This window comes from Stenotrophomonas sp. YJH_SMC_48-3, from assembly GCF_059369375.1.
The window spans coordinates 114533-228689 of sequence record NZ_JCAFSQ010000006.1 but is presented as its reverse complement, the minus strand read 5'-3'; the positions used below and the strand labels follow the sequence as shown (position 1 = coordinate 228689).

Annotated in this window: 101 protein-coding genes, 1 tRNA gene and 2 pseudogenes (2 of these 104 cut by a window edge); 55 read left to right on the top strand and 49 right to left on the bottom strand. The window is 67.0% G+C overall.

Going from position 1 to position 114157, the window contains the following annotated elements; all coding sequences use genetic code 11:
- The 6 genes from ileS to AC5P65_RS12010 all read left to right on the top strand — a co-directional run.
- Positions 1–801: the end of an isoleucine--tRNA ligase gene (gene ileS, locus AC5P65_RS12035; RefSeq protein ID WP_111099016.1), read on the top strand. It extends 2031 nt beyond the left edge of the window; the window shows 801 of its 2832 coding nt (coding positions 2032–2832); the start codon falls outside the window, past its left edge; its stop codon occupies positions 799–801.
- A complete protein-coding gene (gene lspA, locus AC5P65_RS12030) occupies positions 801–1325 on the top strand; it encodes a signal peptidase II (protein WP_111099015.1) in 525 nt (174 codons plus the stop codon). Before ileS ends, lspA begins: the two co-directional genes overlap by 1 nt.
- A 27-nt stretch (positions 1326–1352) precedes the next feature.
- The gene (gene ispH / locus AC5P65_RS12025) at positions 1353–2303 is read left to right on the top strand and encodes a 4-hydroxy-3-methylbut-2-enyl diphosphate reductase (RefSeq protein ID WP_019659291.1); all 951 of its coding nucleotides are present in this window, start codon (positions 1353–1355) and stop codon (positions 2301–2303) included.
- Between the two features lie 116 nt (positions 2304–2419).
- Positions 2420–4303, top strand: coding sequence for a M61 family metallopeptidase (locus AC5P65_RS12020; protein WP_180876095.1), 1884 nt, complete (start codon positions 2420–2422; stop codon positions 4301–4303).
- Positions 4300–4977, top strand: coding sequence for a lysoplasmalogenase (locus tag AC5P65_RS12015; RefSeq protein WP_021202454.1), 678 nt, complete (start codon positions 4300–4302; stop codon positions 4975–4977). The genes AC5P65_RS12020 and AC5P65_RS12015 overlap by 4 nt, the downstream gene beginning before the upstream one ends.
- A gap of 23 nt (positions 4978–5000) precedes the next feature.
- Positions 5001–5507, top strand: coding sequence for a hypothetical protein (locus AC5P65_RS12010; RefSeq protein ID WP_019337508.1), 507 nt, complete (start codon positions 5001–5003; stop codon positions 5505–5507).
- Between the two features lie 116 nt (positions 5508–5623).
- On the opposite strand, the gene AC5P65_RS12005 is transcribed toward AC5P65_RS12010, so the two are convergent.
- The 5 genes from AC5P65_RS12005 to AC5P65_RS11985 are packed head-to-tail and all read right to left on the bottom strand — an operon-like array spanning position 5624 to position 11613.
- On the bottom strand, positions 5624–6331 hold the full coding sequence (locus AC5P65_RS12005; RefSeq protein ID WP_021202455.1) for a hypothetical protein: 708 nt from the start codon (positions 6329–6331) through the stop codon (positions 5624–5626).
- Positions 6328–7284, bottom strand: coding sequence for a hypothetical protein (locus tag AC5P65_RS12000; RefSeq protein WP_111099012.1), 957 nt, complete (start codon positions 7282–7284; stop codon positions 6328–6330). The genes AC5P65_RS12005 and AC5P65_RS12000 overlap by 4 nt, the downstream gene beginning before the upstream one ends.
- A gap of 47 nt (positions 7285–7331) precedes the next feature.
- Positions 7332–10127, bottom strand: coding sequence for a TonB-dependent receptor plug domain-containing protein (locus AC5P65_RS11995; protein WP_021202457.1), 2796 nt, complete (start codon positions 10125–10127; stop codon positions 7332–7334).
- 11 nt (positions 10128–10138) lie between these two features.
- Complete coding sequence (locus AC5P65_RS11990; RefSeq protein ID WP_180833016.1) at positions 10139–11107, bottom strand: DUF4880 domain-containing protein; 969 nt, start codon at positions 11105–11107, stop codon at positions 10139–10141.
- Positions 11104–11613, bottom strand: a complete 510-nt coding sequence (locus AC5P65_RS11985) for an RNA polymerase sigma factor (protein ID WP_111099011.1) — start codon at positions 11611–11613, stop codon at positions 11104–11106. Before AC5P65_RS11985 ends, AC5P65_RS11990 begins: the two co-directional genes overlap by 4 nt.
- A gap of 255 nt (positions 11614–11868) precedes the next feature.
- Here AC5P65_RS11985 and AC5P65_RS11980 point away from each other — a divergent pair.
- The 3 genes and pseudogenes from AC5P65_RS11980 to AC5P65_RS11970 all read left to right on the top strand — a co-directional run bounded on the left by AC5P65_RS11980 (position 11869) and on the right by AC5P65_RS11970 (position 14731).
- Positions 11869–13504: pseudogene (locus AC5P65_RS11980) on the top strand (autotransporter domain-containing protein).
- Positions 13505–13601: 97 nt separating this feature from the next.
- Complete coding sequence (locus tag AC5P65_RS11975; RefSeq protein ID WP_111099010.1) at positions 13602–14597, top strand: 2-hydroxyacid dehydrogenase; 996 nt, start codon at positions 13602–13604, stop codon at positions 14595–14597.
- Positions 14598–14655: 58 nt separating this feature from the next.
- Positions 14656–14731: transfer RNA gene (locus tag AC5P65_RS11970), tRNA-Thr, on the top strand.
- Positions 14732–14798: 67 nt separating this feature from the next.
- Here the strand turns inward: AC5P65_RS11970 and AC5P65_RS11965 are convergent.
- Positions 14799–15131, bottom strand: a complete 333-nt coding sequence (locus tag AC5P65_RS11965; RefSeq protein ID WP_058979897.1) for a hypothetical protein — start codon at positions 15129–15131, stop codon at positions 14799–14801.
- A gap of 13 nt (positions 15132–15144) precedes the next feature.
- Positions 15145–15780: a GyrI-like domain-containing protein gene (locus AC5P65_RS11960; protein WP_111099009.1), complete on the bottom strand. Its 636-nt coding sequence runs from the start codon at positions 15778–15780 to the stop codon at positions 15145–15147.
- Positions 15781–16096: 316 nt separating this feature from the next.
- Here AC5P65_RS11960 and cyoA point away from each other — a divergent pair, with 316 nt between their 5' ends.
- The 4 genes from cyoA to cyoD are packed head-to-tail and all read left to right on the top strand — an operon-like array spanning position 16097 to position 20113.
- Positions 16097–17137: a ubiquinol oxidase subunit II gene (gene cyoA / locus AC5P65_RS11955; RefSeq protein WP_014646391.1), complete on the top strand. Its 1041-nt coding sequence runs from the start codon at positions 16097–16099 to the stop codon at positions 17135–17137.
- 2 nt (positions 17138–17139) lie between these two features.
- Positions 17140–19137 carry a cytochrome o ubiquinol oxidase subunit I gene (gene cyoB / locus AC5P65_RS11950; RefSeq protein ID WP_019659275.1) on the top strand — a complete coding sequence of 666 codons (1998 nt, stop codon included), beginning with the start codon at positions 17140–17142 and terminating at the stop codon, positions 19135–19137.
- Positions 19134–19772, top strand: a complete 639-nt coding sequence (gene cyoC, locus AC5P65_RS11945) for a cytochrome o ubiquinol oxidase subunit III (protein ID WP_019659274.1) — start codon at positions 19134–19136, stop codon at positions 19770–19772. The genes cyoB and cyoC overlap by 4 nt, the downstream gene beginning before the upstream one ends.
- Entirely contained in the window at positions 19772–20113 is a 342-nt protein-coding gene (gene cyoD / locus AC5P65_RS11940; protein WP_005415725.1) for a cytochrome o ubiquinol oxidase subunit IV, read from the top strand. Before cyoC ends, cyoD begins: the two co-directional genes overlap by 1 nt.
- Positions 20114–20230: 117 nt before the next feature.
- On the opposite strand, the gene AC5P65_RS11935 is transcribed toward cyoD, so the two are convergent.
- Positions 20231–22291 carry a putative bifunctional diguanylate cyclase/phosphodiesterase gene (locus AC5P65_RS11935; RefSeq protein WP_111099008.1) on the bottom strand — a complete coding sequence of 687 codons (2061 nt, stop codon included), beginning with the start codon at positions 22289–22291 and terminating at the stop codon, positions 20231–20233.
- Positions 22292–22440: 149 nt separating this feature from the next.
- Between AC5P65_RS11935 and radA the strand changes: the two genes are divergently transcribed.
- The 4 genes from radA to AC5P65_RS11915 all read left to right on the top strand — a co-directional run bounded on the left by radA (position 22441) and on the right by AC5P65_RS11915 (position 28791).
- The gene (radA, locus tag AC5P65_RS11930; protein WP_019659272.1) at positions 22441–23817 is read left to right on the top strand and encodes a DNA repair protein RadA; all 1377 of its coding nucleotides are present in this window, start codon (positions 22441–22443) and stop codon (positions 23815–23817) included.
- A gap of 202 nt (positions 23818–24019) precedes the next feature.
- On the top strand, positions 24020–25876 hold the full coding sequence (locus AC5P65_RS11925; protein WP_111099007.1) for an ATP-binding protein: 1857 nt from the start codon (positions 24020–24022) through the stop codon (positions 25874–25876).
- A gap of 49 nt (positions 25877–25925) precedes the next feature.
- Positions 25926–28232 carry a hypothetical protein gene (locus AC5P65_RS11920; protein WP_495215580.1) on the top strand — a complete coding sequence of 769 codons (2307 nt, stop codon included), beginning with the start codon at positions 25926–25928 and terminating at the stop codon, positions 28230–28232.
- 94 nt (positions 28233–28326) lie between these two features.
- Positions 28327–28791 (top strand): YqhG/Tai3 family protein, encoded by a 465-nt coding sequence (locus AC5P65_RS11915; protein WP_019659269.1) that lies wholly within the window; start codon positions 28327–28329, stop codon positions 28789–28791.
- A 155-nt stretch (positions 28792–28946) separates the two neighbouring features.
- Here AC5P65_RS11915 and AC5P65_RS11910 read toward each other — a convergent pair whose 3' ends face one another.
- Positions 28947–29741 (bottom strand): cytochrome C assembly family protein, encoded by a 795-nt coding sequence (locus AC5P65_RS11910; RefSeq protein WP_019659268.1) that lies wholly within the window; start codon positions 29739–29741, stop codon positions 28947–28949.
- Between the two features lie 122 nt (positions 29742–29863).
- Here AC5P65_RS11910 and ffh point away from each other — a divergent pair, with 122 nt between their 5' ends.
- From ffh to AC5P65_RS11855, 11 genes are all read left to right on the top strand, one after another.
- Positions 29864–31240, top strand: coding sequence for a signal recognition particle protein (gene ffh, locus AC5P65_RS11905; protein WP_010483267.1), 1377 nt, complete (start codon positions 29864–29866; stop codon positions 31238–31240).
- A 145-nt stretch (positions 31241–31385) separates the two neighbouring features.
- Positions 31386–32462, top strand: coding sequence for an NAD(P)H-dependent flavin oxidoreductase (locus tag AC5P65_RS11900; RefSeq protein ID WP_111099005.1), 1077 nt, complete (start codon positions 31386–31388; stop codon positions 32460–32462).
- Positions 32459–33241 (top strand): aminotransferase class IV family protein, encoded by a 783-nt coding sequence (locus AC5P65_RS11895; protein WP_111099004.1) that lies wholly within the window; start codon positions 32459–32461, stop codon positions 33239–33241. The genes AC5P65_RS11900 and AC5P65_RS11895 overlap by 4 nt, the downstream gene beginning before the upstream one ends.
- Positions 33242–33548: 307 nt before the next feature.
- The gene (locus AC5P65_RS11890; protein ID WP_258391450.1) at positions 33549–33980 is read left to right on the top strand and encodes a suppressor of fused domain protein; all 432 of its coding nucleotides are present in this window, start codon (positions 33549–33551) and stop codon (positions 33978–33980) included.
- A 188-nt stretch (positions 33981–34168) separates the two neighbouring features.
- A complete protein-coding gene (gene rpsP / locus AC5P65_RS11885) occupies positions 34169–34429 on the top strand; it encodes a 30S ribosomal protein S16 (RefSeq protein ID WP_005415733.1) in 261 nt (86 codons plus the stop codon).
- A 44-nt stretch (positions 34430–34473) separates the two neighbouring features.
- Positions 34474–34986: a ribosome maturation factor RimM gene (gene rimM / locus AC5P65_RS11880; protein ID WP_019659264.1), complete on the top strand. Its 513-nt coding sequence runs from the start codon at positions 34474–34476 to the stop codon at positions 34984–34986.
- Positions 34987–34994: 8 nt separating this feature from the next.
- Positions 34995–35753: a tRNA (guanosine(37)-N1)-methyltransferase TrmD gene (trmD, locus tag AC5P65_RS11875; protein WP_021202471.1), complete on the top strand. Its 759-nt coding sequence runs from the start codon at positions 34995–34997 to the stop codon at positions 35751–35753.
- 154 nt (positions 35754–35907) lie between these two features.
- The gene (rplS, locus tag AC5P65_RS11870) at positions 35908–36309 is read left to right on the top strand and encodes a 50S ribosomal protein L19 (protein ID WP_005408597.1); all 402 of its coding nucleotides are present in this window, start codon (positions 35908–35910) and stop codon (positions 36307–36309) included.
- Positions 36310–36391: 82 nt separating this feature from the next.
- Positions 36392–36772: a DUF6404 family protein gene (locus AC5P65_RS11865; protein WP_021202472.1), complete on the top strand. Its 381-nt coding sequence runs from the start codon at positions 36392–36394 to the stop codon at positions 36770–36772.
- A 78-nt stretch (positions 36773–36850) separates the two neighbouring features.
- Positions 36851–37285, top strand: a complete 435-nt coding sequence (locus tag AC5P65_RS11860; RefSeq protein ID WP_021202473.1) for a DUF1801 domain-containing protein — start codon at positions 36851–36853, stop codon at positions 37283–37285.
- 38 nt (positions 37286–37323) lie between these two features.
- Positions 37324–37734: a DUF1801 domain-containing protein gene (locus AC5P65_RS11855; protein ID WP_019659260.1), complete on the top strand. Its 411-nt coding sequence runs from the start codon at positions 37324–37326 to the stop codon at positions 37732–37734.
- Between the two features lie 68 nt (positions 37735–37802).
- Here the strand turns inward: AC5P65_RS11855 and AC5P65_RS11850 are convergent, their stop codons facing one another.
- Positions 37803–39275 (bottom strand): MATE family efflux transporter, encoded by a 1473-nt coding sequence (locus tag AC5P65_RS11850; protein WP_021202475.1) that lies wholly within the window; start codon positions 39273–39275, stop codon positions 37803–37805.
- Positions 39276–39337: 62 nt separating this feature from the next.
- Between AC5P65_RS11850 and AC5P65_RS11845 the strand changes: the two genes are divergently transcribed.
- On the top strand, positions 39338–39577 hold the full coding sequence (locus AC5P65_RS11845) for a hypothetical protein (protein ID WP_111099003.1): 240 nt from the start codon (positions 39338–39340) through the stop codon (positions 39575–39577).
- A 9-nt stretch (positions 39578–39586) separates the two neighbouring features.
- Complete coding sequence (locus tag AC5P65_RS11840; protein WP_021202477.1) at positions 39587–39994, top strand: RNA-binding S4 domain-containing protein; 408 nt, start codon at positions 39587–39589, stop codon at positions 39992–39994.
- A 35-nt stretch (positions 39995–40029) separates the two neighbouring features.
- Here the strand turns inward: AC5P65_RS11840 and AC5P65_RS11835 are convergent, their stop codons facing one another.
- From AC5P65_RS11835 to AC5P65_RS11820, 4 genes are all read right to left on the bottom strand, one after another.
- A complete protein-coding gene (locus AC5P65_RS11835; RefSeq protein WP_058983293.1) occupies positions 40030–40632 on the bottom strand; it encodes a DUF937 domain-containing protein in 603 nt (200 codons plus the stop codon).
- A 108-nt stretch (positions 40633–40740) separates the two neighbouring features.
- On the bottom strand, positions 40741–42384 hold the full coding sequence (locus AC5P65_RS11830) for a catalase (protein ID WP_021202479.1): 1644 nt from the start codon (positions 42382–42384) through the stop codon (positions 40741–40743).
- 191 nt (positions 42385–42575) lie between these two features.
- On the bottom strand, positions 42576–45167 hold the full coding sequence (mutS, locus tag AC5P65_RS11825; protein ID WP_021202480.1) for a DNA mismatch repair protein MutS: 2592 nt from the start codon (positions 45165–45167) through the stop codon (positions 42576–42578).
- 134 nt (positions 45168–45301) lie between these two features.
- On the bottom strand, positions 45302–45694 hold the full coding sequence (locus AC5P65_RS11820) for a barstar family protein (RefSeq protein ID WP_111099002.1): 393 nt from the start codon (positions 45692–45694) through the stop codon (positions 45302–45304).
- A gap of 627 nt (positions 45695–46321) precedes the next feature.
- Between AC5P65_RS11820 and AC5P65_RS11815 the strand changes: the two genes are divergently transcribed.
- The 3 genes from AC5P65_RS11815 (at position 46322) to AC5P65_RS11805 (ending at position 50597) form a co-directional block, all read left to right on the top strand.
- Positions 46322–48544 (top strand): methyl-accepting chemotaxis protein, encoded by a 2223-nt coding sequence (locus AC5P65_RS11815; protein WP_026346935.1) that lies wholly within the window; start codon positions 46322–46324, stop codon positions 48542–48544.
- Between the two features lie 166 nt (positions 48545–48710).
- Positions 48711–49079: a glycine zipper 2TM domain-containing protein gene (locus AC5P65_RS11810; protein ID WP_014646414.1), complete on the top strand. Its 369-nt coding sequence runs from the start codon at positions 48711–48713 to the stop codon at positions 49077–49079.
- A gap of 225 nt (positions 49080–49304) precedes the next feature.
- Positions 49305–50597, top strand: coding sequence for a hypothetical protein (locus tag AC5P65_RS11805; RefSeq protein ID WP_180832710.1), 1293 nt, complete (start codon positions 49305–49307; stop codon positions 50595–50597).
- Between the two features lie 51 nt (positions 50598–50648).
- On the opposite strand, the gene AC5P65_RS11800 is transcribed toward AC5P65_RS11805, so the two are convergent.
- From AC5P65_RS11800 to AC5P65_RS11780, 5 genes and pseudogenes are all read right to left on the bottom strand, one after another.
- Positions 50649–51770 carry an ABC transporter permease gene (locus tag AC5P65_RS11800; protein WP_495215581.1) on the bottom strand — a complete coding sequence of 374 codons (1122 nt, stop codon included), beginning with the start codon at positions 51768–51770 and terminating at the stop codon, positions 50649–50651.
- Positions 51767–52954, bottom strand: coding sequence for an ABC transporter permease (locus AC5P65_RS11795; protein WP_111099000.1), 1188 nt, complete (start codon positions 52952–52954; stop codon positions 51767–51769). The genes AC5P65_RS11800 and AC5P65_RS11795 overlap by 4 nt, the downstream gene beginning before the upstream one ends.
- Positions 52939–53952 (bottom strand): HlyD family secretion protein, encoded by a 1014-nt coding sequence (locus AC5P65_RS11790; protein ID WP_019659205.1) that lies wholly within the window; start codon positions 53950–53952, stop codon positions 52939–52941. Before AC5P65_RS11790 ends, AC5P65_RS11795 begins: the two co-directional genes overlap by 16 nt.
- Positions 53945–55351 (bottom strand): TolC family protein, encoded by a 1407-nt coding sequence (locus AC5P65_RS11785; RefSeq protein ID WP_111098999.1) that lies wholly within the window; start codon positions 55349–55351, stop codon positions 53945–53947. Before AC5P65_RS11785 ends, AC5P65_RS11790 begins: the two co-directional genes overlap by 8 nt.
- 78 nt (positions 55352–55429) lie before the next feature.
- Positions 55430–56217 (bottom strand): annotated as a pseudogene (locus AC5P65_RS11780) (LysR family transcriptional regulator ArgP).
- 106 nt (positions 56218–56323) lie between these two features.
- Here AC5P65_RS11780 and AC5P65_RS11775 point away from each other — a divergent pair.
- Positions 56324–56938 (top strand): LysE/ArgO family amino acid transporter, encoded by a 615-nt coding sequence (locus AC5P65_RS11775; protein WP_111098998.1) that lies wholly within the window; start codon positions 56324–56326, stop codon positions 56936–56938.
- On the opposite strand, the gene map is transcribed toward AC5P65_RS11775, so the two are convergent.
- The 15 genes from map to AC5P65_RS11700 all read right to left on the bottom strand — a co-directional run bounded on the left by map (position 56935) and on the right by AC5P65_RS11700 (position 69531).
- Positions 56935–57717 (bottom strand): type I methionyl aminopeptidase, encoded by a 783-nt coding sequence (map, locus tag AC5P65_RS11770; protein ID WP_181451846.1) that lies wholly within the window; start codon positions 57715–57717, stop codon positions 56935–56937. The genes AC5P65_RS11775 and map overlap by 4 nt on opposite strands.
- Positions 57718–57727: 10 nt before the next feature.
- Positions 57728–57940 carry a ParD-like family protein gene (locus AC5P65_RS11765; RefSeq protein WP_005415768.1) on the bottom strand — a complete coding sequence of 71 codons (213 nt, stop codon included), beginning with the start codon at positions 57938–57940 and terminating at the stop codon, positions 57728–57730.
- A 67-nt stretch (positions 57941–58007) separates the two neighbouring features.
- Positions 58008–58367 carry a bleomycin resistance protein gene (locus tag AC5P65_RS11760; protein ID WP_111098996.1) on the bottom strand — a complete coding sequence of 120 codons (360 nt, stop codon included), beginning with the start codon at positions 58365–58367 and terminating at the stop codon, positions 58008–58010.
- Between the two features lie 110 nt (positions 58368–58477).
- The gene (locus AC5P65_RS11755) at positions 58478–59362 is read right to left on the bottom strand and encodes an arginase family protein (RefSeq protein ID WP_111098995.1); all 885 of its coding nucleotides are present in this window, start codon (positions 59360–59362) and stop codon (positions 58478–58480) included.
- Positions 59363–59365: 3 nt separating this feature from the next.
- Entirely contained in the window at positions 59366–60436 is a 1071-nt protein-coding gene (locus AC5P65_RS11750) for a GNAT family N-acetyltransferase (RefSeq protein WP_111098994.1), read from the bottom strand.
- Positions 60437–60464: 28 nt separating this feature from the next.
- Positions 60465–61865: an aspartate aminotransferase family protein gene (locus AC5P65_RS11745; protein ID WP_005408663.1), complete on the bottom strand. Its 1401-nt coding sequence runs from the start codon at positions 61863–61865 to the stop codon at positions 60465–60467.
- Positions 61866–61913: 48 nt separating this feature from the next.
- On the bottom strand, positions 61914–62630 hold the full coding sequence (locus AC5P65_RS11740; RefSeq protein ID WP_049455638.1) for an MtnX-like HAD-IB family phosphatase: 717 nt from the start codon (positions 62628–62630) through the stop codon (positions 61914–61916).
- 174 nt (positions 62631–62804) lie between these two features.
- The gene (locus tag AC5P65_RS11735; RefSeq protein ID WP_111098993.1) at positions 62805–64007 is read right to left on the bottom strand and encodes a DegT/DnrJ/EryC1/StrS family aminotransferase; all 1203 of its coding nucleotides are present in this window, start codon (positions 64005–64007) and stop codon (positions 62805–62807) included.
- A gap of 10 nt (positions 64008–64017) precedes the next feature.
- Entirely contained in the window at positions 64018–64416 is a 399-nt protein-coding gene (locus AC5P65_RS11730; RefSeq protein WP_019659193.1) for a DMT family transporter, read from the bottom strand.
- Complete coding sequence (locus AC5P65_RS11725) at positions 64413–64772, bottom strand: EamA family transporter (protein WP_021202495.1); 360 nt, start codon at positions 64770–64772, stop codon at positions 64413–64415. The genes AC5P65_RS11730 and AC5P65_RS11725 overlap by 4 nt, the downstream gene beginning before the upstream one ends.
- 1 nt (position 64773) lies before the next feature.
- The gene (locus AC5P65_RS11720) at positions 64774–65610 is read right to left on the bottom strand and encodes an alpha/beta hydrolase (RefSeq protein ID WP_111098992.1); all 837 of its coding nucleotides are present in this window, start codon (positions 65608–65610) and stop codon (positions 64774–64776) included.
- A gap of 78 nt (positions 65611–65688) precedes the next feature.
- Positions 65689–67068 carry a sensor histidine kinase gene (locus AC5P65_RS11715; RefSeq protein WP_021202497.1) on the bottom strand — a complete coding sequence of 460 codons (1380 nt, stop codon included), beginning with the start codon at positions 67066–67068 and terminating at the stop codon, positions 65689–65691.
- Positions 67065–67748: a response regulator gene (locus AC5P65_RS11710; protein ID WP_019659189.1), complete on the bottom strand. Its 684-nt coding sequence runs from the start codon at positions 67746–67748 to the stop codon at positions 67065–67067. The genes AC5P65_RS11715 and AC5P65_RS11710 overlap by 4 nt, the downstream gene beginning before the upstream one ends.
- 132 nt (positions 67749–67880) lie before the next feature.
- Positions 67881–69008 (bottom strand): metallophosphoesterase, encoded by a 1128-nt coding sequence (locus tag AC5P65_RS11705; protein WP_021202498.1) that lies wholly within the window; start codon positions 69006–69008, stop codon positions 67881–67883.
- A 73-nt stretch (positions 69009–69081) separates the two neighbouring features.
- The gene (locus tag AC5P65_RS11700) at positions 69082–69531 is read right to left on the bottom strand and encodes a winged helix-turn-helix transcriptional regulator (protein ID WP_111098991.1); all 450 of its coding nucleotides are present in this window, start codon (positions 69529–69531) and stop codon (positions 69082–69084) included.
- A gap of 89 nt (positions 69532–69620) precedes the next feature.
- Between AC5P65_RS11700 and AC5P65_RS11695 the strand changes: the two genes are divergently transcribed.
- Complete coding sequence (locus AC5P65_RS11695; RefSeq protein ID WP_329841517.1) at positions 69621–70823, top strand: MFS transporter; 1203 nt, start codon at positions 69621–69623, stop codon at positions 70821–70823.
- Between the two features lie 95 nt (positions 70824–70918).
- On the opposite strand, the gene AC5P65_RS11690 is transcribed toward AC5P65_RS11695, so the two are convergent.
- The gene (locus AC5P65_RS11690) at positions 70919–72334 is read right to left on the bottom strand and encodes a GGDEF domain-containing protein (RefSeq protein ID WP_111099025.1); all 1416 of its coding nucleotides are present in this window, start codon (positions 72332–72334) and stop codon (positions 70919–70921) included.
- Between the two features lie 286 nt (positions 72335–72620).
- Between AC5P65_RS11690 and AC5P65_RS11685 the strand changes: the two genes are divergently transcribed.
- Positions 72621–74870 (top strand): TonB-dependent siderophore receptor, encoded by a 2250-nt coding sequence (locus AC5P65_RS11685; protein ID WP_111099024.1) that lies wholly within the window; start codon positions 72621–72623, stop codon positions 74868–74870.
- A gap of 140 nt (positions 74871–75010) precedes the next feature.
- Entirely contained in the window at positions 75011–75991 is a 981-nt protein-coding gene (locus AC5P65_RS11680; protein ID WP_021202502.1) for a cation diffusion facilitator family transporter, read from the top strand.
- A 38-nt stretch (positions 75992–76029) separates the two neighbouring features.
- On the opposite strand, the gene nfi is transcribed toward AC5P65_RS11680, so the two are convergent.
- Complete coding sequence (gene nfi / locus AC5P65_RS11675; protein WP_111098989.1) at positions 76030–76704, bottom strand: deoxyribonuclease V; 675 nt, start codon at positions 76702–76704, stop codon at positions 76030–76032.
- Positions 76705–76798: 94 nt separating this feature from the next.
- On the opposite strand from nfi, the gene gpmA reads away from it, so the two are divergent.
- Both gpmA and AC5P65_RS11665 read left to right on the top strand, forming a co-directional pair.
- Complete coding sequence (gene gpmA, locus AC5P65_RS11670) at positions 76799–77548, top strand: 2,3-diphosphoglycerate-dependent phosphoglycerate mutase (protein WP_005408679.1); 750 nt, start codon at positions 76799–76801, stop codon at positions 77546–77548.
- Between the two features lie 209 nt (positions 77549–77757).
- Complete coding sequence (locus AC5P65_RS11665; RefSeq protein ID WP_111098988.1) at positions 77758–79851, top strand: M13 family metallopeptidase; 2094 nt, start codon at positions 77758–77760, stop codon at positions 79849–79851.
- Positions 79852–80050: 199 nt separating this feature from the next.
- On the opposite strand, the gene AC5P65_RS11660 is transcribed toward AC5P65_RS11665, so the two are convergent.
- The 4 genes from AC5P65_RS11660 to AC5P65_RS11645 form a co-directional block, all read right to left on the bottom strand.
- On the bottom strand, positions 80051–80668 hold the full coding sequence (locus AC5P65_RS11660) for an HD-GYP domain-containing protein (RefSeq protein ID WP_021202505.1): 618 nt from the start codon (positions 80666–80668) through the stop codon (positions 80051–80053).
- 46 nt (positions 80669–80714) lie between these two features.
- Positions 80715–84179 carry a transcription-repair coupling factor gene (mfd, locus tag AC5P65_RS11655; RefSeq protein ID WP_111098987.1) on the bottom strand — a complete coding sequence of 1155 codons (3465 nt, stop codon included), beginning with the start codon at positions 84177–84179 and terminating at the stop codon, positions 80715–80717.
- A gap of 127 nt (positions 84180–84306) precedes the next feature.
- On the bottom strand, positions 84307–84852 hold the full coding sequence (locus AC5P65_RS11650) for a GNAT family N-acetyltransferase (RefSeq protein ID WP_019659177.1): 546 nt from the start codon (positions 84850–84852) through the stop codon (positions 84307–84309).
- Between the two features lie 95 nt (positions 84853–84947).
- On the bottom strand, positions 84948–85805 hold the full coding sequence (locus tag AC5P65_RS11645; protein WP_021202507.1) for a 23S rRNA (adenine(2030)-N(6))-methyltransferase RlmJ: 858 nt from the start codon (positions 85803–85805) through the stop codon (positions 84948–84950).
- A gap of 35 nt (positions 85806–85840) precedes the next feature.
- Between AC5P65_RS11645 and creB the strand changes: the two genes are divergently transcribed.
- The 7 genes from creB to AC5P65_RS11610 all read left to right on the top strand — a co-directional run bounded on the left by creB (position 85841) and on the right by AC5P65_RS11610 (position 93653).
- Positions 85841–86566, top strand: coding sequence for a two-component system response regulator CreB (gene creB, locus AC5P65_RS11640; RefSeq protein ID WP_019659175.1), 726 nt, complete (start codon positions 85841–85843; stop codon positions 86564–86566).
- Between the two features lie 3 nt (positions 86567–86569).
- Positions 86570–88030 carry a two-component system sensor histidine kinase CreC gene (gene creC / locus AC5P65_RS11635; protein WP_111098986.1) on the top strand — a complete coding sequence of 487 codons (1461 nt, stop codon included), beginning with the start codon at positions 86570–86572 and terminating at the stop codon, positions 88028–88030.
- An 81-nt stretch (positions 88031–88111) separates the two neighbouring features.
- On the top strand, positions 88112–89431 hold the full coding sequence (gene creD, locus AC5P65_RS11630) for a cell envelope integrity protein CreD (RefSeq protein ID WP_111098985.1): 1320 nt from the start codon (positions 88112–88114) through the stop codon (positions 89429–89431).
- 10 nt (positions 89432–89441) lie between these two features.
- Positions 89442–89852 carry a hypothetical protein gene (locus tag AC5P65_RS11625; RefSeq protein WP_019659172.1) on the top strand — a complete coding sequence of 137 codons (411 nt, stop codon included), beginning with the start codon at positions 89442–89444 and terminating at the stop codon, positions 89850–89852.
- 124 nt (positions 89853–89976) lie between these two features.
- Positions 89977–91569 (top strand): M28 family metallopeptidase, encoded by a 1593-nt coding sequence (locus AC5P65_RS11620; RefSeq protein ID WP_111098984.1) that lies wholly within the window; start codon positions 89977–89979, stop codon positions 91567–91569.
- 154 nt (positions 91570–91723) lie between these two features.
- Entirely contained in the window at positions 91724–93127 is a 1404-nt protein-coding gene (gene gltX / locus AC5P65_RS11615) for a glutamate--tRNA ligase (RefSeq protein ID WP_111098983.1), read from the top strand.
- 34 nt (positions 93128–93161) lie between these two features.
- Positions 93162–93653, top strand: a complete 492-nt coding sequence (locus AC5P65_RS11610; protein ID WP_021202513.1) for a Fur family transcriptional regulator — start codon at positions 93162–93164, stop codon at positions 93651–93653.
- Between the two features lie 95 nt (positions 93654–93748).
- Here AC5P65_RS11610 and AC5P65_RS11605 read toward each other — a convergent pair whose 3' ends face one another.
- From AC5P65_RS11605 to AC5P65_RS11585, 5 genes are all read right to left on the bottom strand, one after another.
- Positions 93749–94903, bottom strand: coding sequence for an HlyD family secretion protein (locus tag AC5P65_RS11605; protein WP_021202514.1), 1155 nt, complete (start codon positions 94901–94903; stop codon positions 93749–93751).
- A gap of 8 nt (positions 94904–94911) precedes the next feature.
- Positions 94912–96585, bottom strand: a complete 1674-nt coding sequence (locus tag AC5P65_RS11600; RefSeq protein WP_111098982.1) for an MFS transporter — start codon at positions 96583–96585, stop codon at positions 94912–94914.
- Complete coding sequence (locus AC5P65_RS11595) at positions 96585–97151, bottom strand: TetR/AcrR family transcriptional regulator (protein WP_019659167.1); 567 nt, start codon at positions 97149–97151, stop codon at positions 96585–96587. The genes AC5P65_RS11600 and AC5P65_RS11595 overlap by 1 nt, the downstream gene beginning before the upstream one ends.
- A 221-nt stretch (positions 97152–97372) precedes the next feature.
- Positions 97373–97810, bottom strand: a complete 438-nt coding sequence (locus AC5P65_RS11590; RefSeq protein WP_111098981.1) for a hypothetical protein — start codon at positions 97808–97810, stop codon at positions 97373–97375.
- A gap of 169 nt (positions 97811–97979) precedes the next feature.
- On the bottom strand, positions 97980–100187 hold the full coding sequence (locus AC5P65_RS11585; RefSeq protein ID WP_111098980.1) for a TonB-dependent receptor: 2208 nt from the start codon (positions 100185–100187) through the stop codon (positions 97980–97982).
- Between the two features lie 136 nt (positions 100188–100323).
- Here AC5P65_RS11585 and AC5P65_RS11580 point away from each other — a divergent pair, with 136 nt between their 5' ends.
- Together AC5P65_RS11580 and AC5P65_RS11575 are read left to right on the top strand one after the other, a co-directional pair.
- Entirely contained in the window at positions 100324–100737 is a 414-nt protein-coding gene (locus tag AC5P65_RS11580; RefSeq protein ID WP_021202517.1) for a MerC domain-containing protein, read from the top strand.
- Positions 100738–100847: 110 nt separating this feature from the next.
- Positions 100848–101027: a 30S ribosomal protein THX gene (locus AC5P65_RS11575; protein ID WP_004150462.1), complete on the top strand. Its 180-nt coding sequence runs from the start codon at positions 100848–100850 to the stop codon at positions 101025–101027.
- Between the two features lie 128 nt (positions 101028–101155).
- On the opposite strand, the gene AC5P65_RS11570 is transcribed toward AC5P65_RS11575, so the two are convergent.
- The 3 genes from AC5P65_RS11570 to AC5P65_RS11560 form a co-directional block, all read right to left on the bottom strand.
- A complete protein-coding gene (locus AC5P65_RS11570) occupies positions 101156–102406 on the bottom strand; it encodes an alkaline phosphatase family protein (RefSeq protein WP_111098979.1) in 1251 nt (416 codons plus the stop codon).
- A gap of 425 nt (positions 102407–102831) precedes the next feature.
- A complete protein-coding gene (locus AC5P65_RS11565; protein ID WP_021202265.1) occupies positions 102832–103323 on the bottom strand; it encodes a methylated-DNA--[protein]-cysteine S-methyltransferase in 492 nt (163 codons plus the stop codon).
- Complete coding sequence (locus AC5P65_RS11560; protein WP_019659161.1) at positions 103320–104798, bottom strand: DNA-3-methyladenine glycosylase 2; 1479 nt, start codon at positions 104796–104798, stop codon at positions 103320–103322. The genes AC5P65_RS11565 and AC5P65_RS11560 overlap by 4 nt, the downstream gene beginning before the upstream one ends.
- A 443-nt stretch (positions 104799–105241) precedes the next feature.
- Here AC5P65_RS11560 and AC5P65_RS11555 point away from each other — a divergent pair, with 443 nt between their 5' ends.
- The 4 genes from AC5P65_RS11555 to ubiM all read left to right on the top strand — a co-directional run bounded on the left by AC5P65_RS11555 (position 105242) and on the right by ubiM (position 108667).
- Entirely contained in the window at positions 105242–106402 is a 1161-nt protein-coding gene (locus AC5P65_RS11555) for a COG3904 family protein (protein WP_111098978.1), read from the top strand.
- Between the two features lie 59 nt (positions 106403–106461).
- A complete protein-coding gene (locus AC5P65_RS11550; protein ID WP_019659159.1) occupies positions 106462–107007 on the top strand; it encodes a DUF4019 domain-containing protein in 546 nt (181 codons plus the stop codon).
- Positions 107008–107018: 11 nt separating this feature from the next.
- On the top strand, positions 107019–107408 hold the full coding sequence (locus tag AC5P65_RS11545) for an MAPEG family protein (RefSeq protein ID WP_021203642.1): 390 nt from the start codon (positions 107019–107021) through the stop codon (positions 107406–107408).
- 80 nt (positions 107409–107488) lie between these two features.
- A complete protein-coding gene (gene ubiM, locus AC5P65_RS11540) occupies positions 107489–108667 on the top strand; it encodes a 5-demethoxyubiquinol-8 5-hydroxylase UbiM (RefSeq protein ID WP_021203643.1) in 1179 nt (392 codons plus the stop codon).
- A gap of 11 nt (positions 108668–108678) precedes the next feature.
- On the opposite strand, the gene AC5P65_RS11535 is transcribed toward ubiM, so the two are convergent.
- Positions 108679–108900, bottom strand: coding sequence for an RNA-binding S4 domain-containing protein (locus tag AC5P65_RS11535; protein WP_019659156.1), 222 nt, complete (start codon positions 108898–108900; stop codon positions 108679–108681).
- Positions 108901–109164: 264 nt separating this feature from the next.
- On the opposite strand from AC5P65_RS11535, the gene AC5P65_RS11530 reads away from it, so the two are divergent.
- The 3 genes from AC5P65_RS11530 to AC5P65_RS11520 all read left to right on the top strand — a co-directional run.
- Entirely contained in the window at positions 109165–111111 is a 1947-nt protein-coding gene (locus AC5P65_RS11530; RefSeq protein WP_111098977.1) for a DEAD/DEAH box helicase, read from the top strand.
- Between the two features lie 218 nt (positions 111112–111329).
- The gene (locus AC5P65_RS11525; RefSeq protein WP_021203645.1) at positions 111330–113753 is read left to right on the top strand and encodes a putative bifunctional diguanylate cyclase/phosphodiesterase; all 2424 of its coding nucleotides are present in this window, start codon (positions 111330–111332) and stop codon (positions 113751–113753) included.
- 109 nt (positions 113754–113862) lie between these two features.
- Positions 113863–114157, top strand: the beginning of a protein-coding gene (locus tag AC5P65_RS11520) for a sensor domain-containing diguanylate cyclase (RefSeq protein WP_111098976.1). Its footprint extends 1370 nt past the window's final position; only the first 295 of its 1665 coding nucleotides appear in the window; it begins with the start codon at positions 113863–113865; the stop codon falls past the right edge of the window.

Sequence of the window (114157 nt, the reverse complement as noted above, 5' to 3'; positions counted from 1 at the left end):
CTGCTCGGCAACCTGGACGGCTTCGACCCGGCGCTGCACCTGCAGCCGCTCGAGCAGATGGTCGCGCTGGACCGCTGGATCGTGCATCGCGCGTGGGAGCTGCAGGAGAAGATCAAGGCGGCCTACGACGGCTATAACATGGCCGAGATCGTGCAGCTGCTGCTGAACTTCTGCAGCGTGGACCTGGGCTCGCTGTACCTGGACGTGACCAAGGATCGCCTGTACACGATGCCGACCGATTCGCACGGTCGCCGTTCGGCACAGAGCGCGATGTACCACATCGCCGAAGCGTTCACCCGCTGGGTCGCGCCGATCCTGACCTTCACCGCCGACGAGCTGTGGGGCTACCTGCCGGGCGAGCATGCTGGCCATGTGCTGTTCACCACCTGGTACGACGGCCTGGCGCCGCTGCCGGCCGATGCCCAGCTCAACGCCGCCGACTTCGACCAGCTGCTGGCCGTGCGCGAACAGGTGGCCAAGGTGCTCGAGCCGATGCGGGCAAACGGCGCGATCGGTGCCGCACTGGAAGCGGAGATCACCATTGCCGCCAGCGAGGAGCAGGCCGCGCGCTGGCAGCCGCTGGCCGATGAACTGCGTTTCCTGTTCATCAGTGGCGACGTGCAGGTGCGCCCGGCGACCACCGACGAGGTGTTTGTCAGTGCCCAGCCGACCAGCAAGGCCAAGTGCGTGCGCTGCTGGCACCACCGCGCCGACGTCGGCAGCAACGCCGATCATCCGGAACTGTGCGGCCGTTGCGTAAGCAACGTGACCGGCGCCGGCGAAGTGCGGAGCTGGTTCTGATGGCCGCGCCCCGTCCGCATCCGAACGCCCTGGTCTGGCTGCTGCTGTCGGCCGCCATCATCGGCCTGGACCAGTGGTCCAAGGCCTGGGTGCTGTCCAGCCTGCCGGAGTTCCAGCCGGTGGTGGTCATCGACGGCTTCTGGAACTGGTACCGCACCTACAACACCGGCGCGGCATTCAGTTTCCTGAGCGACGCCGGTGGCTGGCAGAAGTACTTCTTCACCGCACTGGCGATCGCCATCAGCGGCCTGATGGCGTGGTGGCTGCGCGGCACCGCGCGCGGCAACTGGAAGGCCGCGGTGCCGTATGCGCTCATCATCGGCGGCGCCATCGGCAACGTGATCGACCGCCAGGTGCACGGCCACGTGGTCGACTTCATCCAGTGGTACGTGGGCAGCTACACCTGGCCCTCGTTCAACATCGCCGACTCGGCCATCGTGGTGGGTGCCATCGGCATCGCCCTGTTTGGCCTGTTCGACGGCAGGTCCGCCAAAAAGGCGGATAATGCCAATCCGAAACCGTAAGCCGGCCGCTGCCGGGAGATTGAACTGATGGATGTGCTGCTCGCCAACCCGCGTGGTTTCTGTGCCGGTGTCGATCGTGCGATCGAGATCGTCAAGCGCGCGATCGAAACGCTGGGCGCGCCCATCTACGTCCGCCATGAAGTGGTGCACAACCGCTTCGTGGTCGACGACCTGAAGCAGCGCGGCGCGATCTTCGTCGAGGAACTCGACGAAGTGCCGGACAACAACACGGTGATCTTCAGCGCCCATGGCGTGTCCCAGGCCGTGCGCCAGGAAGCCGAGCGCCGTGGCCTGAAGGTGTTCGACGCCACCTGCCCGCTGGTGACCAAGGTCCACTTCGAAGTCGCCCGCCACTGCCGTGCCGGCCGTGACGTGGTGTTGATCGGCCACGCCGGTCACCCGGAGGTGGAAGGCACCATGGGCCAGTGGAACCGCGAAGCCGGCACCGGCCAGATCTACCTGGTGGAAGACGTGGAGCAGGTTGCCACGCTGCAGATCAACCAGCCGGACAACTTCGCCTACACCACCCAGACGACGCTGTCGGTGGATGACACGCGCGGCATCATCGATGCGCTGCGCGAGCGGTTCCCGGCGATGCAGGGCCCGAAGAACGACGACATCTGCTACGCCACGCAGAACCGCCAGGATGCCGTGCGCGATCTGGCCAAGCGCTGCGACCTGGTGCTTGTGGTCGGTTCGCCGAACAGCTCCAACTCCAACCGCCTGAGCGAGCTGGCCCGCCGTGAAGGCGTGGAGTCGTACCTGATCGATGGCGCGCACGAGATCGACCCGGCGTGGGTGGCGGGCAAGCAGCACATCGGCGTGACCGCTGGCGCCTCGGCGCCGCAGGTGCTGGTCGACGGCGTGCTGGCACGCCTGGCCGAGCTGGGTGCCAGTGGCGTGTCCGAGCTGGACGGCGAGCCGGAATCGATGGTGTTCGCGCTGCCGAAGGAACTGCGCCTGCGCCTGGTCGACTGACCGGGAAAGGCCTCATCCACGCATGGCGTGGATAAGCACATCCATGACCTTTGGCCATGGGGCCGGCCATCGCACAGGCCTAGCATCGGAGGATTCTCCGATGCTGGAAGTTGCCGATGAAGACCCGTGCCCTGGCGATGTCGTTGCTGTTCGCGCTGGCCGCCACGCCCGCGCTGGCGCAGGCCTCGCCATCGGGTGATGCCGCAGCCCCAGGCCTGCTGCGCATCGATGTGGATGCACGTGACCTTGCCCGTCGCATCTTCAAGGTGACCGCCACCGTGCCGGTCAAGCCCGGTCCGGTCACCCTGCTGTACCCGCAGTGGATTCCCGGGAACCATTCGCCCACCGGCCCGATCGACAAGCTGGCCGGCCTGCGCGTGACCGCCAACGGCAAGCCGCTGGCCTGGCAGCGCGACCAGTACAACGTCTATGCGTTCAAGGTGGACGTGCCCGAGGGCGTCAGCGAGATCGTCGCCCACTTCGATTTCCTGTCCTCGCAGGGCGGCAGCCAGGGGCGGGTGGTGATGACCCCGGAAATGCTCAACCTGCAGTGGAACGCCAATTCGCTGTATCCGGCCGGCGTAGATGCGCGCAACCTGCAGGCGCAGGCCAGCGTGACCCTGCCCAAGGGCTGGTCGTTTGCCACGGCGCTGGAAACCGCGCACCGCGACGGCGATACCGTGGTGTTCAAGCCGATCTCGTATGACCATCTGGTCGATTCGCCGTTGTTTGCCGGCGAGCACTACCAGCGCATCGATCTCGATCCGGGCGCGAAGGTGCCGGTGCACCTCAATGTGTTTGCCGACGAAGCCAAGTCGCTGAAGCCGACCGACGCGCAGATCACGATGCACCGCGCGCTGGTGCAGCAGGCCGACAAGCTCTATGGCGCGCGTCACTACAACCATTATGAATTCCTGCTGGCCTTGACCGATCGTCTTGGCGGCATCGGCCTGGAGCATCACCGCTCCAGCGAGAACAGCGCCGACCCGGGTTACTTCACCGAGTGGGACCGCAACGCGTGGATGCGCGATCTGCTGCCGCACGAGTACACCCATTCCTGGAACGGCAAGTACCGTCGCGGTGCCGACCTGGCCACTGCCAACTTCAACGTGCCCATGGGCGACAGCCTGCTGTGGGTGTACGAAGGGCAGACCCAGTTCTGGGGGCAGGTGCTGGCGGCACGCTCGGGGTTGTGGTCGGCTGCGCAGGCGCGCGACATGCTGGCCAATGTGGCCGCGACCTATGACCGTGGCCGCCCCGGCCTGGCCTGGCGTCCGCTGCAGGACACCACCAACGACCCGACCATCGCCCAGCGTCGCACGCTGCCGTATCGCAACTACCAGATGAGCGAAGACTACTACTCCGGCGGCCAGATGCTGTGGCTGGAAGTGGAAGGCAAGCTGCGCGAACTGAGTGGCAACCGCCGCAGCCTGGATGACTTCGCGCGCGCCTTCTTCGGCGTCGGCAATGGCGACTGGGACGTCAACCCGTACACCTTCGACGACGTGGTCGCGACCTTGAACGGCATCGCGCCGTACGACTGGGCGACGTTCCTGCGCGGGCGCCTGGACGGCCACGGCGCGTTGACCGGTGGCCTGGAGCTGGCGGGCTGGAAGCTGGTCTACCGCGATACGCCGAACGATGCCTACAAGGCGCAGGAGAAGCGCGCCAAGGCCGCATTGCTGGCGTACTCGCTGGGTGCGACGGTGCTCGACAACGGTACGGTCGGCGACGTGATCTGGGACAGCCCGGCCTTCAACGCCGGCTTGGCGCCTGGCATGAAGGTGATTGCCGTTGGCGGCCGCGAGTACAGCAGCCAGCGCTTGAAGGACGCGGTGGCTGCGGCGGCGAAGGACAAGGCGCCGATCGTGCTGCTGGTGAAGCAGTTCGATCGGATCGACACGATGAACATCGACTACCACGGTGGCCTGCAGTACCCGGTGCTGGAGCGCATTGCCGGAAAGCCTGACCGCCTTGCGGAGCTGTGGAAGCCACGATGAAGCCGCGCGCCGGCGATGGCGTGATCCTGCTGATGGCGATCCTCGCCATCATCGGTGCGTTCCTGGACGGTGACGGGCGCTGGCTGCATTGGCTGGCGAAGCCGGCGACCACGCTGCTGATCGCGGCCATCGCCTGGCGGGTGCGTGATCCTGCGCAGCCGACCTACCGGCGCGCGGTGCTGGCCGGCATGCTGCTGTCGTGCGTGGGTGACATCGCGCTGATGCTGCCGATGGACGCGTTCGTACCGGGGCTGGTGGCGTTCCTGCTGGCGCACCTCTGCTACATCGTGGCCTTTCGCGATGGCCTGCGTGCCGGACGCGGCCTGCTCGCCGCCAGCGTCCTGCTGGCGGCCTTTGCCGTACTCAATGTGCTTGGCCTGTGGCCGCACCTGCCGGTGCCGATGCGTGTGCCGGTGCTGGCATACGTGGTGGTGCTGGCATCGATGGCAGCGCTGGCCCTGGCACGGCAGTGGCGCAGCCCGCAGCCCGCTGCCGTGGAAGCCCGAAGCGCCCGCTGGGCCGCGGCAGGTGCGTTGCTGTTCGTCGCCAGCGATTCCCTGCTGGCCTGGGACCGCTTCACCGGCGGCCTGCCGCTGGCCAGCGTGCTGGTGTTGTCCACGTACTATGGCGCGCAGTACGCCATAGCCCGTTCAGTTTTGCCTGGTCATCGCTAGCCTGGCCTCGTTATGATTTTCTGATGGCTAGGGGAATCAACGCGCTGTTTGCAGTTATCGATGCCATCCGGGCGGAGTGGTCAAAGCCTCGGGTCGCCATGCATCAGCATGGGGCGTGTCCTTTCCTGCTTCGATCCTTCTTCGTAGAACGTGGTGCTGCAATATCAGAAGACCGGCGATTACAGGGCTGCCCAGCGCAGTTGCTCGCATTCTGGAAGGTGTACGCTTCGGCGGAATTGTTCAAGGACGAGCAATTCGGTCAATGGGGCATGGAGATGCTCAGCGTCGAGGATGCACACGTTCAGACGACCTTCCTCGCTGGTTCGCGTCCGTTGGATTTCCGGAGCGGCGATGTCGTATTTGGCCGCTTCTACGGCGACTCAGATCTACTGGTGATGAACGCCTTTGGTACGGTGCTGGTCTGCCTGCCTTTGGACGAGCGAAAAGATTGGCCTGAAGCATCGGACTCGCTTGCAGGCTTCCTATCCCGGCTGCATGAAACCCAAGGTTCCAAGTACTGGGAGTTGTGATCCATCGAGGGTATCCGCATTGGCTGCCGGCTGGTTCAAGTCTTCTCGTCAGCGAACAAATGGCCTTGCTCTACCTGCTGGAGTAACGGCTGCCAGAGCTGGATGGGTCGCGTTGCCTACTGACGGCTTACGCCGCGGGCGTTGCCCTGTGCGTCGAACTGCAGGCGTACGGATTCGCGGTCACCGGCCACTTCGTCCGGCAGCCACACCAGCTTGCCGCCCTTGCGCACGATCACATACACGTGGCCGACTTCGGATGCGGGGTTCTGCAGGGCATTGCGTTGTTCCTGCAATGCCTGCGCCACGCGCGGCACGGCCTCGAAATCGATGCTGGCCAGGGATGTGCTGCTGCGCTGCAGGCTGATGGTCGGCGCGAACTGCTGCGGGTTCACTGGATTGCCCTTGCGCCATTGGCCACGCTCGAAGTGGTAGCTGTCGACGTGGGTCGGCTGCTGCGGGTCGACCAGGTCCAGGTTGATGCGGCCATCGTCGTAGAAGTGGATGCTGTGGAACACCGTCAACCGGTGCCCGGACAGTGCAGGCATCTGTTCCAGTGCCTGGCGGGCGGCCAGCAGGTAGTCCGCATCGAACAACCGGTTGCTGCGTTCGGGAACCGGCATTGATCGCGGTTCGGGAATCGGGGCGAGCGAAGCGGGCCTCTCGCGCGATGGCGGCATGGTGATCGGCGCAGTCGCGCGGTCAGCCTGCACCGAATGCCCCAGTGTTTCGCCTATCGTCTGCAGCGCACCACCGGCAACGGCGGCGCCGGCCAGCACCAGCAGCACGGCGGAAAATACCACGGGTGTGGAAGGCGGCCGCTTCATACAGCCTCCAGGCGCACATTGCTGCGGTCATGCGGGTCGTACAGCAGCGTGACCTGCTCGCGTGGAACGTTGGCCAGCTCGATCAACGGGATGAAGCGGCGCACGCTCACCTGCTGTATGCCACCTTCGCGGTCGGTGTATTCCAGCTGGAACTCCACCTGCGGCTGTTCGTTGAGGTAGGTGCCGGTCTGGCGCACCTTCAATACCCGGGCCTCCACACCGATGCCGTGGTACTTCAGCGCGTCTCCGCGGGCATCGGCGTGCAGCAGGCGGCCGAGCAGGCGCAGGACCAGGGCGTAGCCGCACAACACCAGCGGGCACACCAGCAGTGGGTGGCCGAAGGTCAGGAAGGTCCAGCCCAGGCCCTCGCTCTGCAGCCGGTAGGCCAACACATAGGCAGCGGCAACGGCTCCGATGCCGAGTGCTGCACCGATGCCACGCCGCCACAGGCTGGCGACATTCAGTTCGGGCTGGGCGCCGTCCAGTACCACGTTCGGGAACGCGCCCGGCACCCGGCTCAGGCGTGCATCGACGTGCCTGCCGACGCCGAAGCGCTGCAGTTGCGGCTTGCTGTCGACTACCAGCAGCAGTTCGCGGATCGGCGTGCCGGACAGGTTCTTGAAGGACAGCTGCAGTTTCCATTGCGCGAAGCCACGCACCTGCACGCCGGTCTGTTCAGCGTTTTCGATCAGCGCATCGCGTGGTTCGCCATCGGCGAGGATCGAGCGAACGCGATGCAGGGCGCGTGGTGGGCCGAGCAGCAGGAAATGCAGGAACGCGAACAGCAGAGCGAGCCATGCAGCGAGCGACAGTGCCAGCAGCAACAGTGCCAGCCACGGTGCACTGCGATCAGCCAGCGCCACCGGCCACGAGGTGCCGAAATAGAGAATGCAGGGGAAGGGCAACGCGAAGAACAGCAGGAACGCGCCCCAGAACCAGAGATAGGCCTTCATGGGGGGAGGTGGCAGACCGGTGGAACAGGCCGCGTAGGTTACTACGCTCAGCGGAACTGCAGGGTAAGCAGGTAGTAGCGGCCGAGCGGATCATCCAGCCCCGGCATCTGCCCGCCATTGCCGACCAGGTAGTTCACCGGTTGCGTGTCGAGCACGTTGTGCACGTCCAGCGCCGCGACGACGCGCGGGCCGAGGCGGCGTGCCAGGTGCAGGTTCCAGCGCAACTGGCGCGGATTCATGCAGTGGTTCTGTTCGGCCTGATCCTGCGGGCATTCGGCCCCCGGCAGCCAGGCACGGGTGCGACCGACCTGGTTGCCGCGCAGGGCGACGTCCCAGTTGCTGTTCTGCCATTGCGCGTTCAACACCGCAGCCAGTTCGGGTGTCACATGGCCGCGCAGGTCCACGGCGGCCCCGTGGTCACGGCGCCGACGCAGTTCCTGCTGCTTCAGCGCATCGAGTGAGAACAACCATTGGCCGTTGCTGCCGCTGTCGATGCGGTATTCGCCACGCAGGACCCAGTTGCGGGAGGTGGTGCGGCCGATGTTGTCGAACGACAGGCGCAGGCTGCTCAGGTAGCCGTCGTCATCCAGCTCCCAGGTACTGCGATTCCACACCGCATCGCTTGGCTGCAGGGCGAGGATCTCGTTGCGCAGTTCCACGATGTTGTGGGTCAGCGACAGCGAAAACGTGTCGTTGGGTGTCCATGTGGCGGCCAGCGAATGGCTGCGCGATCGCTCGGCCTTCAGTGCATCGTTCTCAACCACGTTGGCCGTGACGCTGCAGCCGCCACTGGCCGTGGCCATTGCACATTCAGGAAGGGCACTGGACACCGGAAGCGTGATCGACCCGAAGTAGCCCGGGGGGCGCCGTTGCTCGAACAGGCTCGGCGCACGGTAGCCGCGTCCGCTGGCCAGCAGGAACGACCAGTGAGGCGTCGGGGTCCAGCGCAGTCCGGCACGTGGCGAGAACGCCATGAAGCCGTCGTCGCGGTCCCAGCGTGCGGCCAGGTCCGCGCGCAGCGTGGGTGCCAGTGGCAGGCCCAGCTCGGTATAGACACCGCTGCTTTGCCGCGACAGGCGGCGTTGCTGCTGCGGCAAACCCAATGCAAGGTCGCCCTGGCTCAGCAGCGCATCCGGATGCGAGGTCCAGCGCTCATGGCGCAGGTCGATGCCGGTCGCCAGTTGCGCATTGCCCCCAGCCATCGCCATCAGCTCACGCTGCACGCCCCACCAGCCCTGCCACTGTGCAGTGCTGCCGCGGTTGCGGATGGATGGGAACAGCGCGTCCATATCGGCTGCCGGCGGTGCGTCGAAGCCGGGAATGAACCTGCGTGCCTGCGTTGCTTCAAGCAGCAGCGCCGTGCGCACCGTGCCTGCCGTGGACAAGGTGACTTCGCTGCGCTGCGCACTGATGCCGGCTTCCCAGCTGCGCCGGCCCTGGTCACGTCCGATGCCGAAGGTGACGTCCGTATCGGTGGCGCGGACCTTGGGACGCACGTTGCCGGCCTCACGCAGCACACTGTTGAAGGTGATGCCCCGCGACACCACCGCAACGGCGGTCGGGCCCAGGTCGAAGCGCTGGCGGTTGTGACTGGCCCGCACCTCGGCATAGGCATAGCGTCCCTCACCCCGTTCGTGCCGGTAGCGCAGGTAGGCCGACGCGGTATCCGAGGCCGGTTGCAGCGAACGCGGCCGGGCGCTGTCGAACCAGCAGCCGTCCTCGCGCCGCTCCAGGGGCGGCTCGCAGCGCCGCGCGGGCACGTACCAGTTGCCGAGGATCGCGCCGATCGGATACAGCGAGGTTTCCGCATGCCAGTCACGTTGGTCACCGGCGACATGCTCGACACGGTGCAGATCGAGACCGGCAAACCAGCGGTCTCCGTTGCCACGTGCGCCGCCCGTGGCGGCCTGCAGGCGGTACTGGCCCGCGTCGCCACGGCTGCTGAGTCCGGTCTGCAGCATGGCTTCGGGCCCATCGGCCTGGTCGCGCAGGATGATGTTGACCACGCCGGACATGGCATCGGCGCCATAGATGGCCGAGGCACCGCCGCGTACCAGTTCGATGCGGTCGACGAAGCTCAGCGGAATGCCGCCGAGGTCGGTCAGCCCACCCTGTTCCAGCGACACCATCGGATAGCGCGGCAGGCGCCGGCCATTGACCAGGAACAGCGTCGCCCGCGGTCCCATGCCATCGAGGCTGGTGGTGGCCGCTGCACCCACCGGCAGGTACTGCGAATCGCCGCCGCGCGAGGTGCTCATGGCAGGATGGCCGTTCATGCCGGGCAGGTGCCGCAGCAGGTCGAACAGGTTGCCGTAGCCACTGCGCAGGATATCGTCACGATCAATGGTGGTGACCGGCAGCGTGGTCTGCACCGAAGAGCGCGGCAGCCGGCTGCCGGTGACGTGGATGGGAGCCAGTTCCACCTCGTGCGGCGTGTCGGCGGACCTGGGAGGCAGGCGCGGCAGACGCGGGGCGGTGAACGCTGCCGGCGGCTTGGCAGGCTCGGCATGGACCCGCCGCACGACAAAAGCACCCGAGGACGTGCGCAGGATGTTCACCGGCAGGCCGGCAACCAGTTGCTTCAGCGAAGCCCCGGTATCGCGCTGGCCACGGGTGCCATCGGTGCGCAGACCCTCCAGTTCACGTGCGTCGAACAGCAGGGCGGTGCCACTCTGCCGGGCCCATTGCTGCAGTGCCGGTACCAGTGGGCCGGCGCCCACGTCGATCGCCAGCGTGCCTGCGGGCGTGCCGGCATCGGCCATCGGTACTGCGGCAACGCCCAGGGCAAGGCATAGCAGGGCCCGGAGCAGCCCCCACTGCAGCGCACCCGGACCTGCCTTCACTGCCGGTCTCCTCAGTATGTGCGGCGCAGTTCCAGCGCGCCATCCGGACGCGTCTGGCCAGCCACGGACCACCCCAGTTCCAGCGCCGACAGCAGTTCCTGCGCATCGCCGGCACGGAAGGTACCGCTCACGGCCAGGCTGGCGATCTCAGGATCGGCGATCACCAGCGGCGTGCGGCCGTAACGGTTCATGCGTTCGACCACGATCGACAGGGGGGTGGCATCGAACACCAGTTGCCCCTGCAGCCAGCCTTCAGCGGCGGCAGTGGAGGAGAGGGCAGGGCCTGGCTGGATACGGCCGGAAGGCAGAACCTGCAGCTGCTGGCCGGGCGCCAGCGTGTGCTGCGCTGCGCCGCTGCTGACTTCGACGGCACCTTCCAGCAGCGCGACCTCGACCAGGCCGTCGCGCAGGCGTTCCACCTGGAAGGTCGTGCCGATGTCGCGGATCGTACTGTCGCCGGCGCGCAGTTGCAGCGCCTTGTTCGACGGTGCGACCTGCAGTTGCAGCCGGCCCTGCTCCAGCACCAGCTCACGATGGCGCCAGCCGAAGCGGGCGCGGAGAGTGGTGCCGGCATCCAGCATGGCGACGCTGCCATCGGCCAGTGTCTGCTGCTGTGGCTGGTGCGAATCATTGGCGTAGACCTGTGGCGTCGGGTTGCCGTCGACGGCAGCCATCCAGCCGATGCCGATCGCCATGCAGACACCGGCAGCAGCGGCCACGCCCGGCAACCAGCGCCGGCGCGGCGGACGCGCCGCGCGTGCCGCAGCGGTCCGCAGCCAAGGGTCAGCCGAAAGCCCAGCGCCCTGCTGGAACAGGGTTTCGGCCTGCACCCAGGCTTTGACGTGGGCCGGATCTTCGGCCAGCCAGTCCTCGAACGCTTCGCGTTCGGCCGACGTGCAGTCCGGGGCTTCCAGGCGGGCTACCCAGGCGCTGGCGCGTTCAAACAGCTGTGCATCATCCCTGTGCGGGGTGCCACTCATTGGCCGTCCCTGTCGTTGTGCAGCGGATCCGATCCCAACTCCTGACGCAGGCCCTGCAGGGCGCGGGCGATATGTTTTTCCACGGTCTTGGCAGTAATTCCACAATGCCGCGCGATCTGCGTGTAGCTCATGCCGGTGATGCGGTTGAGCAGATAGACCTCGCGTGCGCGTTCGGGCAGCTTGAACAGGGCCTGCCGCAGCAGGGACAGCATCTGCCCTGACTCGGCCTGGCGCAATGGATCGGGCGAGGAACTGGACGGTTCGTCGCTGCCATCGTGTTCGGCCAGCGGCAGATGCGGCCGCGACAGCGGTGAGCGGCCGCGGTCTGCCAGGCGGTTGCGGGCGATACGATACAGCAGCAGGCGCAGTTCGTCCGGGCCCTGTGCGCGGTAGCGGATCAGCCGCTCCATGCAGTCCTGCGCGATATCCTCCGCATCCTCAGGCCCAACCCCCCGCGTGCGCAGGAACGCGCACAGCGGTGCGCGCTCTTCGCGCACGAACGCGATGAAGGCATCCGCAGGTGCGGGTAGCTCCGGCGCGCGATGGAGCAGGGGAGACGGGCTGGACAGGGCTGGCCTCGACGGTGGGTGGCGAATGCGTCGTCGAGTTTTACGCGACGATGACCGGATGGGGAAGAGTGTGCATCGATCGAATTCCCATTGTGAATGTATTCATTTTCCAGGATCCGTTCCACTGGGGGAGATCATCCCGCTGCGGCGTTGATCGCTCCATCCGCGTGTTGCGGGTGGAGAGAGAAACACATGAAGTACTCGACGTTGAGCCTGGCCCTGGCCGGGCTGATGGGCGTTGCCGCCATAGCCGTGGTGGATGACGTCATGGCAACGAATTAATCACGTGCAGGGCGATCGCATCTTCCTGAGTGGAGATGTGACCTACGCCGACGCGGTGTCCCTGCCGGCATTGCTGGCCAAGGCACAGGCCGAAGGCCGGCCGGTCCGTGAGGTGGTGCTGCGTACGTCCAATGGTGGCGCGTTGATCGCCGGGGAGTGGCTGCAGGGCATCATCCGCACCTCCGGGCTGAACACCATCGTGTCCGGCAATTGCATCTCATCCTGCTCGATCATGCAGTCCGGCGGCGTCGAGCGCTATCTGGCCGGCGATCTGCCGCTCATCGACTCGGTGCAGATCCACGCAGCCAGCAGCGGCGGCAAGGTGATCTACACGCCGTCGCCGCGCATGACCCAGATCTATAGCGGCAACTACGGTGGTGGCATGGATGCCGGGCTGCTGCACAAGGCCATGTATGAAGTGGTGAAGCCGAACGGCCTGCTGGTGTTGCGCGTTCCGGCACGCGGCACCGGTCCCTCGGTCACCTTCGACCCCGATGGCAGTGGCAGCAAGCTGGAGTCGTTCCCCGGCCAGGACATCTACAGCAACAGGATCATCACCGCATACGGGTACCGCGATCCGGGCGACACCCTGAACGTCACCGCCAACGTGACCGGTGACATCAATCCCGGCTACCTGCGCACCGGACGCCAGCTGCAGGCGTTCGTCGATGATGATTTCGCGCGCTGGAATACCGACTGGCGATCCACCTACATCAATGTCGCACAGAGCATCTACACCGCATCCAGCCGCGGCCCGCAGGGCATCGGTGCGCTCTCGGTGCAGGGTTACCTCAGTGACCCGGACATCCAGGACCTGTTGCTGTCCAAGCTGCGGCTGGCTGATCTGGATGTCTCCACGCTGGACAACGCCAAGGCCAGCGATGGCTCTGGTTTCACCGGAGATGTGCGCGCGCTGGACGTGGGCGGCTACCTCGATGCGACGTACGCGCGCGGCTATCTGTCGGCGGCCGTGCGCTACACCGATCTGCGGCATGACACCCGTCGCAGTATCGGCGGTATCGATGGCCTGCAGCAGCCCCTGCGCGCGAAGTACAGCAACGATGCGATCTCCGCACGTGTTGAACATGCGTTCTCGTTCACCACCGGCAAGGGCCTGGTGATCCAGCCGTTGCTGCCGGTGGTGGACTACGCGCGCACTTCGGCCACCCGCTTCAACGAAGGGCAGGGCGCCGGTGCGCTGGTTGGCCGCAGTGGCAGCCTGGAGAGCATCCGCGTGGGTGCGGGCCTGCAGCTGTTCAAGACCTTCGAAGGCAACAACGGTGAGCGCATCACCCCGCGCGCCCGGGTGGTCTGGCAGAAGGAGCTGGGCGATTCGCAGGCCCGCTACAGCACCGGCTTCGCCGCAGCTCCGGATCTGGTGTTCGGCGCCAGCAGCCAGGCGGTGGGCGAGCAGGTGCTGGCCTGGAACCTGGGTGTGACCAGCCGTGCCAGCGAGCGGCTGTCGATCATGGCCGATTACGTGGGCGAGCGCCGCGACGGGCAGATCCAGAACGGCGTGATGCTGGGCCTGGGCTACAGGTTCTAAGTGGCACCCGGCACCGGCGATGACGGCATCGCCGGTGCCATCCCAACGCGGGCGCTGCTGCGGTATGGTCGGTATGGCATTCCACCCAGGCCCATCCATGCAGATCGCCGTCTTCAGTGCCCGTCCCTACGACCGCCGTTTCCTTGATGAGGCGAACCAGCGCGATGCGGCTGGGGACGGCTTTGCGTTCGTGTACTTCGATGTGGCGCTGGACGTGCACACGGCGGCGCTGGCGCAGGATTGCGCAGCCGTATGCGTGTTCGTCAACGACCGCCTGGATGCGCCGGTACTGCACGCCCTGCATGCGGTGGGGGTGCGGGCCGTGCTGCTGCGATGCGCAGGTTTCAACAACGTGGATCTGGCGGTTGCAAAAGCGCTGGATCTGTTCGTCGCACGCGTACCGGCCTATTCGCCTGAAGCCGTGGCCGAGCATGCGCTGGCGCTGGTGATGACCCTCAACCGGCAGACCCATCGCGCCTACAACCGGGTGCGCGAAGGCAACTTCATGCTCGATGGCCTGCTCGGGCGCACCCTGCATGGCCGCACCGTGGGCATCGTCGGTACCGGCAAGATCGGCCTGGCCACTGCGCGCATCTTCAAGGGCATGGGCTGCATCGTGCTGGGACACGACCCGTATCCGTCGCCGGCCTTTGCCGCGGTGGGCGACATGGTGGGGGTGGACGAACTGCTGGCGCGCGCCGACATCGTGTCGCTGCATTGCCCGCTGACGCCTGAGACCCAGCATCTGATCAACGACGCCTCGCTTGCGCGGATGAAGACCGGCGCGATGCTGGTCAACACCTCGCGCGGCGGGCTGGTCGATACCCATGCGGTGATCCGCGCGCTGAAGTCACGGCGGCTGGGTCATCTGGCCATCGACGTCTACGAGCAGGAAAGCGCGCTGTTCTTCCAGGACCTGTCCGGCGAGATCATCGACGACGAGGCCTTCCAGCGCCTGATGACCTTCCCCAACGTGCTGGTGACCGGCCACCAGGGCTTCTTCACCGTAGAGGCGCTGCAGGAGATATCGGCAATCACGCTGGGGAACCTGCGGGATTTCGCCGAGGGGCGGGTGTGTGCGAACCGGGTGTAGCGGGCTGAGCCGGGTGGATTGACCGCCGGGGCGCCCAGCCCGTAAAATCGCGGGCTCCGCCGGAATAGCTCAGTTGGTAGAGCGGCGCATTCGTAATGCGTAGGTCGCAGGTTCGACTCCTGTTTCCGGCACCAGTTGCAATGAAAAAGCCCCGGCCTTTGGCCGGGGCTTTTTGTTTGACCGATTAGCGGCGCGACGCCATCAACGCCGCGCCATCCCCGCATCCTTCGCCAGCCACCACGCCAGCTGCCGGAGATAACCACCCGCTGCTCCCGCCAATGCGCCGATCAGCAGGCGTGCGAGCACTCTGGTCCCGCGGCTGGCCCGCTCGCGTACCCATGGCAGCACCGCGACCACCTGCGCACCCAGCAACAGCATCAGTACGTCCAGTCCCGACGCATCCACCAGCGGCAACAACGGCAGCAGATCCGGATTGCAGGCCAGCACGATCACCAGCGTAGCCCCAAGCACGGCCATCAGCCGGCGCCCGGCGGGCAGGGTGGTCCAGCGCAGCAGTCGTTCGATCATGCGCATGACGTTCCTCGGGTCATGCGCGAGAACCCTCGTCAGGCCCAACCGCCCGCACCGGTTGCCGCAGCACGGTCTTCAATCTCGCCGCGTCGGTCTTTCGCGGATCACTCAGGTAGATCTCATGGTGGGGGCCGGCAAAGGTGTAGCCCAGCGAAGGCATCAGTTCGTCGTGCAGATGAGCCAGGATCGGGCCTTCGTCATCGTAGGCGCCCACATGCAGGGTCTGCAGGCAGAGGCCTTCCTCAAGCACCCTATGACGAAGGCCAGCCGGTGTCTCGCCCAGCTTCTTCGTCGCCTTGGCGATGGCGGTCTCCAGTTGCCCTGGGCTGATCCCATCCGGCGTACGGATCATCACCGTCCACGACCACTCGTCCTTGCGGCGTGCCACAAAGCTCGCCGGGTCGTCGGCGGTCCAAAGCGCTTCCAGCGGCGGCACTACGTAGTCACGGCCCTCGGCCTTCAGCGCGAACTTCAGTGCATAGCTCACTGCATACAGCCACTGCACCGACTGCAGGTAAGCCGGGGCGGTATTCGGGTCGCCGCGGCCGTCGATCATCAGGTAGGGCAACGGTGGCACCTCCACTTGGACGAACCGGCCTGCCGGGGGCTGGTACAGCGCCCGGTCGCGCTTCTTGAAGTCGATATTGTCCATGGCGTCCCTCCTGCCTGGAGCATCCCATGTTCCTGTCTGTCCGCGCACCTGAATCTGTTCAGGCGACTTTGCCGAGCGCGGCGGATCACCGGCCGATGCCATCGTGCGTGCGCGGTGCGACAACGTGTCGCAGCCAGAATCGGGCCTTTCCTGCGCTCGATCAATGTCAATGCCTTTCTTAAATGATGGGTGACGGCCTAAAATTGAAAGGCTGACTCGACCCCACCTGCCTGCCTGTCTTCCGGACCGGTGGGACCGGCTTTGGCCGGAACAGGCAGGGACGGGGAACGGCATTCCCTCGCAATTGGATCGACCGATGATTCCGTTGAAAACCCTTGGGCGCTGGTTGCGCCCGGGCCTGCTGCTGTCGTTGCTGGTGATGCTCACCGGCTGCGATGCCGTGGCCATCCTCAGTCCGAAGGGCCAGATCGGCCAGGATGAGAAGACCCTGCTGATCACGGCCACCGTGCTCATGCTGCTGGTCGTCATCCCGGTCATCATCATGACCCTGACGTTCGCGTGGAAGTATCGCGCCTCCAACACCAAGGCCCGCTACGAGCCGAAGTGGTCCCACTCGACGGCGATCGAGGTGGTGGTGTGGTCGATCCCGTGCATGATCGTGCTGGTCCTGGCGGTCCTGACCTGGCGCTCGTCGCACGCACTGGATCCGTACCGTCCGCTGGATTCGGACGTCAAGCCGGTCACCATCGAGGCGATCTCGCTGGACTGGAAGTGGCTGTTCATCTATCCGGAAGAGAAGGTGGCGGTCGTCAACGAAATCAAGTTCCCGGTCAACACGCCGCTGAACTTCAAGATCACGTCCGATTCGGTGATGAATGCGTTCTTCATCCCGCACCTGGGCAGCATGATCTACTCGATGGCTGCGATGGAGACCAAGCTCCACCTGATCGCCAACGAGACCGGTGAATTCCCGGGCATGTCTTCGCACTACAGCGGCGCGGGCTTCGCCAAGATGCACTTCACCGCCTACTCGGTCACCGATGCCGAATACCGCCAGTGGCTGGACCAGGTCCGCGCCGGCGAGCAGACCCTGGACAAGGCCTCGTTCAAGGCCCTGGGCGAAGCACGCAACGCCGAGTGGTATCCGGTCACCTACTTCGGCAAGACCGAAGAAGGCCTGTTCGACTGGGTCATCGCCAAGCACATGGGCGACAACAAGCATTACGGCATGAAGCACTCGCATGCCGGTGCCGCCGCTGCCGACGCCGCCACCCATGAAGCGCACGAGGGCCACGCCCCCAGTGATGCGCATGATTCCAAGGAATCGGGTGAAAACTTGGATGCCAACGAACACGAACACGCAGGCCATGCCGGCCACGCGGGTTCGGGAGAATGAACATGTTGGGAAAACTCTCTCTTGAGTCGATCCCCCACGATCCGATCGTGCTGACCACCCTGGTCGGCGCGGTGCTGGGTGGCCTGGGCGTCGTCGCCCTGATCACCAAGTTCAAGCTGTGGGGCTATCTGTGGAAGGAGTGGTTCACCTCGGTGGACCACAAGAAGATCGGCGTGATGTACCTCATCGTCGCCTTCGTCATGCTGCTGCGCGGCTTCTCCGACGCCATCATGATGCGCACCCAGCAGGCGCTCGCCGTCGGCGGGTCCGAGGGCTACCTGCCGCCGCACCACTACGACCAGATCTTCACCGCCCACGGCGTGATCATGATCTTCTTCGTGGCGATGCCGCTGATCACCGGCCTGATGAACCTGGCCGTGCCGCTGCAGATCGGTGCGCGTGACGTTGCGTTCCCGTTCGTCAACTCGCTCAGCTTCTGGCTGTTCGTGGCGGGCGCGGTGCTGATCATGCTGTCGCTGTGGATCGGTGAGTTCGCCGCCACCGGCTGGCTGGCGTTCCCGCCGTTGTCGGGTATCGAATACAGTCCAAGCGTCGGCATGGACTACTACATCTGGGGCCTGCAGGTGGCGGGTTTGGGTACCACGCTGAGTGGTATCAACTTCTTCATCACCATCCTGAAGATGCGTACCCCCAGCATGAAGCTGATGCAGATGCCGGTGTTCACCTGGACTGCCCTGGTGACCAACGTGCTGATCGTCGCTGCCTTCCCGGTGCTGACCATCACCCTGGTGCTGCTGACCCTGGATCGTTACCTGGGTACGCACTTCTTCACCAATGATGGTGGCGGCAACGCCATGCTGTACATCAACCTGATCTGGATCTGGGGTCACCCGGAGGTGTACATCCTGGTCCTGCCGGCGTTCGGTGTGTTCTCCGAAGTCATCGCCACGTTCTCGCGCAAGGCGCTGTTCGGCTACAAGGGCATGGTCTACGCCACCGCCTGCATCGGCGTGCTGTCGTTCATCGTGTGGCTGCACCACTTCTTCACCATGGGCTCGGGTGCCAACGTCAATGCCTTCTTCGGCATCACGACGATGATCATCTCGATCCCGACCGGCGTGAAGATCTTCAACTGGCTGTTCACCATGTTCCGCGGTCGCGTGCACTTCACCACCCCGGTGCTGTGGACCATCGGCTTCATGGTCACCTTCGTCATCGGCGGCATGACCGGCGTGATGCTGGCGATCCCGGCCATCGACTTCGTGCTGCACAACAGCCTGTTCCTGATCGCCCACTTCCACAACGTCATCATCGGCGGCGTGGTGTTCGGCATGTTCGCCGGCATCACTTACTGGTGGCCGAAGATGTTCGGCTTCCGCCTCAATGAGTTCTGGGGCAAGTGCGCGTTCTGGTGCTGGTTCATCGGCTTCTACGTGACCTTCATGCCGATGTACGTGCTGGGCTTCATGGGCATGACCCGTCGCCTGCAGAGCACCGTCAACCCGGCCTACGAGCCGCTGCTGCTGGTTGCTGCCTGCGGTGCGTTCATCGTCGGCGCCGGCATCCTGTGCCAGATCATCCAGGTGGCCGTGTCGATCCGCGACCGCAAGAAGACCGTGGACCTGACCGGTGACCCGTGGGATGCCCGTACGCTGGAGTGGGAAACCTCCTCGCCGCCGGCCTTCTACAACTTCGCGACCCTGCCGGACGTCACCGAGCTGGACGATTTCTGGGAACGCAAGCAGCGTGGTGAAGCCTGGCCGAAGCCGGCCAAGTACACCGACATCCACATGCCGCGCAACACCGGCACGGGCGTTGTCATCGGTGCCTTCAGCCTGGTGTTCGGCTTCGCGATGATCTGGCACATCTGGTGGCTGGCCATCGTCGGCTTCGTCGGCATGATCGCCACGTTCATCTACCGCACCTTTGACCAGGACGTGGACTACTGGGTCCCGGCCGCCGAGGTGGAACGCATCGAGAACGCACACCGCAAGCACCTGGAAGCCCAGGGCCTGGTGAAGTCGGAGCTGAAGGCATGAGCACCAATACCTCGACCCTGAGCCACGGGCACGCCGCACACGCGGCGGCCCATGGCCATGACGACCACGAGCACCACGACACCGGCGGCAACACCGTCTTCGGTTTCTGGGTGTACCTGATGAGCGACTGCCTCATCTTCGCCTCGCTGTTCGCCACCTACGTGGTGCTGGCAGGCGGTACCGATGGTGGCCCCACCGCGAAGGACCTGTTCGAGCTGCCGTTCGTGGCGTGGGAAACCGCGCTGCTGCTGACCTCGTCGCTGACCTTCGGCCTGGGCATGATTGCCATGCACCGCAAGCAGATGGGCCAGATGTACCTGTGGCTGGGCATCACCTGGCTGCTGGGCTTCGGCTTCATGTGCATGGAAGTGTGGGAGTTCCAGCATCTGATCCATCAGGGCTACGGTCCGGACCGCAGTGCCTTCCTGTCGGCGTTCTTCGCCCTGGTCGGTACCCACGGCCTGCACGTCAGCGCGGGCCTGCTGTGGCTGCTGGTGATGTTCGTGCAGCTGAAAAAGTACGGCCTGACCGCGACCAACAAGACCCGCATGGCGTGCCTGAGCCTGTTCTGGCACTTCCTGGACCTGATCTGGATCGGCGTGTTCTCCGTCGTCTACCTCAATGGAGCGCTGTAATGGCACATGACAACCATGCACACGACCACGGCACCGGCGGCGAAAGCCACGGCAGCGTGAAGTCGTACCTGATCGGCTTCGTGCTGGCGGTGGTGCTGACCGTCATCCCGTTCTGGATGGTGATGTCGGGCGATTTCTCGCGCACCGTCAACGGTGTGGTGATCGCGGTCACCGCGGTGCTGCAGATGCTGGTCCACCTGGTGTTCTTCCTGCACCTGGACCGCTCTTCGGAAAGCCGCTGGAACGTCAACGCGGCGGCCTTCACCGTCGTGGTGATCGGCATCATCGTGATCGGCACCCTGTGGGTCATGCACAACATGAACGTGCACATGATGCACTGACGTCCTCGCGACGTTGCCACGCAGAAAGGCCGCCCTCGGGCGGCCTTTCTGGTTTTCCGTTGTCCGGTAGTGCCGGCCGCTGGCCGGCAATCGCGGGAAGCCGGCCAGCGGCCGGCTTTACCCCGCCACCCGGCGCAGGAACTCCTCTGCCTCCATCGGCCGGCCCAGGTGGTAGCCCTGCAGCTGGTCGCAGCCCAGCTCGCTCAGGTACTCGCGCTGCGCCTGCGTTTCCACGCCTTCGGCCACCACCTGCAACTGCAGGGTGCGGCCCAGCGCAATGATCGACGACACGATGGCGGCATCTTCGTCGTTGCATTCCAGATCACGAACGAACGCGCGGTCGATCTTCAGTTCGGTGGCCGGCATGCGCTTGAGGTACAGCAGGCTGGAATAGCCGGTGCCGAAGTCGTCGATGGCGATGTGCACGCCCATCGTGGTCAGGTCGTTGAGGATGGCCAGGCTGGCATCGACGTCCTTCATCGCGGTGGTCTCGGTGATCTCCAGGGTCAGCCGGGCCGGTTCGATCCGATGCCGCTGCAGTACTTCGCGCACGCTGTCCAGAAGCGCCGGCGAGGCGAACTGCAGCGGCGACAGGTTCACCGCCATTGTCCATTCCGCATGCCCGGCATCGTGCCATGCCCGCAGCTGCGCGCAGGCCTGGTCCAGTACCCAGTCACCGATCGGCAGGATCAGGCCGCTGCGTTCGGCGATCGGAATGAACACATCCGGCGCCAGCAGCCCCAGCTCCGGGTGCTGCCAGCGCAGCAGCGCTTCGGCGCCGGTGGCCGGTGCGCCCGCGGCCGGGAATTTGGGCTGGTAATGCAGGATCAGTTCGTTGCGGGCGATGGCCTTGCGCAGGTCCTGCAGCAGGCGCAGCTGGCGATTGGCACTGAGCTGCATCGAGGGAGTGAAGAAGGTATAGCCGTTCCGCCCGGTTTCCTTGGTGTGGTACATCGCCGCATCGGCGTGCGCCATCAGTTCGCGCTCATTGCTGGCGTCGTCCGGGTACAGGGCGATGCCCAGGCTGGCGCTGACCTGCAGTTCGGCCGCATCCAGCGTGAACGGCTCACCGGCGGCGGCAATGATGCGCTCGGCCACCACCACCGCATCGTCGGGAATATCGATGGCCAGCACGATCACGAACTCGTCGCCGCCGAGGCGGGCGAACGTGTCCTGCGGGCGCAGCAGGCCGCCGATGCGCTGCGCCACCGCCACCAGCAGGCGGTCGCCAAGCTGGTGGCCAAAGGCATCATTGACCGCCTTGAAGCCGTCCAGGTCGCAGAACATCACCGCCACCGCATGATTGCGTCGCCGCGCCTTCTCGATGGCCTGCTCGATGCGGTCCTGCAGCAGCATGCGGTTGGGCAGCTGGGTCAACGGGTCGTGCAGTGCCGCCTGGATCAGCTTGTCGTTGGCGTGCGCCAGCGAATCGGCCAGCAGCCCGGTGCGCACGCGCATCTGCCGGTCGAACAGCGAGGCCACCAGGGCGATGCCCAGCGTGGCCACGGTGGTGACGATCACCAGCACCGCCAGCCAGCGCGTGTCGATGCCGCCGCTGCCGACGGCGCCACAGATGCTGCCTTCGGGGAAGCGCGCCGCCGCCATGCCGGTGTAATGCATGCCGACGATGGCCAGGCCCATCACCAGCGATGCGAGCGCGCGCAGCAGCAGGGTGTTGCGCTGCTCGGCGCGCAGCCGGAAGGCGATCCACAACGCCGCACCTGCGGCACCGATGGCCACCGCAATGGAGGCGGCGAACCAGCCGGGGTGATAGTCGATGCCCGGCTGCATGCGCATCGCGGCCATGCCCAGGTAGTGCATGGTGGCAATGCCCAGGCCCATCAGTACCGCACCGGCCAGCAGCTGCCGCCACGGCAGGCTGGGGCGCGACACCAGCCACAGCGCATAGGCCGAAGCGCCGATCGAGACGGCCAGCGAGTACAGAGTGATGCCCAGGTCGTAGCCGACCGGAATCGGCAGGTCGAAGGCAAGCATGCCGATGAAATGCATCGACCAGATCCCCAGGCCCATGGCCGCCGCGCCACCCGCCAGCCACCAGCGTGCCACGCGCCCCTCGGCCGTGGCCAGGCGGCCGGCCATGTCCAGCGCCGTGTACGAAGCAAGAATGGCCACCAGCAGCGAGATGGCGACCAGGCTCTGACTGTAACTGCCAGTCATGTTGAATCCAGAGGGAGAGGGAGGGGCGCCCGCAAGGCGCACGCCCGCGACAGCTATCGGCGCGGGTGGACGGGACTTGAGCGGTCGCAGCACCTGCGACCCGGCTCGGCTATCCTGCCACGCCTGTTCCCATTGCTGGAAATCATCCGATGGCAAAAGCCCGCACCGCCTACGTCTGCAATGAATGCGGCGCCGAATTCAGCAAGTGGCAGGGGCAGTGCACCGAGTGCAACGCCTGGAACTCGTTGTCGGAGATCGTGCTGGAGAGCGCGGCGGCGGCCAAGGCGCCGGCCTCGCGGCGGGCCGGCTGGGCCGGGAAGATCGACCCGCCGAAGATCACCGCGCTGAAAGACGTGGAGCAGACCGAGCATCGCCGGGTCTCCACCGGCATCGGCGAGTTCGACCGCGTGCTGGGCGGCGGCCTGGTCGAAGGCGCGGTGGTGCTGGTGGGCGGCGACCCGGGCATCGGCAAGTCGACGCTACTGCTGCAGGCGGTGGCGAAGATGGCCGCTGAACTGCCAGTGCTGTACGTCACCGGCGAGGAGTCGCTGGCCCAGGTGGCTGGCCGTGCGCATCGCCTGGAGCTGCCGCTGGACGGCGTCAATGCGCTGGCCGAGACCGGCGTCGAGTCGATCCTGCAGCACGCGGCCAAGGCCGGCCCGCGGCTGATCGTGGCCGACTCGGTGCAGACCCTGTGGACCGAAACGCTGACCGCGGCGCCCGGCTCCGTAAGCCAGGTGCGCGAGAGCGCGGCACGGCTGGTGCGCTTTGCCAAGGAAACCGGCACTGCGGTGTTCCTGGTCGGCCACGTCACCAAGGAGGGCGGCATCGCCGGCCCGCGCGTGCTGGAGCACATGGTTGATGCGGTGCTGTACTTCGAAGGCGAGAGCGGCAGCCGCTTCCGCCTGTTGCGCGCCTTCAAGAACCGGTTTGGTGCGGTGAACGAACTGGGCGTGTTCGCGATGGGGGACAAGGGCCTGAAGGAAGTCTCCAATCCATCGGCCATCTTCCTGTCCGGCGGCAGCACCCATCAGCCGGGCAGCTGCGTGATGGTCACCCGCGAGGGCACGAGGCCCCTGCTGGTGGAGGTGCAGGCGCTGGTCGATGCATCGCCGCTGTCGAACCCGCGCCGTGTCGCGGTCGGCCTGGAGCAGAACCGCCTGGCGATGCTGCTGGCGGTGCTGCATCGGCACGGCGGCGTGCTGGTCGGCGACCAGGACGTGTTCGTCAACGTGGTCGGCGGCATCCGCGTGCAGGAGACCGCCGCCGACCTGCCGGTGCTGCTGGCGGTGCTGTCGTCGCTGCAAGATCGGCCGCTGGCGGAAAAGACGATTGCCTTTGGCGAGGTTGGCCTGTCCGGCGAGATCCGCCCGGTGCCCAATGGCGAGGACCGCCTGCGCGAGGCGGCCACCCATGGTTTCAAGCGCGCCATCGTGCCCAAGGCCAACGCGCCCAAGGGCGGCTCGGTGAAAGGCATGGAAGTGATCGCGGTAGAACGCCTGTCCGAGGCCATCGACGCGGCGTGATGCCAGCCCTGTAGAGCCGAGCCCACGCTCGGCTGCTTTCTGTGGAGTCGAGCCATGCTCGACTGGTGGTCGAACAGCAGCCGAGCATGGGCTCGGCTCTACAAGTGTCCAATGCAGTAACGGTCAGCTTCACTGTGCTAGTTTTTCCCGCTCGACGAAGACGCCCTCTGGCGTCTTTCCGTGCCCAGGAGTAAACGATTACATGCAGGACACCGCGCTCACCGCCCCCAACGCCGAGATCCGTCGCGCCGGGGTCGATCTCAATGGACTGATGACGGTGCTGGGCAAGCACCTGTATTCCACCCCGGTGGTGGCGCTGCGCGAACTGGTGCAGAACGCGCACGACTCGATCATCCGCCGCCGCATCGAACAGCCCGGCGTCGCAGTGCCGTCGCGCATCTCGGTGCAGGTCGATGCCGGTGCCGGCGTGCTGCGCATCTCCGATACCGGTGCCGGCCTGACCCGCCAGGAGATCCACGATTACCTGGCCACCGTCGGCGTCGGCTATACCCGTGGCCTGCGACAGGGCGGCGAGGACGATGAGGGCCTGATCGGCATGTTCGGACTCGGGTTCCTGTCGGCCTTCGTGCTGGCGCGCCGGGTCAGCGTGCGCACCACCTCGTACCAGACCCCGGACCTGGGCCATCTGTACGTGTCCAGCAATGCCGAGCAGTACACGGTAAGCGAAGTGCCGGCACGTGCGGTCGGCACCGAGGTGGAGCTGGAGCTGCATCCTGATTTCCTGCCGCTGGCCAACGAGGCGCGCCTGCACGAGGTGCTGGGCCGCTACTGCGCGCTGCTGTCCGAGCCGATCTTCATTGGCGCTGCGACCGAGGCGATCAATCCCGAGCCGCCACCGTGGCGCGATCAGGGGGATGTTGCCGTGCATCCGGTGCAGGCCCGCCGCCAGGCGCTGCAGTTCGCCGCGCGGTTCGAGCATGATTTCGAGCCGATCGTCACCGTGCCGTTGCGTGCCGATGGCAACAGCGATGCCACCGGCCTGCTGTGGGTGCAGGACGGCGCCACCTATGGCACCAGCGACAACCGCAACCTGTCGGTGTTCGTGCGCGGCATGCTGCTGGATGACGACGCGCGCGACCTGCTGCCGCCGTGGGCCGGTTTCATCGGCGGAGTGATCGAATCCTCGCGGTTGACGCCCACCGCCAGCCGCGAAGACCTGCAGCGCGATGACCAGTACCGCGCGGTGCAGCATGCACTGCTGGAGGCGCTGATCGACGGCCTGGCCGACGTCGCGAAACAGCAGCCGGAAGCCTGGCGGCGCGTGCTGACCCGCCACAACGAGGCGCTGCTGGGTGCGGCACTGTGCGATGAGCGCCTGTTCGAACTGCTGATGGAGCATGTGCGGGTGCCGACCTCGCAGGGCGACCTGCCGGCCAGCGCGTTGCCGGCGCGCGGTGCCGTGCATGTCATCCTCGACAACGGCGGTGGCTTTGAAGAGATGCTGTTCCGCGCGATGGGCGTACCGGTCGCGCATGGCCATCGCTACGCGGTGGTGCCGTTCCTGCGACGCTGGGCACAGGCCAAGGGCCTGCGCCTGGTCGAGCTGGGTACCGAGCAGGGCAACCGTGCGCTGTTCCGCAGTGATGACAGCCTCGACGAGGCGCAGCTGGCCTGGCTGCGCGAACAACTGGGTGACGGCGAACAGTTGCTGCCGGCACGCTTCAGCCCGGAGGCGCTGCCGGTGGTGGTGGTGCCCGACCGCGAGGCCGAGCTGAAGCAGCGGCTGGAAGACGACGAGAACGACAAGCGCGTCTCGATGGCCGCGCTGCGCCTGGCGCGCCAGTTCACCGCGCGCATCGAATCACGCGCACCATCGCGGCTGTACCTCAACCTCGACAACCCGGCGGTGCAGGCGCTGTTGCGCGCCCAGCGCGAGGGCCATCCGCAGGCCGAGGCCGCAGCCCGCCTGCTGCGCTCGCTGAAAGTCATCGTCGCCGCGCAGGGCCGCCCGCTGGCACGCGCGAACGCTACGCCCGGCCCGGATCTCAACGGCGCCTTTACCGATATCGCCGGTGCCCTGCAGCAGATGCTGCGCTGAGCACCGCACCTTCTCATCCAGCCTTCGCTAGACAGGAGCAATTACCCCCATGGACATCTGGAACTGGGTCGAAAAGCTGCAGGGTGACCTGCGCCAGGCCGGCCAGGCGCAGAACGCGCACCTGCTGAACCGTCTCGCCGACGAGGTCAGTGAACTGCAGATCGACCGCGTCGATGCGCTGCTGCCCGAAGCGCGCGCATTGGGCAAGGCGTTGGACAACCCGTGGGTTGACGTCTATGTCGGCCACTGGGCGCTGCGCAACCGCGTCGGCAACCGCGTGGAAGGCGAAAGCGCACTCGGCGAAGCCGTAGCGCTGTTTGAACGCGCGCACCGCGAGGACACGCTGGAATGCCCGCAGTCGATCTGCGTGACCCAGGACCTGGCCGCCTGCTATGGCAACATCGATGGCCCGGGCTGGGTGCCCGAGCGCATCGAGGTCTGCGATGAAACACTGGGTCGCATCGACCCGAGCTGGGCCTGTTTCCAGTGCCTGAGCTGCGAGAAGGCCGATGCGCTGCTTGATGATGGCCGTGGCCAGGCGGCACTGGATTACCTGCAGGTGCAGGCCGATGCCGTGGAGGCCTGTGGCAAGGAAGTGTTCGACAGCTTCCCGGAGATGCAGATCAAGATCCTGCTGGGCATGGGCCGTGCCGATGAGGCACTGGCGCTGATCGAAAAGCGGGAGGCCGAAGTTGCTGCGTCCGGAGAGTACGAGCCGGCCAACTGCACGGTGCCGCGCCGCCTGTCCAAGGCCTGGGCGCTGGCCCAGCTGGGCCGCGACGAAGAGGCGCTGCAGCAGCTGGTGCCGTGGAGCGAACTGACCCCGAACTACTGGCGGCTGTGGGCAAACACCGCGGCAGCGCTCTGTCAGCGGGATCCTGCGCGCAACAGCTGGGACCTGGGCACGCGCTTCAACACGATCATCGAGCACTTCGCCCGGGTTGGTTCGCATCGCCTGCTGATCGAAGTGGCGGCGCTGAGCCTGGAGCTGGCGCTGCAGCGTGGCGCGCGCTGGGTCGCACTGCGGCAGCTGGAACTGGCCCGCACCCATCTGGCGCAGCTGCGCCAGGACCGTGGTGCCGCGGCCCTGGTGGCCGGCCTGGCCGCGCGCATCGAGGCATTGCCGGACGCCGCGCCGCTGCCGGTGCCGGCCGGCGAGCTGCTGGCATGGCTGGACGCGCAGGGCGAACAGAACCAGTCGCGCGATCCCGAGCGCGAAGCGCAGTGGTTGCTGCAGGCGCATGCCGAGCTGCCCGATGACGAGGCGCTGGCCGACATGGCCGCCTCGGCACTGAATGCCTGCGGCGCGCAGGCCGAGGCGCGGTCGCTGCTGTGGCGGTTCGTGCGCGGCCATGCGCAGCACGATGGCCCCGCGGCCTACACGCTGATGCGCTGGCTGGCCGAACAGGGCGACGACGACGGACTGCGCCAGCTGGCCGATCTCTATCGCGGCAGCGTGCCGGTGTTCGCGCACTGGTGCGAGGTGCAGCGTGCACGCCGCGTGTCCGACTGGCCGGCGCTGGAGCAGGCGGCCCGATCGCTTCTGGAGCTGTCTCCGGGCTCGCACGGCGCGCGCGGCACGCTGGCGCGTATGTACATGGAAACCGGCCGTTTCAGCGACGCCCAGGCCTGTTATGCACAGCTGGTGGAGCTGCTGGAGGAGCCCAATGCCGCGCATTGGAACCACATGAGCGCAGCCAGCGCGGCGCGCGACTGGGACGCCGTGCGCCGCTCGGCGGCGGCGCTTGGCATGGAATTGTCCAGCCAGGAAGGTGTGGTCGAGGAGCCATGGGGCTGGGTGATCATCCGCAGCGAAGAGAACGGCGAGCCGATGGAGTACTACGCCCGTCGCAGCGGTCCGGTGACCGCGCGCATCGTCGAGAACGCGCCGTCCAACCGCGCCCAGCAGGTGGGCGACTGGGTGGTGTTCGATGCCGCGCTGGTGCATCCGGCACCCGAGGAGGAGGAAGCGCGCGAGCATTTCATCCCGACCTACTCGCAGGTGCATGTGCTGGAGCGCGGCGGCTTCGCCCGCAGCTGGATGATCGATGGCGCGCACCCGGGCGAAGAGGCGTGGAATGCCTTCGTCGAGGCGGCCGAAGCACAGGGTTGGAAGGTGTGGTCGCACAGCCGCCCGGACTACACCGTCACCGATCCCGATAGGGAGGAGGGCACGCTGCCCGGCCTGCTGTTCACCGTCGCCCAGCCGCAGGACCATGCGCCGCTGGCGCTGCACCGCTTCCTCCAGCAGCAGACCGCGACGTGGCCGCATCCGCATTGCTGGCTGCGCCTGGCTGAAGCCTGTGACCAGGATCGCCAGCCGCATCTGGACGTGATCGAGCGTTACGGGCTGTAAGTAGAGCCGAGCCTGCGCTCGGCTTATGCTGGAAAGCAGCCGAGCATGGGCTCGGCTCTACAAGAGATCGCCATCACGACCAAAGGGATTGGACATGCGAAAGACAGGGATGTTGATGATTGCCGGCCTGCTGCTGGCGCCAGCAGCACAGGCTGCACCCGCCTGCCAGGAGCCTGCGGCTGTCGCCCGCGCTTTCTACGAGGCGACGACCGGCAACGGTGATCTGCTGGAGCCGCCGGCCGCGCTGGTCAGCGTGGCCTTCGGCAAGGCGCTGCGTGATGAGCGCGCCTGCCAACAGCGCGAGGAGGGCATCTGCACGATCGATTCCGATCCGTGGCTGGATGCGCAGGACGGCGACATCGAAACGCCGGTGCGCTACAGCTGGGAAGAGGCGTCGGCCACCGCCGGCCAGGTTGAGATGCGCTACTCGGTGTGGAAGAAGGCTTACCTGACCCGCCTGCCGATGGTGCGCCAGGGGCAGGGGTGCTGGCAGGTTGATGACATCCTCACCAACAGCGGTCGTTCGGTCCGGAAAATCCTGGCGCAGCCGATTCCCTGACCGGCGGCAGCGTCCGCGCATTGCGTGGCTGCCGGCCAGCGGCCGGCACTACCAGGGTGGGTGGGGGCGGCCGGTGGCCTGCAGTACCGGGGTGGGTGGGAACGGCCGGTGGCCTGCAGTACCGGGGGGGTGCCGACCGTTGGTCGGCACACGGCCTATCGCGTATGCCCGAACACCAGCTCGATCACGAATTGGCTGCCGAAGAACGCCAGCAGCAGCAACAGCATCGCCGCCAGCGTCCAGTGCACCGCCTTCATGCCGCGCCAGCCGTAGCGGCGGCGGCCGATCAGCAGCACGCCGAACACGATCCACGACAGCACGCTCAGCACGGTCTTGTGCACCAGCTTCTGCGCCAGCAGGTCATCGACGAACAGTACGCCGGTGACCAGGGTCAGGGTCAGCAGCGCGAAGCCGACGGTGATCACCCGGAACAGCAGCGACTCCAGGTCAGCCAGCGGTGGCAGCGCGCGCAGCCATGGCCGGAACTCGCGGCGGCGCAGCGCGCGCTCCTGCAGCCACAGCATGATCGCCAGCAGGGCGGCGATGCTCAGCGTGGCATAGGCCAGCAGGGCCAGCCAGGCGTGGCTGGCCAGGCGCCAGCCCAGCACCTTGCTCGGCTCGTGGCCGTAGCCGTGGTAGGCCAGCAGCAGCACGGCAGCCAGTGGGAACACCACCACGCCCAGCGCCGACATCCGCCCGCGCGCGCCGACCAGCGAGGTCAGCCAGGCCATGCCCAGGCCGACCAGCGACAGCGCGGCGAAGAAGTGCATGTCCGGCCCGCCGGTGGTACGCATCGCCACCATCACGTGGTAACCGCCATGCAGCAGCATCGCCGGCAGGGCGGGCCACAGCCAGGTGGGCGAGCCGGTGGTTTCATCGCGGCCGAGCGCGCGCACCAGCAGGGCACTGGCAGCCAGGTAGAGCAGGACGGCGATGAGAACGATTGTCATCGTTGCAGTTTCGCATACCCCTGTGATGCTGGCGACGGCCCTGTGGTCGCAGTCCGGGGCGACGGCCGGACCCGTTATACTGTCTGCCTTATTGTCCCCCGCTTTCAGACAGGTTGCGCCGCATGTTCGAGTCCCTGACCCAGCGCCTTTCCGGCACCATCGAGCGCCTGCGTGGCCGTGGCCGCCTGACCGAGGAGAACATCCGCGAGGCGACCCGTGAAGTGCGCATCGCACTGCTCGAAGCCGACGTCGCGCTGCCGGTGGTGCAGGCGCTGATCGAGCGCATCAAGGTACGCGCAGTCGGCCAGGAAGTGCTGAAGTCGCTGACCCCGGGCCAGGCCCTGATCAAGGTCGTGCGCGACGAGCTGACCGCCGTGATGGGCGCCGAAGCCAGCGACCTGAACCTCAACGTTCCCGCTCCGGCCATCATCCTGATGGCAGGCCTGCAGGGTGCCGGCAAGACCACCACGGTCGGCAAGCTGGCCAAGCACCTGAAGGAAAAGCGCAAGAAGAAGGTGATGGTGGTGTCGGCCGACGTCTACCGCCCGGCCGCGATCGAGCAGCTCAAGACCCTGGCCGAGCAGGTGGGCGTGCTGTTCTTCCCGTCCAGCGCCGACCAGAAGCCGGAAGCCATCGTGCGCGCGGCCATCGACGATGCGCGCAAGTCGTTCGTGGACGTGCTGCTGGTCGATACCGCCGGCCGCCTGGCCATCGACGAAGCGATGATGGCCGAGATCAAGGCCCTGCACGCGGCGGTGAATCCGGCTGAAACGCTGTTCGTGGTCGACGCCATGACCGGCCAGGACGCGGCCAACACCGCCAAGGCCTTCGGCGATGCGCTGCCGCTGACCGGCGTGGTGCTGACCAAGACTGACGGTGATGCCCGCGGCGGCGCCGCGCTGAGCGTGCGCTACATCACCGGCAAGCCGATCAAGTTCGTCGGTGTGAGCGAGAAGCCGGAAGGCCTGGACGTGTTCCATCCCGACCGTATCGCCAGCCGCATCCTCGACATGGGCGACGTGCTGTCGCTGGTCGAGCAGGTCGAGCAGCAGGTCGACAAGGACAAGGCGGCCAAGCTGGCCGAGAAGGTCGCCAAGGGCAAGAAGTTCGACCTGAACGACATGCGCGACCAGCTGGAGCAGATGCAGAACATGGGTGGCATCGGTGGCCTGATGGACAAGCTGCCGGGCCTGGGCAACATCCCCGATCATCTGAAGCAGCAGGTCAGCCAGGGCAAGGAAGTGCCGCGCATGATCGCCATCATCAACTCGATGACCAAGAAGGAACGGCGCAACCCGAACCTGCTCAACGGCTCGCGTCGCGCGCGCATTGCCAAGGGCTCGGGCGTGACACCGGCCGACGTCAACAAGCTGATGAAGCAGTACATGCAGATGGAAAAGATGATGAGCAAGATGGCCGGCGGCGGCATGAAGGGCATGTTGCGCAGCATGAAGGGCATGATGGGCGCTATGGGTGGCCGCGGCATGCCGTTCCGTTGATGACGGCCCCGGTCGCAGTCTGATGTAGCGCCCGAGCCTGTGCTCGGGCGGCGGCGCGCAGGCGACGCAACAAGCCGCCGGGCAGGCTCGACTCTACCCCCGCCCTGCGCGCACCATGGGGGCCTGTCCAAAATGATGGGCCGTCATGCAGAGTTCCGCTGTAGCTTCCCGCGCCGAGGCGTTCTGCCGGCGCTTTGGCGTTTCCGTTCCAATCCTGCTGGCACCGATGGCCGGCGCCTGCCCGGTGCCGTTGTCGGCCGCGCTGGCCAACGCCGGCAGCATGGGCGCGATGGGCGCGGTGTTGTCCTCTTCGGCCGATATCGGTCGCTGGATGGACGAATTCCGCACCGCTTCGACCGGCCCGGCTCAGGTGAACCTGTGGGTGCCCGATCCCGCACCGACCCGTGATGTTGCCGCCGAAGCCGCCAGCCGCGCCTTCCTCGCGCAGTGGGGCCCGGACGTGCCCGCCAGTGCCGCCGACGCCGCGCCCGCCGACTTCGAAGAACAGTTCGCCGCACTGCTGGCCGCGCGCCCGGCGGTCGCCTCGACCATCATGGGCGTGCTGTTGCCGCATCACGTGCAGCAGCTGAAGGACGCCGGCATCGCCTGGATCGCCTGTGCCACCACCTTGTCCGAAGCGCGCGCGGCACAGGACGCCGGTGCCGATGCGGTGGTGGCGCAGGGCGCGGAGGCCGGCGGCCATCGTGGCGCGTTCGATCCGGCGATGGCCGAGCGCCAGTTGGTCGGGTTGTTCGCACTGCTGCCGCGCCTGGCCGATCACCTGCAGATTCCGGTGATTGCCGCAGGCGGCATCGCCGACGGCCGTGGCATCGCTGCCGCACTCACGCTGGGGGCCAGCGCCGTGCAGATCGGCACCGCCTTCCTGCGCACGCCCGAAGCGGCGATCGCTTCGGCGTGGGCTGATGGGCTGGCCGCCAGCGAACCGGAAGACACTTGGCCGACCCGTGCCTTCAGCGGTCGCCTGGGTCGTGGCCTGGCGACACCCTATGTGCGCGCCGCTGCCGCAGAAGGAGCCCCCGCGCCGCGTCCATACCCGGTGCAGCGTGGGCTGACCGCGCCGATGCGCAAGCAGGCCGCGCAGGAAAACCGCCTGGCGGCGATGCAGGCCTGGGCCGGGCAGTCGGCGTGGATGGCGCCGGCGCAGCCGGCCGCCGACGTGCTGCGCGGCATGTGGGAGCAGGCGCAGGCACTGTTGCCATGATGGTGAGCTGCAACGGCCGGGCGGCGCAGGTGGAGGATCTGCTGCCGGCGCTGGTGAACTACGGCCACTTCACTTCGCTGCAAGTGCGCGACAGCGCAGCGCAGGGCTTGGACCTGCATCTGGCGCGGCTGTCGCAGGCCACGCGCGAACTGTTCGGCAGCAAACTGGATACGGCGCAGGTGCGGGGCTGGATGGCGCAGGCGCTGCGGCAGGCCGGCCTGGCCGATGCCTCGCTGCGGGTGACGGTGTACTCGCGCCGCTTCGATTTCCGCAATCCGCTGGCGGCGGTGCCGGTGGACGTGCTGGTGGCGGTTTCAGCGCCGGTGACGCTGACCGCCTCCAAGCGTGTGCGCAGCGTGACCTGGCAGCGCGAGCTGCCGCAGCTCAAGCATGTGGGCACCTTCGGCCTGTTCGCCGAGCGCCGCGCGGCGATGGCCGAAGGATTCGACGACGTGCTGTTCGTGACCGCCGATGGCGAAGTGAGTGAAGGCAGTACCTGGAACCTGGCCGTGCACGATGGTGAACGGCTGCTCTGGCCGCAGGCGCCGGCCCTGCGCGGTACGGCTGAGGCGCTGCTGAAGCGGCACTGGCCCGATGCGCAGTTGACGCGGCCGTTGGCGCTGGCTGAACTAGGCAGTGTGAAGGCCGCTTTTGCCTGCAACGCCAGCGGCCTGTGGGCACTGGAGGCCATCGACGGACATGTCCTGCCCGGCTCGCAGACGCTGGCTGAACAGGGCAGGGCGGTGCTGGCGGCGGTGGCCTGGCAGCCGCTCTCCTGAACGAGGCGCGCGGGCTGCCGGTCGCCAAGCATGGCCGCACGCTACCTTGAAGCGTTGCAGCTGGTAGCGCCGGGCCATGCCCGGCGGATGCCGCCGCAGCGAACAACGCACCGGGGTTCCAATCCGATATGAGTACGGTCACCGAGCAGCATCGCGCGGTAGCGATGCACGCAATCAAGATCATGGGCGGTGAGGCGCGGCCCAAGGTCCAGACCTTTCACGATGATCATCGCCTGCGTTCGGTCGATATCCTTACGACGTCCAACTCGCCGGAAGCAGGGCTGAAGTCCATCTCGTCCATCGGACTATCGGACTATCGGATTTTGCTTTACGTCATTCAGAGGGGCACGAGCTGGAAACCCGCGTCGAGCTGTGCGCGTGTGCGGAAGATGACACGCAGCACTGGGACAACGTGGTCGCCTCGACCGCCTTTGCAATCATGCGTGATCGTGCGGCGGTGTGGCCGGGCTGCGTGATTCCCGACATCCTGCAGGACTACTTCCCATCGACCCGGATGCCGCACGTCTATCTGGTGCTGCCCTTCTTCTGGAATGACGCAAGTTTTCCAGGGTTGGAGGTTCCGCCCGTGGCGATCAATTGGCTGCAGTGCATCGCCATCCACGAATCCGAGCGGCAACTTGTCGAGCGGATTGGCGGCGATGCATTTGACGACCTGCTGCAGCGGCACGAGGTAGATGTGCTGGACATGCATCGGGCGCCTGTCGCTGGAGCACGTTGACGTTATCGCCATGGGGACGTCGGCGGGGTAAGTCAGAAGTTGATCACATTGCTGAACAAAAGCCGCCGGGCATGGCCCGGCGCTACCGTGAGGGCGCGGCGTCATATGGGGTTGGCTAGGCCGGGGTCTGCCGCTATAATCGCCCGCTTACCTCGCCATCCTGGCGACTGGGCAATAGGAAAAACACCATGGTCAAGATCCGACTGACCCGCGGCGGCGCCAAGAAGCGTCCGTTCTACCACATCATCGTCACCGACGTGCGCAGCGCGCGCGACGGCCGCAACATCGAGCGCGTTGGCTTCTACAACCCGGTCGCCCAGGGCGCCGAGAAGCGCATCGAACTGGACCTGGCCCGTGTTGACCATTGGGTCAAGAACGGCGCCCAGCCGACCGACAAGGTCCGCAACCTGATCAAGGAAGCGACCAAGTCCCAGGCCGCTGCGGCCTGATCCTGACGGGCCACGCTTCGGCGTGGCCCTCTTGGTTGAAGCAGATGAAAGATATCGAGCGCCGCATCCTGCTGGGCAGGGTTGTCGGCGCTTTTGGTGTGCGCGGCGAGATCAAGCTCGAGTCCTGGACCGAGCCACGTTCCGCCATTTTCCGTTACCAGCCGTGGATCGTGCGCAGCCCGTCCGGCGTGGAAACCACGATAGAAGGTGTGCGTGGCCGTGACAGCGGCAAGCACCTGGTCGCCCGTTTCCCGGGCGTCGAGGACCGCGACGTGGTCGAAGCGATGCGCGGCACCGAAATCTACGTGGCCCGCAGTGCATTGCCGCCACCGAAGCCCGATGAGTACTACTGGGTGGACCTGGAAGGCCTGGACGTGACGACCACCGAGGGCGTCGCCCTGGGCCAGGTCTCGCACCTGTTCAGCACCGGCGCCAATGATGTGGTGGTGGTCCGTGGTGACCGCGAGCGGATGATCCCGTTCGTGCTGCCGGACTTCGTCAAATCGGTCGATTTCGAGGCCAATCTGGTCGTGGTCGACTGGGATCCCGAGTTCTGAGCAGACGCATGCGTTTCGACGTCATCACCCTGTTCCCCGAGTTCCTCGCCCAGTCCGCTGGATTGGGCGTGGTCGGGCGCGCGCGGGAGAAGGGGCTGTTCAGCCTGCATGGCTGGAACCCCCGTGATTACGCCGAAGGCAACTATCGCCGGGTGGACGACCGTCCGTTCGGCGGTGGCCCGGGCATGGTGATGCTGATCGAGCCGCTGCAGGCCTGCCTGCAGGCGATCCGCGATGCCGATCCAACCCCGGCGCGGGTGATCTACCTCAGCCCGCAGGGCGCGCGGTTGACCCAGGCCAAGGTGCGGGAGCTGGCGGCGCTGCCGCGCATGGTCCTGCTCTGTGGCCGCTACGAGGGCATCGACGAGCGTTTCCTGGAGGCCAATGTCGACGAGGAAATCTCCCTCGGCGACTACGTGCTGTCCGGGGGCGAGCTGGGCGCGGCGGTGATCATCGACGCCGTGGCCCGCCTGCAGGAGGGGGCCCTCAACGATGCGGAGTCGGCGGCGCAGGACAGCTTCGAGGGCGACCTCGGCCTGCTCGACTGCCCGCATTACAGCCAGCCGGCCCAGCACCCGCTGGGAGACGTGCCGGAGGTGCTGCGCTCGGGCAACCACGCAGCCATCGCCGCCTGGCGCCGCCAGCAGTCGCTGCTCCGGACTGCCCAGCGACGCCCGGACCTGCTGGATGAACAGGCGCTGGGCAAGGCCGACCGCAAACTGCTGGACCAGGCCCGCCAGGCCCGGAAACCCAAGGCCAGCCCCTAGCGCAGGGCTGGCTTTATCGGCTATCATGGCCAATTCCCGCCAGCCCCGGTTGGCGCGCGCAGTACCCAAAACAAACGTGCAGCACAGTCCGGTGACTGCATGAGCCCACGTTGTCGATACGACACGCCCACCCGAACAAGAATCGGTGTAACCCATGAGCAAGCTGAACAAGTCCATCGTCGCGGAATTCGAATCCGCCCAGATCACCCGTGAACTGCCGAAGTTCAGCCAGGGCGACACCGTTGTCGTCAACGTGAAGGTGAAGGAAGGCAGCCGCGAGCGCGTGCAGGCCTACGAAGGCGTCGTCATCGCCACCAAGAACGCCGGCCTGAACTCCTCGTTCACCGTGCGCAAGATCTCGCACGGCTACGGCGTCGAGCGCGTTTTCCAGACCCACAGCGCCATCATCGACTCGGTCGAAGTGAAGCGTCGTGGTAAGGTCCGCGCCGGCAAGCTGTACTACCTGCGTGGCCTGGAAGGCAAGGCTGCCCGCATCAAGGAAGACCTGGCTGCCGCTGCTGCCGCCAAGGCTGCCCGTCTGGCCGAGAAGGCCTGATAAACAACTTCGGTTGTTGCCGCGACGGCCACCTTCGGGTGGCCGTTTGCGTTTCCGGCATTGCATCGGCCACGATCGGGTGATGAATGACGTCAATCCGCACTATCCCGTCGTGATCCAATCGGCGCTGCGCTTTCTTGATGACAAGGGGCTGGCACGCGCGCAGTCGGCGCCGCTGTTGCATCGGCTGCTGTGGCGCGCAGGCATCGCACTGCCGCCCCCGATCCTGGCTGGTTTCGGTACCAATGCGCTGGTGCAGGGCCTGCTGTTCGGGCTGTTCTGGACCGCGCTGATGTGGCTGATGCTCTGGCAGGGCAGCGAGCGCCCGCTGGTGCTGTTGCTGGTGGCAGGCCTGTCGGCCGGAGCGCTGTTCGGCCTTGTGATGGCGGTGCTGATGCGCTCGCTGCGCCGCCACCGCCAGCTGCCGGAGTGGCGCCGGTTCCGCGCGCGGCAGGCGGACTGAGCCGATGGCGCACTGCGCCGTGACGCCCGGCACAGGCCGCGCTAGGCTGCAGCGTCATTCCGATGGTCGTACCGTGCGATGCCTGCCAAGCGAACCGCACCCACCGCTGTGCCCGCGCTGCTCACCGGTGGCAACCCGCAGATCGCCAAGGGCGAGGGCGATGCTCCGGTGCAGGCGTACATCGCCGCAATGCCGGATTGGAAACGTCCGATCGGCGCACGGCTGGATGCCCTGATCGAACGGGCCGTACCCGGGGTGCACAAGGCGGTGAAGTGGAACTCGCCGATGTATGCGGTGGCTGCGGGCGCAGGCTGGTTTCTCAGCTTCCATTGCTTCACGCGCTACATCAAGGTGGCCTTTTTCCGCGGCGCGGCCTTGACGCCGGTGCCACCGGAGCCCTCCAGGAGCGCCGACACGCGCTACCTGCACATCCACGAATCCGGCCTGTTGGATGAAGCGCAGTTCCTGGACTGGGTGCGCCAGGCCGCTGCGCTGCCCGGCGAGCGCATGTAAGCCCGGCATTCCGTTTCCCTTCCCGACGAGAGTCCCTGATGGCCACGCATGCTCCCAACCCTGACGATGCCGGAACACCGGCGGCCGAACTGATCGATGCACGCATCGCCGCGCTGGGGGACTGGCGCGGCGAAACGCTGGCACGCGTGCGTGCATTGATCCATGAAGCGCTGCCGGACGTGCAGGAAGCCTGGAAGTGGCGCGGTACACCGGTGTGGGAGCACAACGGCATCCTGTGCACCGGCGAAACCTACAAGCAGGCAGTGAAACTGACCTTCGCCAACGGTGCCGCGCTGGCGGACCCGAAGGGCCTGTTCAACGCCAGCCTGGAGGGCAACACGCGGCGTGCGATCGACATCCATGAAGGTGCGATGCCCGATTCCGCGGCGTTGAAGGCACTGCTGCGCGCGGCGGCGGCGTTCAATGCGGCGAAGAAGAAGAAGCGCTGACCGTCTTCTATAGAGCCGAGCCCATGCTCGGCTGACAGGCCTGTGCGGACCAACGGTCCGCACCCACCTCACCGTGGCGGGGCTGACTCCAGCGCGGCATCCGGGTCGGCCACCGGCGACGGCGGACAGGCCGGAATCTCCGACGGCGTGGCCAGTTCCTCAGCGTGCGAAGGCTTGCCGATCATCTTCGCCTTGCGCCAGCCGCCCCAGCGGTAATACGCCAGCGACAGCAGCATGGACACGAACGAGCTGACCGGGAAGCTCCACCAGATCGCGTCGGCGCCCCAGTACGGTTGCAGCAGTTCGGCAAACGGCACGCGCACGCCCCACAGCGAGCCGGCCAGGATCAGCAGCGGCGGAATCACCGCGCCGGTGGAGCGCACTACGCCGGAGATCACGAAGCTGACGCCGAAGAACAGGAACGAGCCGATCACTACGTGGTTGAGGTGGCGCGCGATGTCCAGTGCCTGGCTGGCCGGTGGCAGGAACAGCGCCAGCAGCTGGCGATCGAACACCACCAGCGGCAGGATCAGCGCGCCGGTCAGCAGGAAATTGAACAGCACGCCCTGGCGTGCGGTGCCGCGTACGCGGTCCCAGCGCTGCGCACCGACGTTCTGCGCCGCCATCGAAGAGCACGCCGCGCCGATCGCCATCGCCGGCATCTGCAGGTAGTTCCACAGCTGCAGGGACGCGCCGTAGCCCGCGGCGGTGTCGGTGCCGTACTGGTTGACCATGGTCATCAGCAGGATCACCGACAGCGAGATCAGCACCATCTGCAGGCCCATCGGTACGCCCTTGATCACCAGCGCCTTGAGGATGGTCAGGTCGAGCCTGAACAGGCGCATGTCGGCGCGGCCCAGCCACAGGGTGTGGCGCTTGTGCCGCATGTACAACAGCAGGCCGGCCAGCGACAGCGTCTGCGCGATCAGCGTGGCCCACGCCGAGCCGGCGATGCCGAGCGCGGGGAGCGGCCCCATGCCGAAGATCAGCACCGGGTTCAGCACGATGTCCAAGGCCACCGACACCAACAGGAAACGGAACGGCGTACGCGAATCACCGGCGCCGCGCAGCGCCGCGGTAAGGAAGGCGAACGCGTACAGCGTCGGCATCGCCAGGAAGATGATCTGCAGGTAGGCCTCGGCCAACGGCAGCGAGGCGGCCGGCGTGCCCATCGCCGCCAGCAGCGGGTGGGCCATGAACCAGCCGGCGATGGCGATGATCACCGACAGGCCGATGAAGAAGGTGGCACTGGTGCCGACCACGCGCCGCGCCTGCGCGATGTCGCGCGCGCCGATCGCCTGTCCGATCAGGATGGTCGAGGCCATGCCGAAGCCGAACACCGAGCCGATCAGGAAAAACATGATGTTGTTGGCGTTCGCGGTGGCGGTCAACGCCGCCTCGCCGAGGAATCGCCCGACCCAGACCGCGTTCACCGACCCGTTCAGCGACTGCGCGATGTTGCCGGCCAGGATCGGCAGCGAAAACAACAGGAGATTGCGCCCGATCGGGCCGGAGGTCAGGTCAAGCGGCGCTTTGGCCATGGAGTGGTGATCGAATCCCGGGAGGCGCACACTAGCACCAAGCCGGTTTGCGGGATGTGGCAATGCATCAACGACTGCAGGTGAAGCGGAGCGTGGCGCTGGCCTTGATCGGCGCCGCCCTGGCCGCATGTTCGACGGGTGACCGGCTGGGCGATACCCAGGTGCGGCCGACCGACCGCCCCGAGTGCCTGGTCGGCAGCCAGCGCCAGGATCTGTCTGCTGGCGTACCCACGTTGATCGGCGGCAGCGGCTGCCGCTCCGACCCCGACAACCCGCGTCCCCTGAACAAGCGAACGGAGTAGTCCCTGCCGATGACCGAGCTTTCCCCGCTGTCGCCCAGTGTCCGCCTGGACATCTGGCTGTGGGCGGCCCGTTTCTTCAAGACCCGCAGCCTGGCCAAGCAGGCGATCGAAACCGGCAAGGTCAGCGTGGCCGGGCAGCGCCCGAAATCCTCACGCGCGGTGCGCGTCGGCGAGCACTTGCAGGTCAACCGTGGTGAGGAGCATTTCGAGATCCAGGTGCTGGGCCTGAGCGACCAGCGCGGGCCGGCGCCGGCGGCGCAGCAGCTGTATGCCGAGAGCGAGGCCTCCAAGGCGCGCCGTGCCGAACAGCGTGCGCTGCGCATCGCCGCACGCGATGGTTTCCAGCCGCCGGAGCACAAGCCGGACAAGCGCGCACGCCGGTTGATCCGCGCGCTGGGTGATATCGACGCGTTGTAGGCGTGCGCCGGGTCATTGCCCGGCGCACACAAGCCTCAGCGTTTGCCGCCCAGCAGGCTGCCGCCGATCTTCAGCAGGTCGCCGACACCGAGCTGGCCGTCACCGTCCTGGTCCAGCACGCTGCCGAGCAGGCCACCGGCGATGCCACCCTGCTGCTGCACCTGCTGTTTTTCCTGGCCGAGGGCCTGGCTGAGCGCGCCTGCATCGGCTTGTCCGCCGCCGAGGCGCTGGGCGAGGAAGGCCATCACGATCGGTGCCAGGATCTGCAGCAGCTGGCTGGTGCGGCCGCTGTCGAGCTGGGTGGCCTGGGCCAGGCCGGTTTCCACCTTCTGCTGGCTGCCGCCGAAGATGTGGCCGAGGATGCCGGCGCCGTCGCTGGCGGCACCACCGCCACCGCCGCCCAGCACTGAACCGAGCACACTGCCCAGGTCCAGCCCACTGTGGTTGTTCTGCAGTGCGCCGAGCAGCGCCTGCGCGCCCTGCGGCTGCGAGGCGTTGTTGCCCAGCGCGCCCATCAGCACCGGCAGTGCGGCACTGATCGCACCGGAGGCCTGGGTGTCGCTGATGCCGAGCTGCTGCGACACCTGCTGCAGCGGGGCGCCCTGCAGTTTGGCGAGAAGTTCATCGGTCAGGCTCATCTGCGGAATCCTTGATTGGGGTTGGGCGTGCAGAAGGTACGACGCGGACCGTTAAAACGGCGACGCCGCCCCACACGGAGGCGGCGTGCCGTACACGGGGCAGGGCGATCAGAGCTCGATGTCTTCGGCGCCCGGGGTGGCAGTGGGGAAGTCCGCTTCCGGCTGCGCCGGCTTGAACGGATCCGACGGCTGGCTGGCCAGCGCCTTCAGCGCCGCAGCGACGCCGGCACCGTAGGCCGGGTCGGCCTTGCTGCAGTTGTCGATGTGGCGCTGCTTGATGAAGTCCGGCGCATCGCCCAGGGCGCGGGCGGTGTTGGCGAACAGGCGGTCCTTCTGTGCCTGGTTGTAGCTGCGGAACAGCGCACCGGGCTGGCTGAAGTAGTCGGCGTCGTCCTCACGGAAGTTCCAGAAGTCGGCGTCGCCCCGGATCTTCATCGGCGGTTCGCGATACTGCGGCTGCTCCTGCCACTGGCCGTAGCTGTTGGGCTCGTAGTGCGGCAGGCCGCCGTAGTTGCCGTCCACGCGCATCGCACCGTCGCGGTGGTTGCTGTGCACCGGACAGCGCGCGGCGTTGACCGGAATCTGGTGATGGTTCACGCCCAGCCGGTAGCGCTGCGCATCGGAGTAGGCGAACAGGCGCGCCTGCAGCATCTTGTCCGGCGACGGGCCGATGCCCGGCACCAGGTTGCTCGGCGCAAACGCCGACTGCTCCACGTCCTGGTACCAGTTGACCGGGTTGCGGTTCAGTTCGAACTGGCCCACTTCGATCAGCGGGTAATCGCTCTTCGGCCACACCTTGGTCAGGTCGAACGGATGGATGCGGTAGGTTTCCGCTTCCAGCTCCGGCATGACCTGGATGAACAGCTTCCACTTCGGGAAGTCGCCCTTCTCGATCGCGGCGAACAGGTCGCGGCCGTGGCTTTCGCGGTCATGGCCGACCAGGATCTGCGCCTGTGCGTCGGTCAGCGATTCGATGCCCTGCTGGCTGACGAAGTGGAACTTGACCCAGAAGCGTTCGCTGTCGGCGTTGGTGAAGCTGTAGGTATGCGAGCCGAAACCGTGCATGTGGCGGAAGCTGCGCGGGATGCCGCGGTCGCTCATCACCACGGTCACCTGCAGCAGGGCCTCGGGCAGCAGCGTCCAGAAATCCCAGTTGTTGCGCGCGCTGCGCAGGTTGGTATGCGGGTCGCGCTTCACGGCCTTGTTGAGGTCGGCGAACTTGCGCGGGTCGCGCAGGAAGAACACCGGCGTGTTGTTGCCGACCAGGTCCCAGTTGCCTTCTTCGGTGTAGAACTTCAGTGCGAAGCCGCGGATGTCACGCTCGGCGTCGGCGGCACCACGCTCGCCGGCCACCGTGGTGAAGCGCGCGAACATCTCGGTCTGCTTGCCCACCTTCTCGAACAGCTTGGCGCGCGTGTACCGGGTGATGTCGTGGGTGACGGTGAAGGTACCGAACGCGCCCGAGCCCTTGGCGTGCATGCGGCGCTCGGGAATGATCTCGCGGTTGAGGTTGGCCAGCTTTTCCAGCAGCCACACGTCTTCCATCAGCAGCGGGCCGCGCGGGCCAGCGGTCCTGCTGTTCTGGTTGTCCACCACCGGTGCGCCGAAGGCCGTGGTCATCGGCGTGACCGGATCGTCGCCGTGCTTCTGCTTCGGCGTGGTGCTCAGTTCACGCTGCTGCTGGGCGCCTTCTGCCGGCGACGGAGCGGTGTGATACGGGCACTTGGGACTGGTGTTATCGGACTGGCTCATGGCTGGCTCCTGCGGGTGAAGACGGGGGTGGAACATCTTCACTCGACTTTAGCTAGGGCCAGATGAAATGAATAATCGAATGATCCGTTCAGGCCGATAGTTTCTGTCAATTAAAACGTGAAGTAGGATTTGCAGAGCCTTTCGGACGGCCGCCCGCGCCGTGGCGGGAGCCGGAGCCGGGCGCGGCAGTCCTAGAGCAGCGCCTTCAGGCGGTACAACGCCTCCAGTGCCTGCTTCGGGGTCAGCTCATCGGGGTCGATGGCCGCCAGCGCTTCCTGTGCCTTGTTCGATGGCGCGGCGAACAGCCCGAACTGCTGCGGGGCATCCAGCGCCTGCGGCGCCAGTTCGGCGGCATGGCTCTCCCCGCCGCGCTGCTCCAGTTCGGCCAGGCGACGCCGTGCCTGGGCCACGGTGGCGCGCGGCAGGCCGGCCAGTGCCGCCACCTGCAGGCCGAAACTGCGGTTGGCCGGGCCATCCTTGACCGCGTGCATGAACACCAGCGCCTCGCCGTGCTCGACCGCATCCAGGTGCACGTTGGCGATGCCGCTGCGGCCGCCTTCGTACTGTTCGTCGGCCAGCGCGGTCAGCTCGAAATAGTGGGTGGCGAACAGCGTGTAGCAGCGGTTCTGATAGGCCAAGTGACGGGCCACCGCATCGGCCAGCGCCAGGCCGTCGTAGGTGGACGTGCCGCGGCCGATCTCGTCCATCAGCACCAGCGAATGGGCGGTGGCGTGATGCAGGATGTAGCTGGTCTCGGCCATCTCGACCATGAAGGTCGACTGTCCGCGGGCGAGGTCGTCACCGGCGCCGATGCGGGTCAGGATGCGGTCGATCGGGCCGATCACCGCACGGCTGGCCGGCACGAAGCTGCCGATGTGGGCCAGCAGCACGATCAGCGCGTTCTGCCGCATGTAGGTCGATTTACCGCCCATGTTCGGGCCGGTGATGACCAGCATGCGACGGTCCGGATGCAGGTCCAGGTCGTTCGGTTCGAACGGCTGCTCGCGCACCGCTTCGACCACCGGGTGGCGGCCACGCTCGATCTTCAGGCACGGTGCCGTTTCCAGTTCCGGCCGCGACCAGTCCAGTGCCTGCGCGCGCTCGGCGAAGGCGGCCAGCACGTCCAGTTCGCTCAGCGCAGCGGCACACTGCTTCAACGGTTCCAGCTGTTCGCCGAGGGTATCCAGCAGCTGCTCGTACAGGTACTTCTCGCGAGACAGCGAACGGTCGCGCGCGGACAGCACCTTGTCTTCGAACGCCTTCAGCTCTTCGGTGATGTAGCGCTCGGCATTGGTCAGTGTCTGGCGGCGGGTGTAGTGCACCGGCGCGCGGTCGGACTGGCCCTTGCTGATCTCGATGTAGTAGCCGTGCACGCGGTTGTAGCCCACCTTCAGGGTGGGAATGCCGCTGCTTTCGCGTTCGCGCTGTTCCAGGTCCACCAGGAACTGGTCGGCGTGGGTGGACAGGCGGCGCAGCTCGTCCAGCTCCTCATCGAAGCCGTCAGCCAGCACGCCGCCGTCGCTCAGTTTCAGCGGCGGCATTTCGGCGATGGCACTGGCCAGCAGCTGCGCGCACGCATCGTGTTCACCAAGTGCGGCATGCAGGGCCTGCAGGCGCGGTGAGTCCAGCGGTGCCAGCACCTCGCGCACGGCCGGCAGCAGCCCCAGGCCGTCGCGCAGCGTGGAGAAGTCGCGCGGGCGCGCCGAGCGCAGCGCAACGCGGGTGAGGATGCGTTCCAGGTCGCCCAGGCGGCGGAACTGCTCGCGGATGTCGGCGTCCGCGCCGCGATCGATCAGGGTTTCCACCGCATGGTGGCGCTGCACCAGCACCTCGCGCAGGCGCAGCGGACGATGCAGCCAGCGGCGCAGCAGGCGCCCGCCCATCGGCGTGACCGTACTGTCGAGCACGCCCAGCAGGGTGCTGCGGGTATCCCCGTCCACGCGCGTATCCAGCTCCAGGTGGCGGCGGGTGGCGGCGTTCATCGCGATCGCCTCGCCGGCGGTTTCCATCGCGATCGAGGTCAGGTGCGGCAGGCGCTGCTTCTGGGTCTCCTCGACATAGCCGAGCAGGGCGCCCGCGGCTGCGGTCGCGCGCGGCTTGTCATCGATGCCGAAGCCGCTCAGGTCATGCAGCTTGAAAAACGCCAGCAGCTGGCGGCGGCCGCTGTCGGCGTCGAACAGCCACGGTGCGCGGCGGCGCACCCCGGTGCGCTGGCGCAGGAACTCCGGCCAGTTCTCCTCGTCCGGCACCAGCAGCTCGGCCGGTTCCAGACGGGCCAGTTCGGCTTCCAGAGCGTCGTCGGTTTCCACTTCGTTGACCAGGAAGCGGCCGCCGGCCAGGTCGGCCCAGGCCAGGCCATAGCCCTGCTTGCTGCGCGACAGGGCCATCAGCAGGGTGTCGCGGCGCTCATCCAGCAGCGCCTCGTCGGTGACCGTGCCGGGGGTGACGATACGCACCACCTTGCGCTCGACCAGGCCCTTGGCCAGCGCGGGATCGCCGATCTGCTCGCAGATCGCCACCGACTCGCCCAGCGCCACCAGCCGTGCCAGGTAGCCTTCGTACGCGTGCACCGGCACGCCGGCCATCGGGATCGGTGCGCCACCGGAACTGCCACGCTGGGTCAGGGTGATGTCGAGCAGGCGCGCGGCCTTGCGCGCGTCGTCGTAGAACAGCTCGTAGAAATCGCCCATGCGGAAGAACAGCAGCAGGTCCGGATACTCGGACTTGGCTGCGAAGAACTGCTTCATCAACGGGGTATGTTCGGCGGACTTGTCTTTGGACATGGGACTCGTGAATCGGGGCGTCCGGCCGCGCCGGAGGGCGGCGGCAGCGGAGCCGGTACAGGGCCGTCCATGGTAACTGCTGGGGCGCAGGGCTGCCGCCACTGGTGGCAGGCCGGTGCGGCACGAAAAAGGGTTCAGGCCGGGACCAGGGTGATCTGCCGATGGCTGTCGAAGATCTGCATGACGATCTCGAAGTAGGTCGGGCCCTCGCCCTGTCGCACCGCCTGCAGCCGGCGGGCGATCGCCCGCGCGTTGAAGCTGCCTGGTGCGTCCAGCTTGGCCTGCAGCCACTGGCAGGTCGCCTCCACGCCCAGCGCCGCACGGCTGTGGGCGATATCGCGCCAGATCAGCGTGGCCTGCGCGTGGCCAGCCAGTGCGCCATAGCCGCCATGCAGCAGGTCGTCCAGTGCGTCCAGGCTCGGCCCGAGCTGCCATGCCTCGCCGGCCATGAACACGCGGTTGATCTCCGTGTAAAGGCTGGCGATGTCATCGATGGCGGCGCCTTCAATCTGCAGGACGAGGGTCATGCGCCGACTGTAGCGTGGTCCGCGCTGTTGTTGATGGCCCAGCACGAGAGAGCTTTGCGCGGTCGCTCCGGGCTGAATGCCATATGGCATCGCGGTGCGCCTTTGCCACAGGTCACGACGGGCGTCGAAGGATGCGTAGAGGGCCAGCGACGATGCGAATCATTGCACTGGCAACGTGGTGGCTTGCTCTGCAGTGGGCGGACGCCACGCCGCCATGCATCTTCTGCATCGGTCATGGATGCCAGGGACTACTCCGGAGAAACACCGATACTGAGCGCGAGTTCATGAGGCTCTCCCGAGAAAGTATCGAACGTTCTTTCCCAGGCCAGAGGCGGAAGGAAGCGTGGCACATGCCTCTGGTGGCTTCTTCGCAGCCCAAGTTAATGCTGGCTACTCGTTCTCCATGCGCCGTCACCGGCTCGCAAAATGAATAACCCGCATTCAGGTCGAATATTGGGTGGTCCGATGCACGTTTGCAATGCGCGGCTGCAGGAATTTGCCGGTGCGCGGTTTTCACAACAGCCCGCACATTTCAGGATATCTGGATCGATACAATAATATCGGCCCATAAAGTTTCCCCTGCCTGCGCCGCCATCGACCGTACGGCCATTGATCAAGGGAATTGAGATGCTCGCCTTACGCAACCTCCGAGTGGGATCCCGGCTGGGCGCCGGGTTTGGTTTGCTGCTGCTGTTCATCGTCGCCATCGTCGGCCTGGCGTTGTACGGAAATCACCTGAAGTCCACCCAGTTCGAGAAAGTGGTGGACGTCAACATGGTGAAAATGCGGTTGTTGAACGAGATGCTGGATACCAACAATGCGGTGCTGATGCAGCGCCGGCTGATGGTGATCAAGCGCGGTGAGGATTTCGACAGGGATTATCGGAAGGCGCAGGAGCTGTCGCAGGCTTACGACGCCATATGGGCCAAGTACATCAAGATTCCGCGTGATGCCACCGGCGATACGCTGGTCGCGCGGATCGACGCGGCACGCAAGGCCACCGACGCGTCCACCCGGCAACTGCATGAGCGCATGAAGGCCGGCGATTTCGACGGTGCAGCCAAGGAGCTGCTTGCCGAGCAGGGCCTGGCGACGGCCTGGAACGAGGCGATCTCCACCCTGCTGCGGCACCAGGAGGTGCTGACGGCGCGCAGCCGCGAGGACTACCGCGCGACCGAGGCGTGGACCGGCACCTTGTCGATCGTGTTCGGCGTGCTGAGCCTGATACTCGGCTCGCTGGCCGCATGGGCCATCACCCGCAGCCTGACCCGGCCGCTGGAGGGAGCCGTGAAGCTCGCCGATGGCATCGCCAACGGGCGGCTGGACAGCAGCATCGACGCCTCCGGCAACGATGAGGTGACGCAGCTGCTCAGGTCGATGCAGCGCATGCAGGCGCAATTGCAGTCTGTGATGGCGGCGCAGGGGGAACTGGCTCGCCAGCACGATGCGGGCAGCCTCAGCTATCGCATGGATGAGAGCGCCTTCCCCGGTGACTACGGGCGCATGGTGCACGAGACCAATGCGCTCGTCGGCTCGCATGTGCAGGTGCAGAACCGGTTGATCGAAGTAATGAAGCACTACGCCAGGGGCGATCTGTCGGTAGACATGGATCCTCTGCCGGGCGAGAAGGCCGCGATCACCCAGGCGATGGACGAGACCAAGGCCAGCCTGTCAGCGATCAACGGTGAGATCCGCAGGCTGGCGACGGCAGCAGCGGCGGGGGACTTCAGCCTGCGCGGTGACGAGCAGCGCTTCGCTCACGATTTCCACGACATGGTGGCCGGGCTCAACCGGCTGATGCAGACCACCGACGAGAACCTGGTGCAGGTATCGAGCCTGTTGCAGTCCATCTCGCGCGGTGACCTGACCGTGCGCATGCAGGGGGACTTCCACGGGGTGTTCGCCCGGATGCGCGATGACTGCAACGCCACCGTCGACCAGCTCACGCAGATCGTCGGCCGCATCCAGGCCAGCGCGTCCAGCATCAACCTGGCGGCAGGCGAGATCGCCGCGGGCAACACCGACCTGTCGCGGCGCACCGAGCAGCAGGCGGCGAACCTGGAAGAGACTGCGGCGTCGATGGAGGAACTGACCTCCACCGTGAAGCAGAATGCCGAGCACGCACGCCAGGCCAATCAACTCGCGATCGGCGCGCACGGTGTCGCTTCGCAGGGCGGCGAGGTGGTCGGCCAGGTAGTCACCACGATGTCGGCGATCGAGGCCTCGTCGAAGAAGATCGCCGAGATCATCTCGGTCATCGATGGCATTGCTTTCCAGACCAACATCCTGGCGTTGAACGCGGCGGTGGAAGCCGCGCGAGCCGGTGAACAGGGCAGGGGCTTTGCGGTGGTGGCCAGTGAGGTGCGCACACTGGCACAGCGCTCGGCGGGTGCGGCCAAGGAAATCAAGGGCCTGATCGAGGATTCGGTTGGCAAGGTCGCCGACGGCTCGGCGCTGGTCCGCCAGGCTGGCACCACCATGGGCGAGGTGGTGGCCTCGGTGCAGCGGGTGACCGACATCATGGCCGAGATATCTGCCGCATCGCAGGAGCAGAGCTCGGGCATTGAACAGGTCAACCAGGCGGTGGTGCAGATGGACGAGACCACGCAGCAGAACGCGGCGCTGGTGGAAGAGGCCAGCGCCGCGGCTCGTTCCATGGAGGAGCAGGCCAATCTGCTGGCCGAAGCGGTTTCGGTGTTCCGCATCAGTGCGGCAACCACGGCCGCAGCCGTGCGCCCGGTCCTGGCCGCGGTCGCGGCGAAAGTGACTCCGGTACGCCGGCCGGGGGTACTGGTACCACGCATCGAGCCGACGCTGGCTGCGAACGCGGGCGGCTGGGAAGAGTTCTAGCAACAGCGCATGCCGGCAGGGAGACGGCGCCCATCACGATCGTTGACCGTGATGGGCGCGGATTTTTTCCCTGAACGCGCGATGGCCGGCGAGATTGGGGACACGCCCATTTCACTTCCGGTTGCCAACCGCTGGGGGACACTGGCCCCGTACCGGAATTCAGGAGATGGCCATGAAGACCTCGACCCGATTGCTTGTGCTGGGTACCCTGCTGGCGGCCTCGTCGGTGGCCGGCGCGCAGACTTACGGCCCGCGTGATGAGGGGCGCAGGTTCAACGACGGTAGCCGCGTGGTCTGCAAGAACGTGGAAGTGCAGCGCAACTCGCGCGATCCGAACCGCATTGCCGGTACGGCAACCGGCGCGGTAATCGGCGGCCTGCTGGGCAACCAGGTGGGCGGCGGCAACGGCAAGAAGCTCGCTACCGTGGCGGGCGCCGTGGCCGGTGGTGCGGCTGGTCGCCAGATCCAGGGCAACAGCCAGCAGAAGAACGGCGACCGCGTCGTCGAGCGCCGCTGCGAACGCGTCTATCGTTGATCGGTCGCTGCCACACCTGTTCGGCCCTTCCACATCGCAGTATTCGAACGCCGGCCCCGCGCCGGCGTTCGTCGTTCCGGACCCGTATCGCTGAATCTGGCGTCATGCCTATACTGCGCCGACTCAACGGATGAACGTCCAGTGAACGAATCGGCTCCAGCTCCCCAACCGGCACCGCTCGCCGGGCATGACCCGATAGCGGAAGCGACCGCCCATCCCCAACGGGTGCGTGATCGCACCGATGAACTCGAGCTGTTCATTTCGGGCCTGCTGGCGTTCGCGCTGCTGGCCGTGCCGGGCTATCTGTTCGACGCCTGGGCGCGCAGCAGCCTGCACACCGAAGGCATGTACTTCCAGATGCTCTGGTTCGGTTTCAGCATCAGTGTCGGCATGTGCTATGTGCTGGCAGTCGCCTTGATCATCCACCTCACGGTGCGCGGCTACTGGATCGGGCTGATCGGCCTCCGGTCGCATTTCCCCGATGGCATTGACTGGGCGCGCCTGCCAAGAATGGGGGCGGTCACGCGCGCTTTCCTGCAGGCCCGGGACGGAGGCCTCGATGGCAGCATCGAACGGGCCGACCGGCTGGCGACGATGCTGTTCTCGACCACCCTGCTTGCCTTACAGACATTGGCGGGCACGCTGGTGTTGGCCGTCCTGACGCTCGGTGTGTCGATGGTGATCGGCGCGCTGTCAGGTGGCGCCGATCATGTCGCCATGCTCGCCCTGTGCAGCGTGCTGGCCGCACTGTTGATGCTGGCTGTTACCCCCGGGATCCTGGAAAAGATCGTGGCGCGGCGGCAGGCGCGCGGGCAGCCCCATGAGCGACCGCAGCGACTCCTGCAGGGCATGCTGGCGGCCCTGCAACGGGTTCCGCTGTTGCGCCTGATGCAGACCATGCAGCTGACCATGCAGAGCAACCTGCGCTCGCGCTCGTTCACGGCGGCCTACCTGTTCGCGGTGCTGGTAGCGATGCTGCTGGCCGCCGTGCAGGTGATGGCGTCGTTGAAGTTCTCGCTGTTCAACCGGTACCAGATCGTCACGGAAGCGGCGGTTGAGCACGGCATGCTGAGTGCGCATTACGAATCGATGCGTTCGGCGCATGACCAGCTGCTGCCGTACCCGATGATCCCGTCGGACACGATCAGCGGTGGGCAGCTTCGCGTGTTCATTCCGCATCGCCCGCAACGCGACAATCCGCTGGCGCGCCAGCATTGCACCGCACTTCCGGACGCGCACAATGAAGCCTCCGGGCAACAGGCCGCCAACGCCGCAGTGGAGTGCCTTTCCCGGCTCTGGCAGGTCAAGCTGGACGGCGCCCCGGTCGACCTGCATGGCTTCGTGCCCATGGAGCGGCGCGACCTGGATATGCGTGGCCTGGTGGGGTACCTGCCTACCCGCGGCCTCGCGCCCGGACGCCATGACCTGGAACTGGTGTGGAATGCCACAGGCGGCGAGCGCGGGGGCGGACGGCGTCGCGCGTTCCGCATCCCGTTCTGGTACGCCCCGGATCCCTGAGCGTCGGCTCGAAGCGGCCATGCCGCAGCCCTTGAAGAGGTTGCCTGCGACTTAATCCCCTCCGTCCCCTTTTCGGGCCAGGAGGCGCCAGGCGGCGAGGCTGCCGTAAAGCAGCAGCAGAAGGGTGAGGGTGATCAGTTCGTGGCTGACGTCGGTCAGGCGGGCGTCCATCTGGTTCAGGCGCACCATCAGGTTGATGCCCGAGGTGGTGGGCAGCAGCTGTGCCAGCCAGACCAGCGGTTGCGGCGTCATCACCGCCGGCCACGACAGGTTGGCCAGGAAAAACTGCGGGATCGAGGTGGCGACGATGTACTGGAAGGCGCGCTCGCGGGTGCGGAAGAAGCTGCCGACCAACAGGCCGAAGGCCACGGTGACGGCGATGAACAAGGTGCCGCCCAGCAGCTGGCCTATCGGGTTGCCGCCGCGCGGGTAGTCCTGCGCCCAGGCAGTGAAACCGGCGTACCAGAACAGGCCGAACAGTCCGATCAGGCCGAAGCCCAACGCCATGCCGGCCAGCGTCGGCAGGTCGAAGCGCAGGCGCCGGCCCAGTGCGAGGCGGCGGCCGCCGAGCAGAACGCCGATGCCCATCAACAGCGTCTGGTGCACGATCAGCTCGGCCACCCCGGGCACGATCGCGCTGCCATAGCCTTCCTGGGTGTTGTACAGCGGACGCTGCACAAGCGTGACCGGCGGGGCCTGCGGTGCACCCATGAAGGCGGCCTGGCCGACCACGGCATCACGCCCGAACGCACCCAGCGCGTCAGCTACGCTGCCCAGCACCCAGCTGGCGCGGCCCAGGTAGGCGCCGTTGCCAAGCAGTACCAGCTTGGCTGGATGGCCGCGCAGGATGTCGCGCTCCAGATTGGCCGGGATCACGACGATCCCCTCGGCCTGGCCGGCTTCCAGCTGCCGGCGTGCGCTGTCGACGTCCGCCGGTTGCCCGACCACGCGCGCAACGCGCAGTGCGTCGAGCTTGCGCAGCAGCTCGCGGCTGGTCGCGCTGTGGTCTTCGTCCACCACCAGCACCGGCAGGTTGCTGGCCACCTGGTGCCGGTAGGCGGCCGGATAGAAGAACGAGTACAGGATCACTGCGCCGACCATCACCACGATCGCGTAGCGGTCGCACAGGACCGCCATCAGGGTCTGCCGGAGGCTGCGCCAGAGTACGCTCATGCGTCGCCCCCCGCCGGCTGTGCGGCTTCTGGGGTACGCGCAAAGGCGATCAGGCGCAGCCCGCCGATGCCCCCGGCCACCACCGTCATCAATAGCAGCGTAGCCAGCGGCCATGCCGAAACCTGCAGCGGCGAGCCGATGAACTGCTGTTGGGTCTGCAGCTTGATGTAGGCGCTCAATGGCAGCAGCTGATGCCAGATGCGGGTGAACAACGGCCCGTCCAGCACCGGGAACGTGGCGCTGGAGAACGCCAGTGCGGTGCCGATGCTGAGGCCCACCGCGGACAGTGCGGTGCCCATGTCGCGGGTGACGCCGACGAAGAACAGCGCGTAGGCGGCGGTGGCCAGGTAGAACAACGGCTGCGCGAGCAGCAGCAGAAGTACGCTGCCGGCCACGCCGTCGCCACGCAGCCATGCCAGGTAACCGATGCCGAGCGCGCCATACAGCGAGAACAGCAGGAGGTACGGCGCGACCTTGCCGGCAATCGCCGACCACGGCGTGCGGCCCAGCCAGGCGGGCAGGGTGCCATCGCGGACCTCGCGGCCGAGGCTGCCGGCCACCGCAAGTGCCAGTACCAGTGACAGCACCGCCGGGAAGATCAGCGGCAGCAGGAACAGCTCGTAGCTGCGTGCCGGGTTGTAGAGGATGTCCGACTGCACAGCGATCGGCGCCGCACGCAGCTTGCCCGGGCCGACCTGCAGGCCAATGCGCTCGCGCAGCAGGCGTGCATTCCATGCGGAAACCGCCTCGCCGATGTCGCGCGCCGCCGACTGGCCGGTGGTCATGTACGTGGCGTTGTAATAGGCGAACACCGTGCCCTGGCGGCCGCGCAGCGCTTGGCGGGTGACGTCGCGCGGCACCAGCACGATGGCGAATACATCCAGGCGGCGCAGCTGCGAACGTGCGTCTTCCATGTCCGCTGGCTGGCTGGCGACGCGTACGCCGGGACTGGCGTCGAGCATGCGCAGCAGCAGGCGGCTGTCACTGCTGTGGTCAAGGTCAACCACAGCAATCGGGATGTCGCGCATCACCGACGGCGTGAACATCCATGCCATCACTACCAGCATCAGTAGTGGCAGCAAGGTGACCAGCAGCAGGTCGGCACGGTTGCTGCGCAGCGACTGCAGCTCGCGCCGCCACGAAGCGGCGAAGCCGTTGCGGTCCGGGCTCAGTGCTGGGGCCATGCGAACAGCACGCTCATGCCGGGGCGGAAGCCCTCGATGCGGCGTACCGGGCGCACCCGCACCTCGAAGCTGCGGACGTCATAGCCGGACGACTGGCGGGTGGTACGCCAGGTTGCATAGTCACCGGCCGGATTGATGAAGTAGACCTCGAATTCGCCGTCCAGGCCGAGCGCCGGCACGCTGCCCTGCAGCTTGCTGCCGACCTTCAGGCCCTGCATCTGCGATTCGCGCAGGTTCATGGCGACCCACATGCGGTCGATGTCGACCAGGGTGAACACCGGATAGCCGGCCGGCACCAGCTCGCCCGGGTCGGCCATGCGCTTGTTGATCTCGCCCGCCACCGGCGCGCGTCCCTCCACTTCGGCACGCGCCGCGTTGACTTCGGCCACCGCGCCCTGCGCCTGCTGCACCTGGCCCTGCGCGGCGCGCTTGTCCTGCTCTCGGGCGCCGGCCAGTGCCATGTCGTACTGCGCGCGGGCGGCGCGGGCCAGTTCGCGCGAACTGGTGGCCTGGGCATGCGCTTCATCGCGCTTCTGCCGGGTCATCACCCCTTCGTTGAACAGGTTCTGCACGCGCCGGTAGGTGGCTTCGGCCAGTGCCGCGCCGGCTTCGGCGCGCTTCCAGTTCGCTTCGGCGGCGCGGATGTCTTCGCTGCGCGCGCCTTCGTCGGCCTTGTCGGCCACCGCCTGCGCAGCCGCCAATGCGCCGTGCGCCTGCTGTTCCTTGGCGGCGACTTCGGGGCTGTCGAGCAGGAACAGCACCTGCCCGGGCTGCACGCGATCGCCCTCGCGCACCTTCAGCTCGGCCACGCGCGCGGTGATCTTGGCGGCCACGTTGATCGTATCCGCATCGGCCATGCCCTGGATCTGGTCGGCCGGGCTGCGCCAGGCCAGCCACAGGCCCAGCACCACCGCGACCAGCAGGACCACCAGCAGGATCGGTCCCAGCCGTCGCTTGCCGGGGGGCGTCGTCGCATCGTCGTGCAGCACATCACTCATGGTCGATCACCTCGTCCGCACGCCGCCGGAATTCTTCGAAACGGTCCATCTGTCCACTGATCTCCAGCAACTGTGCCAGCGCAATGTCGTATTGGTAGGCGGCCTGTGCGCGCTCGACACGGGCGCCGCCCAAGCCGAGCCGCGCATCGATCACATCCAGCGAGGTGGCCTGGCCTTCGCGGAATGCCAGCTCCTGCAGGCGCAGGTTTTCCTGTGCCTGGGCGATGCTGCTGTCGAGCAGCACGAACTGCTGGCGCGCGGTTTCCAGTTCGTTCCAGGCCTTGCGCACACCCAGTGCGACCTGGTTCTCGGCCTCGCGCAGGCCGGCTTCGGCCTGGTCCTGTTGTGCACGCGCGGCGCTGATCTGCGCCGGCCGCGAGTTCGGTGACAGGAAGGTGTACTTCAGCCCGATGCCGAACGCCCAGTCCGGGTCGGTCAGCATCTCGTCGCGGCGACGGAAGTCGTATTGGCCGAAGGCGAAGATCTGCGGCTTCAGCTTGGCCTGCTGCACCCGCACGCCCTGTTCGGCCTGCGCCACCATCGCGCGCAAGCGCGCGATCTGCGGCTGGCGCGCCTGCGCCGTGCGCTCGAAGCTGGTCACCGGTTCCAGCGGCACGCGCTGCACGAACAGCGGCGACACCGGCTGCACCTCGCCACCACTGCGCAGCAGCGTGGACAGCGCGGCCTTCAGCGTGGCCAGGTCATTCACCGTCTTCTGATACTCGCGCTCGGCCTTGTCGCGGGCCACGGTGGCCTGCAGGCGCTGGGCGCGGGTGGCGAAGCCCTCGCGTTCGAGCTTTTCGGCATCGGACAGGTGGCGGTTGAGGCCGTCGCGCACGTCGCGGCGCACGTCCACCGCCTGCTCGGCCAGGCGCTGGCCGAAGTAGGCCTGGGCCAGCTGCACGGTCAATGATTGGCGCTGTGCCTCGCGCTCGGCGTTGGCCTGCTCATGGGCGGCGCTGGCCGCACGTTGCGCGGCCGGGATCACGCCGCCGGTGTACAGCGGCAGCACCGCGGTCACTACCGGGCGTGTACGCCAGTCGCGCTCGGTGAACGACAGTGGCGAATCGATACCGAAGGCTTCAGCCACCGGCGCCAGCGAACCCAGTGGCAGGGTCAGGGTCTTCTGGAACTGCAGCCGGCGCACTTCGCCGGTGATCTCCGGCAGGCGCAGCAGGCGCGTGGCGTCCTGCAGGTCCTGCTTGTTGCGTACCGCTGCATCAGCGGCCGCCAGCGCATCGGAGACCTGCTCCAGGCGTTGCCGTGCCTGTTCCCAGTCCAATGCGGGGGCGTCGCTGGTGGGCTGCGCGGGGGCAGCGGTTGGCAGGCAGGTCGCCAGCACCAGCGCCAGTGCGGCCTTCGTGCGGTGCATCCTTGTACGTCGGCCGATCACGCCCATGCCGTCCCAGTGGTAAAGAAGTGCGCAAACGGTAGTGCGCGCGGCGTGAAGCCCGGGTCTGCGATCATCGTTTCGTCCTCAACGAAGGGTGCCGCTGGCCGCAGTGCGCAGCGCCTGGGTGATGTGCTGCAGCGTGCTTGAGCGCACGGCGGCATGCTGCCAGTACAGCGGCACATCGAGCCAGCGGCGGGGTTCCAGGACCACCACGCGGCCAGCGCACACGGCGGGCGCGACCAGGGTTTCCGGGGCCATGCCCCAGCCGAGTCCGCACGCGGCGGCTTCGACGAAACCGGTGGAGGAGGGCAGGTAGTGTAGCGGCGGCTGCAGGCGCGCGCGGGTCAGGCGCCGCACGAAGCGCCATTGCAGTTCATCTTTGCGGTTGAACACCAGCATCGGTGCGCGCGCCAGTGCCGCAGCCTGCATGCCGTCGCTGAAGTACTGGCGGGCGAAGCTGGGCGAAGCAATCGCTTGGTACCGCATGGCGCCGAGCGGGTATACGTTGCAGCCCTTCACCGGCTGGCTTTCGGCGGTGACCGCGCCGAGCACGCTGCCATCGCGCAGCAGTTGCAGGGTGTGGTCCTGGTCGTCCATGCGCAGGTCGAACAGGTAGCCATGGCGCTGGTGCAGGTCGGCGATGGCCGGCACGAACCAGGTGTCAAGCGAGTCGTCGTTGACCGCCAGGGGGATGGGCGTACGCGCTAGGGTGCCTGGCGCACCACCAGTACCTGGCCGAGGCGGTCTTCCAGCGCCTTGACCCGCTGCGACAGTGCCGACGGGCTGATCGACAGGCGGCGTGCCGCGGCCTCGAAGCTGCCTTCTTCCAGCACCGCAGCGAATGCGGCCAGCTGCGGATGTACCAGGTCCATGCCGTCGCCTCTTCAGTTTTCCTGCACAGGATAAAGAAAAATCAGATTGTCTAAACAGGGCAATTGGCCGCACCCTGCGCGTCCCCTCGCTGCCTGGGCCTTCCTGATGTGGATCGCCGCCATTGCCGCCGGCCTGTTCGCGGGTGCCGGCCTGATCATCGCCATCGGCGCACAGAATGCCTTCGTGCTGCGACAAGGGTTGCAGCGTCGGCATGTCGGAACGGTGGTGGCTGCCTGTGCCGGCGCGGACATCGCGCTGATACTGGCCGGCGTCGGCGGCATGGGCGCGCTGGTGCTGCAGTGGCCGCTGCTGCTGCAGGTGCTGCGCTTCGGTGGCGCCGCGTTCCTGCTGTGGTATGGCCTGCGGGCAGGGCTGCGCGCGTGGCGCGGAGGCAGTGCACTGGCCGCGGCCGAGGCGCAGGGCGGCAGCGCGCGCCAGGTGCTGCTGACCTGCCTGGCCTTCACCCTGCTCAATCCGCACGTCTACCTGGATACCGTGGTGCTGCTGGGCAGTCTGTCCACGCGCTACCCGGGTGACCTGCGCTGGGCCTTCGCCGCCGGGGCGTGCCTGGCCAGCGTGGCCTGGTTCTGTTCTCTGGGCTATGGCGCGCGCCTGTTGCAGCCGGTGTTCCGCAGGCCAGGTGCCTGGCGGGTGCTGGATGCCGCCGTGGCGGTCTTCATGTTCTGCCTGGCGACACTGTTGCTGTTGCGTCCGCTCTAGGCCGCGTCCACCGCGCACAGTGGCGCTTCGCCGGGGCGCAGGGTCAGTACGCACACACCGGTGCGGGTTACCGCCACCGTGTGCTCGAACTGCGCCGACAGTTTGCCGTCGCGGGTGTAGACCGGCCATTCGTCCGGCTGTTGGCGGATGGCCGGCTTGCCCTGGTTGAGCATCGGCTCGATGGTGAACACCATGCCTTCTTCCAGCACCCTGCCGGTGTTGGGATGGCCGTAGTGCAGGATCTGCGGTTCCTCGTGCATTTCCTGGCCGATGCCGTGGCCGCAGTATTCCTTCACCACGCTGTAGCCGTGGCTGCGCGCGTGGCGGGCGATGGCGTGGCCGATATCGCCCAGGTGCGCGCCGGGGCGCACCGCAGCGATGCCTTTCCACATCGCCTGGTAGGCGGTCTGCACCAGCCTGCGCGCGGCGTAGTCGACCTCGCCCACCAGGTAGGTGGTGCTGGAGTCGGCGATGTAGCCGTTCTTCTCCAGGGTGATGTCGAGGTTGACGATCTGGCCGTTACGCAGCACGTCGGTGGTGCTGGGTACGCCGTGGCAGATCACGTTGTCGATCGAGGCGTTGAGCACGTACGGGAAGCCGTACTGGCCCTTGCTGGCCGGCCGCGCCTGCAGCTCGTCAACGATCATGCGTTCGACGAAATCGTTGATCTCCATCGTGCTGCGGCCCTGCAGTGGCAGCCGGTCGAGCGCGGCGAACACCTGCGCAAGCAGGCGCCCGGATTCGGCCATCAGCGCGATCTCGTCGGGGCGCTTGATGATCGCCATCTGCTCAGACCTGTCCCGGTGCCAGCAGCGGCGGCTGCACCCCGGCAGCCCGCAGTTCGCTGGCGACGATGTCCTGGAAGCTCAGCGTGGGGTTCATCTCGCACAGCATGCCGACCCGGATCCAGAAGTTGGCCTGGGCGTTGATCGAACGGCTGGAGACAGTGCAGGCACGGCGCAACTGGTCGTGCAGGGTGTCATCGATGTTGACGATGCCCATCGGCGGTCCTGGAGTGGGAATATACGAAGCGTATATGTTTCGTATATCCGCCTCAAGCCCGCGTTGTTCAGTCCAGGTGGGTGGCAAAGCGCAGGCGGTTGCCGTCGGGGTCACGCAGCCGCATCTCGCGGCTGCCCCATTCGGTGTCATGCGGCGGCTGTTCGATGGGGACACCCGCGGCGCTGAAGGCGCGGTGCAGCGCGTCTACGTCCTCGACGATGAAGTACACCGCGCCGCCGACCTCACAGTCGCCGCTGTGCTCGGTGAGGAAGATCGTCTGGCCGTCGCGGGTGAGCTGGGCGAACAGTGGGAAGCCTGGTTCGAAGCGGTGTTCCCAGTCGACTACGAAACCCAGTCCCTGCACGTAGAACGGCAGGGTGGTATCGGCGTGGTGCATGCGCAGTTGCGGGATGACGGTCTGGGGCATCGCGGCGGCTCCGGGGCGGAAGTCCAGTGTAGTGCCGGCCGCTGGCCGGCATCCGCATGCGCCCGGGAACAACGAGGTTGCCGGCCAGCGGCCGGCACGACCGGACGCGGTCAGCAGGCGGTTGGCACCGAAGCCATAGCCGCCAGCAGCTCGCGGTTCACCTGTTGGTGCCGCGCCTGCCACGCGGGCAGGTCATCGACACGGATGTCGGGCTGGCCATCCAGCGAGGACAGCCAGCGCTTGAAGCGGCTGCGGTAGTGGGCCAGCGACACTTCGCCGGTGATGTCACTGCCGACCAGGCCACCGGCGCGCAGTGCTTCGATCACCACCAGCGCGTGTTCCAGCTGGAAGCGGCCCTGGTCCCAGTTGCTGCGGGCAACGTCCTCGGCGAACACATCCTTGTCGATCGACAGATAGGTCGGCTGCGGTGACGTGGCCTGCTCGGCGGCGAACGCGGCGACCAGGGCCTCGGGATGCTCGAAACGGCGGAAGGCGTGGCCCATGCCGAGGCGATGGCCCCAGCCCACGTCCACATCCATGCACCAGTAGGTCAGGCGACCGCACATCAGCGGTCGCCAGTGGTTCTCCCAGGCATGACCGAGGCCGATGTCCCTGGAGGTGACGCCGAGCACATGGATGTGCGAGATCTGCGGCAGCTTGCTGGCGGCGTTTACCCACGAGCCGCAGTGCATGCCGAACGGGAAACGCATGTTGTCCGGATGGTTGTCCAGCACGACCAGCTGGAATGGCGCCTGCCCATGCATGCGGCGCAGCAGCGGCAGGCTGAGATGGTGGAAGTCACCACTGCCGAGCATGACCGTGCCGAGCTGCGCGGGCAGCGGTGCCAGCACTTCGGCGGCGAAACGGTCCAGGGTGGCATTGCTGCAGGCAAAGCGCAGCGGGTCGTGCCACTGCGGCAGGGCCAGGATCTGCGCCCGGGGCAGCGGCAGCACGCCACCGTCCAGGTCCAGGATCAGCGGCGAACGCACCGGCATCGTTCAACCGCCTCCATCAGGTTCGCCCTGCAGGTACGGGGCCAGCCTGCGAAGGGCGGCACGCAGCAGCGGGGAACGGGCATGGATCGCATGCCGGGTGGAGGTGAAGCGCGCACCCAGTTCGGCCTTGATGCGCGAGTCGGTCCAGCCGGCCACGTAGTGGCTCAGGCCGTGCTGCAGGGCGTACTCGATGTTGTGCATCCAGCTGACCGCGTACAGGTTGTGCTCGCGTGATTGCGGGTAGGCCAGGCCAATATACTTGTCCACCAGCTTTCCGGCGTGGATGTAGCACAGGTTCCAGCCGATCAGCAGACCCTGGTGGCGGTACAGGAACATGCGGCCCTGGCCCTGGCCCTGGCTGTCGGCCAGCAGGTATTGGAAATAGGACAGGTCGAGCTGGTCGAAATGCACCGCGCTCTGCGCGTATACGTCCAGGTACAGCGCGTACAGTTCGGCCTGCAGTTGCGGGTCGGCCAGGGCCGGGTTGCCGGTGGCGATGCAGTCGATCTGCAGGTCATCGCGCGAACGCAACTTGCGACGGATGTTCTTGCGGCGCGAGGATGACAGGCGGCCGAGATAGCCATCGAGCGAATCGAAATCGATCGCCACCCAGGCCAGCGGCATGCCTTCCAGTTCGACGAAGCCGCGTGCCAGCAGCGCCTGCAGGAAGGCGCCGCTGTGTGCGTTGGCCGCGTCGTCCAGCAGCGGTGAATCGACTGCCAGGTCCTTCACCACCAGCAGCCGGGTATCGCCGATCGCGTGACGCGTCACGTCCTCGGCCAGCGCCTCCGGGGCAACGTGTGCCGGCAGCGGGGTGTACTCGGTGCTGGTGGCACCGACGAAGCGCGTCTTCCAGGTGATCCACGGCCGCCACAGGCGCGACAGCGGCAGGCCGAGCAGCCTGCCGCGCAGTTCGTCATCCATCGTGGTGGTCAGGTCGAGCGGCGCACGGAAGGTCGGCAGGCCGCTGGGAAGGCGGCCTGCCTCGAATCCGAGCGGCGGGTGGGCCAGGAAGCCCTCCAGCAGCGCGGCCGGTTCCAGCGCGGTGCTGGATGCGCGTGACGTCATCTCCATCGGCACGGGAACCGGCAGCGCATCGACCTCAGCCCTTGGCCTTGGTCAGCGCCTGGTCGAGCAGGGTGATCGCCAGGTCGATTTCTTCGTAGCTGATGTCCAGCGACGGCGCGAAGGTGATCACGTTCTTGTACCAGCCACCCACGTCGAGCACGAGGCCCATGCGCTTGCCGTCGTGCAGCAGGTCACCGGCCAGGCCGATGTCGACCATGCGGTCCAGCAGCTCCTTGTTCGGGGTGTAGCCGTCGGCCTGGCAGATTTCCGCACGCAGCGCCAGGCCCAGGCCGTCGACGTCGCCGATTTCCGGGTGGCGCTTCTGCAGGCCGCGCAGGCCGTCGAGGAAGTACGCGCCCTTTTCCGGCACGGTGCGCTCGTAATCCATTTCCTTGCCCAGCTTCAGCACTTCCAGGCCCAGGCGGGTGCCCAGTGGGTTGGAATTGAAGGTGGAGTGGGTGGAGCCCGGCGGGAACACGGTCGGGTTGATCAGCTCTTCGCGCGCCCACAGGCCCGACAGCGGGTTCAGGCCGTTGGTCAGCGCCTTGCCGAACACCAGCACGTCCGGGGTCACGCCGAAGTGCTCGATCGACCACAGCTTGCCGGTGCGCCAGAAACCCATCTGGATTTCATCGACGACCATCAGGATGCCGTACTTGTCCAGCACGCGCTTGAGGCCGGTGAAGAAGTTGCGCGGCGGGATGACGTAGCCGCCGGTGCCCTGGATCGGCTCGACGTAGAACGCGGCGTACTCGGCCTGGCCGACCTTGGGATCCCACACGCCGTTGTACTCGCTTTCGAACAGCCGCTCGAACTGCCACACGCAGTGGTCGGAGTACTCGTCCGGGGTCATGCCCTTCGGGCGGCGGAAGGGGTACGGGAACGGGATGAACATCGCGCGCTCGCCGAAGTGACCGTAGCGGCGGCGGTAGCGGTAGCTGGAGGTGATCGACGACGCACCCAGGGTGCGGCCGTGGTAGCCGCCCTCGAAGGCGAACATCAGGCTCTTGCCGCCGCGCGCGTTGCGCACGATCTTCAGCGAGTCCTCAATGGCCTGCGCGCCGCCGACGTTGAAGTGCACGCGGCCGTCGAGGCCGAACTTCTCGTGCATGTCCACGGCAATGGTCTTGGCCAGCTGCACGCGGGTCGGGTGCAGGTACTGGCTGGCGACCTGCGGCAGGGTGTCGATCTGGTCCTTCAGTGCATCGTTCAGGCGCTTGTTGCTGTAGCCGAAGTTGCACGCCGAGTACCACATCTGCAGGTCGAGGTAGGGCACGCCCGCGCCGTCGAACATGTAGCTGCCTTCGCCGCGCTGGAAGATCTTCGGCGGATCGACGTAGTGGACGGTGTCGCCGAAGGAGCTGTAGCGGGCTTCGTCGGCCAGCAGCTGCGCATCGGAGGCAGCCGCGTCGGCGTTCTTGTCAAAAATGTTCATGCAGTTCGGTTCCGTGAAGGACGTTCGAAAGAGGTGGCGGGGGCGTGCTCAGGCGGTGGCCAGCAGCAGGGGCAGTGCGGTGGGCTGCGGGCTGGCGTCGATGCGGCGTGGCTGCAGCAGGCTGCCATCGAGCAGGCGCGGCAACAGCGCGATTGCATCGTGGAAGGTAGCGATGGCGGCATGCCCGATGCCGGCATTGGCGCAATGGGTGATCAGGCGGCGCTTGGCGAACACGAAGTCGGCATCTTCGGATACGCAGAAATCCGAGCTGCCGTCACCGATCATCAGCACGCGCGGTGCTTCGTTGGCGCGCGCCTGCGCGGCGCAGGTGCATTTGCAGGTGCCACTGCGGCAGCCTTCGGCCTGGTAGGGCGATTCCAGTTCCCAGTGGTCCCCGCACCAGCGCAGGTGGTTGGCCACCACCGGCAGTCGCGACAGGCCATGGTTGGCGAGGATGCGGTGGATCGCATAATCCAGGCCGTCGCTGACGATGCGCAGTGGCACGCCCAGCTGCTCGGCGCGGGCGACGAAGGCGACGAAGCCCGGATCGATCTGCACCTGGTCCAGGTGCGCATCGAGCGTGGCCGGGTCCAGCTTCAGCAGCCGCACCTGGCCCTGCATGCATTCGCGCGAGCCGATCTTTCCAGCCTTCCATTGGTCTTCCAGTTCCTGCCAGCCCGGCTGGCCGTACTTTTCCAGCAGCGAGTCGATGACATCTTCGAGGCTGATGGTGCCATCGAAGTCACACAGGATGCTCCAGTGCATGGGCAGGTCCGTCGATGAAAGAAACGTCCGGCACGATGCCGGGGCAGGCTCAATGTAGGCAGGCCGCCTTTCTCGTTCCTTTCCTGTTGAAAGGCTTCATTGACGGGCTGGGAAAGCGTTCAGGAAGGTGCATGGATGAATGCGTGAGGTGCAGTCCATCCGTGCGTCTTGAAGTCACGCGCGGGCCAGCACCTGCAGTATTTCGGCCGTCTCTTCACGGGTCTGCCAGGCGCTGTTGCCAAGCGTCAGCATGCGTGCGGCGAAGTCGCGTGCGTTGGGCATGTCGTCCTGCGGCACGATGCCGCGCAGGTACGCGTAGTCGGGCAGGGCATGGATGAACATGCGGCTGGCGCCGAGCCCGCGTGGCCACAGGTCTTTCAGTACAGCATCGCGGGCGCGCTGGCTGGGCAGCAGCAGCATCAGCATCGGCCAGGTGCCGCCGGTGCCGGCCAGGCCATCGACGACCTCCACCGCCGGCAGCTGTGCCAGCTGCACACGCAGCTGCAGTGCGCGCAGGCGCCCGGCCTGCAGGAACGCAGGCAGCCGCCGTGCGGCGTGGGCGCCCACGTTCTGCCGCCACTGGCTGACCCGGTGCTGCGGGATGTCCAGCGGGAAAATGTCTCCGACCGCGTCTTCCAGATCGCCGCGTTGCAGGGCGCTGCGCAGAGGATTGCCGTACACCAGCGACAGCAGCGAGGGGCGGTAACAGGCGGCAAGGCCGAGCAGCTGCACGCTGCGAAGCAGCTCCCAGCGCAGGCTGAAACGTACCTGTTCGGCGGCATGTTCGGCCAGCCCAGCACGCAGTTCGTCGTCACGGCTGACCAGCAGGCCGCCTTCATGCAGGCTCAGGCCCTTGCCGGCAGCCAGGCTGAAGAATCCGATATCGCCACGCAGGCCGACACTGCTGTTGCCGACCCGTGCGCCGAGTGCCTGTGCGGCGTCCTCGATCACCCAGGCGCCGGCGTTGCGGGCGACTTCGCAGGCCAGTTCGACATCGGCGATGCGCCCGCCCAGGTGGGTCGGCAGGATCGCCAGCGTGCGCGCATCGGCCAGACGCCTGAGCTGGCCGGGATCAAAGTCGAAATGGCCGTGGCGGGTATCGCACAGCTGCACGCGCAGGCCCAGGCTGTGCACCGCGATCGGCACCAGCGGGCAGGTATAGGCCGGCAGGATCACGGTGTCGCGCTTGGGCGCACGCTTGCGCAGCGTACGCAGCGCGATCAGCAGCGCGTGTGTGCCGGAACAGGTCAACTGCAGCGGCGGTGTGCCGAGCTGACTGGCCAGGATCGCGCGCAGGTCGCCACCACCGGGAAGGAAGTCGCTGGCCTGCATCGGCAGGCCAGCCGTCGGCGGCAGTTCGCGCGCGAACAGGCTCATCGCCGCGCGCTCATGGCGTGCTTGCGGCGGGGCTGTGCGGATCGTCTGCTTCGGCGCGACCGAGGCAGGCGATGCCGGCCACGATCAGGACCGCACCGACCAGGTGGTGCAGGGTCAGTGGTTCGTTCAACAGCCACGCCGACAGCAGCAGCACGCTGATCACTTCCAGGTGCGAAGCCGCGAATGCCGGACCGATCGGCGCATGCCGCAGCAGGCTCATCCAGGTGAAGAACGCCCCCACGTAGCCGAGGATGGCGCCGTACACCCACGGCTGCGACAGCACGCGCAGCAGCCACGCCGTGTTGGCCTCCACCGGCAGCGCGGCGTCGCCGGCGTATTTGAAGCACAGCTGGGCCAGTGTGTCGAAGGCCATCAGCAGCGGGAAGCCGATTACATACAGGCGCCTCATGAGCCGGCCCCCACCACCGCCACGCCCGCCGTGACCAGCAGCATGCCGGTCACCCGCAATGGCGTGAGCTTTTCGCGGAACAGGATGCGGCCGGCGATCATCAGCGCGACGATGTTGATCGAGCCAAGCAGCACGCCCTTGGACAATGGAACCAGCGACAGGAACGCAATCCAGGCGACGAACTCAAGCACGTAGCAGGCGATGCCGATCCACAGCCAGGGGCGGCTGAGCATGTGTTTCCAGCGTTGCAGTCCTTCGCCTTCCTGCGGATCGCTGGCGGCGGCCTTGAAGGCGAGCTGGCCACCGGTATCGAGTACCACATTGGCCAGCCACAACAGCGTGGCAAGTGCCCCCATCTCAGGCCACCGCCTTGAGCGCGCCGCTGCGTTCGCCGATCCCGGCGAAGAAGCGCGCGCTGCGGCGGATCACCTCTCGACGTTCGCGGTCGATGGTGATCATGTGGTAACTGTCCTCCAGCACCACCAGTTCCTTTGGGCCGCTGACCCGCGACATCACCAGTTCGGCATTTCCCATGCTGGCCACGTCGTCCTCGCGGGCGTGCATCACCAGGCATGGTGCGGTGACCTGGTGCAGGTGGCGGCGGGTCCAGTTGCTCAGCGCACGCATCTCGGCCAGCGCGTGCCAGGGATTGCCCGGCAGGCCGGCGGCGGCGCTGTCGCCGGACAGCATGGCGGCGCTGACCTGCGCACGGAGGCGCTCGTCGCGAAGGCCGTACGGCGGTTCTTCCATGAACATGCGGTCGCGGCCGATGTTGAAGCGTTTGAACCAAGGCAACAGGAACGAGAGGCGGGCGACGGCGGGAATGTTCCAGCCGTCGTAGCGGAACGTGGCGCCGTACACGCCGACGCCGGACACCCATTCCGGGCGCCGGGCAGCCAGGGCCAGCGACAGCACCGCGCCCATCGACAGGCCACCGACGAACAGCTGGTCGACCTTGCCGCGCAGGCTGGCCGCCGCATCCTCCACGCCCTGGTACCACTGTTCCCAGGTGGTTGCCAGCAGGTCATCCACACTGCCGCAATGGCCGGGCAGCTGCACGCCGTGCACGGTGAAACCGGCGTTGTTCAGCCCTTTGCCCAGCATGCGCATTTCCGCCGGGGTGCCGGTCAGGCCATGGACCAGCAGCACGCCCTGCGGGCCACCGGGGAGGAAGAAGTCGTGCGATTCGGTCACCTGGCGGCTCCGGGACGGCAGTGGGGATGGCAGGATCGCAAGCGCGATTTTCGCCAGCCTTTCAGCGTCCCGGCCGGGTCAGGATGCCTTCAGCAGCGGCAGCGAGATGGCGACCTTCAGTCCACCACCGGGGCGGTTCAGGAAGCTCAGGCGGCCGCCGAAGTGCTCCACCGCCTCATGCGCGATGGCCAGGCCGAGGCCGGTGCCGCTGGCAGCGGTGCCCGGCGCCCGGAAAAAGCGCTCGCCCAGCCGTGGCATCACGTCGTCCGGCACGCCGGGACCGTTGTCTTCCACATACAGTTCGACATCATTGTCGTCCAGCGCATGCACGCCGACGGTGACGGTCGCACCGCGGCCGGCATAGCGCAGCGCATTGTCGATCAGGTTGTCCAGTGCCTCCTGCAGCTGGGCGCCGTTGCCGAGCACGCGCAGAGGGTGGGGACTGCCGAGGTAGCCCAGGTCGATGCCGTCGCGGATCGCTTCGGGCACGCGCATGCCGACCCACTGTGGCACCCGTTCGCACAGGTCCAGTGCCTCCACGGTATCGGGCACGGTCTGCGCCCGGCTCAGCGCCAGCAGCTGGGTGCTGACCCGCGCGGTGCGCTGGTTGAGCCGGCGGATGTGCTGCAGTGCCTCGCGCACCGTGTCCGGGTCGCCATGCGCCAGTGCCTGGTCCACGTGCAGGGCCATGCCGGCCAACGGCGAGCGCAGCTGGTGCGCGGCGTCGGCGATGAAACGGTTCTGCAGGGTGATCATTTCCGCCTGGCGGGCAAACAGATCGTCGATGGTGCTGATCAGCGGCTGGATCTCCTCCGGCACGTCGGCGTCGGAGATCGGCGCCAGTTCGCCGCGGCGCTGTGCCAGGCGGGTCCTCAGCGGGGTCAGGATGCGCAGGCCATGGGTCACCCCGAACCAGACCAGCGCGGCGGTGCCCAGCGCCAGCATGGTCATCAGCGGGATGATGATCATCAGGATCTCTCGCGCGCGCTGGCGTCGTTCGGCCATGCTTTCGGCCACCGTCACCGCCAGCTGGTCCTGCGGATCGTTCATCGCACGCGTGCAGACGGTGGCCATGCGCACCGGCTGGCCGTTGAGAATGCCGTCGTACAGGGTGGGGTCCACGCCGGTGCATTCCTGCGAAGGCGCGTAGGCACTGAAATCCGCATTGCCGCTGAGTGTCCCCTGGCGGCTGCTGTCGACGTTGAAATAGCGATGGCCGTCGGGCTCGTACTCGATCAGGAAGCGCGCCTGCGGTGACAGCTCGCTGGTCACCGGCATGCCGCTCAGCATCTGCGCGAAGGAGTGCGTGTCGTCGATGAGGTTGCGGTCGTGGATGCGGTTGGAGTAGTCCAGCGCAACGTAGTAGGCCAGGATCGTATTGAAAGTGAGCAGGGCCAGCATCGGCAGCGCCAGGAAGGCAAGCAGGCGCCGGCGCAGGCTGGGCGGTCCACTGATCACGGGGCGCTGTCGTCCTGCGCGTCTTCCAGCATGTAGCCCAGCCCGCGCACGGTGCGGATGCCCATGCCGCCGGGCTGCAGCTTGCGGCGCAGGCGGTGCAGGGCGATGTCCAGGCCGTTGTCGGTCAGGTCCTGGCCCCAGTCGCACAGCGCTTCCACCAGCTGCGCGCGCGACACGATGCGCTCGGCGCGAACGGCCAGCGCCGACAGCAGGCCGAACTCGCGTGCGGTCAGTTCAAGTGATTGGTCGTCGATCCAGACGCGGTGCCCGGCCAAGTCCAGGCGCAAGCGGCCGACGCGCAGGTCCGGATTACCATTGCTGGTGACCCGCCGCAGCTGTGCTCGCACGCGGGCTTCGAATTCGTCCAGTGCGAACGGCTTGACCAGGTAGTCATCGGCGCCGAGGTCGAGCACGCGTACCCGCTCGGCCAGGCCGTCACGTGCGGTCACCACCAGCACCGCCAGGCCATCGCCGCGCTGGCGCAGGCGTTGCAGCACGTCGCGGCCATCCAGTTGCGGCAGGCCCAGGTCCAGCACCAGCAGCGCGTACTGCGTCGAGCCCAGTGCAGCATCGGCGTGCGCACCGTTGTCGACGTGGTCGACCACGTGCCCCTGCCGGCGCAGCGAGGCGCACAGGCCGGAGGCGATATCCGGGTCGTCTTCAGCAATCAGAACGCGCATGCGCGGGGCTCCTGTAACGGTCAGGCCCACCGGATGGACGGGTTGGGCCTCTCGGCTGCCGAAGGGTAGCCGCAAACCGGGTGAAGGTGGAGCGCGCCGGCACCTCCCGGCACCGTCGCGCTGTCCCTCCATTCAGTCCTGCAGGCCCGGCTCACCCAGCGCCAGCGGCACCCGCGAACCATCCAGCAGGCCACGGCTGAGCTTGCCATCCTCGATGAACAGCAGTTCGCCGTTCTCGCCGTTCTTGATGCTGCTGTCGATCGCGATTACGCGGTCGCCATGGAAGCTGCTGACGTGCGGCATCGAAGTGTGGCCGACCACGATGCGGGTGAGCTGCAGGCGGTCGAGCACGGCCTGCACACCCGCGGTGTCGAGGCGGCCATCGAAATAGCCGCGGTACCAGATCGGGCTGGTCTTGCCGTCATACAGCGGTGCCGTGGCCGGGTCGGCCTTCACTTCGGCCTTGGGCAGGCCCAGCGAGGCCTGATAGGCCGCGTTGGTGCGTGCCGGGTCCAGCGCCAGCTGCACCGCCTCGGGCGAGATGCCGCCGTGCAGGAACAGGGTATCGCCGATCTTCAGCAGCACCGGACGGGTGCGCAGCCACTGCCCGATCACCGAATCGGCACCATACAGCTGCGGGTAGCTGCGGCCCAGCAGCTGGGCGCTGCGCAGGTACTTCGGGTTGACGTAGCGCAGGTCGTCGTACAGCACCATGGTTTCGTGGTTGCCGAGCACGAAGTGCACGGCGCCACCGGCGGCGGCCGCCTGCTGCTGCAGGCCGTAGAGCAGCCAGAACGCCTCGGTCACCTGCGGGCCGCGGTCGAACACGTCGCCGGCGATGACCAGTGTGTCCTTGCCCAGCGCCCAGCGATCCTCCGCGTCGATCACGTGGTGGGCGCGCAGCAGGCGCACCAGCAGCCCGTACTGGCCATGGATGTCCGACAGCGCGACGATGCGCGGTGCAGCCGGCAGCACGGAAATCGAAGGTGCGTTCGGCGCGGCCACATGTACGGTGTGCTCGTAGCCACAGCGCGGCGCGATATCGGTGCCCGTCGTGTTGATGGCCAGCGTGCGCGACTCGACCTTGTCGTCGCAGATCCACTTGGCCTGCAGCTGGTCGCCCTGGCGGAACACATAGGGGCCATCGGCCTGCACGTGGTCGGCGGGCGCGGCAACCTCGCGGGCCTGCGTGGTTGCTGTGGCGCAGGCCAGCAGCGGCAACAGCAGGGCGGTCAGCAGGGAAGGGCGACAGCGCGACATCGGCGGCATCCAGCGGCGGAAAGATCCGATGCTAACCGGCGCGGGCGTCCGTCGGTGTGCGCGAGTGGGCGGATCAGGCGCCGCGCCGGTCGTCCTTGAGCTTGCGCACGCGGGTGGCGGCGGCCTGCAGCGGCTGACCGTCGCGCCCGCGTGGCTGCATGTAGGGCAGTGGTCGCCGCGTGCTGGATTCGATCAACTGCGAATGGGTTTCACCGGCGCTGAAGCGATGGCGTTCTCCCCACTGGCGCAGCGCGACCAGCAGCGGGAACAGTTCCTGGCCGGCGTGGGTGAGCACGTATTCCTGGTAGGCCGAGCCATCGGAGGCCGGTTGCAGTTGCAGGATGCCGGCCTCGACCAGCCTGCGCAGGCGATCGCTGAGGATGTTGCGCGCCGCGCCGAGGCTGCGCTGGAAGTCGCCGAAGCGGCTGACGCCGTCGAAGGCATCGCGGATCACCAGCAGTGCCCAGCGATCACCGAGCAGGTCGGCGCTGCGGGCAACGGGGCAGGGAATGTTGGCGTGCATGCTGGGGCCTCCGAATGTGGTTGCAGTTTAAAACCAATGGCGATAGCCTGCATCAAGTTTCAAATTGCAACTACATCATGAGCGCATCGATGTCCCGCCCATTGCTGACCCTGCTCGCGGTCGCGGCCGGCGCCAGCGTGGCCAACGTCTATTACGCGCAACCGCTGCTGGATCGGCTGGCACAGGCCTTCGCACTGGACCGTGCCGTGGCGGGCGCAGTGTTGGCGGCAACCCAGGCCGGCAGCGTGCTTGCATTGCTCGGCCTGCTGCCGCTGGCCGATCGCGGTGACCGGCGGCGCCTGCTGCGGCTGCAGCTGGCGGCACTGGTGGCGGCCCTGCTGTGGCTGGCAGCGGCACGCACGACCGGTTGGCTGCTGTCGGCCATGCTGCTGGCCGGACTGCTGGGCACCGCGCTCACCCAGGGCTTGATCGCCTATACGGCAGCGATGGCTCCGGCCGCGCAGCGGGGGCGCGTGGTGGGCGCCGTGCAGGGTGGGGTGTTCATCGGGCTGCTGCTGGCGCGTGTGCTGTCCGGCACGGTGGCGGCCATTGCCGGCTGGCAAGCGGTCTATCTGCTTTCGGCAGCGCTGATGGCGGCCTTGGCCGTACTGCTGTGGCGGCGCCTGCCGGCCGTGCCGATACCCGCAGTGCCGCCGCGCTGGCGCGACCTGATCGGCTCGATGCTGGGCATGCTGCGCCGCGATCGAACGCTGCGCGAGCGCGGGCCGCTGGCATTGCTGCTGTTTGCCGGCCTCAATGTGTTCTGGGCGGCGGCACCCTTGCCGCTGTCGGCACCGCCGCTGCACTGGTCGACCGCAGCCATCGGTGCGCTCGGCCTGGCCGGGGTGGCAGGTGCATTGATGGCGTCGCGGGTCGGGCACTGGATGGACCGTGGTTTCGCGCATCGGGTCAGCCTCGGCGCGCTGTTGTTGATGCTGGTCGCGTGGTGGCCGCTGCTGGGCCTGCCGCGTTCGCTGTCCTTGCTTTTGCTGGGTGTGGTCGTGCTCGACCTCGGCGGCCAGGCACTCCATGTCTCGAACCAGGCATTGTTGCTGCGTGCACCGACAGAACAGCATGGGCGCCTGGTGGCGTTGTACATGTTGTTCTATGCAGTTGGCAGTGGGGCGGGTGCGGCTGCGGGGCCTTGGGTGCAGGCCCGGCATGGCTGGCCAGCAGTGTGCCTGTTGGGCGCCGGCATCGCGCTGCTGGCGCTGCTGTGGTGGGCAGCATGGCGGGTGGTGGCGTTCAACGCATCGGCTGGCGCGCGAACCGGTAGAGTCGACTGTCGGTAGAGTCGACTGTCAGTCGACTGCTCTTCGCCCCGCGTGCGAAAAATCCCGCGCTGCGCGCGACAGTCGACCAGCGGTCGACTCTACCTGTCCTGTCGTCATCGCTGCAGTGCACGCCGCCCCGGGGCTTCCTGCAGGTCCGCGCTGGCCACCACCACGCGGTTGCGGCCGCTGCGCTTGGCCTCGTACATCGCCGCGTCGGCACGTGCCATCAACCGTTCGTAGTCCGGATGACCATCGTGACCGGCCACGCCGATGCTGGCGGTCAGCTCCAGCACCTGGCCATTGGCTAGTGCTACCGGTGATTGTGCGATCTGCCGGCGCAGGCTCTCGGCGATCACCGAGGCCTGTGACTCGCTGGCGGCCACCAGCACCACCACGAATTCTTCGCCGCCATAGCGGAACAGATAGTCGCTGCCCCGCGTGAGTTGGCCGAGCAGGCCGGCCACGTGCTGCAACGCGCGGTCGCCGGCATCGTGGCCGTGGCCGTCGTTGATCGCCTTGAAGTGATCCAGGTCGAGCAGCAGCAGCGAGAACGGCGTGCCGTTGCGCGTGGCCAGCTCGATTTCCCGGCGCAGCACGGTCGGCAGGAACCGGCGGTTGAGCAGGTTGGTCAGTGCATCGCTGCCGGCATCCAGTTCGCCGATGCGCTCGAACAGCAGGGTCATCAGGGTGCGGATGGCGGCCAGATCCTCGCGGATGGCCGGCAGCACCGCCAGCCGCTGCGCCGGGACATCGTTGCTTGCCTGTTGCAGGTTCCCGTCGATGCGGGCCATCAGCTGGCCGACCTGCTGGGTTTCGCTGCTCTCGCCGAAGCTGGGGATGCCCTTGTGGGTGAACCACAGGCCGAATTCCGAGGTCGCCAGGCTGGCGCTTTCGCCGGCCTGCACGTGGCCGGCCAGTGCGTACAGCAGTGCGTTTTCCCAGTCCAGCAGCAGGGCGCGCTGGCGCTCGCGCTCGGTGCTGACGTTCTGCACCAGCGAGAACAACCGGTAGGCCGCATCGGCACGGGTGGATCGTTCGCGCGCATGGGTGTAGGCCAGGGTCATGCCTTCCATGGCGATGTCCATGATCGCGCTGAGGCAGTCGATGGCGGCGAACGCGGTGGCACTGTCGGGTGCGTCGTCGCGCAGGCGCACGAACAGCTCGTGCTTGAGCACGCGCGCGCCGCGGGTGACCAGGTCGACCGGAATGCCGACCCGGGCATGCACATCGCCGATCACCCGTTGCGAGGCCACGGCACTGGCGATCCTGTCGCGATCAGTGGTCAGCAGTTGCACCAGCCAGCGCTGCATGGCCGGCTGCAGGCGCTGCTTGACCTGGTCGTGGGACAGGAAGCGGCGTGCACGCCCGTCCTGCAGCAGCACTTCGTAAAAGCGCTGTGCCAGCACGGCTGGGGCATCGGTGGCAGCGGCCTTGAGCAGCGCGGTGGCGGCAGGGCCAGCCTGTTGCAGGCAGTGCTGCCAGGCCTCGGCCAGCGGCTGGCTGGCATCGTCCAGTTGAGGTGGTTCCACGTCGATCTCTGACTGCGTACGCCAAACCACGGGTATCGGCCGTGGTGGCGTGCGGTTGATGGCGGGTAAGCCGGCCAGTTTAAGCGCGATGCAGGGTTGCACGGTGCGCAAAGCACATCGGCGCCACTGCGGCAATGAGTGAACGCATTTGAGAATCACTCGCATTGATGGGAGAATGCGCCCACGGATCGGGCCGCAGGCGACTGCAGCGACGCTCCGCCTCCCCCTCGTCGTTGCCTCAAGCCCTTTGCCAGAGGCCCCGTTGCCCTGCCAGAAGGTCCAGATCATGTCTCCTGCCGTTGTCCTTTCGCCGCGCCCGCTGGCGCTTGCCGTTGCCGCCCTGCTGGCGGGCAGCGCCCTGACCGCCCAGGCTGAAACCGACGCCACCGATATCGACACGGTGCATGTCACCGCCTCGCAGATTGCCCGCCAGGCGTTGGGCACGTCGACCATCACCGCTGAGGACATCGCCAGGCGCCCGCCGGCCAACGACATCGCCGAACTGCTGCGCACCATGCCGGGCGTCAACCTCACCGGCAACAGCGCCTCGGGCCAGTACGGCAACAACCGCCAGATCGACCTGCGTGGCATGGGCCCGGAAAACACCCTTATCCTGGTCGACGGCAAGCGCGTCGGTGCCCGTGATGCCGTGCGCATGGGGCGCAGCGGCGAGCGCAATACCCGCGGCGATACCAACTGGGTGCCGGCGGAAATGATCGAGCGCATCGAAGTGCTGCGCGGCCCGGCGGCGGCACGCTACGGCTCCGGTGCTTCCGGCGGCGTGGTCAACATCATCACCAAGCGCCCGACCGGCGACCTGACCGGTGCGGTCGACCTGTATGGCCTGGTGCCCGAGCACAGTGCCGAAGGGGGCAGCGAGCGCGTCGGCCTGCAGCTCAGCGGGCCGATGACCGATACCCTGTCGTTCCGCCTGTACGGCAATCTCAACAGGACCGACGCCGATTCGCTGGACCTCAATCGCCGGTACGCGACGAATCCGAACGCAGTGCCGCCAGCTGGCCGCGAGGGCGTCAAGAACCGCGACGTCAACGCGCTGCTGCGCTGGGACGTGACCGCCAACCAGGTGGTGGAGTTCGAAGCCGGCACCAGCCGCCAGGGCAACATCTACGCTGGCGATCGCGCGGTCAGCACCACCGGTACCTCGACCGGTGTCGACCTGGCGGCACTGGCCGAAGGCCAAGCGGAAACCAACCGCATGTACCGCACCACCGGCGCGATCACCCATCGCGGTCGCTGGGGCGACGTGACCTCGCGGTTGACCGCCGCGGTGGAAGCGGTGAACAACTCGCGCATCAACGAAGGTCTGGCCGGTGGCCCGGAAGGCAGCTTCAACGGCACCGACTGGTCGACCTCGCGCCTGCGCAACTACCAGCTGGATGGCGAAGTGAGCTTCCCGACCGCACTGGGCGGCGCAGAGAACATCTGGACGCTCGGCTTTGAATACCTGGACAGCCGCCTGACCGATCCGTATTCGATGAGCCAGTCCAGCAGCAGCGGCGGCGGTATTCCAGGGTTGTCGGCCGACCGTGCGCGGGGCAAGGCCGACGCGCAGACCACGGCGGCGTTCGTGGAAGACAACATCTACCTGGGCGAGCGCTGGATCGTTACCCCGGGCCTGCGCTTCGACCACCACAGCCAGTTCGGCAACAACACCAGCCCCAGCCTCAATGCGCAGTTCCGTATCAACAGCGACTGGGTGGTGAAGGGCGGCATTGCCCGCGCGTTCAAGGCGCCGAACCTGTACCAGTCGAATCCGGACTATCTCTACTACACCCGCGGCAACGGCTGCCCCAATGCGCTGCCGAGCTTGGGCGCTGGTTGCTACATGCGCGGCAACGCAGACCTGAAGGCGGAAACCAGCCTGAACAAGGAACTGGGCATCGAGTGGGCACCGCAGAGCGGCTGGCAGGCGTCGTTGACCTACTTCCACAACGATTACAAGGACAAGATCCAGGCCGGTTACACCCAGATCGGGCTGACCGCCGACACCAAGGGCCGCATCTTCCGCTGGGAGAACGCGCCGAAGGCGATCGTGCAGGGGCTGGAAGGCAACCTGGTCATTCCGCTGCTGGGCGTGCAGGGCGACCGCCTGAAGTGGAGCAACAACTTCACCTACATGGTGGAAAACGAGAACAAGACCACGCACCAGCCGCTGTCGGTGATCCCGAAGTACACGATCAACACCATGCTGGACTGGCAGGCCACCGACAGGCTGTCCATGCTGCTGACCGGCACCTTCTACGGCAAGCAGGAACCGGCCACGACCAACATCAACAACGACCCGCGCTGCACTGGCAGCTGTGATGCATCGATCGCGCTGCAGGATCGTGGCGCGTACAACATCTGGGGCGTGAGCGCGCGCTACAAGGTGACCGAGACGGTCAGCTTCGGTTTCGGAGTGAACAATCTGGCCGACAAGCGCTTGTTCCGCGAGGCCAACAGCAGCGATGCCGGGGCGGCGACCTACAACGAGCCGGGCCGCGCATACTGGGCCAGCCTGCGCTTCGGCTTCTGACCGCAGGCGGTCGTCGGTCTGCAGCCCTCGCCGGGCCACGCCCGGCGAGGGCTCGTGTGGCCTGCAATGTTATAAACATCGTAATAGTCTCTCCCGCCGGCACCGCGTAGCCTGCACCGCATCGCAAAGGAGCTGTTGCCATGGGCCACGACCACGACCATCTGCCATCCCAGATCCGCCACGAGAAACCCCTCTGGTGGGCACTCGGCCTGACCACCACCTTCCTCGTCGTCGAAGTGGTGGGCGCGTTCTGGACCAACAGCCTGGCGCTGCTGTCCGACGCCGCACACATGGCCACCGATGCGCTGGCGCTGATGATCGCGCTGGTCGCGGTGCGGCTGAGCCGGCGCCCGCCGGATGCGCGCCGCACCTACGGCTATGCACGGCTGGAAGCGTTGGGCGCGATGATCAACGGTGCCATGCTGTTCGTGGTCGCCGCCTACATCCTGTGGGAGGCGGTCGGCCGTTTCCGCCAGCCGCAGGAGATCGCCTCCTCCGGCATGCTGGTGATTGCTGCGGCGGGCCTGGTCATCAACCTGATCTCGATGCGCCTGCTGCAGGCGGGCAGTGGCGAGAGCCTCAACGTGAAGGGCGCCTACCTGGAAGTATGGGCCGACATGCTCGGCTCGGTGGCAGTGATTGCGGGCGCATTGTTGATCAAGTGGACCGGATGGAAACCGATCGACCCGATCCTGGCGGTGCTGATCGGCCTGTGGGTGCTGCCGCGTACCTACGTGCTGATGCGTGAGGCGATCAACGTGCTGCTGGAAGGCGTGCCCAAGGGCATGGATGTGGCCAGGGTGCGCGACAGCCTGGCCGGCCACGCCGCAGTCCTGGACGTGCATGACCTGCACGTGTGGGCGCTGGCTTCAAGCACGCCGGCGCTGACCGCGCACATCGTGATGCGCGACGGCACCGACGCCGATGCATTGCGCCGCGAGCTGGGCGGTCGCCTGCATGATGACTTCGGTATCGAGCACGTGACACTGCAGATTGAAGCGGACCATTGTGGCGAAGCCTGTGGCGGGCCGGCGCCGGCCAAGGGCGGCGGACACGAGGGCCACAAGGCCCACGACCATGGCGAGGACGCGCAGGGCCATCGCGGTCACGTGCATCGCTGATCGAAGATGACGCGCGTGCCGGGAGATGCCTGGCGCAGCTATTCGTCCCGTCGCGAGGCGAGCCGATCCGCCAGCCGGGTCGGCTCCGGCAGCCGGTAACCGCGCAGGGTGCGCTGCACCCAGGCCAGCGCGGTATCGGCACTGACCCGATGGCCGCCGGCCACGAACAGCGGCTTGCAGCGCACCTTGCTGCGCAGCACCCAGCCCAGTTGCTCGTCGCCCTCCAGCAGCGGTGTATGCGCACCAGCTTCGGCGCCCGGTTCGACGAACCTTCCCACCAGTTTCGATTTCGCCACGCCGATGCTCGGCAGATCGGTGACCACGCCAAGATGCGCGGCGACGCCAAGCCGGCGCGGATGGCTGATGCCGTGGCCATCGACGAACACCAGATCCGGCGCCTGCGGCAGCAGCGCCAGTGCCGCCAGCAGCGCCGGCAGCTCGCGGAAGCTGAGCAGGCCCGGGATATAGGGCATCAGTGTGGGAACCCGCGCGATCTCCTGCGCCACGGGCTGCAGCGTCTTCGCATCCAGCAGCACCGCCGCGGCGCGGGTGATGGCGCCGTTGTCTTCAAAGCCGACATCCAGCCCGGCCAGCCAGCGCGTGTCGCGGGGCAAGCGGTCCTGGCGCTCCACGCGGCTGGCAAGCTGGATCTGCTGCGCGCGGGCAGCGGCGACGCTGCCTTCCCAGCGTCCGGGGTCGATCACCGTACTCATTGGCCACAGCATCGCATGCGCGGCGCCACGGCCCGGTGAGTGGCGCCCGGGGCTACAATGGCAGCCTGCCTTTCCTCGCGTTGGAGACCCTGCAGTGACCCGTAAACTCGTACTGTTGCGCCATGGCCAGAGCCAGTGGAACCTGGACAACCGCTTCACCGGCTGGGTCGATGTTGACCTGACCGAGCAGGGGCGTCGCGAAGCGGCCGCCGCCGGTCGCCTGATGCGCGAGGAAGGCCTGCAGTTCGACGTCGCCCATACCTCCGTACTGAAGCGCGCCATCCACACCCTGCAGGGTGCGCTGGCCGAGCTGGAGCAGGACTGGCTGCCGGTGAACAAGTCCTGGCGCCTCAATGAGCGCCACTACGGCGGCCTGCAGGGCCTGGACAAGGCCGAGACCGCGGCCAAGCACGGCGAGGAGCAGGTCAAGGTGTGGCGTCGTTCGTACGACATCCCGCCGCCGCCGATGGAACTGGAAGATCCGGGCCACCCGATCCATGACCGCCGTTACGCCGGTCTGGACCGCAACGCGCTGCCGGGCACCGAGTCGCTGGCCACCACCCTGGATCGCGTGCTGCCGTACTGGCACGACGCCATCGCCCCGCAGCTGAAGGACGGCAAGACCGTGCTGGTCACCGCCCACGGCAACTCGCTGCGCGCGCTGTACAAGTACCTCAACAATGTCTCGCGCGAGGAAATCCTCGAGCTGAACATCCCGACCGGCATCCCGCTGCTGTTCGAACTGAACGATGACCTGACCGTGCAGTCGTTCCGCTACCTGGGCGACCCGGAAGCGGCGCGCAAGGCCGCCGAAGCCGTGGCCAACCAAGGCAAGGCGAAATAAAAAGCAGAAGGCCGGCGCAAGCCGGCCTTCGCTTCTGTAGAGCCGAGCCCACGCTCGGCTGCTTTGGGCTTTTGCCGCACGAAGCATGAACCCGGAACGGAGAGCAGTCGCGCATGGCTCGACTCTACAGAAGGACGCTCTGTGACCTTTGGCCGGTCCCCAACCTCACGCCCCCGGCTACCCTGTGAAATTACCCGCAGGAGAGCCTCATGAACGTCCGCAACCTGGTCCCGCTGGGCCTGACCATCGCCATCGCTGCTTCGCTGGCGGCCTGTGGCAAGAATGACGCCGCACCGGCGGCCAGCGCCGACGCCAAGCCAGCCTTCGACCTGTCGCAGATCAAGACGCCGCTGATTTCGCTCAACAGCGCTGATCTCGATCCGTCCATCTCCGCCTGTACCGACCTCAATGGCTTCGTCAACAGCAAGTGGCTGAAGGCCAACCCGGTGCCGGGCGACCAGACCACCTGGGGCAGCTTCGAGATCCTGCGCGAGCGCTCGCTGGAAGTGCAGCACGCGCTGGTGCAGCAGGCCGCCGCCAGCCAGGCCAAGGCCGGCTCGGTGGAAGCCAAGATCGGTGACATCTGGAAGACCGGCAACGACGAAGCGAAGATCGAAGCTGCCGGCCTGGCGCCGCTGCAGCCGCAGCTGGACAAGATCACCGCGCTTAACGACACCGCCGCCATCACCCGGTACCTGCGCGACAGCCAGGCCGAAGGCAAGGGCGTGCTGTTCTCGCTGTTCGCCAATGCCGACTACAAGGATTCGGCCAACGTCATCGCCTACGTCGGCCAGGGTGGCCTGGGCCTGCCGGAGAAGGGCTACTACTTCGACGATGCGCAGGCCAAGATCCGCGACGCCTACGTGGCCTACATCGCACAGGTGCTGACCCTGTCCGGCGTGGACGCGGCGCAGGCCGCCGAGCAGGCCAAGGCCGTGATGGCCTTCGAAACCCGCCTGGCCAAGGCCTCGATGTCGCGCATCGAAATGCGTGATCCGGCCAAGCGCTACAACCCGCTCAGCGCGGCTGAGGCCGACAGGCTGACCCCGAACTTCAGCTGGACCGCGCTGTTCGACACGCTGAAGGTGCCGGCCGCGCAGAAGTTCTCACTGGCCCAGCCGGGCTTCTTCGGTGAAATGGACAAGATGCTGGCCGATGTGCCGGCCAGCACCTGGCAGGCCTACCTGCGCTTCCACACCATCGACGATGCCGCGCCGTACCTGAGCAGCCAGTTCGAGAAGGCCAACTTCGAGTTCTACGGCACCACCCTGCGTGGCCAGAAGGAAATGCAGCCGCGCTGGAAGCGCGTGCTGGAGTCGGTCAACGGTGGCATGGGCGAAGCCCTGGGCCAGCTGTACGTCGACGCCGTGTTCCCGGCCGAGTCGAAGGTGGCCATGCAGCACCTGGTGGAGAACCTGTCGCAGGCATTGAAGGCGCGGCTGGAGCAGCTGCCGTGGATGGGCGAGGAAACGAAGAAGAAGGCACTGGAAAAGTGGGCCAGCTTCACCCCGAAGATCGGCTACCCGGACAAGTGGCGTGACTGGTCGGGCCTGCAGACCAACGGCGACAGCTACCTGGGCAACATGCAGGCGGCGCGTGCGTTCAACTACCGCTACATGCTGGACAAGATCGGCAAGCCGGTGGACAAGACCGAATGGGGCATGACCCCGCAGACCGTCAACGCGTACTACAACGCCACCAAGAATGAGATCGTGTTCCCGGCAGCGATCCTGCAGGCGCCGTTCTTCGACGCCAAGGCCGATCCGGCGCTGAACTACGGCGGCATCGGTGCAGTCATCGGCCATGAGATGATGCACGGCTACGACGACTCGGGCAGCCAGTTCGCCGCCAACGGCAACTTCGACAACTGGTGGACGGACGCCGACCGCAAGGCCTTCACCGAGCGTACCGATCAGCTGGTCGCCCAGTTCGACGGCTACGAGTCGGTGCCGGGCGTGTTCGTGAAGGGCAAGCTGACCCTGGGCGAGAACATCGGCGACCTGGGCGGCCTGACCGTGGCCTACGACGCGCTGCAGATGGCGCTGAAGGAAGACCCGAAGGCGAATGTCGAGGTTGACGGCCACAGCCAGGACCAGCGCTTCTTCATGAACTGGGCCACGGTGTGGCGCCGCAACTTCACCGATGGTGAGCTGCGCGTCCGCCTCAACACCGATCCGCACGCGCCGGCCAATTTCCGTGCCAACGGTGCGCCGTCGAACATGCCCTCGTTCGCTGCTGCATTCCAGTGCAAGGCGGGTGATGCGATGGTGCGCGCCGACGACAAGCGCGTGGTGATCTGGTAATCGATCACCCGTGATGCGTGGAGCGAAAGGCCCGGCGAACGCCGGGCCTTTTGTCTTCCAGGCCGGCAGCGCAGCGCCGGCTGGTAGAGTCGACTGTTAGTCGATTATCGCGCGCAGCGGGGGATTTTCGCGATCTGGACGAAGAGCAGTCGACTAACATTCGACTCTACCGTCGGGTCGTTTCACCGTCGGGAAGATCTCAGGCCAGCGCAGGTTCCCGCGCCAGCATGCGATGGAAGCGCTGCAGCACGTAGGGGTCCACCAGCCCGCCGGACTGCGCTTCGATGATCCGCAAGGCGGTTTCGTGCTCCATTGCGTCGCGATACGGGCGTACGCTGGTCATCGCATCGTAGGCATCGACAATGGTGACGATGCGCGCGCCCAGGGGGATGGATTCGCCGCGCAGCCCATCGGGGTAGCCGCTCCCATCGAACGCCTCGTGATGGGCACGGATCAGCTGCGCGACCGGCGCGGCGTCACTGCGACCGGTCGCCAGGAAGATGTGTTCGCCGCGCACCGGATGCTCACGCATGATCGCGCGTTCCTCATCGGTATGCCGGCGTGGTGCCAGCAGCACATCATCGGGTATGCCGATTTTGCCGATGTCATGGAAGCGCGCGGCCAGGCCGACCTGTGCACAGGCCTCCTGACCCAGGTCGCAGTGCGCGGCCAGGCACTGCGCGAGCAGGCCGACGCGGTCGCAGTGGTGGCGGGTGTAGGCGTCGCGCATCTGCAGCGACATCGAGAGCGCATCGATCAGGCAGGACTGCGCGTGCAGCAGGTCGGGGGCGGGTACGGCGTCAGGGAGCATGGTCATCCGCCCGCACCGGGTGGGGACCGGTGCGGGGTGTTCGGGGGGGCGATCAACCCGGGGCGAGGGTGGTCAGAAGGGCGCGGGCCGCATTGAAGCGGTCTTCCGGCAACGGCAGCGGGTGCTTGATGCGCAGCTTGTCGGGCCCTTCCATGGCGTAGAGGTTCGGTTGTTTCTGGATCAGCTGGATCACCGCCATCGGATCGATGTTCGGCTTGGACTCGAACACGATGCGGCCGCCGTTCTCGCCCAGGTCGAGCTTGCGGATGCCCAGCGTATTGGCTTTCAGCTTCAGCTCGGCGATGGCGAACAGGTGCTTGGCTGCATCCGGCAGCAGGCCGAAGCGGTCGATCATCTCCACCTGCAGCTCGCGCAGTGCATCGCTGTCGCGCGCGCTTGAAATGCGCTTGTACAGGGTCAGGCGGGTGTGCACGTCCGGCAGGTAGTCTTCCGGGATCAGTGCCGGCACATGCAGCTCGACCTCGGCGCCGCGCACTTCCTCACCGGCATCCAAGTCGGGCAGCTTGCCCTGCTTGATGCTGCGTACCGCGCGTTCCAGCAGCTCGGTATACAGGCTGAAGCCGACCTCGGCCATCTGCCCGCTCTGGTCCTCGCCAAGCAGTTCACCGGCGCCGCGGATCTCCAGATCGTGCGTGGCTAGGGTGAAGCCGGCGCCCAGCTCGTCCATCGAGGCGATCGCTTCCAGGCGCTTCTCGGCGTCGGGGGTGATCGCGCGACGGTCGGGGGTGATCAGATAGGCGTAGGCACGGTGGTGCGAACGACCGACGCGGCCACGCAGCTGGTGCAGCTGGGCCAGGCCGAAACGGTCGGCACGGTTGATGATGATGGTGTTGGCGTTGGGGATGTCGATGCCCGATTCGATGATCGTGGTCGACAGCAGCACGTTGAAACGCTGCTTCTGGAAATCCAGCATCACCTTTTCCAGTTCGCGCTCGGGCATCTGCCCGTGGGCGATGCCGATGCGTGCCTCCGGCACCAGCTCGGACAGCTCGCGCTGCATGCGGCCGATGCTCTCCACGTCGTTGTGCAGGAAGTACAGCTGGCCACCGCGCGCGAGCTCGCGCTGGAAGGCTTCGCGCAGCAGCGCGTTGTCCCACTGGGTGATGAAGGTCTGCACCGCCAGCCGGTTCGGCGGCGGCGTGGCGATGATCGACAGGTCGCGCAGGCCGGCCATGGCCATGTTGAGCGTGCGCGGGATCGGCGTGGCGGTCAGCGTCAGCAGGTGCACGTTGGCGCGCAGCGCCTTCAGTGCCTCCTTCTGGCGCACGCCGAATCGTTGCTCCTCGTCGACGATGACCATGCCCAGGTCCTTGAACTTCACGTCCGGCTGCAGCAGGCGATGGGTGCCGACGATGACGTCGATGGTGCCGGCAGCGACCTTTTCCAGTTCGGCCTTGATTTCCTTGCTGGTCTTGAAGCGCGACAGCACCTCGACCTTCAGCGGGTAATCGGCGAAGCGGTCGCGGAAGTTGCGGTAGTGCTGTTCGGCCAGCAGCGTGGTCGGCACCAGCACGGCCACCTGCTTGCCGGCACTGGCGGCGGCGAACGCGGCGCGCACCGCCACCTCGGTCTTGCCGAAGCCGACGTCGCCGCAGACCACGCGGTCCATCGGCTGGCTGCTGGCCAGGTCGCGCAGGGTCGCATCGATCGCGGCCAGCTGGTCCGGGGTCTCCTCGAACGGGAAACCGGCCGCGAACGGCTCGTACATCGCGCGGTCGACCTGCAGTGCCAGGCCGGCACGCGCCTGGCGGCGGGCCTGGATCTCCAGCAGCTCGGCAGCAACGTCGCGTACTTTCTCGGCGGCCTTGCGCTTGGCCTTGCTCCACTGCTCGCCACCGAGCGAATGCAGCGGCGCGGTTTCCGCCGACGCACCGGAATAGCGGCTGATCAGGTGCAGCTGGGCGACCGGCACATACAGGCGGTCGCCCTTGGCATATTCGATTTCGAGGAACTCGCCGGGCATGCCGCCGACGTCCATCGCGATCAGGCCACGATAGCGGCCGACGCCATGATCCTCGTGCACGATCGGCGCGCCCTCGGTCAGTTCACCGAGGTCGCGGATGATCGCTTCCGGCTCGCGGCCGGCACGGCGCGTGCGCCGGGTGCTGCCGGCGCGCTCGGGGAACAGCTGGCGCTCGGTCAGCACCGCGATGCGCGGATCGTCCAGCGCAAAGCCATCCTCCAGCGGTGCCACCGCGATCGCGAAGCGCGCGTCGTCGGCGAGGAAGCTGGGCAGGTCGGCCACCACCGGCGGCTTCAGCTCGGCGGCCTGCAGCACTTCCAGCAGCGCCTCGCGGCGGCCGGGTGAATCGGCGGCGATCAGTACCCGGCCCGGATAATGGCCGAGGAAGGATTTCAGCGCATCGCCGGCGGGGGCTTCGCGCGCGGCCACCGGCAGCGGTGGCAGCGGCTGGTCGCCCAGCGCGTGCGCGTCGGCGATGCGCGCATGGTCAGCCGCCCACACCTCGATGCGCGGGGCATCGTTCAGGCGCTCGCGCAGCAGCTCCGGCGACAGGTACAACGCCGAAGGCGGCAGCAGCGGGCGCTCCACATCATGGCGGCGCTGCTCATAGCGGTCCGCGGTCTGCGCCCAGAACGCGACGGACGCCTCATACGCACCGGCGCAGACCACCGGCAGGCTGCCGTCGGGCAGGTAGTCGAACAGGGTCGCGGTGCGTTCGAAAAACAGCGGCAGGTAGTACTCGACGCCGGCCGGGGCCAGCCCGGACTTCAGATCCTGGTACAGCGAACTGCGCCGGGTATCCACATCGAAACGCTCGCGCAGCGTGGCCAGCACGCGTGCGATGCTGGCCTCGTCCATCGGCACTTCGCGGCCGGGCAGCATGTGCACCGCCTCGACCTTGTCCAGCGAACGCTGGCTTTCCGGATCGAAGGCACGGATCGAGTCGATGTCCTCGTCCAGTAGTTCTACCCGCAGCGGCTCGTCGGCGCCCATCGGGAACACGTCCAGCAGGCCGCCGCGCACGGCGAAGTCGCCCGGGTCCATCACCTGCGGCACGTTGCGGTAGCCGGCGCTTTCCAGGCGGCGCTTCTCGGCCTCCAGGTCCAGGCGCTGGCCGACCTTCAGGTCGAAGCTGCCACCGATCACATAGCTGCGCGGGGCCAGCTGCTGCAGCAGGGTCTGCACCGGCACGATCACCAGGCCACGCTTCAGCGTGGGCAGGCGGTGCAGGGCAGCCAAGCGCTGCGAGATGATGTCCGGATGCGGGCTGAAGCGGTCGTAGGGCAGGGTTTCCCAGTCAGGGAAGGCGACCACCGGCAGGGCCGGGTCGCCGCCAAGCAGGGTCTGCAGGTCGGCTTCAAGCTGGTTGGCACCGTGGTTGTCACGGGCGATCACCAGCAGCGGGGCGTCGTGCGCGCGCGCGGCCTGGGCCAGGTACCAGGCCAGGGCGGTCGGCGAGGCGGGGGCGCGCCACCAGGCGCGGAGCTGGCCGGCACGCGGCAGCGGCGGGGCGGGGTATGAGGTACGCGACATGGACTCCGGATTTTAGCAGAAGCCCCTGCCGGGCCCATGATCGTGACGTGAGCGGGTGTAGCGCCGGGCCAAGCCCGGCGAGCGCGGCGGTTGAATCAACGTCGCCGGGCAGGGCCCGACGCATCCGTCAGTTGTCCAGCTCCAGCACCATCCGCACCAGGCCTTCGGCCCCGTTCGGATGCGGCACCGGCTTGAAGCCCAGCGAGGCGGCCAGCTGCTTCATTGGCTCGTTCTCGGCGGCAACGTCGCCGTACAGGCGGTCCAGGTACTTGCCGCGGCCCCACTTCACCAGCTTGCGCATCAGCTGCCGGCCCAGGCCCTGGCCGATCAGGAAGCGGCTGATCAGGATCGCGTACTCGGCTTCACGGGTGCCGGGGATGATCGAGGCCCGGGCAACCGCGCCGACCACCGCTTCGCCAGCGGGCAGGGACTCGGCTGCGACCAGGGTGATCTCGGTCTTGGGGTTCGGGTGGGTCAGGCGCTGGGTAGTCTCCGGCGACAGTTCGGTCACCGCCTGCAGGAAACGATCACGGATTTCTTCCGGCCCGAACAGGCTGAATGCCGCTTGCAGCGGTGCGCCATCTTCCGGGCGGATGGGGCGGATCAGCAGCTCGTGGCCGCTGGGAGCCTTGAAGATCTCATGCCAGGGCGGCATGCGGTTGCGAGTGGCCATACCGGGTGATTCCTTGGTGGTCCATCGATTGTGGCATCACCGGGGCTGCATTCCGTGAACGGAAGGCTCACGGCGGTACAGCCTCGTGAAGGCCGTTATTCGGGGGCTTTGAGCCAATCCAGGCGGGTGCTGGCACCGGGTTCGCCCAGGTGCTGGCGCAGCGCCGGCAGGGCCGGGCCGACCACCCGGTCGAACTGCCAGGGCGGGTTGAGCAGCAGCATGCCGCTGCCGTTGAGCCGCAGCGGCGAGTCGTCAGGGCGCACCAGGAACTCAATCGTCATCGCCGACTTGACCGGCAGGGCAGTGGCCTTGCGCAGGAAGTGCAGGATGGTGCGCCGCTGCTTGATCGGGAACCAGACCGCACAGGTGGCCTGCGGCCAGCGTGCCAGGGTCTCGGCCAGGGCGGCCAGGACGTTCTGGTATTCCGCGTCCTGGGCCTCGTACGGCGGGTCGATCAGGACCAGGCCACGGCCGATCTTGCTGCCGTTGAACTTCGGCGGCAGCAGCGAGCGCAGCAGGGCATAGCCATCGCCGGCGCGCACGTCGACGCGGCTGTCATGGGCGAACAGGGCCTTCAGCGTGGCCGTTTCGGCCTCCTGAAGTTCACAGACCGCCATGCGGTCCTGCGCGCGCATGGCCTGTGCGCTCAACAGCGGCGAGCCCGGGTAGTTGGTCAGCGCGCCCACCGGATTGTCGGCCTGCACCGCCTTCAGGTAGCGCTCGACCACCTCGGGCAGCTTGGGCTGGGCCATCAGCCGCATGATTCCGGACTCGGCCTCCAGCGTCTTGCGGCTCTCTTCGCTGGCCAGCAGGTAGCGGCCGGCACCGCCGTGGGTATCGAGCACGAAGAACGGGCTGTCCTTGCGCTTGAAGCTGTCGATCAGGGCCAGCTGCACGATGTGCTTGAGCACATCGGCGTGGTTGCCGGCATGGAAGGCGTGGCGGTAGTTCATGGGCGGCAGTGTACGGGGCGGCGGCCGCAGCGGCTATGCTGCGCGCCATGACAGCTCCCGTTGCCCATGTCCTGGTGGTCGAGGACGAAGCCGCCATCGCCGAAACCGTGCTCTATGCGCTGCGCAGCGAAGGCTATGCCGCCAGCCACTGCCTGCTCGGCGGCGAGGCCCTGCAACGGCTGCAGGCCGGCGATATCGACGTGGTGGTGCTGGACGTGGGCCTGCCCGACCTGGGCGGTTTCGAGGTGTGCCGGCGGCTGCGCGCGCAGCCCGGGCCGGCGGCCCAGCTGCCGGTGATCTTCCTGACCGCCCGCAACGATGAAGTGGACCGCGTGCTGGGCCTGGAACTGGGCGCCGACGATTACATGACCAAGCCGTTCTCGCCGCGAGAACTGGTGGCGCGGGTGCGTGCGCGCCTGCGCCGCGCGGCACCGGTCAACGCAGGACCCAGCGCCGATGCGGGCTGGCAGGAACATGGCGCCTTTGCCATCGACCGCGAAGGCCGGCGTATCCGCTTCCGCGGCCAGGCACTGGACCTGACCCGCTACGAGTACGCGCTGCTGGAAGCGCTGCTGCAGCGCCCGGGCGCCATCCTCAGCCGTGCCCAGCTGATGGACCGTGGCTGGGACAGCAGTGCCGACAGCGCCGACCGCACCGTTGATACGCATGTAAAGACGCTGCGCGCCAAGCTGCGCGCGGCCGGTGCCAGCGAAGACCCCATCCGCACCCACCGTGGCCTTGGCTACGCGCTGGAGGTCTAGCCGATGCGCCTGGTATTGAAGCTGTTCCTCGGCTTCTTCCTGATAACCGGCATCGCCGCGTTCTTCGTGATGCGCGTGTTCGTCAACGAAGTGAAGCCCGGCGTGCGCCAGGCGATGGAATCGACCCTGGTCGATGCGGCCAACGTGCTGGCCGAGATGGCCGCCGCCGACGTCAAGGCCGGCACCATCGGCAGCGGCAGCTTCACCCGCAACCTCGCCAAGGCGCGGCAGCGTGACCTGAAAGCGATGGTCTGGCGCTTTCCCAAGCGCTCACTGGACTACCGGGTGACCATCACCGATGCCAAGGGCATCGTCATCTACGACTCGCTGGGCCGCGACCTGGGGCGCGACAACTCGCGCTGGAATGATGTCTATCGCACCCTGCGTGGCGAGTACGGTGCCCGCTCCAGCCCGGAAACGCCGGGCGAGGAAGGCAATACGGTGATGCATGTGGCGGCGCCGGTATACGACCCGGACGATGGGCGCACGCTGATCGGCGTGCTCAGCCTGGCCCAGCCCAACCGCAGCATCGATCCGTTCATCGCTGCAAGCCAACGCGCCATCATCGAGCGCGGCGCCTGGCTGATCGGATTGTCGGCGCTGGTCGGCGTGCTGGTGACGATGTGGCTCACCACGGGCCTTGGCCAGCTCAGCCGCTACGCGCGTGCGGTCAGCGCCGGCGAACCGGTGCCACCCCCGCGGCGGCGCCGCGACGAGATCGGCGACCTGGGCCAGGCACTGGAAACGATGCGCCGCAAGCTGGAGGGCAAGGCCTACGTCGAGCAGTACGTGCAGTCGCTGACGCATGAAATGAAGAGTCCGCTGGCGGCGATCCGCGGTGCCGCCGAGCTGCTGCAGGAGCCACTGCCGGAGGCCGACCGCGTGCATTTTGCACGCAGCATCGTCGATCAGCAGGAGCGGCTGACCGAGACGATCGACAAGCTGCTGGCGCTGGCCGAAGTGGAACAGCACGGCTGGCTGCAGACCCGCGATCCGATCGCGCTGCCAACCCTGCTGGCCGATGCGGCGGCGGCCGCGCAGGTGCGTGCGCAGGCGGCCGGCGTGCAGGTGCGCATCGGCAGCGTACCCGACATGCGCGTGCAGGGTGATGCCTATCTGCTGCGGCAGGCGTTGCACAACCTGATCGACAACGCCATTGCCTTCTCACCGCCCGGCGCGGACATCGCGCTGCTGGCCGAGGTGGACGGGCAGGGCGTACGCCTGCAGGTAGCGGATCGCGGTGCCGGCATTCCCGACTACGCGCGCGAACGGGTGTTCGAACGCTTCTATTCGCTGGCCCGCCCCGGCAGCGGCCGGCGCAGTTCCGGCCTGGGCCTGCCGTTCGTGCAGGAGGTCGCGCGCCTGCACGATGGTCGCGCCAGCCTCGACGCGCGCGACGGCGGTGGCACCGTCGCCAGCCTGTGGCTGCCGTTGTCAGTGCCGGGCCAGCGCCCCCGCCGCTGACTTCACATTCGCTTCAAATTCGCCACAAACCCCGCTCACCGTGGCGGTCCATCCTGCAGTCCTCTCCAACGAGGATGGACCATGAAATCCCTGAAGATGCTGCTGCGCTTCGCCATTGTCGGCGGCCTGATCCTGCTGCTGCTGGTTCCGCTGACGATGATCCGCAGTGTCATTAACGAACGCAGTGCGTACCGCGACGAGGCTTTCTCGCGGGTGGCCGACAGCCGCGCCGGCGCACAGCAGCTGGTGGGCCCGGTGCGGGTGGTGCCATGGGTGGAACGCAAGCAGGTTGAACTGGTCGACCCGCTGGGCGTCAAGAAGACCGAAGTGCAGGTCACCGAGGGGCACTGGCTGCAGATGCCGGCATCGCTGGAGGTGGGCGGCGAAATGCTGCCGAGCCAGCGTGAGGTGGGGCTGTTCAAGGTGCCGGTGTACAGCTGGAACGGCCAGATGAAGGCGACCTTCGCCGCAGACGATTACCCGGTGAAGGCGGGCCGCAGTTACGGCCAGCCGTATGTGGCGGTGGGGGTTTCCGATGTCCGTGGCCTGGTCGGCACGCCGAACCTGCGCGTGGATGGCAAGCAGCTGCGTTTGCTGCCGGGTGTTGGTGCGGCCGGCGAGATCGGGCGGGGCCTGCATGCACCGGTGGCCGGTTTCGATGCGGATCAGGGCGGCACGCTGGCCGCCAGCACCGTTGAACTGGAGCTGCGCCTGGATGGCAGTCGCATGCTGTCGGTGGTGCCGGTGGGCGATGACACCCACATCGCGCTGCGTTCGAGCTGGCCGCATCCGTCGTTCAGCGGAGCTTTCCTGCCCAACGAGCACCGCGTTGATGCGCAGGGATTCGATGCGCGCTGGGCGGTGTCCTCGCTGGCCTCCGACGCACAGCGGCAGCTGCGCAATGACGGTTCGGTGGACTCGCAGGCGGTGACGGTGTCGCTGGTCGATCCGGTCGATACCTACACCCAGGCCGACCGTGCCTCGAAGTACGGCGTGCTGTTCGTGCTGCTGACCTTCCTCGGCTTCATCCTGTTCGAGCTGATCAAGTCGCTGCGCATCCACCCGCTGCAGTACCTGATGGTCGGCCTGGCGCTGGCGATCTTCTTCCTGCTGCTGATCAGCCTGTCCGAGCACATCGCGTTCTGGAAGGCCTACCTGGTTTCGGCGGTGGCCTGCATCGGCCTGCAGGCGGTGTACCTGGCCAATGTGCTGGGCCACTGGAAGCGCGGCTTCGGCTTCGCGGCGCTGCTGACCGTGCTGTACGGCGCGCTGTATGGCCTGCTGGTGTCGGAGAACAATGCGCTGCTGATGGGTTCGCTGCTGCTGTTCGTGATCCTGGCGCTGGCGATGTGGGTGACCCGTCGGGTGGACTGGTACGCGCTCGGCGCGGACCTGAAGTAAGGAGCAGGCCATGAGTTGGCGCCAGGGATTGCGGCAACGGGCACGGCAGGGTATTCCGGCCCTGTTGGAAGTGGATGCACTGCTGCAGGCACATGGCGTGCTGGCGGCCCTGCCGGGGGCACGGATCGCCCCCGGCCTGGTCCGCTTCCAGCTGGCGGCGGCGACCTGCCAAGGACTGCGGGGCAAGGGCTTGGGCTGGTTGCAGGGTGCGCGGCAGGGACGTGGCGCAGTGGCCGGACGGGTGCCGCGCTACCGGCCATGGAAGGCCGGGGCGGAAGCGCTGGCCGAAATCGGCATCGACGGCCTGCCCGATGACTGGCCCGCGCATGCGGCGGTGTACGGCTGCTGCAGCGTCGACCGGCGGCACTGGTTGTTGTTGCTGCCGGAGCGGGCGCAGTTGTGGTTGGGGTGGAGGGGGTGATCGGGTTGTTCATCCACGCATGGCGTGGATCTACTGCTGTCCATGACCGATGGGACGGTATCGGCGCGCCCCTGCTGGCTAGACTCGATGGGTTGAAGATCGAGCCGAAGGGCAGGGGTGCGATGTGTTGAAGTGGGGCGTGCTGGCCGCAGCGCTGGTGATGGGTGGCAATGCAGGGGCGCAGCAGCGCGAGACGGTGGACCTGGACATGGTCAGCCGCATCCGCCAGGAGGCCTTCCACCGGTCGCAGGTGATGGACACCTTCAGTTACCTCACCGAACGCATTGGACCGCGGTTGACCAACTCGCCGGCGATGGGCCGCGCCAATGCGTGGACCCGCGGCAAGTTCAACGAATGGAAGCTGGACAACGTCCACGACGAGGCCTTCGTTGATTTCGGCCGTGGCTGGGAATTCACCTCGGCGAGCGTGGAAATGCTGGGTGACCGCGTGCAGCCGCTGCATGCGCTGCCCAAGGCCTGGACCCCCGGTACGAAGGGCCCTGTCGAAGGCGAGCTGGTGCAGGTCGACATCAAGAAGCCCGAAGACATAGAGAAGTACCGCGGCAAGCTGCGTGGCAAGATCCTCCTGCTGGGCGAGGCACGCGAATACAAGCGGGGCACCGAGCCCGATTCGCACCGCCACGACGCCACCTCGCTGGAGGGCCTGCAGGAGTTCACCCTGCCCAAGGACAAGGACGCCACCGCCGAGCGCGCCAAGCGGGTCAAGGAATACCAGGAACGCCAGCAGCTGGCGGCCAAGGTCAATGCCTTCTTCGTGGAAGAGGGCGCGCTGGCCTCGATCGGCATCAGCAGCTGGGACAACGGCATCATCCGCGTTGCCGGTGGTGGTTCGCGCAAGGCCGGTGAGTCGGTGGGCATTCCCGAGCTGGCGATGATCAGCGAGCACTTCAATCCGCTGGTACGCGCGCTGGAGGCCAAGCAGACCGTGCGCCTGCGCGTGGATGTGGCCGCACGCTTCACCGACGAGGCCGACCAGCCCGGCTACAACACGCTGGCCGAGATCCGTGGCAGCAGCAAGCCCGATGAAGTGGTGATGATCGGCGCGCACCTGGATTCCTGGCACAGCGGCACCGGTGCGGCCGACAACGCCGCCGGCGTGGCGGTGATGATGGAGGCGATGCGCATCCTCAAGGCCACCGGCGCCAAGCCCAGGCGCACCATCCGCGTGGCGCTGTGGAGCGGCGAGGAGCAGGGCCTGATCGGCTCGCAGGCCTATGTGGCCAAGCACTTCGGCAAGTTCCCGGAGCCGACCGACCCGGCGCAGAAGGCGCTGCCGGCGTCGCTGCGCGAGCCGACCGGCGCACTGCAGAAGACCCGCGACTACGGCAAGTTCCAGGTCTACTTCAACATGGACAACGGCTCGGGCCGCTTCCGTGGCATCTACGCTCAGGAAAACCTGGCGGCCATGCCCATCTTCGAAGCCTGGCTGGCGCCGTTCCATGACGTGGGCGCCACCACCGTGGCCACCCGCAACACTGGCAGCACCGACCACATCAGCTTCGACCGCATCGGCCTGCCGGGCTTCCAGTTCATCCAGGACCGGCTGGACTACTTCACCAATGTCCACCACAGCCACCTGGACACCTGGGACCACGCCGAACCGGAAGACCTGAAGCAGGCCGCTGCCATCGTCGCCTCGTTCGCCTACAACGCCGCGATGCGCGAGCAGCCGTTCCCGCGCAAGGTGGAACCGTAAAAGGGGACGGAGGGGATTAAGTCGCATCTCCCCTCTGTTTCCCGGTTGCAGTGCCCACGGGCTGGGCAATCACGACTTAATCCCCTCCGTCCCCTTTTTCCGTCGGGGGCGGCGGGCTGGTAAAATCGGGGGAGTCCCGTTCCTCGAGCCGTCCATGACCTGCCGCACCCGCTTCGCCCCCAGTCCCACCGGCTACCTCCACATCGGTGGTGCCCGCACCGCGCTGTACTGCTGGCTGGAGGCCCGCCATCGTGGCGGCGAGTTCGTGCTGCGCATCGAGGACACCGACCGTGAACGCAGCACCCAGGGTGCGATCGACGCCATCCTGGAGGCGATGGAGTGGCTGGGCCTGGACTATGACGAAGGCCCGATCTACCAGACCGACCGCGTTGCCCGTTACCAGGAAGTGGCCGAGCAGCTGATCGCCGAGGGCAAGGCGTACTACGCCTACGAGACCCGCGAAGAGCTGGACGCGATGCGCGAGGCTGCCATGGCCAGGCAGGAGAAGCCGCGCTACAACGGCGCTGCGCGCGATCTGGGCCTGCCCTACAGGGACGACCCGAACCGCGTCATCCGCTTCAAGAATCCGCTGGAAGGCACGGTGGTGTTCGACGACCTGATCAAGGGCCGCATCGAGATCGCCAACAGCGAGCTGGATGACATGGTGATCTTCCGCCCGGACGGCTACCCCACCTACAACTTCGCGGTGGTGGTGGACGACTGGGACATGGGCATCACCGAGGTCATCCGCGGCGACGACCACATCAACAACACCCCGCGCCAGATCAACCTGTACGAAGGCATTGGTGCGCCGGTGCCGAAGTTCGGCCACATGCCGATGATCCTGGACGAGCAGGGCGCCAAGTTGTCCAAGCGCACCGGCGCGGCCGACGTGATGCAGTACAAGGACGCCGGCTACCTGCCCGATGCGCTGCTGAGCTACCTGGCCCGCCTCGGCTGGTCGCACGGTGACCAGGAGCTGTTCAGCCGCCAGGAGCTGATCGAGCTGTTCGACGTGAAGGACTGCAACTCCAAGGCCTCGCGACTGGACATGGCCAAGCTGGGCTGGGTCAACCAGCACTTCCTGAAGACCGAGGATGTGGCCGCGATCGTGCCGCACCTGGTCTACCAGCTGCAGAAGCTGGGGCTGGACGTGGCTGCCGGACCGGCACCGGAGGACGTGGTGATCGCCCTGCGTGAACGCGTGCAGACCCTGAAGGAGATGGCCGAGAAAGCCGTGGTCTGGTACCAGCCGCTGACCGAGTACGATGACGCGGCGGTGGCCAAGCACTTCAAGGCCGGTGCCGAGGTGGCGCTGGGCAAGGCCCGCGAGCTGCTGGCAGCCCTGCCGGAATGGACCGCCGAGTCGGTGGGCGTGGCCCTGCACGACGTCGCCGCCGCGCTGGAGATCGGCATGGGCAAGGTCGCCCAGCCGTTGCGCGTGGCCATCACCGGTACCCAGGTCAGTCCTGACATTTCCCATACCGTGTACCTGGCTGGCCGCGAGCAGGCCTTGAAACGCATCGATGTGGCCATCACCAAGGTAGCAACGGCCTGAGGCATCCTTGCCAGGCCCAAACCGGAGAACGCGCATGTCCGCCAAGACCGCCACTGCTTGTACCGCCCCGCACCACCACGTCCACGACGCATCGGATTTCGTGGCGGTGGTCGAGCGTGTCTCGCGCGAACGCGGGCTGCGCCTTACCCCGATCCGCGCCAATGTACTGAAGCTGATCGCCGAGGCCGGCAAGCCGGTCAAGGCCTATGAGTTGCTGGAATGGGTGCGCAACGGCAAGGGTGTGGGTGCTGATGCCCCGCCCACCGTGTACCGCGCCCTCGACTTCCTGATGGCCAATGGTTTCGTGCACAAGCTGGAATCGGTGAATGCCTTCGTGGCCTGCCACCACCCCAGCAGCGCCGCGCATTCGGTGCCGTTCCTGATCTGCAACAGCTGCCACAGCGCGGTGGAACTGGAAGACCGGGAAATCGTCAGCCAGCTGGAAAAGCGCGCCAAGGAACTGGGCTTCCAGCCGCAGGCACAGACCCTTGAAGTGCACGGTCTCTGCGCGCGCTGCGCGGGGTAATGCAATGGTAGTGCCGGCCGCTGGCCGGCATCCTGAGTGGGGTCAGATTCCTTTGCCATTGGCAAAAGGGATCTGACCCCGTTTCATGACAAGGGCTAGTCCTTCGGTTTGCCTGCCGTATCCACCCGCACGATCACCGACATGCCGGGCCGCAGCCGCGCCGCCAGTGCCTGACCCGGATCGATCGAGATCCGCACCGGCAGCCGCTGCACCACCTTGGTGAAGTTGCCGCTGGCATTGTCCGGGCGCAACACGCTGAACTCCGACCCGGTGGCGGGCGCGATCTCTTCGACACGGCCCTTCAGCACCTGCCCCTGGAACGCGTCCACCGAGAACGTGGCCGGCTGGCCGATCGCCATCCCCCAGGTCTGGCCTTCCTTGTAGTTGGCCACCACCCACAGCGTGTCAGGTACCAGGAACAGCAGCTGCGAGCCGGCCGCGACGTACTGGCCCACGCGTACGCTGGCTTCACTGATCTGGCCGTCGCGCGGTGCGTGGATCACCGTATTGGCCAGATCGATGCGGGCCAGCTCCAGCTGCGCCTGCGCGCTTTCCACCTGGGCCTCCAGGCTTTTGCGCGCGACCTGGGTCGACACCAGCGTTTCCTCGGCGATGCGGATCTGCGCCTGCGACTGCTGCACGCTGGCCTGCGCCGAGGCCTGGCTGGTGCGGAACTTGTCGCGGTCATTGATCGACACGAGTTGCTGTGCGGCCAGTTCCTCGTAGCGCTTCAGCTCGTTGCGCGAGCGCTGCAGTTCGGCCTGGCCGGCCGAGAGCGTGGCGCGCGCCGAGGCGATCTGCGCACGGTTCTGCGCCTGCGACTGGTCGGAGTTGGCCAGCGCCGCACGCGCGCTGTCCAGCGTTGCCTGCGCCTGGGCGACACGCTGCGCATAGATGCGGTCATCGATGCGCAGCAGCGGCTCGCCTTCCTTCACGTGCTGGAAGTCCTTCACCAGCACCTCGGTCACATAGCCGTTCACCTGCGGCGCCATCACCGTGATCTGGCCGCGCACATAGGCGTTGTCGGTCACCATCACGCTGCTGGTGAACGGCCACAGGTGCCAGGCACGCAGGATCAGCGCAATGCCCAGCAGGGCGACAATCACCATCACCGCCACGCTGCGCGCGCTGGGCTTGAGGTACTTCGGCGCGACCGCGGGTTCTACCGGCGTGGACGCGGGCGCCGCGTCGGTGGGCGGCGGCGGGGTGACGTTGTCGGCGTCGTCGGGTCGGGGCGGCACGGGAGGCATGGGGGGACTCAACGGGATGCGGCCGGCGTGGCCGCGGTGGACTCGGGCGGGTGGCGCTTGCGCCATTGCTTCAGTACGGCGGTACGCAGCGACAGCAGCAGCAACCAGCACAGGAAACCGATCGCCAGCCAGCCGCTCAGGGTGAACACATCGTTGAAGCCACGCACGTTGGCTTCTCGGCGCGTGGTCTGTGCCAGCTGCGCGCTGCCCTGTGCGCTGCGCAGGACCGGGTCGGTGATCTGGGCGCTGTACAGCTGCTGCTGGAGACGCAGGCGTTGCGCTACCACCGGATCGGCCGGATCGAGCTGGCTGGTCAGCGCGCTGGAATACAGTTGCTCGCGATGCAGCTGGAAGGTGCCCAGCACCGCCGAGCCGGCCAGGCCGCCCAGCGTCTGCGTGATCGACAGCGTCACCAGGAAGGTGATCATGTGGTCCACGCCCTGTTTCAGCGCAGCAGAGATGCCAAGCATGATCAGGGGCCCCATGAACATGCCCGCACCGACCGAGGCCAGGAACTGGCTGGCGTAGAAGTCGTGCGGCCGATCCATGCTGGTGCGGTGCTGGTCGAAGAACGCGGCGGCGCCCAGCAGCAGGATCGCCATCAGCAGCTGGGCGATCAGCCGCTTCGGGCCGAAGGTAAGCGAGGCACCGGCGATTCCGGTGATCACCCCGGCCAGGATCACCACGAACAGCGGCCGCATCTGGTCCGGTCCCATGCCCAGCGTGCGCATCAGGTTGACCACGCCGTAGGACTGCTCGGTGGTCAGGAAGCGGATCAGGAAGGCGCCGACGATGAAATGCAGCACCGGCAGCGTCGACAGCCAGCGGATCTGCAGCAGTGGGTTACGCCGGTAGTGCTCGATGATCAAGGCGGTGGTGGACAGCACGATCGAAGTGATCAGCGCCCAGCCCAGCCACGCTGTATTGAGCCACCAGCGCGTGTAGCCCTGCGCCAGCACGATCACCAGCAGGGCGACGGCCGGGGCGAGCAGCGCGAACGTGAGGAAGTCCAGTGGCTCGAACGCCTTCACCTGGATGCCCGGCGGCAGCTTCAGCACTACCACTGCGGCGAAGGCGCACAGGGCCAGGCCGGCCTCGAACGAGTACAGTTGGTGCCACTGGCCGGTATCGACCAGGCCCGGGGAGACGATCCAGGCGATCGGCACCGCCAGCTGGGAAAGGCCGACGCCGACCACCAGCAGATTGCCGGTGAAGCGCCGCGGCAGCGCCTGCAGCATGTACAGCGTGCCCAAGGTCGAACAGGCCGCGCCGGCGAAGCCGCTGGCGGCTCGGGTCAGCATCGTGGTCTCGAAGCTGCCGACGAACAGGTGCAGGACCGCCAACGCCGCGTACAGGCCCAGCCCGATTTCGGCGAACAGGCGGATGCCGTATTGCTGGCGGAACTTGAAGGCCAACAGGTTGGCGGTGACATTCACCATCGCATAGGCCGCTACCAGCCAGCTGCCCTGGGTCGGGGTCAGCGCCAGCTGGCCCTGCAGGAACGGCAGGTTGGCGGTAACCAGCGCATTGCCGAGGCCGCCGGTGATCGCCACCAGCAACGATACCAGCGCATAGGCCGCGCGCCGGTACGGCGGGTGCCAGGGCATCGACGCCGAGCCGGGCATGGTCGGCTTCTCATGCTCCTCCCAATCCGGAACCGGCTTCAGATACGGCTGGACCATCAACGGGCCTCGCTGGCAGCTCCCTGGAGACCCCCACGCAGCAGCTGCAGGGCGCGCCCGGCCAACTGGGCGCGCTCGTCGCGGGTCTTGCCGCGCAGGGCCGCACCCAGCATGCCCGAGATCAGTGAAATATCCGTCTTTTCCAGGTCGGCACGGCACAGCCCGGCCGCCTTGGCGCGCGCGATCGGTTCCTCCAGCAGGTCGCGCACGGTCTCGCGCGCGGCGCGCATGGACGGCACGTCCGAATCGACCGCACGCCAGTAATCGGCCAGTGCCGGCGAATCGATGATGCGCTGGGCCATGCCCTCGAACACCTCGAACAGGGCGTCGTCGCGGTCGCCGAGCTGTTCGACCTGGCGCCGGATGCGGTCGACCGTACGCTGCAGCAGCGCCTGGATCAGCGCGGTGCGGTCGGGGAAGTTGCGGTACAGGGTGGCGCGGCCCACCTGGGCGCGTTCAACCACCAGGTCCAGCGGGGCGGTGACACCGTGTTGGCCGAACACATGATCGGCGGCGTCGAGGATGAGGGCGCGGCGGGCAGCGGCATCGGCACGTTGGGCGGTCATGGGTATATTTTCGGACATTAATGTCCGGTTGGCGAGACATTGAGTGACGGGATTGTCCGCTTGTTGTCGTACGCACATCTTTGTGACGGATACGTGATGGTGAGAATCTGAACGAAAGCGGGGCCCGAAGGCCCCCCGCTGGAGTTGCTGTAGATCCACGCCATGCGTGGATGAAAAGGCTTGGCGCCGGAACGGATGCGGCTAGCCGGTGGCTGATCCGCTCATCTGGCCTTCTTCCTGCTCTTGATGAAATCAATGAACCCCTTCTCATGGCCCTCAAAGGCACGTCTGCCGTACTTGCGGTGCTGCGGTTCGAACAGCGCGTAGGCTGCATCAAGGTTTCCCGATTCGAACTCAATCGTTGCAAGGAGCTCGTCCATGTACTCGCTTGAGGCTTCTCCTTGTCCATAAATGTCTCTGGCGACCATCGCCCACGCTCTGGCCTTCTCAAACTGGGCGGTATCGCGATAGAAAACTGCTATTCCATACGATGAACTCTGGGCGTGGTCATAGGATGACTTGGGCTCTGGAATCATGTCCCAGTTTTCAAGGAAGCAATGCTCTGCCTCCGCAATATCGCCGGCCAGCCAAGCGGTTCTGCCGCGCTTGGCAATTGCAAGGAAGCGTTCTTCCAGTTCGGCATCGAGACTCAGGGCCATGCAAATGTTTCCGCTCAGTTTGTCTATTGGATTGACACCGGGCTGAGTCTAGTCGTGTAGCAAATGGTGACGCGTCGGTAGTGCGCCGCGTTCACCAGTTCATGCCATATACGACAAAAAAAGGGGGCCTTTCGGCCCCCTCAGGTGATGTTCCGACGGCGCAGGCCGATCAGAAGAACGCGCGGATGCCGAATGCGACGCCACGGCCCGGCAGCGGCGAGTAGTCGCGCAGCAGCGAGGTGTGCGGACGGACTTCGCGGTTGGTCAGGTTGCTGCCATCCAGGAACACCTCGTAGCTGTTGCTGGCGTTGCGGTCCCAGCGGTAGGCCAGGTGGGCGTCGACCAGGGTGTAGCCATCGCTCGGCTCCTCGTTCTGCGCCACGTCCTTCTGGCGGCTGTAGCGCACCGCACCGACCGAGGCGCGCCAGCCGTCCTTCGACCAGCGCAGGTCGGCGCCGACGCGGGCCGGGGCAATACGCGGCAGGTAGCCGGTGTTGGCCAGTTCCACGTTGTAATTGTGGTTGTGGTCGCCGTGCGGCACGGCGATGTCGAGGTTGCGGCTGCCGCTGCCATCCAGCTTGGCTTTCACGTAGTCACCGAACAGGCGCAGATCCCAGTCACCGGCGCCACTCTCGAACAGGTGCACCAGCGCTTCGGCCTCGGCACCGCGGAACACCGCGTCCTGCTGGGTCCAGGCGCGGACCGGCAGGCCTTCGGTAACACCGGTGTCGGCCAGGTAGATGAAGTCCTTGAACCTGGTCTGGTAGACCGACGCGGAGAAGTCCAAGCGCTCACTGTGAGTGTGGATACCCAGTTCCACGCGCTGGCCGCGCTCGGTCTTCAGGTTGGCGTCGCCGATCTCCAGCGAACGGGTGGCGATGTGGGCGCCGGCGGCATACAGCTCCTCGTTGGTGGGTGCACGCTCGGAGCTGTCCACGCCGATACGCAGGTCAACGGCGTCGTTGAGCTTCCAGATGCCGGCGGCAGACAGGTTGGTGGCGCCGAACGTGCGGCGCCGGTAATCACCGGTCGGGTCCAGCTTGACCTGGTCGTGGCGGCCGCCCAGTTCCAGCTTGAACGGTCCGAACTGCTTTTCCTGCAGCACGAACAGGCCGATGTTCTTCGTGCCTGTATCCGGAACGAACGCCTCTTCGCCCTTGGCACCGAAATCACTGTTGCCGAACTGCAGGCCGAAGGCACCGTCCCAGCCACCGATCTGCTGCTGCACCGCTTCCAGGCGCGCTTCGATGCCACGGTTGGTGAAGCGGGTCGACGGCGTGCCGGCCTCCAGCTCCACGTGCTCGTAGTCGGTATAGGCCACGCGTGCGTTGATGTTCTTCAGGAACGAGACCGGGTCATAGATGCCGGCCTTGGTCTCGAAGCGGTTCTGCACCATGTCGATGCGCACGTCATGCTCGTCGCCGCCTTCCTCTTCGTCGCCATGGTCGTGGCCGTGGTCATGGCCGTGATCGTCGCCATCGGCGTGCACGTGTGCGCCGTTGGGAATGCCGTAGTTGGTGCGGTAGGTGCTGGCCGACACGCCGAAGTAGCCGCCTTCGCCCAGCCAGGTCGCACCGACGCCACCGGCACGGGTGCGGATCGAGCTGTTGTCGAGGCGGCCGCGACGCGGCTCTTCGCCTTCCTCGCCCGCGTGGTCATGGTCGTGGTCGTCATGGTGGTCTTCCAGGCTGTCGATCACCGCGTAGCCAGGGATACGGTAGTCGTCGCCATTGCGCACCAGGCCGTCCACATGAAGCACGACATTGCCGCTGACGCCATCGAGGCGGAACATGCCGCTGCGCTCATTGTTCACCGAATTGCCGCGCAGTTCGGCGCGGCCGCTAAGCGGCCGCTCCGGCAGCTCCCGTGCGATGCGGCCATCGACCACGTTGACCGCACCACCGATGGCACCGCTGCCGAACAACAGCGTGGCGGGGCCCTTCAGCACTTCGATCTGGTCGGCCAGGAACGGCTCGATGCTGGTGGCATGGTCGGCACTGACGGTGGATGCATCCATGTTGCCCATGCCGTTGGACAGCACGGCCACGCGCGGGCCTTCCTGGCCACGGATGATCGGGCGGCCGACGCCGGGGCCGAAGAAGGTGCTCTGCACGCCGGGCAGCTTGGCCACGGTATCGCCGAGGGTGCCGGCCTTCTGCTCGTCCAGGCGCTCACCGGCCAGAACCTCCACCGGGCGGGCCAGCGATTCGGCATCGCCCTGCAGTGGCGACGCGGTGACCTGCACCGACGACAGTTCAGTCAGGTGGCGGTCACGATGGGAATCGTCTTCGCTGGCGGCGAAGGCAACGGTCGGAAGCAGGGCGGCGAGGGCCAGGGCCAGGTAATGCGGCTTGAGCCGTGGGGTGTGGGCAGGCATGGATCGGTCCTTTGTTACAATGTATCAATCGCAGGGCGCACGAATCCCGCCGATGGGAGAGGGGGAGGGGAAACCGTGCGGTTCGGGAAGGGATGTTATATTATTCCATAACGATTCGCCGACCCTGCTGGAAGTCATGTCCCTGTCCTCACGCCTGCGCCATCTGCTCGACCGTTTCGGCGCTACCGGTTCGATGCTGTGCGCGGTGCACTGCGCGGTGATTCCCGTACTGCTGGCGGCGGCGCCTTCGCTGGGCCTGTCGTTCTGGCTGGGCGATGGCGTGGAGCAGGCGCTGGTGGTGTTCGTGACCCTGCTCGGGCTGTTCAGCCTGGTATGGGGCTACCGCCGCCACGGCGCGCTGCGCGCGCTGGGCTTCCTGATTCCCGGCTTGGTCGCGTTGTGGGCCGGTGTGCTGTACGACCCGCTGCACCACAACGCCGTGCCGCATGCGGTGGTGATGACCATCGGCGGCCTGCTGGTGGGGGTGGCCCACCTGGTCAATCTTCGCCTCAACCACGGCCACGTGCACGACGCCAGCTGCGCGCACTAGGCGCTCCGTGATAGGATTTTCGATCGTGCGCGGGGGCGCCCAGCAAGGCGGCCCCGCCGAACCCGTGTCAGTACGGGGTAACCAGATTTCACACTTGAGGAGTTGAAGACATGGGTAAGGGTGACCGCAAGACCGCCAAGGGCAAGCGCTACAACGCCAGCTACGGCAACGCCCGTTCGCACACCGCGAGCAAGGTCGCCGTAGGCGCCGCCGCCCCGGTTGCCAAGAAGACCGTGGCCAAGGCTCCGGCGAAGAAGGCTGTGGCGAAGAAGGCCGTCGCCAAGGCCTGATCCGGCCGACCGACCGGTCCAAAGAAAAACGCGGCGCCTGGCGCCGCGTTTTTTTATGCACGTTCTTGTAGAGCCGAGCCCATGCCCGGCGCAATGCAGCCGAGCGTGGGCTCGGCTCTACAATCGGATCAGCGCAGGGTCTTCTTCAGCGTTTCCGGATTTCCGTCGTTCGGCGCGGCCGGCACCTGCAGCAGGTGCGCCAGCAGCGGGTAGACGTCGACATTGTCGAAGCCATCGATCACCAAACCCTGTCGGAATGACGGGCCGCTGGCCACGAACACGGCACGCATGGAGGGCAGGGCATTGTCGTAGCCATGCGAGCCGCGATCCTGATGGTCGCGTTTGGCGATTTTCTCCTGATGCAGGGCATCCCAGCCTTCATCCATGGCACAGACGATGGCTGGAACCCGCGGATGCGTGCCATAGTGCCAGCGTGCCGGCAGGTTCTCCTTCTTCCAGCATTCGTAGTGCGCGTGGCGTCCGAGCAGGGCGCGTTCGGCTTCCGCTTCGCGGCCGGCGACCGGCGCAAAACCCACCGACTGGCCCTGGCTGATATTGCGTGCAATGGCCGGGTCGGCCATCGACTCGGTGGAGATCACCTGGCCGACCGGCACGCTGGCCATGCCATGGTCAGAGACCACGATCACGTTGGTGGTCGCGGCCAGGCCGCGCTGCTGCAGCCCATCCAGCACTTGGCCGACGATCTGGTCGGCGCGCACGATGGCGTCGGCATACTGCTTCGACTCGGGGCCGTAGTTGTGGCCGGCCTTGTCCACGTGTTCCATGTACAGCGTGGTGAGGCGCGGTGCATCAGCATCGGTCTGCGCCAGCCAGTCGAGCACGATGCCGGCCCGCTGTTCCAGCGGTTGCTTGCCGTCGTACACGCGCCACTTGCTGGGGCGCACGCCGCGGATTTCAGACTCACTGCCCGGCCACGCCGTGGTGGCCGAACGTACGCCAGCGTTCTCGGCACTGACCCAGATCGGTTCGCCACCCCACCAGCCGCTGGTGGTGACCGCGTCGCGGTTGCTCAGTTCGAAACGGCCCAGGGTTGCATCGTCCATGCTGTTGTTGACGATGCCGTGGTGGTCCGGACGCAGGCCGGTGACGATGGTGTAGTGGTTGGGGAAGGTCAGCGACGGATAGGACGGCGTCATCCAGCGTGCACGCACGCCGCCGTCGATCAGTCGCTGCAGGTTCGGGGTCAGGCCGCGGTCGAGCGCGTCGGCACGCAAGCCATCGATGGAGATCAGCAGCAGCTTGGGCGGCGCAGCCGCAGCGACGGGTGTGGGAACGGAGGCGGAAGGGGCGGGCGCGGTGGTGCAGGCGGCCAATGGCAGCAGCAGCGCCAGCGCGCAGGTCAGGCGTACGGAAGTCATCCGCGCATGATAGTGCGAGGTAATGACGCGCCCAAGACACGGCGCACTATTGCGCGCCGTGTCCGCGCATTTTTCCTTATCCCCGCGCCTGTCGGCGCGCCCCCTTCAACAAGAAGGGGGCTTTTCTCCAGATATATTCCTGATGCTTCCATTCACGCACGGCGTGGATCTACCGTGTCGACCAAGGTCGACACCTACCAACAGTTGCGCAGAATGACGTTCGGACAGATCGCCGGAACCTGTCGAAGGCGGGGTGGGTCCGGTTGCGGGGGCGTGAGCGCCATGGATGGCGCGACCGAGCTTACAGGGACGGGTTGACGGCGTCCCTCGCAACCGGACCCACCGCGCCATGCCTCGGAACGCTGCTGTTGCTTCGGCCGTTGCGGTTGCCTCTGCGGGTGCCGGGCGCAGCCCGGCCAGCCCTCTCAGGCGAACAGCGGGGCCTGGCGTTGTTCCAGCCGAAGCAGCGCCGCCTTGGTTTCCAGGCCGCCGCCGAAACCGGTCAGTGCGCCGTTGCTGCCGATCACGCGGTGGCAGGGCAGGATGATCGGCAGCGGGTTGCGCCCGTTGGCTGCACCGACCGCACGGGTCGCGCTGGGTTGGCCCAGGTGCTGCGCCAGCTGCAGGTAGCTCCAGGTCTGGCCGAACGGAATCAACGCCAGCGCCTGCCACACACGCAGCTGGAACGGCGTGCCGCGTGGTGCCAGCACAAGGTCGAAGCTGCTGCGTTCGCCGTGCAGGAACTGCAGCAGTTGCTCGCGCGCTTCCGGCAGCGCATCCGGTGCGTAGTGCCAGTCATCGCGCCCGCGTGCCGGATGGCGGTTCTCGGGGAAAAGCACATGTGACAGGCCACGTTCGTCACCGGCGATGGTCAACACGCCGATCGGGCTGTCGAAACGGTCGAACAACAGGGTCATGTCGGTTCTCCAACGAACGTGCCGGACAGGTGCCAAAGGTGCAGCACCGCGTAGGCGCGCCACGGCCGCCACGGTTGCGAGCGCGCTTCGGTTGCACGTTCGCTCAGGCGCTGGCCCTGCGCGTGGCCGAGCACCTGCTGCAGTACAAGATCGCCGGCCGGGAACGCATCGGGCTGGCCGAGCCCGCGCAGGGCGATGTACTGCGCCGTCCACGGGCCGATGCCGGGCAGCGCGACGCAGCGCGCAACGAATTCCTCCAATGCCTGCCCGGGCGCGAAGTCGAGCTGGCCGCTGGCGCAGGCGGCCGCCAGCGCACGCACGGTGGCGGCGCGGCTGCGCGGCAGGCCGATCGATTCCAGGGGCGCTTCGGCCAGCACCTCGGGCGCCGGGAACTGGCGATCGAATTCCGATGGCATGCCCGGCAGGTGCGCGCCATAGGCGTCGACCAGGCGCCGCGCGAAGGTGGTGGCTGCGGCCACACTGACCTGCTGTCCGAGCACGGCGCGTACGCCCACCTCGAAGCCATCCCAGCCGCCGGGTACGCGCAGCCCGGGGCGTTCGGCGATACCGCGCGCCAGCAAGGGTTCTTCGCTCAGCGCGGCGTGCACCTGCTGCAGGTCCGCGTCCAGATCGAATACGCGGCGCACGCGGCGCACGATGTCCGGAATCAGACGCGGATCGACCGCGCCCAGCTGCAGGCGCAACTCCGGGCGCTTCGGGTCGGCGGTGACCCGCAGCAGGGTGGGGCGTTCGGGCGTGCCCAGCACACGCTGGTAGCTGTCTTCGCCGATCAGTTCGATGCCAGGCAGGCTGCGTTTGCGCAGGAAGGCCAGCATGCGCGGGAAGTCCAGCGGCGGGCGATACACCAGGCGCAGCACCAGGCCGCCGTCATCGGCGGCCAGCGGCTGGTGCTGGCGACGCAGCGCCGTCGGTGCCATGCCGCAACCCTGCAGGAAGGCGGTGTTGAAGCGGCGCAGGCTGTTGTAGCCGGCGGCCAGCGCAACGTCGGTCACCGGCAGCGTGGTCTCGGTCAGCAGTTGCTTGGCCAGCAGCAGGCGATGGGTGGCGTGGATCTGCGCCGGCGTCGCGCCCAGGTGTTCAACGAACAGGCGCTGCAGCTGGCGCGCGCTCAGGCCGATCTTCTGCGCGAGGTCCGCGACGGGCTGCTCCTGAAGGAAGCCGCCATGGATCAGGGCGAGTGCGCGCTGCACGGTCTGCCCGGCCAATGCCTGCTGGGCCTGCGGTGCCAGTTCAGGACGGCAGCGCAGGCATGGGCGGTAGCCGGCAGCTGCGGCCGCAGCGGCGGTGGGGTAGTAGGTGATGTTGCGCGGCTTCGGCGGCGGTGCCGGGCACACCGGGCGGCAGTAGATGCCGGTACTGCGCACGGCGGTGAAGAACACGCCGTCGAAGCGCGCGTCGCGGGCCAGGCGGGCACGGTCGCAGGCGGCGGTGTCGAGGGCGAGGGCGGTATCCATGGCGCCAGTCTAGGCGTGTGCGGCTGGAGATACTCGCCACATTCGGACATGGATGCTGAAGAGGGTTGGGCAGGGCTGCGCCCCGCACCCGCAGAGGCAACAGCAACAGCAGGCTTCCTGCGGGAGGGCGGGGTGGGGCCGGTGGCAGGGGGCGCTGCAAGTACGTCCCGGTAGCTCGGTCGCGCCATCCATGGCGCTCACGCCCCTGCCACCGGACTACCCCGCCTTCGACAGTTTCCCGCGGCCTGCCGGAACGGCATCCCGCTCTGGGTGTCGACCTTGGTCGACACGGTAGATCCACGCCATGCGTGGATGGAGTGGTGCAAGACGCTGTAATGAAAAGGTTGGAGCCAGAGGGTCAGAAGGGGTTCAGTGCCACGCGCTGAACGGGTGCCCCGGACGGGTAGACTGTGGCTCCTGCTCACGTGAAGACTGGTTGCCCGATGTCCGCCAAACGCCGCTGGTTGCCCCTGTTGTGCCTGGCCCTGGCGGGCTGCAGCCAGCTGGAAAATCCGGGCAATGTGACTGCTGCCGACAAGGCGGCGCGGGCACCGGCCAGCGATGGCGAGAACATGGTGTCGATCAATGCGGCCGATGCACCGCCACCGCCAGCGCCGCCGCGCAGCCAGGCGGATCGGCCGTGGCCGCAGGCGCAGCTTGAGAATGGCCGTGCCTGGGTCAGCTGCAGCACGGAATATGCTGGCGATGCCGGCGACGGTGTCGAGCTGGAAGGCCTGCAGCGCGAGCAGATCACTCAGGCGCTGGCGCCGTGCGCCGAGCGCGGCCTGATGCGCGTGCGTTACGCCGGCAAGATCAATCCGGGCTTCGCCGAGATGATGTGGCGGTTGGCGGTGGTCGCCGACCAGCAGAAGATCCACAAGCGCATCCTCGATCTGGATTCCAGCGGCGGCCAGGTGGAATCGGCGATCGTTGCCGGTGACAGCATCGGTGAATCCGGCTGGACCATCTGGGTGCGCGAAGGCTCGATCTGCCACAGCGCCTGCGTGTTCGTGCTGGCCGCCGGTGACAACCGCCTGCTGTCGGGCAAGGTCGGCATCCACCGCATGATGCGGATCAGCTCCAAGGCCACCTCGCGCGCGGAACTCAACCGCGAGCTGCACGAGGTCTACGACAACGTGAAGGACTATCTGCAGCGCAATGGCGTGGCGGTGGGCGTGGCCGATCTGATGATGACCGTGCCCAACCGCAGCCTGCGCCTGCTGACTCCGGACGAGCTGCGCCAGTACGGCCTGGATGGGACCAATGCGGTGCAGGATGATCTGGAACGGATCAAGCAGATGCGTGCCTGCGGCGATGATTTCGTGCAGCGCAAGGACGCGTTCCTGGTCGCCTTCGACCAGCAATGCAAGCGCGAAGGCGCCGACATGGAGTCGATCAACAGCTGCGGCCAGGCGTTGAAACAGCGCTTCGGCTTTCCCGACGCGGTGTGCCCGGACGAAAGCCCGCTGTCGGAGATCGATGTGGCGACGCTGCCCCCGGCACCGCCGGAACCGCCGATGGCCGAGCAGGCAGCCGACGATGCAGGCAAGTCTGCGGCGCAGGCCGATGCGGCGGCGGTGGAAGGCAACGCCCACGCGCGCTGACGAACCGCTCACCGCGCTGGCGTAGACTGCGGTCCTTTCCTCGAGAACCGGCGGTGTCCATGAAGCGCGCGCTCCTGCTGCTGTCCCTGCTGCCCCTGACTGCGTTGGCGCAGGCACCTGCGCCGGCCACGCCGGCACCGGCACCCGCGCGCCCGGCCCCGGCATCGCCGGCGGCTGCGAAACCGGCCACCGCCGGCGCTCCGGCATTGACCGCCGCGCAGCAGGCCCAGGTGCAGAAGCAGGATGCCGAAATGGGCGCGGCTGCGTTGAAGGCGGCGCAGCTGGTCGATGCCAACCGCGCCGGCGAACTGTGGGATGGCGCTTCGGCCGTCGCCCGTCGTGCGGTGCCGAAGGCCGCCTTCGTCAGCCAGCTGACCACCGAGCGTGCGCGCCTGGGTGCGTTGGCCGGGCGTGGCCAGCCCACCATCACCCGGGTCAAGTACAGCGCCGGTGCTGCGGTGCCGGAAGGGCTGTACATCAACGTCAGCTTCCCGACCCGTTTCGCCAACAGCGCGCAGCCGGTGCGCGAGCTGGTCTCGTTCCGTTTCGACGAAGACCAGGTGTGGCGCCTGGCCGGTTACAGCCTGCGTGCGTCGGCACCCTGAGGAGATGAGCGATGGCAACTGAACTGGCAATGCTGGCCTGGTCGATCGTGCTCGGCTTCGTGTACATCTTCGCCACCTCCACCGTGGTCACCCGCGAGCGCGGGATGAAGTGGAATGCCTCGGCACGCGATGGCGATGCAAAGCCGCTCAGCCCGCTGGCCGGCCGCCTGCAGCGGGCCCAGGCCAACTTCCTGGAAACCTTCCCGTTCTTCGCCGCCGCCGCAATTGCAGTAGTCGTGTCCGGTCGCGGCAACGGCACCACGGCGCTGGCTGCGCAGGCCTACTTCTGGGCGCGTGTGGTCTATCTGCCCCTGTACGCGGCCGGCGTGCCCTACCTGCGCAGCCTGGTGTGGCTGGTGTCGCTGCTGTCGATCCTGGCGCTGGTGTTCGCGTTGTTGTGACCCGCGCCTGATCCAGATCAAGGCCGGTCAGGCGCGCGGCGCTATGCTGGCCCGGACTGAATCAACGGCAGGAGGCGCGCATGCGCAGGATGGACGTGGTGGTGGTCGGCGCCGGACCGGCGGGCCTGTGCTTCGCTCGGGCGCTGGCCGGCAGTGGCCTGCAGGTCGGGCTGGTCGAAGTTCAACCGCGCCAGGCGCTGGCCGAGGCCGCCTTCGATGGCCGCGAGATCGCGTTGACCCATGCCTCGCGGCAGAGCATGGAGCAGCTGGGGCTGTGGCAGCGCCTGCCGCCGGCCGAGGTCGCTGAACTGCGCGATGCCAAGGTGATGAACGGCGGTTCGCCGTTCGCGCTGACCTTCGCCAGCAGCCAGGTCGACGGCCAGCCGCTGGGCTGGCTGGTGCCCAACCATCTGATCCGCCGCGCTGCATGGGATGCCGTGCAGGACCAGGATGGTCTGGACCTGTTCGACGGGCGCAAGGTGCAGCGCGTCCAGGCCGATGCGCAGGGCCACGTGGTCAGACTCGATGACGGCAGCCAACTGCACGCCCGCCTGCTGGTCGCGGCTGACAGCCGCTTCTCCGCCACCCGCCGCATGCTTGGCATCGGTGCGCAGATGCGCGACTTCGGCAAGTCGATGCTGGTGTGCCGCATGCAGGTCGAGCGCGACCATCACCACACGGCCTGGGAATGGTTCGGTTACGGCCGCACCATGGCGCTGCTGCCGCTCAACGAGGGCCAGGCATCGGCGGTGATCACGCTGCCGCCGCGGCAGATCGAAGAACTGCTGGCGATGGATGAGGTGGCCTTCGGCGATGCCATCAGTGCGTGCTTTGAACATCGCCTGGGCCGCATGCAGCCGGTGGCGACGCCGCAGGCGTACCCGCTGGTGGGTGTGTACGCGCACCGTTTCGTCGGCGAGCGTTCTGCGCTGATCGGCGATGCCGCAGTCGGCATGCATCCGGTCACCGCGCATGGCTTCAACCTGGGCCTGGCCAGCGCACAGCGGCTGGCGCAGGGCATCGTCGCGCAGCAGCGTCGCGGTGCCGACATTGCTGCCGCCGGCATGCTGACCAGCTACCAGCGGGGCCATCGGCTGGCGTCGCGGCCGCTGTACGAAGCCACCAATGCGATCGCCAGCCTGTACACCGACGACCGTCGCCCGGCGCGCCTGCTGCGTGCGGCTGGCCTGCGCCTGGCGCAGGGCGTGGCACCGTTCAGGCAGCTGATCGCCTCGCACCTGACCCAGCGCGTGGCCTGAACGGCTTCAGATCAGCCGGCAGCCAGCACCCGGATCTGGCTGCCGGAAAATTCGACCACCTGGCCCGCGCGGATCTTGCAGGCCTTGCGCAGCTCGATTTCGCCATCGACCCGCACCTGGCCTTCACTGATGACCATCTTGGCCTCGCCGCCGCTGGTGACCAGGTCGGCCAGCTTGAGCAGCTGCTTGAGTTCGACGTAGTCACCGTCGAGGTCGAATTCGAGAATCTGCATGGAGCGGGTTCCTGGGAAGAGGGCGCAGGCCAGCGGCCGGGCCGGGAAGCGGGCGCGTATTGTGCGCCAGCACGGGCTCGACGGCACGCGCACGGAAAGCTGTACGCCTCGTTCAGGATCAATGCGGTATCATCCCGCTCTGAGCGAGTGAAATCTCCTCCGACCGAGCAGCGCCAGGGCACGCGATAAGAAGGGCGCCCAAAGCGCGGACCATCCCTTTTTTATCGCACTGCCAGGAAGACGGCAGTGCCTTCGGAGTTCCCCATGTCCCAAGATTCCCAAGCGCCGCTGCAGTTCGCGCAGCTCGGCCTGTCCGAGCCCGTGATGCAGGCGGTCACCGCCATCGGCTACGAAACCCCGTCGCCGATCCAGGCCGCCACCATCCCGGCGATGCTGGAAGGCCGCGACGTGCTGGGCCAGGCCCAGACCGGCACCGGCAAGACCGCTGCGTTCGCACTGCCGGTACTGTCCAACATCGACCTGCAGCAGATCAAGCCGCAGGCCCTGATCCTGGCGCCGACCCGCGAACTGGCCATCCAGGTCGCCGAGGCATTCCAGTCCTACTCGTCGAAGATCCCGGGCTTCCGCGTGTTGCCGGTGTACGGCGGCCAGCCTTACGGGCAGCAGCTGTCGGCGCTGCGCCGTGGCGTGCATGTCGTGGTCGGTACCCCCGGTCGCGTGATCGACCACCTGGACCGCAGCACCCTGGACCTGTCCGAGCTGAAGACCCTGGTGCTGGACGAAGCCGATGAAATGCTGCGCATGGGCTTCATCGACGACGTCGAAGCGGTGCTGAAGAAGCTGCCGGAGCAGCGCCAGGTGGCCCTGTTCTCGGCCACCATGCCGCCGCAGATCCGCCGCATCGCGCAGACCTACCTGCAGGATCCGGTGGAAGTGACCATTGCGGCCAAGACCACCACCTCGGCCAACATCCGCCAGCGTTACTGGTGGGTGAGCGGCATGCACAAGCTGGATGCGCTGACCCGCATCCTGGAGGTCGAGCCGTTCGACGCGATGATCATCTTCGCGCGCACCAAGGCCGGCACCGAAGAACTGGCCAGCAAGCTGCAGGCCCGTGGCCTGGCCGCTGCCGCCATCAACGGCGACATGCAGCAGGCCCAGCGTGAGCGCACCATCGCCATGCTGAAGGAAGGCAAGCTGGACATCCTGGTTGCCACCGACGTGGCCGCGCGCGGCCTGGACGTGGAGCGCATCAGCCACGTGCTGAACTACGACATCCCGTACGACACCGAAAGCTACGTGCACCGCATCGGCCGTACCGGTCGTGCCGGCCGCAGCGGCGAGGCGATCCTGTTCGCGACCCCGCGCGAGAAGGGCATGCTGCGCCAGATCGAGCGCGCCACCCGCCAGCCGATCGAAGAGATGCAGCTGCCGAGCGTGGAAGCGGTCAACGACACCCGCATCAACAAGTTCACCTCGCGCATCAGCGAAACCCTGGGTGCCGGTGGCCTGGACTTCTACCGCCAGCTGCTGGAGCGCTTCGAGAACGAGCAGAACGTGCCGGCCATCGAGATCGCCGCCGCGCTGGCCAGGATGCTGCAGGGTGACACCCCGTTCCTGCTGCAGCCGCCGGTGCGTGCCCCGCGTGAAGAGCGCGCCCCGCGCGAGCGTTTCGACCGTGGCGACCGTCCGGAGCGTGGCGATCGCTTCGACCGCAACGAGCGCGGTCCGCGCTTCGAGCGTGGCCCGCGTCGCGACGACGCCGAAGGTGGTTTCGAGCAGCGTCCGCGCCGTGAGGTTCCGCCGCGTGGTGCACCGGAGCAGGGCATGGAGACCTACCGCATTTCGGTGGGGCATCAGCATGGCGTGAAGCCGGCCAACATCGTCGGCGCCATTGCCAATGAAGCGGGCCTGGAAAGCCGCTTCATCGGCCGCATCGACATCCACGACGACTTCTCGCTGCTGGACCTGCCGGCACAGATGCCGCCGGACGTGCTGTCGCACCTGCAGAAGGTGTGGGTGTCCGGCCAGCAGCTGCAGATGCGTGCGCTGGCTCCGGGTGAAGACACCAACCCGGCCCCGCGTCCGTTCAAGCCGCGCTTCGACAAGCGTGGCCCGGGCGGCCCGGGTGGCCCGCGTCGTGGTGGCCCGGGTGGTCCGGGTGGCCATGGTGGCGACCGCGGCGGTGACCGCGACAGCCGCCCGCCGCGTCGTGACGGCTTCAAGCCGCGCGGCCCGCGCAGCTTCTAAGCCGCACCCGCAGCCGTCCATAACGACGCCAGCCCCCGGGCTGGCGTACAGGAAAAGGGGACGGAGGGGATTAAGTCGTAAATGGCAGGCCATGCGCTTATGCCGAAAACGACTTAATCCCCTCCGTCCCCTTTTTCGCATGGCCCACACATTGCCGGTCATAGGCTGGGCCGGTTCCAAGGCAGGTTGTCACCGCAGCACATTCGGGGGGATCCGGGATGGGTAGAAGTGGCACGGACCAGCAGAGCCGGCGGGTGCCTATGACCCGTGGGCTGGGATTGCGCTTTGCGTTGTTGACGGGCATGGCGATCGGGCTGGTCGCATTGTCCGCGTTGATCCAGGAACTGCAGGCGGCTTCGACGGCCTGGATCGCCGGGCAGGGTTACTGGTCACGCGGGCAGCAGGATGCCACTGCTGCGCTGAGCCGCTACCTGGCGCGCGGCCATGCCCAGGACCTGGAGGACGCGCGCCAGGCCCTGCGGATTCCGTTGGGAGATCTGCAGGCCCGGCTGGCGCTGGAACAGGCGGTACCGGACGAGGAGAAGGCCCGGCAGGGCTTCCTGCAGGGTGGCAACGCGCATGCCGATATCCCGCGTCTGGTGTTCTCGTTCCGCTATGCACGCGACATCGGCGCCTTCCGCGAAGCAACCGCGTTGTGGCGGCAGACCGACGATGACCTGTTGGCGGTGCAGCGGCTGGTCGCCGAGCTGCAGTCGGCGCACGCCGAAGGCACGCTGCCAGTGGCCGACCGCGACCGTTACCTGCAACAGCTGCGCGATCTGGACCGGCGGCTGCAGGTGCAGGCGCAGTCGTTTTCCCGAGCGTTGCTGCGCATGGCCACGATGGTGCGGATCGCCACGCTCGTGGTTGGTGGGCTGTCGGTGCTTGCGATCAGCCTGATGGCGGTGGCCCTCGCGCGCCGCGTCGGCAAGGACCTGACCGAACATGAAAGCCGCTTCCGCGCCGCCTTCTATCAGGCCAATGTCGGCATGCTCAAGCTCGACACCGAAGGCAAGGTGATCGAAGCCAACCAGGCGATGGCCGATATCCTCGACTACCGGCGCGACGTGCTGCTGCAGATGTCGTTGGGCGATCTGCTGATGGACGGCGAGCTTGTCATCGATGGGGTGGGCCGTATCGACTGGGACCGGCAGCTGCGGCCGAGCGAACTGCGCTTCCGCCGTCGCGATGGCAGCCTGGTCTGGGGCCGCTGGAGCGGCACCGGTGTGCGCAGCGCCGCCGGTGGCCTGTCGGTGTTCGCGATCATCGAGGACGTCAGCCAGAACCATGCACTGGCGCGCGAGATCGAGCACCACGCCAGCCATGACCCGCTGACCGGCCTGATCAACCGCCGCGAGATCGAACGGCTGCTGGAACGCGCGCTGTTGCAGGTGCGCAGCGAAGGCGGCACGCACGCGCTGTGCTATATCAACCTGGACCATTTCAAGCTGGTCAACGACAGCTTCGGCCATGCCGCCGGTGACCAGATGCTGCGCAGTTTCGCCGACTATCTGGTGGCGGCGGTGCGTGATGGTGACTGGGTCGGCCGGCTGGGTGCGGACGAGTTCGCGGTGTTCCTCGCCCATGCCGGGCAGGACGAGGCCAAGCGCGTGCTGCAGCGGGTGATCCGCAACCTGGGCCAGGCCACGTTTCCGATCAGCGAGGGCAGCCCGCAGCTGAGCTGCAGCATCGGCGTGGTCGAGGTCAGTGCAGATGCGCCGGACGTGAACTGGTTGATGAGTGCCGCCGACAGCGCCTGCTATGCCGCCAAGCAGGCCGGGCGCAACCGCGTGCACTGCTTCAATGAGAACCGCATGGCGCTGGAGGAGCGGCGGCAGGAGGCCGAGCGCCTGCAGGGCGTCAGCCTGGCGATGGCCGAGAATCGCATGCTGCTGTATGCACAGCGCATCGCCCGCGTGGGGGATCCGTCCTACCTGCACTACGAGGTGCTGGTGCGCATGCGTGGCACCGATGGCAGCCTGCATCTGCCCGGCCAGTTCATGCCGGCGGTGGAGCGCTATGGCATGGCGGTGGCGCTGGACCGGCACGTGCTCGGGCTGCTGTTCCGCCACCTGCAGGTGTGCCCGGCGCACGTGCGCCAGCTGGGCCTGTGCAACGTCAACGTGTCCGCGCAGTCGATCGCCGAGCCGGGATTCCTCGCCTTCGTCTGCGACCTGCTCGAGCGCAACCGCGCGCTGGCCTCCAAGCTGTGCTTCGAGATCACCGAGACTGCGGCGATCAGCAACCTCAGCCAGGCCCGCGCCTTCATCGATGCGGTGAAGGCACGGGGGTGCCGGATGGCGCTGGATGACTTCGGCTCCGGCCTGTCTTCCTTCGGCTACCTGCGCCAGTTGCCGGCGGACATCCTGAAGATCGACGGCGCCTTCGTGCGCGACATGGATACCGACCCTGTCAGCCACGCCACGGTGCGCGCGATCAGCGAGCTCGGGCGCGAGCTGCAGATGGAAGTGGTGGCCGAGTGGGTGGAGACCGCCGAGGTTGCCGGTGCGCTGACCCGGCTTGGCGTACAGGGGCTGCAGGGCTATGCCATCGAACGGCCGCAGCCGCTGGAGCGGCTGACCCTGGTCGATCTGCGCCCGGTACGGCTGGTCGCGGTGAAGGGGCCGCCGGCGGCTGGCTGAACCGCGGGCGCCGACTTTGGTGTACACATGCGTGGCGTGCCCGGCTGCGATAATGCGCGTCAGGGGCGGCGCGCAGTGGGCGCGGACGTAAGCAGGAACAGGACGTGGCGTGGGCGGCAGGCAGTGGCGGTATGGAACAGGAGCGGTGCTGGCCGTCCTGATGGTGTGGTTGGCGTTGCCGTGGCCGCTTCAGGCTGCAGAGGCCGTGTCGGGCCATGATTATCTCCTGGTCGGCGGCGCTACCGACGAGCCGACGCCGCACCGCGCATGCACGCCGCAGATGCTGTCCGGCGCCCGCCAGCAGGTGCTGGTACCGGCTCCGCCGCAGGGCTGGTCAGGCCAACCGCAGGCGCTGGACGTGTTCAACGTCTTTGCCGGTGAAGTGCGCGTCCAGCATGGTGACC

Bases quoted from the DNA above. Each gene is read 5' to 3' on its own strand.
- AC5P65_RS11565 (WP_021202265.1), bottom strand. From the start codon at position 103,323: ATGACCCTGTTGTTCGACCGTTTCGACAGCCCGATCGGCGTGTTGACC.
- AC5P65_RS11575 (WP_004150462.1), top strand. From the start codon at position 100,848: ATGGGTAAGGGTGACCGCAAGACCGCCAAGGGCAAGCGCTACAACGCC.
- AC5P65_RS11760 (WP_111098996.1), bottom strand. From the start codon at position 58,367: ATGCCCCAGACCGTCATCCCGCAACTGCGCATGCACCACGCCGATACC.
- ispH (WP_019659291.1), top strand. From the start codon at position 1,353: ATGGATGTGCTGCTCGCCAACCCGCGTGGTTTCTGTGCCGGTGTCGAT.
- AC5P65_RS11810 (WP_014646414.1), top strand. From the start codon at position 48,711: ATGGCCATGAAGACCTCGACCCGATTGCTTGTGCTGGGTACCCTGCTG.
- AC5P65_RS11585 (WP_111098980.1), bottom strand. From the start codon at position 100,187: ATGCCTGCCCACACCCCACGGCTCAAGCCGCATTACCTGGCCCTGGCC.
- AC5P65_RS11695 (WP_329841517.1), top strand. From the start codon at position 69,621: ATGTCCCGCCCATTGCTGACCCTGCTCGCGGTCGCGGCCGGCGCCAGC.
- ubiM (WP_021203643.1), top strand. From the start codon at position 107,489: ATGCGCAGGATGGACGTGGTGGTGGTCGGCGCCGGACCGGCGGGCCTG.
- AC5P65_RS11660 (WP_021202505.1), bottom strand. From the start codon at position 80,668: ATGACCATGCTCCCTGACGCCGTACCCGCCCCCGACCTGCTGCACGCG.
- AC5P65_RS11820 (WP_111099002.1), bottom strand. From the start codon at position 45,694: ATGACCCTCGTCCTGCAGATTGAAGGCGCCGCCATCGATGACATCGCC.
- AC5P65_RS11730 (WP_019659193.1), bottom strand. From the start codon at position 64,416: ATGAGGCGCCTGTATGTAATCGGCTTCCCGCTGCTGATGGCCTTCGAC.
- AC5P65_RS11965 (WP_058979897.1), bottom strand. From the start codon at position 15,131: ATGCGCATGATCGAACGACTGCTGCGCTGGACCACCCTGCCCGCCGGG.
- AC5P65_RS11605 (WP_021202514.1), bottom strand. From the start codon at position 94,903: ATGCCTCCCGTGCCGCCCCGACCCGACGACGCCGACAACGTCACCCCG.
- cyoB (WP_019659275.1), top strand. From the start codon at position 17,140: ATGTTGGGAAAACTCTCTCTTGAGTCGATCCCCCACGATCCGATCGTG.
- AC5P65_RS11795 (WP_111099000.1), bottom strand. From the start codon at position 52,954: ATGGCCCCAGCACTGAGCCCGGACCGCAACGGCTTCGCCGCTTCGTGG.
- AC5P65_RS11560 (WP_019659161.1), bottom strand. From the start codon at position 104,798: ATGGATACCGCCCTCGCCCTCGACACCGCCGCCTGCGACCGTGCCCGC.
- rpsP (WP_005415733.1), top strand. From the start codon at position 34,169: ATGGTCAAGATCCGACTGACCCGCGGCGGCGCCAAGAAGCGTCCGTTC.
- AC5P65_RS11525 (WP_021203645.1), top strand. From the start codon at position 111,330: ATGGGTAGAAGTGGCACGGACCAGCAGAGCCGGCGGGTGCCTATGACC.
- AC5P65_RS11790 (WP_019659205.1), bottom strand. From the start codon at position 53,952: ATGAGTGATGTGCTGCACGACGATGCGACGACGCCCCCCGGCAAGCGA.
- AC5P65_RS11915 (WP_019659269.1), top strand. From the start codon at position 28,327: ATGCGAAAGACAGGGATGTTGATGATTGCCGGCCTGCTGCTGGCGCCA.
- rplS (WP_005408597.1), top strand. From the start codon at position 35,908: ATGAGCAAGCTGAACAAGTCCATCGTCGCGGAATTCGAATCCGCCCAG.
- AC5P65_RS11895 (WP_111099004.1), top strand. From the start codon at position 32,459: ATGATGGTGAGCTGCAACGGCCGGGCGGCGCAGGTGGAGGATCTGCTG.
- mutS (WP_021202480.1), bottom strand. From the start codon at position 45,167: ATGTCCAAAGACAAGTCCGCCGAACATACCCCGTTGATGAAGCAGTTC.
- AC5P65_RS11785 (WP_111098999.1), bottom strand. From the start codon at position 55,351: ATGGGCGTGATCGGCCGACGTACAAGGATGCACCGCACGAAGGCCGCA.
- AC5P65_RS12000 (WP_111099012.1), bottom strand. From the start codon at position 7,284: ATGAAGGCCTATCTCTGGTTCTGGGGCGCGTTCCTGCTGTTCTTCGCG.
- AC5P65_RS11840 (WP_021202477.1), top strand. From the start codon at position 39,587: ATGACCGAGCTTTCCCCGCTGTCGCCCAGTGTCCGCCTGGACATCTGG.
- cyoA (WP_014646391.1), top strand. From the start codon at position 16,097: ATGATTCCGTTGAAAACCCTTGGGCGCTGGTTGCGCCCGGGCCTGCTG.
- AC5P65_RS11925 (WP_111099007.1), top strand. From the start codon at position 24,020: ATGCAGGACACCGCGCTCACCGCCCCCAACGCCGAGATCCGTCGCGCC.
- AC5P65_RS11595 (WP_019659167.1), bottom strand. From the start codon at position 97,151: ATGACCGCCCAACGTGCCGATGCCGCTGCCCGCCGCGCCCTCATCCTC.
- AC5P65_RS11545 (WP_021203642.1), top strand. From the start codon at position 107,019: ATGGCAACTGAACTGGCAATGCTGGCCTGGTCGATCGTGCTCGGCTTC.
- AC5P65_RS11865 (WP_021202472.1), top strand. From the start codon at position 36,392: ATGAATGACGTCAATCCGCACTATCCCGTCGTGATCCAATCGGCGCTG.
- rimM (WP_019659264.1), top strand. From the start codon at position 34,474: ATGAAAGATATCGAGCGCCGCATCCTGCTGGGCAGGGTTGTCGGCGCT.
- AC5P65_RS11625 (WP_019659172.1), top strand. From the start codon at position 89,442: ATGAGTTGGCGCCAGGGATTGCGGCAACGGGCACGGCAGGGTATTCCG.
- AC5P65_RS11975 (WP_111099010.1), top strand. From the start codon at position 13,602: ATGCAGATCGCCGTCTTCAGTGCCCGTCCCTACGACCGCCGTTTCCTT.
- AC5P65_RS12005 (WP_021202455.1), bottom strand. From the start codon at position 6,331: ATGAAGCGGCCGCCTTCCACACCCGTGGTATTTTCCGCCGTGCTGCTG.
- AC5P65_RS11960 (WP_111099009.1), bottom strand. From the start codon at position 15,780: ATGGACAATATCGACTTCAAGAAGCGCGACCGGGCGCTGTACCAGCCC.
- AC5P65_RS11750 (WP_111098994.1), bottom strand. From the start codon at position 60,436: ATGGAGATGACGTCACGCGCATCCAGCACCGCGCTGGAACCGGCCGCG.
- AC5P65_RS11835 (WP_058983293.1), bottom strand. From the start codon at position 40,632: ATGAGCCTGACCGATGAACTTCTCGCCAAACTGCAGGGCGCCCCGCTG.
- AC5P65_RS11990 (WP_180833016.1), bottom strand. From the start codon at position 11,107: ATGAGTGGCACCCCGCACAGGGATGATGCACAGCTGTTTGAACGCGCC.
- AC5P65_RS11555 (WP_111098978.1), top strand. From the start codon at position 105,242: ATGTCCGCCAAACGCCGCTGGTTGCCCCTGTTGTGCCTGGCCCTGGCG.
- AC5P65_RS12015 (WP_021202454.1), top strand. From the start codon at position 4,300: ATGAAGCCGCGCGCCGGCGATGGCGTGATCCTGCTGATGGCGATCCTC.
- AC5P65_RS11935 (WP_111099008.1), bottom strand. From the start codon at position 22,291: ATGACTGGCAGTTACAGTCAGAGCCTGGTCGCCATCTCGCTGCTGGTG.
- AC5P65_RS11765 (WP_005415768.1), bottom strand. From the start codon at position 57,940: ATGGGCATCGTCAACATCGATGACACCCTGCACGACCAGTTGCGCCGT.
- AC5P65_RS11815 (WP_026346935.1), top strand. From the start codon at position 46,322: ATGCTCGCCTTACGCAACCTCCGAGTGGGATCCCGGCTGGGCGCCGGG.
- AC5P65_RS11800 (WP_495215581.1), bottom strand. From the start codon at position 51,770: ATGAGCGTACTCTGGCGCAGCCTCCGGCAGACCCTGATGGCGGTCCTG.
- AC5P65_RS11745 (WP_005408663.1), bottom strand. From the start codon at position 61,865: ATGAACATTTTTGACAAGAACGCCGACGCGGCTGCCTCCGATGCGCAG.
- AC5P65_RS11910 (WP_019659268.1), bottom strand. From the start codon at position 29,741: ATGACAATCGTTCTCATCGCCGTCCTGCTCTACCTGGCTGCCAGTGCC.
- mfd (WP_111098987.1), bottom strand. From the start codon at position 84,179: ATGTCGCGTACCTCATACCCCGCCCCGCCGCTGCCGCGTGCCGGCCAG.
- creB (WP_019659175.1), top strand. From the start codon at position 85,841: ATGCTGCGCGCCATGACAGCTCCCGTTGCCCATGTCCTGGTGGTCGAG.
- AC5P65_RS11535 (WP_019659156.1), bottom strand. From the start codon at position 108,900: ATGCAGATTCTCGAATTCGACCTCGACGGTGACTACGTCGAACTCAAG.
- cyoC (WP_019659274.1), top strand. From the start codon at position 19,134: ATGAGCACCAATACCTCGACCCTGAGCCACGGGCACGCCGCACACGCG.
- AC5P65_RS11845 (WP_111099003.1), top strand. From the start codon at position 39,338: ATGCATCAACGACTGCAGGTGAAGCGGAGCGTGGCGCTGGCCTTGATC.
- AC5P65_RS11550 (WP_019659159.1), top strand. From the start codon at position 106,462: ATGAAGCGCGCGCTCCTGCTGCTGTCCCTGCTGCCCCTGACTGCGTTG.
- cyoD (WP_005415725.1), top strand. From the start codon at position 19,772: ATGGCACATGACAACCATGCACACGACCACGGCACCGGCGGCGAAAGC.
- AC5P65_RS11740 (WP_049455638.1), bottom strand. From the start codon at position 62,630: ATGCACTGGAGCATCCTGTGTGACTTCGATGGCACCATCAGCCTCGAA.
- AC5P65_RS11920 (WP_495215580.1), top strand. From the start codon at position 25,926: ATGGACATCTGGAACTGGGTCGAAAAGCTGCAGGGTGACCTGCGCCAG.
- AC5P65_RS11665 (WP_111098988.1), top strand. From the start codon at position 77,758: ATGAACGTCCGCAACCTGGTCCCGCTGGGCCTGACCATCGCCATCGCT.
- nfi (WP_111098989.1), bottom strand. From the start codon at position 76,704: ATGAGTACGGTGATCGACCCCGGACGCTGGGAAGGCAGCGTCGCCGCT.
- AC5P65_RS11735 (WP_111098993.1), bottom strand. From the start codon at position 64,007: ATGAGCCTGTTCGCGCGCGAACTGCCGCCGACGGCTGGCCTGCCGATG.
- creC (WP_111098986.1), top strand. From the start codon at position 86,570: ATGCGCCTGGTATTGAAGCTGTTCCTCGGCTTCTTCCTGATAACCGGC.
- AC5P65_RS11530 (WP_111098977.1), top strand. From the start codon at position 109,165: ATGTCCCAAGATTCCCAAGCGCCGCTGCAGTTCGCGCAGCTCGGCCTG.
- AC5P65_RS11680 (WP_021202502.1), top strand. From the start codon at position 75,011: ATGGGCCACGACCACGACCATCTGCCATCCCAGATCCGCCACGAGAAA.
- ffh (WP_010483267.1), top strand. From the start codon at position 29,864: ATGTTCGAGTCCCTGACCCAGCGCCTTTCCGGCACCATCGAGCGCCTG.
- AC5P65_RS11700 (WP_111098991.1), bottom strand. From the start codon at position 69,531: ATGCACGCCAACATTCCCTGCCCCGTTGCCCGCAGCGCCGACCTGCTC.
- AC5P65_RS11650 (WP_019659177.1), bottom strand. From the start codon at position 84,852: ATGGCCACTCGCAACCGCATGCCGCCCTGGCATGAGATCTTCAAGGCT.
- AC5P65_RS12020 (WP_180876095.1), top strand. From the start codon at position 2,420: ATGAAGACCCGTGCCCTGGCGATGTCGTTGCTGTTCGCGCTGGCCGCC.
- AC5P65_RS11610 (WP_021202513.1), top strand. From the start codon at position 93,162: ATGTCCGCCAAGACCGCCACTGCTTGTACCGCCCCGCACCACCACGTC.
- radA (WP_019659272.1), top strand. From the start codon at position 22,441: ATGGCAAAAGCCCGCACCGCCTACGTCTGCAATGAATGCGGCGCCGAA.
- AC5P65_RS11775 (WP_111098998.1), top strand. From the start codon at position 56,324: ATGTGGATCGCCGCCATTGCCGCCGGCCTGTTCGCGGGTGCCGGCCTG.
- AC5P65_RS11705 (WP_021202498.1), bottom strand. From the start codon at position 69,008: ATGTCGCGCTGTCGCCCTTCCCTGCTGACCGCCCTGCTGTTGCCGCTG.
- AC5P65_RS11685 (WP_111099024.1), top strand. From the start codon at position 72,621: ATGTCTCCTGCCGTTGTCCTTTCGCCGCGCCCGCTGGCGCTTGCCGTT.
- AC5P65_RS11710 (WP_019659189.1), bottom strand. From the start codon at position 67,748: ATGCGCGTTCTGATTGCTGAAGACGACCCGGATATCGCCTCCGGCCTG.
- AC5P65_RS11580 (WP_021202517.1), top strand. From the start codon at position 100,324: ATGTCCCTGTCCTCACGCCTGCGCCATCTGCTCGACCGTTTCGGCGCT.
- creD (WP_111098985.1), top strand. From the start codon at position 88,112: ATGAAATCCCTGAAGATGCTGCTGCGCTTCGCCATTGTCGGCGGCCTG.
- AC5P65_RS11860 (WP_021202473.1), top strand. From the start codon at position 36,851: ATGCCTGCCAAGCGAACCGCACCCACCGCTGTGCCCGCGCTGCTCACC.
- AC5P65_RS11855 (WP_019659260.1), top strand. From the start codon at position 37,324: ATGGCCACGCATGCTCCCAACCCTGACGATGCCGGAACACCGGCGGCC.
- AC5P65_RS11600 (WP_111098982.1), bottom strand. From the start codon at position 96,585: ATGGTCCAGCCGTATCTGAAGCCGGTTCCGGATTGGGAGGAGCATGAG.
- AC5P65_RS11900 (WP_111099005.1), top strand. From the start codon at position 31,386: ATGCAGAGTTCCGCTGTAGCTTCCCGCGCCGAGGCGTTCTGCCGGCGC.
- AC5P65_RS11830 (WP_021202479.1), bottom strand. From the start codon at position 42,384: ATGAGCCAGTCCGATAACACCAGTCCCAAGTGCCCGTATCACACCGCT.
- AC5P65_RS11645 (WP_021202507.1), bottom strand. From the start codon at position 85,805: ATGAACTACCGCCACGCCTTCCATGCCGGCAACCACGCCGATGTGCTC.
- trmD (WP_021202471.1), top strand. From the start codon at position 34,995: ATGCGTTTCGACGTCATCACCCTGTTCCCCGAGTTCCTCGCCCAGTCC.
- AC5P65_RS11850 (WP_021202475.1), bottom strand. From the start codon at position 39,275: ATGGCCAAAGCGCCGCTTGACCTGACCTCCGGCCCGATCGGGCGCAAT.
- AC5P65_RS11590 (WP_111098981.1), bottom strand. From the start codon at position 97,810: ATGGCCCTGAGTCTCGATGCCGAACTGGAAGAACGCTTCCTTGCAATT.
- lspA (WP_111099015.1), top strand. From the start codon at position 801: ATGGCCGCGCCCCGTCCGCATCCGAACGCCCTGGTCTGGCTGCTGCTG.
- AC5P65_RS12010 (WP_019337508.1), top strand. From the start codon at position 5,001: ATGGCTAGGGGAATCAACGCGCTGTTTGCAGTTATCGATGCCATCCGG.
- gltX (WP_111098983.1), top strand. From the start codon at position 91,724: ATGACCTGCCGCACCCGCTTCGCCCCCAGTCCCACCGGCTACCTCCAC.
- AC5P65_RS11755 (WP_111098995.1), bottom strand. From the start codon at position 59,362: ATGCCGGTGCGTTCGCCGCTGATCCTGGACCTGGACGGTGGCGTGCTG.
- AC5P65_RS11725 (WP_021202495.1), bottom strand. From the start codon at position 64,772: ATGGGGGCACTTGCCACGCTGTTGTGGCTGGCCAATGTGGTACTCGAT.
- AC5P65_RS11570 (WP_111098979.1), bottom strand. From the start codon at position 102,406: ATGACTTCCGTACGCCTGACCTGCGCGCTGGCGCTGCTGCTGCCATTG.